The sequence below is a fragment of the Pseudomonas sp. GXZC genome, assembly GCF_026967615.1.
Taxonomy (GTDB): Bacteria; Pseudomonadota; Gammaproteobacteria; order Pseudomonadales; family Pseudomonadaceae; genus Aquipseudomonas; species Aquipseudomonas azotoformans_A.
In genome coordinates this window covers 6,199,663-6,311,265 of record NZ_CP114115.1, presented here as the reverse complement: position 1 = coordinate 6,311,265, position 111,603 = coordinate 6,199,663, and the positions used below count along the sequence as shown (strand labels likewise).

Here is a 111,603-nt window from a genome sequence, read left to right as displayed (position 1 = left end):
CGTCGGCGCTGAGGCCGTTCCTCGCGCCTTTGACCGACAGCGAAAAAGCCGCTTTCCTACAGGAATACCAAGCGCGAATTATTAAGGCCTATCCCGCCTTGGCTGATGGCACGGTGTTGCTGCCGTTTCCGCGCCTGTTCATCATCGCGACTCGCTAACGCTAAAGAACCAAGTGGCGGTCAAGCCGCCGCTTGTGCCTTCAAGTACTCATCCGCCGACACCACACCCGCATACCCAAACGCCAGCGAGGCCATGTACGCCCCATGCACCTGCGCCGCTGGAATCACCTGCCCATTGAATTCCAGGTCCCGCGTGGCACACGCGTCATGAATCACCGTGACCTTGTAGCCCAGGTCCGCCGCCGCCCGCACCACAGCGTCGATACACATATGGCTCATGCTGCCGACCACCACCAGGTCGGTAATGCTGCGTTGCTCCAGCAGTTCGCGCAGCCGGGTTTCGCGAAACGCATTCACAAAGTGTTTAAGCACCACCGGCTCATTGCCTTCGTTCAGCACTTTGCTGTGCAGATGCGCACCCTCGGAGCCCGGTGTGAAGAACGGCGCGTCCTCGGAGGTGAACTCATGGCGAACATGAATCACCGCATCGCCCGCCTGGCGAAACGCCTGCAGCACTTGCGCGGCCTTGTCTGCCGCGGCGTCGACGCCGTCGAGTGGCCACTTGCCCTGAGGGAAGTAGTCGTTCTGGATATCGATTAGGATGAGCGCTTGCTTGGCCATGTGTGTTGCCTCGTGATGGGTTGATGGGCCCAGTATCTTAGCTGGCGCCTTCACCGGGGATTGGCTGCACCGACAATAACAGGGGGAAAACTGACAATGGTGGTCGTCGAGCTGGGCGTGTTGATCTACCAAGGTGCGCAGTTGGCGGCCGTGCATGGCTTGACCGACCTGTTCGGCGTGGCCAACCGCATCGCCGCCGAACATCAGTCCGCGCAATTGCCGTTGCTGCGGGTCAGCCATTGGCAGGTGGATCTTACCGGCAAACCGGCGCGCGTATTCAGCAGCCATCCTGGCTCCGAGCAACCGATGATGGCTGTGCTGGTGCCACCGTCGATTGGTGAGTTTACCGAGGAGCAGGCGCCCCCCCCGCTATTGGAGTGGATTCGCCAGCAACACGCGGCAGGTACTGTGCTGGGCGGTGTATGCATTGGCTCTATCATGCTGGCGCGCAGCGGGTTGCTCGACGGACGCAGTGCCACAACGCATTGGTCTTCCGCCAAATCCTTCGCCGCCCGTTACCCGGCGGTGCGCCTGGAGGCGGATAAACCCATTGTTGATGACGGCGACTTGATCACCACCGCCGGCTTGATGGCCTGGTCCGAACTCGGCCTGCGCCTGGTCGACCGCCTGATGGGCCCGAGCATCGCGGCCGATACCGCGCGTTTCCTGGTGATCGAGCACAGTGACAGCGCCAGCCAATGCGGCAGTAACTTCGCGCCGATTCTCGGCCACGGCGACGCGGCCATCCTCAAGGTTCAGCACGGGTTGCAGGCCAGCGGCGCGGTGGATGTATCCCTGGCGGCGATGGCTCGGGAGGCCGGTTTGGAAGAGCGCACCTTCCTACGGCGCTTTCGCACCGCCACCGGTTTGAAGCCCACCGAGTACTGTCAGCATCTGCGGGTGGGCAAGGCGCGGCAGATGCTGGAGTTCACCAACGGCACCATCGACCATATCGCCTGGACCGTCGGCTACCAGGACCCGAGTGCCTTTCGCGCCATCTTCAAGAAGATCACCGGCCTGACGCCCAGCGATTATCGCAGCCGTTTCGGCGTGTGAATCGTGCAGAACGCCGCCGCGTTATCGGGTCGTCGTGCAGAATAAAACAGGCCATCTGCCATCGGTTTTCCGGCAACCGATTGATTTGAATGCAATCCCGTCCGAACGCGCCTTGGCCTGATCTCTGCAACGTTCCGTCTACACACATGGCGGGATGGCCAAGGGGGACGCATGACCCCGACTCAACGCAAGAAGCTGGTGGTTGCTCACTCCACACGTGAGGGCGCGCCGCTGCATGAGGTCGAAACCAACCGCGCTCTGGCGCGCTGGCTGGCGCAGATCCTCGGGCTCAAGTTCGGCGGCAGCTACGACACTGATCTGCACGCGGGGCGGGCGTTGTACCTGCTGCCCACACAGACCCTGGTCGGCCCGGCCCAGGCCCGAGCGCTGAATATCAAGGGGCCAGAGGATTTGTGGGGCGGTTATGTCGACCACGACTTCATCTGCACCAAAGCCATCAGTCATGGCTTGCTCGGCCCTGAAGCCAAAGCGCCGCAAGGTTGGTCGGCATTGTTTTGCGAGCGTGTACGAAAAGTCGTGCTGGACGGTCTGAGCGTCTTCGCACTGGAAGACGCACGGCCCGCCGCCACCCGCTTGCTCTACAGCGGCCCCATCCGCTTGAAACCCGTGCACGCCTGCGCGGGTCGAGGCCAGGAAGTTATCCACAGCCTGGATGAATTCGAAGGGGTACTGGCGCGACCGGATGCCGCGAAACTCTTCAACGAAGGGGTGGTGCTGGAGCAGGACCTGCACGATGTGGTCACCCACAGCGTTGGCCAAAGCTTTATCGGCGATCACGTGTTCAGCTACTGCGGCGAGCAATACCTGACGAAAGACGGGCAGGGCGAAGAGGTCTACGGCGGCTCCAAACTGCTGGTGGTGCCCGGTGACTACGACGACCTGTTGCAACTCGAACTGCCCGACGACGTACGCGAAGCCATCGAACAAGCCCAGGTCTTCGATGCGGCCGCCGATGAGGCCTACCCCGGTTTCTACGCATCACGGCGCAACTACGACATCGCTCAGGGCCTGGACAATAATGGCCAACGCCGCAGCGGTGTACTCGAACAATCCTGGCGCATGGGCGGGGCGAGCAGCGCGGAAGTCGCGGCGCTGCAAAGTTTTATCAACAACCCTGGCCTGCGTGCGATCCATGTGTCCTCGGTGGAAACCTACGTGGACCAACCGCTGCCAGCCAATGCCATCGAGGTATATCGTGGCCCGGCGGAAAACAGCGAGTTTCTTCTCAAGTACGTGACGGTTAAGGCTTATGACGGCTAAAAGCGAAAGCATTGCGATCGATATCGACGACGAACAGATGAGCGGCACCTTCCTCAGCCCTAAATCCAAAGTCCCCGGCGTGTTGTTTGTGCACGGTTGGGGCGGCAGCCAGGAGCGCGACCTGGAACGCGCCAAAGGCATCGCCGGCTTGGGTTGCGTGTGCCTGACCTTCGACCTGCGCGGGCACGCCGGCACGGGCATTCCATTGTCCCGCGTCACCCGCGAAGACAACCTGCGCGACCTGCTGGCGGCCTATGACCGTCTGCTGTCGCACCCGGCCATCGACACCTCGGCGGTGGCGGTGGTGGGCACCAGTTACGGCGGCTACCTTGCGGCGATTCTCACCTCGTTGCGCCCGGTGCGCTGGCTGGCGCTGCGCGTACCGGCGTTGTACCGCGATCAGGAATGGCTCAAACCCAAGCGTGATCTGGATAAGGCCGACCTGATGGATTACCGCAGCACCTTGGTCCACGCCGAAACCAATCGCGCCTTGCACGCGTGTTCGGCGTTTACCGGTGATGTGTTGATCGTCGAATCGGAAACCGATGACCACGTGCCCCACGCCACCATCATGAGCTACCGTGCGGCGTGCCAGCAGACCCACTCACTGACCCATCGCATCATCGACGGTGCCGACCATTCCCTCAGCGATCCGGTGTCCCAACAGGCCTACACCTCAATCCTGGTGGACTGGATCACCGAGATGGTGGTGGGCGAACGGTTGAGCATCATTCAGTCCCAGTAAAGCGTTCAAGCGGGTGTTTTCTTCACCCGCAACGCCTTCGCCTTGGCCTCCACGCCGAGGTACATCACCAGCGCGATCAGCAGCGGCAAGATGAAGTAAATCGCCCGATACGCGATCAACCCAGCAAGCAAGCTGCCCCGCGACGCCTCATGCTGCAACAGTGCAATAAACACCGCTTCCAGCACGCCCAGCCCGGCCGGAATATGGGTGAGCACTCCGGCAATCGCGCTGATCAGCAACACACCCAGCACCAGCGGATAATCCAGCTTGGCCGGCAATAAGGTGAAGATCACCGCCGCCATCAGCGACCAATTCAATGCGCCGAGCAGCAATTGCAGGCACGCCATACGCACGGACGGCAGGTTGATTTCCATGCCGCGAATCGTCCACGCACGCTTTTTCGAAAACTGGCAGGCCACCAGATAGCCGAGGCTGGCCAGTACCAACAACGCACCAATGCCTTGCAAGGCCGTGGTGCTGACCTTCCACCCCGGCGGCATGGTCACCAGACCGCTGCTGAACACCACCCCGGCGATCGCCATGTAGCCAAACCAATTGGTGGCCAGGCTCAGGCCGAGGATCTTGGCGATATTGCCGGTGCTCACGCCCAAGCGCGAATACAGGCGATAACGCATGGCGATGCCGCCGACCCACGCGCTCAGGTTGAGGTTGAACGCGTAGCTGATGATGCCCACGGGTAGGATCTGCTTCCACACCAGGTTCTGGCGAATGTAGGTGCGGCCGATCAAATCGAAGCTGGCGTACACCAAAAAGCTGCACAGAGTCAGTGCGCCGGCGATCACCAGGGTGCGCACCTTGAAGTCGCCCAGGGTCTGCACTACCTCGCTCCAATCGATGCGCCGCGCGAGCAGGGTGAACAGCACGATCAACACCAGGAAAAAGGCGATGGTCAGCGGTTTCTTCCAGCGTTTGAACCGGGATTCAGCGGTCATTGGCCTGGCTCTCGATGGGTTTCAACCGTGGCTTGTGTGCCGGTAGCCATCCCGTCAAGGCCGGGAAGTGGCGCATCACATGAAACACCAGGAAGCCCACCGTCAATCGCCAGAGCCACAGGCGCGGCTTGCGGTTTTCCGGCATGGTCTGGCAATGATTGTGGGCAAGTGTTTCCAGGCGTTCGAACAGTTGTTGATTGAACGCGCGGTCACGAATCAACACGTTGGCTTCCAGGTTCAGCGACAGGCTCAACGGGTCCAGATTGCTCGACCCCACGGTGCTCCATTCATCATCCACCAACGCCACCTTGCCGTGCAGCGGGCGCTGGCAATATTCGTGGATGACCACGCCGTCCTTGAGCAAATAGTCGTAGAGCATCCGCGCCGCGAGCTTGGCCAGCAGCACATCGGGCTGGCCCTGCATGATCAGTTGCACCTGCACACCACGCCGCGCGGCATTGCGGATTTCCCGCAGCAGGCGGTAGCCGGGGAAGAAGTAGGCGTTGGCGATCACCACGCGCTGTTGCGCCTTGCTCAGCGCGTGGATGTACGCCTCTTCAATGTCATCGCGATGCTGCACGTTGTCGCGGTAAATCAGGCGCACCAGGCCTTCGCCCTGGTCGGTGGACCACAACGAAGGCCGTTGCTGGCGCCGCCGCCAGCCACGTCGCGTGCGCACCTGGCGACCACTTTGCGCCAGGGCGAAATGATGCAGGTCCGCCACCGCCGGGCCCACCACCTGCACCGCGTAATCCTGCTTGGCTTCGGGGCCGAAATCGCCCAAGTGGTCGGCAGAAAAGTTGATCCCTCCGATAAACGCCACTTCTGCATCCACCACCACAATCTTGCGGTGCAGGCGACGAAACCAGTTGGTGCGAAAACCCAGGGTCTTGGACGCCGGGTCAAACATCTGCACCGTCACTCCGGCGTCCGCCAGTTCGCCCAGAAACGACGGGCTCAGTTCGCCGCAACCAAAACCGTCCAGGCTTGCCACCACCTTCACCCCACGCTGCGCGGCCTCGATCAGGATGCCGTGCAGTTCATGGCCTACCTTGTCTTCGAAAAGAATGAATGTCTCCAGCAGAATCTCCCGTCGGGCCGCGCGCAGGGCTTCGAACACCTTGGGAAAATACGCCTCGCCGTTCTCCAGCAATTGGACCTGGTTACCACTCTGCCAGCCGTAATCCAGGTCGCGGGCCTTGGCTTCGTCCGGCGGCTGTTCGGTGGAGATATGTTCCACGGCCACGTTCATAGCTCGACCTCCACCGACAGCGGCACATGGTCAGACAAGTGAGACCACGGCCGCGTGGTCAGCACGCGAGGGTTATGCACTTTCAGATTGCGCACATAAATCCGGTCCAGCGGCAGTAAGGGCAAACGCGCCGGAAAAGTACGCGCGGGTTTACCCATGGATTCAATAAACACTTCCTTCAAACCCGCCTTGCTCAGGTCGGCCTTTTGGCGCCAATCGTTGAAATCACCGGCCACGATCAGCGGGGCGTCGGCCGGAATCTCGCTGATGCGCTGTTCGATCAGGCGCAATTGCTGCTGGCGGTGCACTTCGCGCAAGCCCAGGTGGATGCAGATCGCATGGATCTCCTGGCCAGTGCCTGGCAGGCGCAGCACGCAATGCAGCAGACCCCGGTTTTCATGGCCGCTTTGGGAGATATCGAGATTGTCGTAGCGCACGATCTGGAATTTCGACAGCAGCGCGTTGCCATGGTCGCCATGGGGGTAGACCGCGTTGCGGCCATAAGCGAACTGCGGCCAGATGCTGTCGGCAAGGAATTCGTATTGCGGCATGTTCGGCCAGTCGCTGAAGCGCTGTGGATGGCGCTCGTGGGTGCCATGGATTTCCTGCAGGAACACCATGTCGGCGCCCACACTGCGCACCGCTTCGCGCAGTTCGGGCAGGATGAAACGTCGATTCAGGGCGGTAAAGCCCTTGTGGATATTGACCGTCAGCACCGTGAAGCGAGTGATGGCGACGCTGGGGGTGATGGGCACCCAGTCGGGGATCGCAGCCATGATTGCTCCTGTGAAAGAAGTGGGGGCTTGGCCCCCGTTTATGGCTGACTGTGATTTTTGACGGAAAGTTTCCAGCGTCCTACAGACGGCATAAAGATGCCGCTGAAGGGGAACGATCAAAGCGCAAACCCGTCAGTTCCTTACAGACCCTTCTGAAGGAGCTCGGTGTTTTGCTGAATCTCAAGACTGCATTACTGCTCGGCGCGCTGCTGTTTTGCGGCAGTGGCGCGCTGCAAGCGGCGGCCACCGCGCCGGAACCTGAAGCGCCGGCCAAGCCGGAACTGCTGGTGGAGGGCGGGCTGCTGGGGGCGATCAGTTCCAGCATCGACGACGTACAGCAAAAGCTCGACCTCAATCAGAACCTGATCGATGAGTGGCGCCTGCGCGCGGACCGAGCGGCCGACGAGGTTGGGCGGCTGGTCAACCAGACCGCTGCGCGCTCACCCTGGAGCGTGGCGGGGGATTTCCTGCTGCTGTCCGGCGTGTGGGTAGGCGCTTTTGTGGCGCTGACGTTGTTGGGGCGATTTATCGTACAGCGCCTGGGCCGCCGTGCCTTCTTCGAACGGCGCGGACGCTTGCTGGCGGTACTCGGGTATGTGATTCCCTACACGATTCCCGCGCTTGTCTGTCTGCCGCTGACGCTTTATGTCAGTCACTTTCTGCCCACCTCTGTAGGTCGCGCGCTGGCGCTGTGCTTTGCCTACGCCACCAGTAGCGGCATCTTTTCCACCTCGATGCTGTTGTGCGTGATTGTCATGTTCAATGTCGGGCACAAGCGCCCGGCGGTTCGGATCATTCGCAGCTACTGCCCCAAGCCGTTGTTCCTGATCGGCTTCCTCGCCGCCCTCAGCGACGCGTTGACCAGCCCACAGATCGCCCGCCAGCTCGGTGGCAATATCACCAGCAGCATCGCGGTGTTTACCGGGCTGTTTGCGGCGGTGATTTTCGGCATGCTGGTGGTTCGCCTGCGCCGCCCGGTCGCCCACCTGATCCGCAACCGGCCGTTGGCTCAACGCCTTAAACATCCGGCGCTGCAACAATCGCTGCGGATATTTTCCGGCCTGTGGTATTGGCCGATCCTGTTGATGGTGCTGGTGTCGGCGATCAACCTGATCGGCGCCGGTGACGACAACCAGAAGGTCTTGCGCTGTGCGTTGTTCACCACGATCCTGCTGATCGGCACGGTGTTCCTCAGCACGGTGCTGCAACACCTGTTCAAGTCCCGCAGCCAAGTGGCGATCCAGCGCAGCAGCGCGTACAAGGAACGCTTCCTCAGCCTGTTGCATGCGATCCTGCGCATTGTCATGGCCATCGCGTTTATCGAAATCCTTGGACGCATCTGGGGCGTGTCACTGTTCGAATTCGCCCAGCGCAACTCGGTGGGCCGGGCGATCAGTGATTCCCTCAGCAGCATCGGCTTGATCCTGCTGATGACCTGGCTGTTCTGGGTGGTGCTCGACACGGCGATCCAGGAAGCGTTGAAACCGCCGGTCAACAAGCGCTCCAGTCGCCAACCGAGCACGCGGGTGAAAACCATCCTGCCGCTGCTGCGCAATGCGGTGAAGATTATCCTGGTGGTGATCTGCGCGATCACCACCATGGCCAACCTCGGGATCAACGTCGCGCCGCTGCTGGCCGGTGCCGGGGTGGTCGGCCTGGCCATTGGTTTTGGCTCGCAGCAGTTGGTGCAAGATGTGATCACCGGGCTGTTCATCATCATCGAAGACACGCTATCCATCGGCGACTGGGTGGTACTCGACTCCGGCCACGCCGGCACCGTCGAAGGCCTGACCATCCGCACCCTGCGCCTGCGCGATGGCAAGGGGTTCGTGCACTCGGTGCCGTTCGGGCAGATCAAGGCGGTCACCAACCAGTCGCGGCAATTTGCCTATGCGTTCTTCTCGGTGCAGTTCACCTACGACACGGACGTGGACAAGGCGGTGGAGTTGATCCGCGAGGCGGGGCAGTCGATTCGGGATGACGTGTTCCTCAAATACAACCTGCAAGGCCCGCTGGAAGTCTTCGGCGTCGACAAGATGGACCTCAACGGCGTGGTGCTCACCGCGCAGTTCCGCACAGTGTCGGGCGGGCAATATGCGGTGAGCCGTGCGTTCAACCAGCGCCTGAAAAAGCTTGTGGATAACTGTGACGAGGTGCATTTCGCGCAGACTTATCCACAGCAGGTCATGGTGCCGGCGCGGACGGCCCTTGAGCATGAACCGACGGAGGCTGGCGCGAAGATAGTTAATCCGTGACGGTTGCGCTACAAACCCGCAAAATGCAACGATTCTGGCCAAGACCAGAAAACCTTCGTTCCAAACAGACCGGGCCTGCTCAATCTATGCGAATGCGCCTTATGTTACTGGGCGGCGGGAATGCCCTCGGGCAGGCGCTGATTCGCCTCGGTGCAGAGGAAGACATCGGTTTCCTCGCACCCAAACCGCCCCAAGACGGCTGGGATGCCGCGAGCCTCACCCAATTGCTCGACGACACCCGTCCCGATGCGTTGATCAACCTCGCCTACTATTTCGACTGGTTCCAGGCCGAAGCGGTCAGCGAAACCCGCCTGGCTGCCCAGGAATTTGCCATCGAACGCCTGGCCGAGCTGTGCCAGCACCACAACATCACCCTGCTGCAACCGTCCAGCTACCGGGTGTTCGATGGCTCCCGCGCCACCGCCTACAGCGAAAAAGACGAGCCGGTGCCCCTGGGCCTGCGCGGCCAGGCGTTGTGGCGCATCGAGCAGAGTGTGCGCGCCACTTGCCCGCAACATGTGTTGCTGCGGTTTGGCTGGCTGCTGGATGACAGTGTCGACGGCACCCTCGGGCGCTTTTTGGCTCGGGCCGAGAAACCGGATGAATTGCTGATGGCGGACGACCGTCGCGGCAACCCGACGCCGGTGGATGATGCGGCGCGGGTGATCATCTCGGTGCTCAAGCAGCTCGATTGTGCGGCGCCGCTGTGGGGCACCTATCACTACGCTGGCCAAGAGGCGACCACGCCGTTGGCGCTGGGCCAGGCGATCCTCACCGAAGCGCGCAACTTTCACCCGCTTGCGATCGAGTCCCCCACCGCCCAGGCTCACGCTGCCCGGCCGGATGCGAGCGAAGAACCGCAACACGCGGTGCTCGCCTGCAAGAAAATCCTCCACACCTTTGGCATCAAGCCACGGGCATGGCGGGCGGGGTTGCCGGCGTTGCTGGATCGGTTTTACCGCCACGGCCAATAAAAAAAGGCGCCTGAAACAGGCGCCTTTTTTTGTGCGGCGGTTTTAGAACTTGTAGCCAATACCCACCATGTAAACCATCGGGTCCACATCAACGTTCACCTTGGCGCGAGTGCCCGGTGCCACGCCGTTGTTTTCCACGGTGGCCTTGGTGCTGATGTCGATGTAGCGCGCCTGGGCGTTGATCATCCACTTGTCGTTGATCATGTAGTCCGCGCCGATCTGTGCGGCCCAGCCCCAGGAGTTTTCAGCCTTGAAGTTGCTGAAGCCTGCGCCCTGGGCACGGCTGCCGACGTGTTCGTCGTAGATCCAGGTGTAGTTGATACCGGCGCCCACGTACGGTTGGAAGGCCGACTTGTTGTCGAGTGGGTAGTACACGACGCTCAAGGTTGGCGGCAGGTGTTTCAGGGTGCCGAGCTTGCCGTTGGCCGGGCTCAGGGCGGTGCCCTTGATCTTCACATCATGTTCGAACGGCGTGGCGGCCAGCAGCTCGATACCGACGTGGTTGGTCAGCATGTAGGCGAAGTTCAGGCCCAGTTGGGTGTCGCTGCTCATGGTCGCCTTGCCGCCCAGGTTGGTGCCGGCCAGCGGGCCCTGGTCAACCTTGACGTGGCCGCTGTCCGCCTTCGGGTTCACGGTGATTGCACCGGCGCGCACCAGAATGTCGCCCGCTTCGTGAGCGTGTGCAACGGGGGCGACGAGGGCGAGCGCGAAGAGGGACGCGCCGAGCAGAGACTTGTTCATGGGAGCTCCAAAGGACGTTTAAAAGTTGTACGTCCAATGGTAAAGATCGTTCCGTCCGGTCTTTTGACTCAGCTCAATGAAAGGGCGATCAGCCTTATTCAGGCAGTTCGTACATGTAAATTTTCTCGGCATCCATCTGGTAACCGGCATCGGCCAGCTCGCTGGTGGACGGTTTGACCTGCATCGCGCCTTCGATCCAATACGGCTGGTACAGCTCATCGAGCTTCACGCCGATTTCGCTTTTGACATGCACGATCTGGTTCGAAGGCGGCGGCGGCACATGGATGCACGCGCCGAAATACGGCACCAGCAAGAACTCCGTCGTGCGGCCTTCCTCACTGACTTCCAGCGGCACGATGTAGCCCGGCAGTCGGATGTGCTGGCCGTCGAGGCTTTGCACCACCGGGGCGTTGGGCAAGTCCTGCTTGGCCGCTGGCGCTGCCTCGACCGACAAGGCATCGGCCATGTTCGACAAGTCGTGCAGCGGTTTCATATTGGGGATTTCCGGCGGTGCATCCGGCGGAATCATCTCCTGCCACGACAAATCCTTGGGCTGCTCATCGGCCCATACGGGCACGGCCACCAGCAGCAACAACGCAAACAGCGCACGACGCATCGAAGCCTTCCTCATAAACGTATGGACAGGCCATCGGCCAGGGATTGCCGATAGGCGCGCCACGCGGGCACGCTGCCCATCAACAGCGCGGCGCCCAGGATACCGGCGAGCAGCGTCCATTCATATTCGCTGGGCCATGACATCGGCAGGTCCAGGCCGTAATTGGCCTGCAGATACCCGCGCGAGGCGGCGATGCACACATACAGTAAACCCACCCCGGCGATCACGCCGGACAGTGCCAGGGCGAAGGCTTCAAAGATCAGCAGCGTTGCGATATGCCAAGGGCGCGCACCCACCGAACGCAAAATCGCCATTTCGCGGCGCCGTTCGTTGAGGCTGGTAAGGATCGCCGTGAGCATGCCGATCAAGCCGGTGAGCACTACGAACAGCGAGATCACGAACAGCGCTTTTTCGGCGGTGCCCATCATGCTCCACAGCTCTTGCAGCGCCACGCCGGGCAGGATCGCCAGCATCGGCTCGCCACGGAATTCGTTGATCTCCCGTTGCAGGGCGAAGGTGGAAATTTTGTTGTTCAGACCGAGCATGAACGCGGTGATGGCCTGCGGCGTGAGGTCCATGTTGCGCGCCTGGTCGGCACTGATGCGGCCTTTGCCCTGGGCCGGCACGCCGTTGTGCCAGTCGATATGGATCGCCTCCATGCCGCCGAGGCTGATGTGCAATGTGCGGTCCACTGGCGTGCCGGTGCGCTTGAGAATGCCGACCACGGTGAAGGGTTTGTCATCGTGTTTCACCAGGCTGACCACAGCCACGCCATGGGCCAGCACCAGTTTGTCGCCGAGCTTGTAGTGCAGCGCGTCTGCGACTTCGGCGCCGAGCACCACTTCGAATGGGTCGGTGGTGAAGGCGCGGCCGCTGGCCAGTTCGAGGTTTTGCTTGCGGCCGTATTGGTAGTGCTCGAAGTAGGATTCGTTGGTGCCCATCACGCGGTAGCCACGATGGGAGTCACCGAGGGAAATCGGGATGGCCCACTTCACTTGGGGGCTGGCGGCGAAATGCTCGAAGCTGTCCCAACGGATGTTGTTGGTGGCGTTGCCGATGCGGAACACCGAGTACAGCAGCAGGTTTACCGAACCGGAACGCGCGCCGACAATCAGGTCGGTGCCGCTGATGGTGCTGGCGAAACTGTTGCGCGCCTCGACGCGCACCCGCTCTACCGCGAGCAGCAAGCAGACCGAAAGCGCGATGGCGAACGCGGTGAGGATCGCGGTAAAGCGGCGGTTAGCCAGGCTGGCCATGGCTAGACGGAACAGATACATCTCAAACCTCTGCGGGCGTGGCGGCGCGATTGAGTTCGGCCAGCGACAGGTTGCGGTCGAACAGCGAAGCCAGGCTCTGGTCATGGCTGACAAACAACAGGCTGGCGCCGGCTTCACGGCATTCGGCGAACAACAACTGAAGGAAGGCTTCGCGGGCGTCGTAGTCCAGGGCCGAAGTGGGCTCGTCGGCGATCACCAGTTCCGGTTGGCCGATCAATGCACGGGCGGCGGCCACCCGTTGTTGCTGGCCGATGGACAGCGAGTCGGCGCGGCGCTCCAGCAGGGCTTTGTCTTTTAACCCAAGGTGTGCGAGCAAAGCGGCGGCGGCCTGATCGACACTGCCGTGGCGCTGTTTCGCCCGTTGCGCACGCAACTTGGAAAAGTGGCAGGGCAACTCGACGTTCTCGCGCACCGACAGGAACGGCAGCAGGTTGAACTGCTGGAAGATGTAGCCGGTGTGGTCGACGCGGAAGCGGTCGCGGGCGCCGGCCGAAAGCTCGGTCAGCTCCTGGCCGAGCAGGCGGATGCTGCCCTGGTTGGGTGTCTGCACGCCGCCAAGCAGTCCCAGCAGCGTGGTTTTGCCACTGCCGCTCGGGCCCTTGAGAAACAGGGTTTCCCCCGCGTCCAGGCGGAACGCGGGGATGTCCAGCAACTGCGGGTGACCGGGCCAGTTGAAGCCCAGGTCAGACAGTTCGATCAATGCGTGGGTCATGTGAACTCAGAACTTCAGGGTGGCTGCTGTGGCCGTCGCTTCAACGCCTTGCTGGCCGCTCGGGCCGATCAGTTGTACCTGAATTTTCTGGGTGGCGGGGAAGGTCTTGAAGACCTGGGTCAGGTCGAGGTTGCTCAAGGCCGTCGGCGTGGCACAGGTGAACTGGTAGTGGGCGTGGATTTCGCTGTGGTCGTGATGGTGCTCGTGGGCGCCGTCTTTGGCGTCGTGATCGTGGTCATCATCGTCGTCTTGGTCCGCTTCAGGCTTGTCGCCAAACAGCGGGCTATTGAGTTCCTGGCTGCTGACCACGCAACCGGCGCCCTTAGGCAGGTTGAACAGAGCGGCTGGGTTTTCCAGCTGTTTGCGCACGGCGGCGACCTTGGCTTTGTCCGACGGGGTGGTGGCCAAGTGTTCGAAACCCACCAGGTTCATCGCCGGGCTGTCCAGCTCCAGCTCCAGCGCCTGGCCGTCGAGCACTGCGTTGAGGCGACCGACGCCATGTTCGTGGGCGCCAAGGCTGCCGTGTTCATGGTCGTGATCATCATGAGCGTGGGCAACCGCCAATGGCAGCAGGGCAAACGGCAAAGCAAGCAACAGACGGCGCATGAGAAGGCTCCAGAACATGAAAGTTTTGTTATGTGATCTTATAACAATAGTGTCAGAGTTTGACCGCCCGCTTGGCGTTGCGCAAGCCGCATGGGAGCATGCCTGTCAGAAAAACTGCAGGAGGAAGGACGATGTTGCGAATTCGTGGAACCGTCGGCGACTTGCCGGTGGACTTGACCCTGGAACTGGACGACGGCGATTGGGCACGGCTGGGCGCACAGTTGCAGGCGACGCCTGTACCCGCCGCAGCAACAGCGACACCGGTGAAGCAGAATGACGACCTGTGGCAGAGCGCCCAGGACCTGTTGCGCAAGGCCGGGCAGCTCAGCGGCCTGGAGTTGCTCGATCAGTTGGAAGGTTTGGCCGGCGATGCCGCCTCCGGCAAGCGTCTGCTGGTGCGCCTGCGCCACAGTTCGAAGGTGAAGGTGGCCAGCGGCGCCGATACGCCGCTGTACAGCTGGGTCGGCGATTAGTACAGCGCGGCAAACAACTTGCGGCGGTACACGGTTACCAGCGGGTGATCATTGCCCAGCAGTTCGAACACCTGCAGCAAGGTCTTGTGTGGCAGGCCTTCGCTGTAGCTGCGGTTGCGGATGAACAGCTTGAGCAGACCTTCCAGCGCCGCGTCGTACTGCTGGCGCGCCAGTTGCTGGATCGCCAGCTGATAGGCCGCTTCGTCATCCTGCGGATTTTGCGCCAGGCGGCTTTTCAGGTCGGCGGCGTCCGGGAGGTCGGCAGCCTGGCGCAGGAAGGTGATCTGCGCCTTGGCGCCGGCGAGGGCGGCTTTGTGGTCGTCGCTCTTCACGGCGTCCAGCACGGCCTGGGCTTCGCCCAGTTCACCGCGTTCGGCCAGGCAGCGCGCGTACAGGATTAACGCCGCAGCGTTGGTGTTGTCCTCGCCCAGCAATGCCACCAGCACGGCTTCGGCATCGCTGATGCGACCTTCGGCAAATAACGCCTGGGCCTGCTCCAGTGGATCCGCCGCAGCTGGCGGCGGCATCTGTACATGCGGCTCCAACATCGCGCGCACCGCCGACTCCGGCTGCGCCCCGGCAAACCCGTCCACCGGCTGGCCGTCCTTGAACAGCACCACCGTCGGCAGGCTTTGAATGCCAAAGCGCGCAACAATATCCTGCTCGGCTTCGCAATCGACCTTGGCCAGCAGCAACTCACCCTGATAACTCTCGGCAACTTTCGCGAGCATCGGCATCAACGCCTTGCACGGCGCGCACCACTCGGCCCAGAAATCCACCAGTACGGGTTTTTCGAAGGAGTTCTGGATCACTGCCTGGTCAAAATTGGCGGTGGTGACATCGAAGATGTACGGCGTGGGCTCACTCATGGGGCGTCTCGAATAAAGCGGGAATGGGGCAACTATAAGGGCTGGCGTCGCGAATGGTACAGACTCACCTTGCGAAACTCCCAAGGCTCGGCCAGGTCCGGCAATGTCAGCGCATCAAGAATCTCCAGCCGCCGATAATCCGGATGCTGGAAGTCACGCACGCGTGAGTCCGCCACTAGCGCCTCGCGGCCCCGGGTCAGGAACTGATCCAGCAACGGCAGGTTCGCCCGGTCGTAGAGTACGTCGGCCACCAGAATCAAATCGAAGCGGTCGGCCTCGGCGAAGAAATCCGCCGAATAACCCAGCTCCACGCCATTGAGTTCGGCATTCGCCCGGCAAGATGCCAGCGCCAGCGGGTCCAGGTCACAAGCTACCACTTCCAGCGCGCCGGCTTTGACGGCAGCAATCCCGGCCACGCCGGAGCCCGCGCCAAAATCCAGCACGCGCTTGCCCGCGACCCACTGCGGGTTCGCCGCCAGGTACCGCGCCAGCGCCAGGCCGCTGGCCCAGCAAAAGCTCCAGTAGGGCGGTTCATGCAGGATGCGCCGGGTTTCTTCGGGGCTGAAGGCGCGGTCCATGTTGTCTGCATCCAGCAGCCACAACGACAACGCGGTGCCCGGCAGCGGGCAGGGCACCAGGTGCGCGTCGCCGATCAGTTCGCTCAGTGCGGCTTGCAGGTCCAGCGGTGGCGTCATGGTGCCTTGACGAGTTGCAGGGGGCCGGTGGTCTGGGTGATCGCCTGGGTGATGCGCACGGCGGGCAGGTGCAGGATCAGTTGGCCGGACTGGCTGGCGCGGCCACGCAGTTCAACCCGCGCACCGGCCGGGAACGCCTCGGGGTTGAAGCGCAGGCGGAAGGCCAGGGGCTTGCCATTGCCGCTCAACACGCTGCTGGCGAGCAGTTGTTGCGGGCGCGAACGGTCATCGATCACCAGCAACGCCATCTCGACTTCGGCACCGGCTGGAATGTTGGTCAGGCTGCCGCTGATTTCCCGCTGGTAGGCGGGCAGGGGGCCCATGTCTTCAAGGCCGGGGACTTTTTTCTCTTGGGCCGGTGTGGGCTGAGGTGCGGCCGGCTTGGGGGCTTCGCTGCTGCAGGCGACCAGGAAACTGAACAGGGTGAGTAAAACAAGTGGTCGTAACTGCATGTACGGCTCCAGAAAGGACAAAATCCGTGGCTTGAAAAATATGAAACATAATAGTCAGCCTATATACCGTAAAGGCTATGGCTTGTCTTGCCACGGGGATGCGCTACCATGGCCCTCCCTTTATTTGTTGCCTGCCTACCATGCACTGTCCCTTCTGCGGTGCCAACGACACCAAGGTCATTGACTCGCGTCTGGTCGCCGAGGGCGATCAAGTACGTCGCCGGCGCGAATGCCTGGCCTGCGGTGAACGTTTCACCACCTTCGAAACCGCCGAACTGGTATTGCCGCGTCTGATCAAATCCGACGGCAGCCGCCAGCCTTTCGACGAAGAAAAACTGCGCGCCGGTATGCAGCGCGCCCTGGAAAAACGCCCGGTGAGTGTCGAGCGGCTGGAGGCGGCGCTGGTGCACATCAAGCACAAGCTGCGTGCGACCGGCGAGCGCGAGGTCAAGAGCCTGGTGGTGGGAGAACTGGTGATGGGCGAGCTGCAAAAGCTCGACGAAGTTGCCTACATCCGTTTCGCCTCGGTGTATCGACGCTTCCAGGACCTCAATGAGTTCCGCGAAGAGATCGACCGCCTGGCCCGTGAGCCTGCCAAAGAATGAACCCACCGTCTGCCGAACAAGCTGTGCTCGATGCTCATTACATGGCCCGTGCCCTGGAACTGGCGCGCAAGGGCCTGTACACCACCCATCCCAACCCGCGCGTGGGTTGCGTGATTGTGCGTGACGGGCAGATTGTCGGCGAAGGCTGGCATGAGCGTACCGGCGAACCCCACGCCGAACCCAACGCCCTGCGCGCCGCCGGAGCCAAAGCCCGTGGCGCCACGGTGTATGTGACCCTTGAGCCGTGCAGTCACCATGGGCGTACGCCACCTTGTGCCGATGCGTTGGTCACGGCGGGCGTGGCCCGTGTCGTCGCCGGCATGCAGGACCCGAACCCAGAAGTGGCGGGGCGCGGCATGCAGCGCTTGGCTCAAGCCGGTATCGAAGTGCGCAGCGGTGTGTTGGAGGCTGAGGCACGCGCGTTGAATCCGGGGTTCCTCAAGCGCATGGAACATGGCCTGCCCTTTGTGCGGGTCAAGCTGGCGATGAGCCTGGACGGCCGCACCGCGATGGCCAGTGGCGAAAGCCAATGGATCACCGGCCCGGCTGCCCGTGCCGCCGTGCAGCGCCTGCGCGCCGAGGCCAGTGTGGTGCTGACCGGCGCCGACACGGTGCTGGCCGACGGTGCTCGCCTGACCGTGCGCGCCGCCGAACTCGGCCTGGATGAAGCCACCACGGCCCTGGCCATGTCGCGCCCGCCGTTGCGTGTGCTGATCGACGGCCGCCTGCGCGTGCCGCTCAATGCGCCATTCTTCAAGGCCGGCCCGGCGTTGGTCATCACCTGCGTGACCCCGGAAAACCAGTTCCCCCGTGGCCCCGAGTGCCTGGTGGTGCCGGGTGTCGACGGCCAGGTTGACCTGCGCTCGGCGCTGGTGGCGCTGGCGGCCCGTGGCGTCAACGAAGTGCTGGTGGAAGCCGGCCCAAGCCTGGCCGGGGCATTTGCCCAGCAAGGCCTGGTGGATGAATACGTGATTTTCATCGCCGGCAAATTCCTCGGCTCCGCGGCCCGGCCTTTGTTGGACTGGCCGCTTGAGAAACTGGCCGACGCCCCCCAACTCAAGATCACTGAAATGCGCGCTGTAGGCGACGACTGGCGAGTCACTGCCATCCCTGTGCCAGCAGCGAGCGTATAATTCTGACCGGACGCTCAAGTGTCCCGTACCGTTTTCCAGGAGAAGGCCATGTTCACCGGCATCATCGAATCCATCGGCAGCATTCGTGCAATGACCCCAAAAGGCGGCGATGTTCGCTTGTCGGTTGAAACCGGCAAGCTCGACCTGGGCGACGTCAAGCTGGGCGACAGCATTGCCATCAATGGTGTGTGCCTGACCGTCATCGAGTTGCCTGGCAACGGTTTTGCCGCCGATGTCAGCCGGGAAACCCTGGACTGCACCGCGATGAACGACCTCAAGGCCGGCAGCCCGGTCAACCTGGAAAAAGCCCTGACCCCGACCACCCGCCTGGGCGGGCATCTGGTCAGCGGTCATGTGGACGGCGTTGGTGAAGTGGTTGCGCGTAGCGAGAACGCCCGTGCAGTCGAGTTCCGCATCCGTGCGCCGAAGGAACTGGCCAAATACATCGCCCACAAAGGCTCGATCACCGTCGACGGCACCAGCCTGACCGTGAACGCCGTGAATGGCGCCGAATTTGAACTGACCATCATTCCCCACACCCTCAGCGAAACCATCATGGCGTCTTACCAGCCAGGTCGCCGGGTGAACCTGGAGGTGGACTTGCTTGCCCGTTACCTGGAGCGCCTGTTGTTGGGCGATAAGGCCGCAGAGCCAACCGGAAGTAACATCACCGAAAGTTTTCTGGCCGCTAACGGCTACCTGAAATCCTGACCAAGGGGGTGCCGCGTGGCGCTCAATAGCATCGAAGAACTGGTTGAAGACATCCGCCAAGGCAAGATGGTCATCCTGATGGATGACGAAGACCGCGAAAACGAAGGCGACATCATCATGGCCGCCGAGGCCTGCCTGCCTGAGCACATCAACTTCATGGCCAAGCACGCCCGCGGGCTGATCTGCATGCCCATGAGCCGTGAACGCTGCGAACTGCTCAAGCTGCCGTTGATGGCGCCGCGCAATGGTTCGGGTTTTGGTACCAAGTTCACCGTCTCGATTGAAGCCACCACCGGCGTCACCACCGGCATCTCCGCCGCCGACCGCGCACGCACCGTGCAGGCCGCCGCCGCCAAAGACGCCAAGGCCGAAGACATCGTCAGCCCCGGTCACATCTTCCCGTTGATGGCCCAACCGGGTGGCACCCTGGCCCGCGCCGGCCACACCGAAGCCGCCTGCGACCTGGCGCGCATGGCCGGTTTCGAGCCGAGCGGGGTAATCTGCGAAGTGATGAACGACGACGGCACCATGGCCCGTCGTACCGAACTCGAAGCCTTTGCCGCCGAACACAACCTCAAGATTGGCACCATTGCCGACCTGATTCACTACCGCATGATCCACGAACGTACCGTTCAGCGGATTGCCGAGCAGCCGCTGGACAGCGAACTGGGCCAATTCAATTTGGTGACCTACCGTGATTCAGTGGAAGGCGACGTGCACATGGCCCTGACCCTGGGCACCATTTGCGCCGAAGAACCGACCCTCGTGCGTGTGCACAACATGGACCCGCTGCGTGACCTGCTGATGGTCAAGCAGCCGGGCCGCTGGAGCCTGCGCGCCGCCATGGCTGCGGTTTCCGAGGCTGGCAGTGGTGTGGTGCTGTTGCTCGGTCACCCGCTGGATGGCGATGTGTTGCTGGCGCATATCCGCGAAACAGCTGACCACGCGCCGGTGAAAAAACCGACCACCTACAGCATCGTCGGTGCCGGTTCGCAGATCCTGCGTGACCTGGGCGTGCGTAAAATGCGCTTGATGAGTGCGCCAATGAAATTTAATGCGATATCCGGTTTCGACCTGGAAGTAGTAGAATACGTGCCCTCCGAATAAAGGCCGGCGATTTTCGCCCCTTGTTCGCGGTTCAAATATCACTAAGGGGCGCGTCATACACGCGTCCCGGCTCTTTAAGAGATTTGTCGAATGACCCTGAAGACCATCGAAGGTACCTTCATCGCCCCCAAAGGCCGCTATGCCCTGGTGGTTGGCCGCTTCAACAGCTTCGTGGTTGAAAGCCTGGTAAGCGGTGCCGTTGACGCCCTGGTTCGCCACGGTGTGAGCGAGAGCGACATCACGATCATCCGCGCGCCTGGCGCCTTCGAAATTCCACTGGTTGCGCAAAAAGTTGCTCAACAGGGTGAATACGCGGCGATCATCGCCCTGGGTGCGGTCATTCGTGGCGGTACTCCGCACTTCGAATACGTGGCCGGCGAATGCACCAAGGGCCTGGCCCAGGTGTCCATGGAGTTTGGCGTGCCAGTCGCTTTCGGCGTGCTGACCGTTGATTCCATCGAGCAAGCCATCGAGCGTTCCGGCACCAAGGCCGGTAACAAAGGTGCTGAAGCTGCCCTGTCCGCCCTGGAAATGGTCAGCCTGCTGTCGCAGTTGGAGGCCAAGTGATTTCCGACGAGAGCGACAACTTCAACCCGCGCGAGCCACGTCCAGCCGATGCTGGCAAGCCGTCCAAGAACGAGAAGCGTCGCGCTGCTCGTCAATTGGCGACCCAGGCGCTGTACCAGCGTCACCTGGCGGGCGCTTCGTTGAACGAGATCGAAGCACAGTTTCGCGTCGACAACGATTTCACCTTTGCCGACCTGCCGTACTTCCACGACATCCTGCACGGTGTGCATGCGCACCTGACCGAGATCGACACGGCCCTGGCACCTTGCCTGGACCTGACCATCGAAGAGTTGGACCCGGTCGAACTGTGCGTGATGCGCCTGTCTGCCTGGGAACTGCTGTATCGCGTCGACGTGCCGTACCGCGTGGTCATCAACGAAGGTATCGAACTGGCGAAAGTCTACGGTTCGACCGACGGCCACAAGTTCGTCAACGGCGTGCTCGACAAGCTGGCGCCGCGCCTGCGTGAAGCCGAAGTGAAGGCGTACAAGCGCTAATTGGCGCTTGAGTCCTGAATGGGCGAGTTTGAGCTGATCCGCAATTACTTCGCCGCCGCGCCCTGTGCGCAAGGCGGCGAAGGCATTGCCCTTGGGATCGGCGACGACTGCGCCTTGCTGGCGCTTCCTGCCGGGGAGCAGCTGGCGATCTCCACCGATACTTTGGTGGCCGGGGTGCATTTTGCCGACCCCTGCGACCCGTTCCTGCTGGGTCAGCGCTCGCTGGCCGTGGCGGTAAGCGATTTGGCCGCCATGGGCGCCAACCCCCTCGCCTTTACCCTTGCCCTCACCACACCGACGGTCGACGCCGATTGGTTGCAACGCTATGCCCAGGGTTTGAACCTGATGGCGCAGAGTTGTGGCGTGGGCCTGGTGGGCGGCGATACCACCCGTGGGCCGTTAAGCCTGACCCTCACCGTATTTGGTCGCGTACCTGCCGGGCAAGCCTTGACCCGCAGCGGGGCGCAGCCGGGTGACTTGCTGTGTGTCGGTGGCGAACTGGGCAATGCGGCCGGCGCGCTGCCGTTGGTATTGGGTCAGCGCAGTGCCGACGCAGCCATCGCTGATCCGCTATTAGCCCATTACTGGTCGCCGCAACCGCAGTTGGCGCTGGGGCTGGCGCTGCGCGGCAAGGCCACGTCTGCCATGGATATTTCCGACGGCCTTCTGGCCGATTGCGGGCATATCGCCACGGCTTCGGCTGTCAGCCTGTTGATCGAGCGTCAGCGGTTGCCTCTGTCTCAGGCACTGTTGGCGTTTGTCGGCGATGACGCCGCGCGCGTGGCGGCCCTGAGCGGGGGCGACGATTATGTGCTGGCGTTCACCCTGCCACCCGCCGAGCTGGCGCCATTGCTGGCCGACGGCTGGCCGGTCCATGTGATCGGCCGGGTTGAGGCGGGGCAGGGCGTGACGCTGCTCGACGCCAACGGGCAGGACATCACGCCGGCCATTCGTGGCTATCAACATTTTCGCGGGGCGCCCTGAATCGGCGAGCTGCGCTACCCTCTATAGCGTAATCACGGATGCAAGGCCCTGTAGGAGGTCGCCACCATGGATGTGCGCCGCTGGCTGCTGATAGTGCTGTGTGCCTTTACGTCGTTAGTCCAGGCGCAGGACGTGCCCGGCAAGGTCATGCTGGCCAGTGAAGAATGGAACGACTACACCAACAAAGACGGCAGCGGCCTGGCCTGGGACGTGCTGCGTCAGGTGTTCCAACCCGCCGGAATCACGCTGCAGACCCGCTCCGTACCCTATACCCGCTCGGTCGGCCTGGCCCAGCGCGGCGAGGTGGATGGCTGGGTCGGTTCCTATCGCGATGAAGCCACGGGTGTGTTGTACCCCCACTGGAACTTCGATTCCGATCATATCTACGCCCTCGGCCTGGCCAGCACGCCAGCGCCGACGGTGGCCACGCTGGGCAATTACCGCCTGGCCTGGGTGCGCGGCTACAAGTACGAGGAGTACTTGCCCAATGTGCACCGCTTCAACCAGATCGAGCGCCGCGACGGTATTTTGCCGATGCTGCAACACGCGCGGGCCGACTTCTACATCGATGCGCTGACTGAGGCCAAGTACGTGCTGAACCAGGCGGATGACCCGTCCAAGTTCACACTGACCCACATCGCCGAACTGCCGCTCTATATCGGGTTTGCCGATAACGAGCGAGGTCGCGCCTTGATGGTCGTGTTCGACCAGCGCATGGCGGCGCTGGTGAAAAGCGGCGAGTTAAAGGCGATTTTCGAGCACTGGAAACAGCCGTATCCGTTCTGACCTGCATAGAACCAAGGCGAAGGCCAATCGAACCTATTGATCTTTATCAGCGATAATTCAGCTTAAGCGTCTGTAGGAACCTGCTGTTACAATGGCCGCCATCGTAAAAACTGAAATCAGGAGCACACGGTGCCCGTCGTTTTCGTCGCCGCTTCCAAGCTGCCTACCCCTTTTGCCACGTTCACCATGAACGGCTTCCTCGAAGAAGCCACCGGGCGCGAGCACGTTGTGCTGAGCCTGGGCGATATCGCGGATGGCGCGCCAGTGCTGGGTCGTGTGCATTCCGAATGCCTGACCGGCGATGCGCTGTTCAGTCAGCGTTGCGACTGCGGTTCGCAACTGGAAGCTGCCATGCGGGCCATCGCCCGTGAAGGTCGTGGCGTGTTGCTGTACCTGCGTCAGGAAGGCCGTGGCATTGGCCTGATGAACAAGATCCGCGCCTACGAGCTGCAAGACGGCGGCGCCGATACCGTCGAGGCCAACGAGCGCCTGGGCTTTGCTGCCGACCAGCGTGACTACGCGATCTGCCTGCCGATGCTGGAGCACCTGGGCGTCAAATCCCTGCGCTTGATGACCAACAACCCGCGCAAGGTCAAAGCCTTGACCGAGATGGGCATCACCGTGGCCGAGCGCGTGCCGCTGCACACCGGGCACAACCCGCACAACAAACTCTACCTGGCCACCAAGGCCAGCAAGCTCGACCACATGATGGGCAACGAGCACCAAGGCGAGGTCGACCGCGCGTGACCCGTGGCCAGGTGAAACGGCGACTGTCCTTCAACTGGTGGCAGTACCTGGCCCTGGCGCTGCTGCCCCTGTTTGTGATCAACCTGGTGTTCGGCCAAGCCGAATCCTTGCTGCCAGTGCTGGCCATGCCGTTCTTCATTGCCGGCGTGGCCTCGATGTTTCTCAGCCTGCGTTACTTCAACGGCTATAAACACGCGTTGATCGCCACCTCCAAAGCCCTCGATACCCCCGAAGAACCGGCTGCCTGGATCACCCTGGCGGCCCGTCGGCGTACGGCGTTGCTGGTGGCGGCGGTTCCGGCCTGGATCGGCGCGCTGGCGGTGTTCGTCGGCCTGGAGGCGGTGCCGCTGTTCCTGCTGGCACTGTCGACGCTGGTGCTGTTCTACCTCTACCGCATCCCCCGTCAACTGGGATGAAGCGTGCTTGGCTGGCGGTCCTGCTGCTGGCGTTGAGTGCCCAGGCATTGTCGGCCGAGCGGGTGGTCAGCCTGGCGCCGTCCCTGTCTGAAATCGTTGCTGAACTGGGCGCCGCCGACGTGCTGGTGGGTGTGCTCGATGGTGGCGAGCGCCCGGCTGCCCTGGCGCACGTGGCGTCCGTGGGGCATTACGGCCAATTGGATATGGAACGCCTGCTCAGCCTCAAGCCCGACTTGATCCTGCTGTGGCCCGGCAGCGTCGGCCCAGCCCAGCGTGAGCAGTTGCAGCGCCTGAACATCCCGGTCTACGTCGCTGAACCCCATAGCCTTGAACAACTCACCACCCAGGTCCAGGCCATCGCCGAGCAATTGGGTCGTGCTGAAGCCGGCCGGCAATTGGCCGCGCAGTTACGCCAACGCCTGGCCGAGTTGCGTCAGCGCTATCAGCGTGCCGAGCCATTGCGCGTGTTTTACCAAGTGTGGAACCAGCCGCTGTATACCGTGGGCGGCGGGCAGATCATCAGCGATGCGTTGAGTGTGTGCGGCGCGCGCAATGTGTTCGATGACCTCAAGTTGCCCGCGCCGCAGGTGAGCATTGAATCGGTGTTGCAGCGTGATCCCGAATTGATTCTGGTCGGGGATCAAGCGCAGAAGGAGGCCTGGAAGGTCTGGCCGGCGATGGCCGAACGGGTGCGCGTGGTGCCGGATAAAGGCCTGGAGCGTCCGAGCGGGCAGATGTTGGAGGCGGTGGCGCGGTTGTGTGAGGTGATCGCGCCTCGCTAGAGGTCCGGCGTCCAGGTCACGCCAACCATCAGCGCACGGCCCTCTTCCCGGTAGCCATATTGCTGGCCTTGATACTGATACAGCGCGCGGCTGTAGGCTTTGTCCAGGAGGTTATCGACCTTCATGTTCAGCACGATTTCACGGTTCACCGCCCAACTGGCGCGCAACCCGAGCAACCCATAGCCTCCCAACGGCTGCTGGTTATTCGGGTCGTCGTAGCTGCTGCTGACCGCCTGCCAGCTGGCGCCGACGCCGAATTGGTCGAATTGGCGATCCAGGTCCAGGCTCAACGTGCGCCTGGCGCGACGTGCCAACGTACGCCCGGAATCGCGGTCTCGTGGATCAATCATCGCCAGTCCCAGGCTGCTTTCCCAGCCGAACAGCTCCTGCTTGAGTGCGGCCTCGAAACCGTTGATGCGCGCCGAACTGACGTTTTGCGGGCCGTCGCTGCCGAACACGATCGCATCCTGGATATCGGTGCGATACAGCGAAGCTTCCAGGCGGCGGGTGTCGCTGAGTTGGCTGCGCCATTGCATCTCGTAGCTTTTCGAGGTTTCGGGCTTCAGGTCAGGGTTACTGTTCTTGAAGCCGTATTCGTCCGGGTAATACAGGTCATTGAAGGTCGGGGCGCGGAAGCCCTCGCTGTAGCTCAGCAGCAGGTCATTGTCCGGGTTGACGGGCAAGGTCAGGGTGCCGCTCCAGCTGTTCTGCCCGCCGAACTGTTGGTTCTGGTCACGCCGCAGGCCCAGCTCGGTGGAAAACCGTTCACTATGGAAGCGATGCTGCACAAAGGCGGCGCGGTTCCAGCGACTGTTCTCGGTAAAGGTGCTAGAGCCATGGAGGCGGTCTTCATACCAGTCGCCGCCTAGTATCAGGCTGTTCTGGTCATTCAGTGTCAGATCGTTCTGCCAGTTGACCGAGTCGCGGTAGGTGTTGAACACGCTGAAATCGTCACTGAGGGTGTCGCGCTTGGTGTCGCGGTTCTCGCTGTGGCCCAGTTCCAGGCGTGATTGCCAGCGCTCGTTGAGCTTGGCATCCAGGTAACCGCTGGCGCTGCTCACGGTGTAGTCGGTGTAGGGCTTTTGCCCCAGCGTTTGTCCGGTGACGACGTCGTAGCGGCCGAAGCTGTTGTCATACTCCGACTTGCCACGGTTATCCAACAGATTGAAACCCGCTTCCAACTCATCGCTGAACGCGTGGCTGAGGTTCAGGCTGATGGACTGGTTGCGGTAGGCATCATGGTCGCCATCGCTGGGGAACGAAGTGTGTGTCGAGTTGATGCCGGCGGTCTCATCCAGGCTCGCGCCGAGGTTGAAACGTGTGCGTTCATCGCCACCGGACAGGCCGACGCTGCGCTCCCACGTTTGGTGGCTGCCAAAGCCCACTTTCAGGCGCAGCTGTAGGCCCTGCTCGGCATTACGCCGGGTAAATACCTGGATCACCCCGCCAATCGCATCGCTGCCATAGATCACCGAGCGGGAGCCGCGCAGCACTTCCACCCGTTCAATCTGGTCGACGTTCAGGTACTGCAGGCCGCTGTCGCCGGAGGTGGTGTTGGCGATGCGCTGGCCGTCCACCAACACCAGGCTTTGTGCGGACTTGGTGCCACGGATATAAATCCCCGGCAAGCTGCCACGCCCGCCAGTCGGCGCGACCTGCACACCCGGCACGCGGCTAAGCAGGTCCGTCACGCTGGTAGGTTGCAGGCGGTCGATATCGTCGCGGGTGAAGACGGTGTTGGCGGCGCTGCTGTCGTTGCGGGCCTGGACCTGTCGGTTGGCGCTGATGACTACGTTGGGGAGTTTCAGGGCGTCGTCGCGCTCGAACGTCTCGGCGAGCAAATCAGTGGCGGGCAAAAGCAGCAGGGGCAGGGCGAAGCGCAGGCTTTTCATGGCTATCCATAGCAAAGGTGGGAGCAGGCTCCCACCTTTCGTGGGTTACAGGCCGAGCAACGCCATGCGCTCGCGAACCGATGCCTCGATACCGGCTTCATCCAGCCCGCATTCGGCCAGCATCTGCGCCGGCTTGGCGTGTTCGACGTACACATCAGGCAGGCCCAGGTGCAGCACCGACTTGAGGATGTTCTCCCGCGCCAGGAACTCACTGACGGCCGCACCGGCGCCGCCCATGATGGCGTTTTCTTCGACGGTCACCAGCAACTCATGGCTGCCGGCAACCTCACGCACCAACGCTTCATCCAGGGGTTTGACGAAGCGCATGTCGACCACGGTGGCGTCGATCTTCTCGGCGACGTTCAGCGCTTCGGCCAACTGCACGCCGAACACCAGGAACGCAGTCTTGCTGCCTTGGCGACGCACGATGCCCTTGCCGATCTCGATAGGCTCAAGGTCCTTCTCGATCACTGCATTCGGGCCATTACCGCGCGGGTAACGCACGGCGGCCGGGCCGTTGTACAGGTGGCCGGTGCTGAGCATCTTGCGCAGTTCGTTTTCGTCACTCGGCGTCATCACCAGCATGCCGGGGATACAGCGCAGGTAGGACAAGTCGAAGCTGCCAGCGTGAGTCGGGCCGTCTTCGCCCACCAAGCCAGCGCGGTCGATGGCGAACAGCACGTCGAGGTTCTGTACCGCGACGTCATGCACCAATTGGTCATACCCGCGTTGCAGGAACGTGGAGTAGATCGCCACCACCGGCTTGGCGCCTTCACAGGCCATGCCGGCGGCGAAGGTCACCGCGTGCTGTTCGGCAATCGCCACATCGAAGTAGCGCAGCGGGAAACGCTCGCTGAACGCGACCAGGTCCGAGCCTTCCTTCATCGCCGGGGTAATGCCCACCAGGCGCGGGTCGGCGGCGGCCATGTCGCACAGCCATTCGCCGAACACGCCGGAATACTTCGGCCCGCTGGCCTTTTTCGGCGCGGCGGCAGGCGCGTCCAGCGGTTCCAGCTTGGTGATGGCGTGGTAGCCGATCGGGTCGACTTCCGCCGGGGCGAAGCCTTTGCCTTTCTTGGTAACGATATGCAGAAACTGCGGGCCCTTGAGGTCACGCATGTTGCGCAGCGTGGCGATCAGGGTGGGCAGGTCGTGGCCGTCGATCGGGCCGATGTAGTTCCAGCCCAGCTCTTCGAAGAGGGTGCCGGGTACCAGCATGCCCTTGGCATATTCTTCGGTACGGCGGGCAATTTCCCACGCGCCAGGCAGACGCGAGAGCACCTTCTTGCTGCCTTCGCGCATGCTGGCGTAGGTGCGGCTGGAGAGGATTTTTGCCAGGTAATTCGACAGACCACCGACATTGCGCGAGATCGACATGTCGTTGTCGTTGAGGATCACCAACATGTTGGCGTCCACTTCCGGCGCATGGTTGAGCGCTTCGAAGGCCATGCCGGCGGTCAACGCGCCATCACCAATCACCGCAATCGCCTTGCGATCGCTGCCTTGCAGGCGGGCGGCAATCGCCATGCCCAGCGCGGCGCTGATGGAGGTGCTGGAGTGGCCGACGCCAAAGGTGTCGTACTCGCTCTCGGCGCGGCGCGGGAAGGCGGCAATGCCGTCCTTCTGGCGCAGGGTGCCCATCTGCTCGCGGCGACCGGTGAGGATCTTGTGCGGATACGCCTGATGGCCCACGTCCCACACCAGCCGGTCATCCGGGGTGTCGAACACGTAATGCAGGGCGATGGTCAGCTCGATGACGCCCAGCCCGGCACCAAAATGCCCACCGGTCTGGCCGACCGTGTAGAGCAATTCCAGGCGCAACTCATCGGCCAGGGTTTCCAGCTCGGCTTCACCCAGTCGACGCAGGCCGGCCGGCGTGACAGCACGGTCAAGCAGGGGCGTGGACGGGCGCTTGCGGGGAATCTCTTGAAACGTCGTGGGCATCAGGCGAATCGTTATAGGTATAGAAGAGGCGGCAGTTTACCTCAAGCATCGCGAACTGCCCACGCAGAGCGCTGAACTTGGCCGATATGCGGCCGCAATGGCCGCCGTTATCAGTGCCGGCGTTCGACGATATACCGCGCCAAGTCACGCAGTGGCTCGGCTGCCGCGTCGAAAGGTCGCAGGGCGTCCAGGGCCTGGTCACGCAGTTCCAAGGCATAGGCCTTGGCCGCTTCCAGCCCGAGCAACGCAGGGTACGTCGGTTTATCCCGTGCGATATCGGCGCCTTGGCGTTTGCCCAGGGTGGCCGTGTCGCTTTCTACGTCGAGAATGTCGTCCTGCACCTGGAACGCCAGGCCGATGGCCAGCGCGTAGGTTTTCAAAGCAGCCAATTGAGCGGCTTCGGCACGCCCACTGGCCAGCGCGCCCAAGTGCACGGCGGCTTCAATCAAGGCGCCGGTCTTGTGGCGGTGCATATATTCCAATGCTTGTTGATCGAGCTTCTGGCCAACCGAACCGAGGTCGATGGCCTGGCCGCCGACCATACCGGCCGGGCCTGCCGCCACGGCCAGCGCCGTGACCATGCGCAAGCGGATCTCAGCATTCACGCTGCTCAGCGTCGGGTCCAGCAGTGCGCTGAACGCCAGGCTTTGCAGGCCGTCACCGGCGAGGATCGCGCAGGCTTCATCAAAGGCTTTGTGGGTAGTCGGCTGGCCGCGACGCAGATCGTCGTCGTCCATCGCCGGCAAGTCGTCATGCACCAGGGAATAGGCGTGGATCAACTCCACCGCACAGGCCGCGCCATTCGCCTGCTCGGCGTCTGCGCCCAAGGCCTCGCACGCCGCATACGCCAGCAACGGGCGCACACGCTTGCCGCCATTCATCACGCTGTAGCGCATGGCTTCGTAAAGACGCTTGAGTTCGGGGCTTGGCGCAACAAACAAGGGTTCCAACGCCGCATTGACCCGGGCTTGGCTACTGGCCTGATACGCGTCGATCATTCGGGCTGTTCCGCATCGAAAGGTTCTTCGGCCAACTCCCCGTCACGTTCCAGCAGCACTTGTACCTTCTGCTCCGCCTGCGCCAAGGCGCTCTGGCAGTCGCGGGTCAGGCCGATGCCTTGCTCAAACGCTGTCAACGAGTCTTCCAGCGACAACTCGCCGTTCTCCAGACGCTCAACCAGGGTTTGCAGGTCGGCGAGGGATTGTTCGAAATCGAGTGCAACTTTTTTGCGGGCCATGGCGGCTATTCCGGTAGACGGTAAACCGGCGCGACACTAGCAGACATGGGGATTCTGGGCAAATGAGTGGGGGAGGGTGTTCAGGCGGTGAGCCGAATAAGCGGCCTATTCGGCTCATCAAATGAGCCGAATAGCTATTTTATTCGGCTCACCGCCGGTCAGGATCTTTGCGCCATTGACGAGCACTGTTCTTGTGATGTTTTCAACTGTGCTTCAAATGTCTGCAATTCCACGTGCATTTCCTGTAGCGCGGCAATTTTCAGGGCCAGTTCCTGCTTCTTGTCTGCGATTGCCTGATCCGCCCGCTCCCAAGGCAATGCATCGCCTACGTGGCCGGAAAGAATTTCCTTCAACTCCTTGAGCTTGAATCCCAACTGCTGCGCGCACTTGATAAACATCAGCAGCTCAACGCTCTGCGCCGAATAGACCCGGTACTGGCCCTGACGCTGTGGCGCAGGCAGCAGCCCAATCGCCTCATAGTGACGAATCGCCTTGATGGTCGTGCCCGACAACTGCGCGGCTTTGCCGATGTACATGAAAACTCCTTTTCTCCGTTAAAGCGCCGGCCTGTTTCAGCCATGTATCCCGCTGCGCCGCAGTGGAGCCCAGCACTGGCCCGAGCAGCAACGTCTTTGCTGTCTTGACACCACAAAGCCCCAGCGTGGTCTCGCGCATCTGGTGAATGCCCGGCATGCGATAGAACCAGCAGTAATACCATGGCGGCGTGTCCAGGGTCACCAGTAAGTGTGCCGTTCGGCCGTGAAGCAGTTTGTCAGGGAATGCCTTGCCCGCGCGGTATTTGAAGGCAAAACCGGGTAGGAAGATTCGGTCGATAAAGCCCTTCATTAACGCCGGGATGCCACCCCACCAGATCGGGAAAACAAAGGTCAGGTGAGTAGCCCAGAGAATGTCGGATTGCGCGCTGAGCAGGTCGGGCTCCAGCGGCTGAATCTGGGTGTAACCATGATGAAGCACGGGGTCGAATGCCAAGTCGCCCAAGCGTAGGACACGTACTTCATGGCCGGCGGTTTTTGCGGCCTGGATGTAGGTTTCGGCCAGGGCTGAACAAAAGCTGGAACGGGAGGGGTGGCCTAGGATCACCAGGGTACGCGGGGTCATGGGGGAGGTCCTGAACAGGGCGTTTCAGGTTAAAGGCTGCTGTATAGGGGAGAGTCAAGTCAGTAGTCCGCAATGGCCAGCAGGACGTTTCTGTAGTGATTGAAAGGTCCTTCTTGAAACGCGCTTCGCCCCTTGTGACAGTCAATGCGCCTGACTAGTCTGCCTCAAAACTTCAGAGTGATATGGCATGAGCGAACCCTGTATCGGCTTGACCACACCACCGACGGGCTACAGTGACTGGCTGACCGACCTGAAAGGCCGTATTCATGCGGCGCAGCAGCGCGCAACACTGGCAGTGAATCGGGAATTGGTGTTGCTCTACTGGCAGATTGGCCACGATATTTTGACCCGCCAGGCGGAGCAGGGCTGGGGCAGCAAAGTCATAGATCGACTTGCCCAGGATCTGCGTGCGGCCTTTCCACGAATTAAGGGTTTTTCGCCGCGTAATCTCAAGTACATGCGGGCTTTTGCCGAGGCGTGGCCCGGTTCTGAATTTGTGCAACAGGCTGCTGCACAATTGCCTTGGGGCCATAATGTGGTGTTGCTCGACAAACTCCCCGGCCCCGAAACCCGCCGCTGGTACATCACCCAGGCAATTGAAAACAACTGGTCGCGTAACTCGCTGGTGATGCAAATCGAAAACCGCCTGCTGGAACGCAGTGGCAAGGCTGTCAGCAACTTCGAGACCCACCTGCCCAAGCCGCAATCTGACCTGGCGCGTGAGTCGCTGAAAGACCCTTACCGTTTTGACTTCCTCAGCCTGGCCCTGGACGCGCAGGAGCGCGACATAGAAAACGCCTTGATCAAGCACGTCACCGACTTTTTGTTGGCGCTGGGCGCTGGTTTTGCCTTTGTCGGCCAGCAAGTACTGCTGGATGTCGGAGGCGATGAGTTCTTTGTCGATCTGCTGTTCTATCACGTGAAGCTACACTGCTACGTGGTCATCGAACTGAAAGCCGGCAAGTTCAAACCCGAGCACCTGGGGAAGCTGAGCTTTTATCTGGCTGCCGTCGATGCCCAGCTTAAACATCCACAAGATGGGCCCACCATCGGCCTGCTGTTGTGCAAGAGCAAGAACGAAGTCGTCGCCGAATATGCGTTGCGCGATAACAACCGACCGATTGGCGTGGCGGAATATCAACTGGTGGAGTCGTTGCCCGCAGAGCTGCGAACCAGCCTGCCAAGCATTGAGCAGATCGAGCGGGAGCTGGCGGGTTAAAACCGACTGACAGCCTCAAAACCCCGGCGGAATATACCCCGGCACAAATGGCACATTCAGGCACTTGCCATGCAGGATGCGGCCATCTTCAATCCTGAACAGCACGATCTTCTTCGTCTTATCCACCGTGGCTTCCAGCTTGCAATCCGAACTGTGCCCGACCTGCTGGTAATACTCCGTATACACCATCCCGTTTCCGGTGTGATTCATTGAAGTTCCGGCGGCTTCAGTGGTCGTCCATGAAGAGGACTTGTGCCAAGTCATCACCACCTGCGTGTCGCCATTGGGCGCATTCTGCTTCTTCATCGAGTCGGGCTTGCCGAATAAATCCAACGCCTCTTGCACGTCACGACCTTCCCAGCGTGACTGCGCAATCAGGTGACACCCACTGATAAACAGTACGGCAGGCAACAAAAGCCCAGCCAGTAACAGCCTTGTCCATGTAGGCATGGTGAATCCTTCTTGTAGGTGAGTGTGACTCAGCGCTTGTTGCCCAGCATGTCGTCGAGGTCATCGATCATCTGGCTCTTCTCCTGAGTCGGCCCCAATTGCTGGAACATCGCTTTGGTGGTCTGGATCATCTGCAGGTGGGTCATCTTGCCCATGGCGATGGTGTCCTTGCTCTTGCCCGGTTCGCACACATACGCGAGCGTGCGGTCGAGCCAGAACTCCTTCGGCGTCTGCCACGTGTTGGAGACTTTCAAGTGCGTAAGGGTGTAGGAAAACGGTGCGACCGACTGGCCGTTGAGAAAGCGCAACTTGCGCGTGGAGCACTGCACCTCGATGTTGTACACATCGATCATCGGCTTGCCCGGTTCTTCATACACCACCGTGACGGCCACCAGCTTCGCGCCCTTGTTGTGGTTCGAGGGCACCACGGAAGTGCGGTCGGCCACGTACATCACATTTTTATGGGCTCGGCCGCTGCCGTAGATGATCGACCAGTCGCCGATCGGTGTTTCTTCATCGGCCGATACCGACGGTGTGCTGGTCAGCAAGATGGGCAGCAGTGCCAGGCAGCGCCCGACTTTGGTTAAGGTATTCAATAGCGTCCTTCCTTGAGGCTCGAAATAAGCGAAGGACTTTAGTGGTGAGGCGGTGCCGTCACAATTAGGGCGAGTGTGCTAATGGCGCATTGCTAGTTAACCAAAAAAGCCTGCGTTTCAAGGCAGGCTTAGTATGGGTAGCGGTTGAGTTAGTCCTTACGCCCCGTCAACGCCGAGTAACCATTCATCAAGTTGCGATAGTTAGGAATGCGCTGGGACAACAGATTCCCCAGGCCTTCGATATCGTTGCGCCAGTCGCGGTGCAACTCACACGCCACCGAGAACCAGTTCATCAACTGCGCACCCGCTTGCGTCATCCGGCTCCACGCCGCCTGCTGCACCGTGGTATTGAACGTGCCTGACGCATCGGTCACCACAAACACCTCAAACCCTTCCGCCAGCGCCGATAAGGTCGGGAACGCTACGCACACATCCGTCACCACACCCGCAATGATGATCTGCTTGCGGCCGGTGGCCTTGATCGCCTTGACGAAGTCTTCGTTGTCCCATGCGTTGATCTGGCCTGGGCGGGCGATGTACGGCGCGTCCGGGAACATCTCTTTCAATTCTGGCACCAGCGGGCCGTTCGGGCCTTGCTCGAAGCTGGTGGTGAGGATGGTCGGTAGGTTGAAGAACTTGGCCAGGTCGGCCAGGGCCAGCACGTTGTTCTTGAACTCGTTGGGCGAGAAGTCCTGCACCAGGGAAATCAGGCCGGTCTGGTGGTCGACCAGCAGAACAATGGCGTCGTCTTTGTTGAGGCGGTTGTAGGTTGCAGTGCTCATGGTTGAATCCTTTTTTGTTTAGGTTGGTGGGGCGTTGCGTTCAACATGGGCACAGATTAATGGGGGAGGCGCGGGGGATAAATCAGGTGAAAACGGTAATACCGTCAACTCAGAGGTGACAATGATTTGGGGGTCAGCAATACCCGACCCTTTCATATGAGGGAAGTCTGATTTACAGGTTTCTCGTGCACCCAGCCCATCTGTAGCTTGTGAAGAGCTGAGCTTTGAGGGTGCCTGGGTGCGTGTGGCTGAGTTGCTGCAGTTTGCGGTGGCGACGTCATAGGTGCTCGGGGAGCCCGTAGGGGCGTCGCAGAGGGCGGTGATGCATTTGGTGGAGATGGCGAAAATGGTGGCGGATCGGGCGGTGGGGTGTATGCGGCCTGGCTAATACGCTTAAGCCACTCGATTTCGGTCAGTCATTTGTCCAATGGCTTGCTGGACTATTGACTTGGGATTTTGACGGGCATTAAAAAGCCGGCTTGTGGCCGGCTTCTCGGGGACTGCTTCAGCTTGTTTTTGACAAACCTCACCAGCCTTCAAATCGCTCAGCCTACATTGCGTCGGGCTGAATAGTAGGGGCATCAGCGGGAACTCCTCCGCATCGCCGAGCAGGGTGGATAGCCTTCGCCACCCCCTGCCAAATGTGCGGCGCATGATACCCACATTCACTTCAGTTGCCCACCTCTGGATCCGATTTAGAGCCTTCCCAGCCCAATAAATGCTCATCCAGCGGCACGGGTGGCCTGCGGTTATTCAACGTGGACCACCAGAACACCCAGCCCACAATCTGGAAGTTCTGCTCGAACCGTTGCTCGTACGTCAGGTACTCGTCCGGATGCTCGTTGGCATTGTGGCTACGCACGCGCAATCCGCCGCCGGGTCGGTTGTAGAGGTATTTGATGCGCAGCATGCCGTCGTGTTCGACGGCGTAGATTTCGCCGTCGATGATTTGGGTGCGACCTCGGTCGATGGCGAGGGTGGCGCCTTGTTGGATGATGTCGATCATGCTGTTGTCGACCATGTAGGCGCCCAGTGCGCGGTCGGGGTTGACGTTGAGGACTTGAAGGGTGTGCAGGGTGACGCGGATGCGTTCGGTGGAGGTGAATGAGGGGTGGAGGTCGATCTCCACGTCGATTTTTTCTGGGAGACAGGCGGGGCCTGTGAGGTATTTGCCGCTTCCTTCGCGGATGGTGGGCAGTCCTTTTCGGGTGGTCGGGCCTTCCAGCAGGAAGTTGGCCGGTGGGTGTTTGGGGCCTTCGCCGGTGCGCAGCCAACGGCTGGAGATGCACAGCAGTTCTGCGATCTCGTTGAGTCGGCCCATGGGTACACCGCGCTTGAACCAGTTGTTCACGTGTTGAGGCGTGACGCCGCGGTTCTTGGCGAAGTCGGAGGCGGAAAGATGGACTTCCCGCAGTAGCGCTTTTAAACGATCACCTGATGTATTCATAAACACAAAGCTTACTGACCGGGACAACAGATCAAATAAACCATGCGTTGAGTTGGTCATGTAGGTCTTTGCTTAGTTGTAGCCTGATACTTCGGATCAATGTCGAAATTAAACATTTTCTATAAGTAATTGAACTTGTCGTTTAATTTTTCCCACAAAAAAAGCCCCGAATGATCGGGGCTTTTTCAATTGCCGAGGCAATGAGGAGCGGGTATCAGCCTTTGTAGGCGGCGACCGACTTCAGGATCTCGGCACGGGCGGCGTCTGCGTTGCCCCAACCGTCGATCTTCACCCATTTGCCTTTTTCGAGGTCTTTGTAGTTCTCGAAGAAGTGTTTGATCTGCTCCAGCAACAGCGGCGGCAGGTCGGTGTATTCCTTCACGTCCACGTACAGCTGGGACAGCTTGTCGTGTGGCACTGCGATGACTTTGGCATCGCCGCCGCCGTCGTCGGTCATGTTCAGGATGCCGACTGGACGTGCGCGGATTACCGAGCCTGGGGTAACCGGGTAAGGGGTTACGACCAGCACGTCGAGGGGGTCACCGTCGTCGGCCAGGGTGTTAGGGATGAAACCGTAGTTGGCCGGGTAGAACATCGGGGTGGCCATGAAACGGTCAACGAACAGGCAGTCGCTGTCTTTGTCGATTTCGTATTTGATCGGCGCGTGGTTGGCCGGAATCTCGATGGCGACGTAGATGTCGTTCGGCAGGTCTTTGCCAGCCGGAATCTTGCTGTAGCTCATTGGGCGTTGCCCCCGTTAATTGGCCATGAAACATGGCCGGATTGGCCTAAAAGTGGCGGCGATTATAGGCACATTCTGACGCCGATGCCATGCGCCAGACGTCGTACGGTCATTCGCCTTGTGGCTGATAACGCGGGTCGCTGGCTTGCAGTTGGGTGAGGCGGGCCAAGGGATCCTGGCGATAAAAGCGGCTGAGTTGGGCGTACACCTGCGGATAATGGCTGACCAGTAAATCCGGGGCGCTGAAAAAATATTCGCTGGTGACGGCGAAGAATTCAGCCGGGTTTTCGCCGGCGTACGGGTCGATCTCGGTCTCGGCGTCCGGGTTCGCGTCCAGCTGGCGGTTGAGGTCGTCGTAGGCGCTCTGCATCACGCTGGCCCATTCCTGCACGCGCATGTCGTTGTGCAGCGGCGGCAGGCCGTTGGCGTCGCCGTTGAGCATGTCGAGCTTGTGCGCCAGTTCGTGGATGACCAGGTTGTAGCCCTCCCAATTGCCACTGGCCAGCACGCCGGGCCAGGCGAGGATCACCGGGCCCTGTTGCCAGGCTTCGCCGCTGTGTTCGCCGTCCCATTCGTGTTCGATGCCACTGCTGTCGCGGTGACGCTGCGGGCTGACGAAATCGTCGGGGTACAGCACGATTTCATGGAAGCCCTGGTACCAGTCGAGGTCGCCCAGGTTCATCAGCGGCAATTGCGCCTGGGCGGCGAGCAGCAGGCGTTGTTCCTGGTGCAGTTCGACGCCTGGCAGGGCGGTCAGGTGCTTTTCGGCGAGGAACACCACGCACGCTTCGCGCAGCCACTGGTCCTGCTCGGCGCTGATGCCGTCGAGGAAGGTCAGGTGATGGCGCACCCGCTGCCAGGTGTCATCGGCAATCGGGTGCTTGGCCAGCAAGCGCCGGCGACGCCAGGCGCTGAGGGACCACATATCCGGTTACTGCGGCTTGGCTTCGGAGGATGCGCGGCCAAAACGGCTGCGGAACACACCAATGATCATCGGCACCAGGGACAGCAGGATGATGAACACCACCAGCAGCGACAGGTTTTTCTTGATAAAGGGCACGTTGCCGAAGAAGTAACCCAGGGTCACCAAACCGCCGACCCAGAGGATGGTGCCGAATACGCTGAAGCCGAAGAAGCGTGGGTAAGGCATCTTGGCGATACCGGCCACGAATGGTGCGAAGGTGCGCAGGATCGGCAGGAAACGCGCCAGGGTCACGGTTTTGCCACCGTGCTTGTCGTAGAAGTCGTGGGTTTTTTGCAGGTAGTCGCGACGGAAGATTTTCGAGTTCGGGTTGTTGAACAAGCGTTCGCCGACCGTTCGCCCGATTACATAATTGGTGCTGTCGCCCAGGATCGCCGCCAGCATCAACAGGCCGCCGAGCAGCACCGGGTCCATGCCGCCGCCTGCGGCCACGGCGCCGGCAATGAACAGCAACGAGTCACCCGGCAGGAACGGCATGACCACCAGGCCGGTTTCGCAAAAGATGACCAGAAACAGAATGGCGTAGATCCACGGACCGTAATTGGTTACCAGCAGGTCGAGGTAGACGTCGAGATGCAGGATAAGGTCAAGCGGGTTGAAATCCATGGATGGCACCTGTGTGGATGGCCCGGCTCAGCAGGCCTGTGCGGAAGCTCGGGTAATAAGGCTACAAGTGTATGCCGCAATTCTTACAACCCTGAAAGGTCCGCATTATACGGATTGAGAGGTGAAAAGCGTGTTGGTTTTGTAGCGGGGGATGTCGTGGTCTGCTTGCATCGGGCAATGAGCATAATTTCTGCTGAGTGAACCTTATGTGGCGAGCGAGCTTGCTCGCGTTGGGCTGCGAAGCGCCCCCAAACCAAGCGATGCGTTTTGTCTGTTAGAACGCGGCGCCTTCTTTAGGGCTGCTACGCAGCCCAACGCGGGGCAAGCCCGCTCGCCACGACTAGCCCGCTCACCACAACAAGCTCGCTGGCCACAATAGAGGCCCGCCCGGCGAGCATTAATCTTCGCTGATCGGCAACACGTAGTTCTTGAACTCCGTGTCTTCGCGAAACCCAATCGACTCGTAGGTCTTCTGTGCCACTTCATTGTCGCTGCTGGTCGACACCCGCAACCGCACCGCGTGGGTCTCCTTGGCCATCTTCTTGGCCGTGCGCATCAGGTTGTCCGCCACCAGTTGCCGGCGTGCGTCTTCAGCCACGTAGATGTCATTGAGGATCCACACCCGCTTGAGCGACAACGACGAAAAGCTCGGGTACAGCTGGCAAAAGCCCAATAGTTTTTTGTCGTCATCATCCGCCAGGGCCAGGTAAATCACCGATTCCTTGCGGCGCAGGCGCTTTTCCAGGAAGTCCCGCGATGAATCCGGGAAGGGCAAGGCCCCGTAGAACTCGCGGTATTTGACGAACAACGGGGTCAACAGGTCCAGGTGTTCCAGGGTCGCTTGAGTAATCCGCATGCCAGGCCTCAACTTCCAAATGGGGGATGACCACACAAGCGGCCGTGACTCGATGCTGCCTAATGGCGCGAAAAAGCGCAATCGTGCAGCGATCAGTCATCCGGTGAACTGAGCAGGAAATTGCCTTTCATCAGGTCCGGATCATCCGACTCGATAGTCTGGACCTGCGCCTCGTCCTTGAGATTGACCCCCGACAGCTGCCGACGACACGCCTCTCGCATCAAGTACAGCAAACGATGGGCCGCCATGCCATAGCTCAGGCCTTCCAGACGCACATTGGAAATGCAATTGCGATAGGCGTCGGTGAGGCCGACCTTGGGGTTGTAGGTGAAATACAGTCCCAGGCTGTCCGGCGAACTGAGCCCCGGCCGTTCGCCGATCAGGATCACCACCATCTTGGCGCCGAGCAATTGCCCGATTTCATCCGCCACCGCCACCCGGCCTTGTTCCACCAGAATGACCGGCGACAACGACCAGCCTTCAGCGTGGGTCTGTTCCTCCATGCGCGTCAGAAACGGCAAGGTGTGTTTATGCACGGCCAGCGCGGATAAGCCATCGGCCACCACCACGGCCAAGTCGACGCCGCCGGGATTGGCCGATGCGTGATCGCGCAGCGCTTGGGCGGAGTCATCGCTCAAGCGCCGCCCCAAATCCGGGCGTTGCAGGTAGCTGTGGCGGTCGGCAGCCGCGCTGTGCAGCAGCAGCGTGTCACGCCCGCGCTCCGCCAACTGGCTGCTGAGGCTCGCATGGTCGAAGGGCAAATGCACCGCGTCGCGCGCCTGGGCGTGGGCAAATTGAAAGTCCAGCTGCGCGTTGGTGGGAATGCTGGTGCCGGTTCGGCCCAGGGCAATGCGCGCCGGGGTCAGGCGGCGCAGTTCCAGCCAGGGGTTGTCAGGCAGGTCGAGTTGCACAGGCGGCTCCTTCATCCCAGTTGCGCCAAGGCTTGGCGAAAGGCCGGTGGCAGGCTGTTGCCGAAGTGCACCTTGCCGTCGGCTTGCGTGAAGATGCCCATTTTTGCCAGCCACTGTTCGAATTCCGGCGCCGGTTTTAAACCTAATGTTTGCCGGGCGTAGAGCGCGTCGTGGAATGAAGTGGTCTGGTAATTGAGCATGATGTCGTCGGAACCGGGGATGCCCATGATGAAGTTGATCCCGGCCACGCCCAGCAGGGTCAGCAGGGTGTCCATGTCGTCCTGGTCAGCTTCGGCGTGGTTGGTGTAGCAGATGTCGCAACCCATCGGCACGCCCAGCAGCTTGCCGCAGAAGTGGTCTTCGAGGCCGGCGCGGATGATCTGCTTGCCGTTGTACAGGTACTCCGGCCCGATAAATCCTACGACGGTATTCACCAGAAACGGTTTGAAATGTCGGGCTACCGCGTAGGCGCGGGTCTCGCAGGTTTGCTGGTCGACGCCAAAGTGCGCGTTGGCCGACAAGGCGCTGCCTTGGCCTGTCTCGAAATACATCAAATTCTGGCCCAAGGTGCCGCGATTGAGGCTCAACCCTGCTTCATAACCTTCCTGCAGCACGCTCAGGCTGATGCCGAAACTGGCGTTGGCCGCCTCGGTGCCGGCGATCGACTGGAACACCAGGTCCAGCGGCACGCCACGGTTAATGGCCTCGATGGAGGTGGTGACGTGAGTCAGCACGCAGGCCTGGGTCGGAATCTCGTAGCGCTGGATGATCGCGTCGAGCATCTCCAGCATGGCGCAGATCGAGGCGATGCTGTCGGTGGCCGGGTTGATGCCGATCATGGCGTCGCCATTGCCGTACAACAGGCCATCCAGAATGCTCGCGGCAATGCCCGCCGGTTCGTCTGTCGGATGGTTGGGTTGCAGGCGTGTGGATAAACGGCCGCGCAGGCCCATAGTGCCGCGAAATTGCGTGACCACGCGGATCTTCTGCGCCACCAGTACCAGGTCCTGCACGCGCATGATCTTGGACACGGCGGCGGCCATCTCTGGCGTCAGCCCTGGCGCCAAGGCGCGTAGGGAATGTTCGTCGGCCGCATCGCTGAGCAGCCAGTCGCGCAGGCCGCCGACGGTCAGGTGGCTGACGGCGGCAAACGCCTGTTTATCGTGGGTGTCGATGATCAGGCGGGTGACTTCGTCGTTTTCGTAAGGGATCAGCACTTCTTGCAGGAAATGCTTCAACGGGATATTCGCCAACGCCATCTGCGCCGCCACGCGCTCACCGTCGTTCTGTGCGGCGACGCCGGCGAGGAAATCCCCGGAACGCGCGGGGCTGGCCTTGGCCATCACGTCCTTGAGGCTGTCGAAGCGGTAGGTTTGTGCACCCACCGCGTGGGAAAAGCTTGCCATACAGTGTCTCCTTAGCGACGCGGGCAACTGCCCGCGTCGAGGTTTACGGCAGTTAGTGCAGGGCGGCCTCTGCGGCCTGGATCGCCGCGAATTCCTCTTCGGGCGTGCCTGCTACCAAGTGATGCCGGCTGTAGAAAGCAAAGTAAGCAATTAATACTCCATAGATGATCGCGGCGCCAATCACCACCCGCGGATCCACCAGAAAACCCGCCACAACGGCCACACAGGCCAGTACCAGCGCAACGCCAGAGGTGAAGATGCCGCCTGGCGTGCGGTATGGACGGTCCATTTTGGGGCGACGGATGCGCAGGGTGATGTGCGCAGCCATCATCAGTACGTAGGAAATGGTTGCGCCAAACACTGCCACCAGAATCAGCAGGTCACCCTGGCCGGTCAGCGATAAGCCGAAGCCGATGATGCCGGGGATCACCAAGGCCAACACTGGCGCCTTGCTCTTGTTGGTTTGGGACAGTTTGCGCGGCAGGTAGCCAGCACGGGACAGTGCGAAAATCTGCCGCGAATAGGCGTAGATGATCGAGAAAAAGCTCGCGATCAGGCCAGCAAGGCCCACAAGGTTGACGAAGCTGCCCATCCAGGTGGAACCGCCGTAGGACAGCGCCAATGCTTCAACCAGCGGGTTGCCGGATTTGACCAGCGCGTAAGTGCCGGCGCCGCCCGGTGCGATCACCAGGATCAACAGGGCAAAACTGGTCAGCACCACAATGGCGCCGATCAGGCCACGCGGCAGGTCGCGTTTCGGGTTCTTGGTTTCTTCGGCGGCCAGGGGCACACCCTCTACGGCCAGGAAGAACCAGATGGCATAAGGAATTGCGGCCCAGACACCCACGTAGCCGAACGGCAGGAAGGTGCTGGCGCCCTTGGCCTCGGTCACCGGAATGTCCAACAGGTTGGCGACATTAAAGTGCGGCACCATCGCGACCAGGAACACACCCAGTGCGATCGCGGCCACGGCGGTGATCACAAACATCAACTTCAGGGCTTCGCCCACGCCAAAAATGTGGATGCCGATAAAGATGATGTAGAACGCCAGGTAAATCATCCAGCCGCCAATGCCAAACAGCGACTCGCAATACGCGCCGATAAACACCGCGATGGCGGCAGGGGCGATGGCGTATTCGATCAGGATAGCGGTGCCCGTGAGGAACCCGCCCCAAGGGCCAAAGGCGCTGCGGGCAAAGCCGTAGCCGCCGCCAGCGGTGGGAATCATGGAAGACAGTTCGGCCAGGGAAAAACACATGCACAAGTACATGGTGGCCATCAACAAGGTGGCAAGGAACATCCCGCCCCAGCCACCCTGGGCCAGGCCGAAGTTCCAACCGGCGTAGTCGCCGGAGATCACATAGGCAACGCCAAGGCCGACCAGCAGTACCCAGCCGGCGGCGCCTTTTTTCAGTTCGCGTTGTTGGAAGTATTGGGAGTCGACTTTTTCGAAGTCGACAGATGAACTTGTAGGTTCGCTAGACATGGGAAAGTACCTTCCGTTGTTATTGTTTTTAACTCGGCCTCTTTGTGCCGAATGCAATTCGCAAGTACTTGTGAAGTTCTAAAACTGTGGGAGCTGGCTTGCCCGCGAAAGCGTTTTGTCAGCTAACACATACTTGGCAGATACACCGCTTTCGCAGGCAAGCCAGCTCCCACACTTGATTGCATTTCAAGTTGGAAACTGGTCGCCTGCTAGAAGGCTAAGTTAGAAGAAGCCCAGCGGATTAATGTCGTAACTCACCAGCAAGTTCTTGGTCTGCTGGTAGTGATCCAACATCATCTTGTGCGTTTCACGCCCCACGCCGGACTTTTTGTAACCGCCAAACGCGGCATGCGCCGGGTACAGGTGGTAGCAGTTGGTCCACACGCGGCCCGCCTTGATCGCGCGGCCCATGCGGTAGGCGCGGTTGATATCGCGAGTCCACACGCCAGCGCCCAGGCCGAACTCAGTGTCGTTGGCAATTGCCAGGGCTTCAGCTTCGTCCTTGAAGGTGGTGATGCTCACCACCGGGCCGAAGATTTCTTCCTGGAACACACGCATTTCGTTGGTGCCTTTGAGCAGGGTCGGCTGGATGTAATAGCCGCCGGCCATGTCGCCGGTGAGCTTCTCGACCTTACCGCCGGTGAGCAGTTGCGCGCCTTCGCCCTTGGCGATTTCCAGGTAGGACAGGATCTTGTCGAACTGCTGCTCGGACGCCTGGGCGCCGACCATGGTGTCGGTGTCCAGCGGATCGCCACGTTTGATCGACTCGATTTTCTTCATCACGACTTTCATGAAGTCGTCGTAGATCGACTCTTCCACCAGCGCACGGGAAGGGCAGGTGCACACTTCGCCCTGGTTGAAGAACGCCAGCACCAACCCTTCGGCGGCTTTCTCGATAAAGGACGGCTCGGCCTTCATGATGTCGGCGAAGAAGATGTTCGGCGATTTGCCGCCCAGTTCCACGGTCGATGGAATGATGTTCTCGGCCGCCGCATGCATGATGTGCGAGCCCACGGGCGTCGAGCCAGTGAAGGCGATCTTGGCGATGCGCTTGCTGGTGGCCAGGGCTTCGCCGGCTTCTTTGCCGAAACCTTGAACCACGTTCAACACGCCAGGTGGCAACAGGTCACCGATCACTTCCAGCAACACGGTGATACCCAGCGGGGTTTGCTCGGCGGGCTTGAGCACCACGCAGTTACCGGCGGCCAGGGCCGGGGCGAGTTTCCACGCGGCCATCAAGATCGGGAAGTTCCATGGGATGATCTGGCCGACCACGCCCAGTGGTTCATGGAAGTGGTACGACGCCGTGTGTTCGTTGATTTCGGCGCTGGTGCCTTCCTGGGCGCGGATGCAGCCAGCGAAGTAGCGGAAGTGGTCGGCGGCCAGTGGGATGTCGGCGTTGAGGGTTTCACGCACGGCCTTGCCGTTGTCCCAGGTTTCGGTGATGGCCAGCAGTTCGAGGTTCTGTTCGATGCGGTCGGCGATTTTCAACAGGACCAGCGAACGGTCCTGGGCCGAGGTCTTGCCCCAGGCGTCGGCGGCGGCATGGGCGGCGTCCAGGGCCTTGTCGATGTCTTTGGCGGTGGAGCGCGGGAATTCGGCAATTGCCTTGCCGTTGACCGGCGAGGTGTTGGTGAAATAGTTGCCATCGAGCGGCGCAACGAACTCGCCACCGATGTAGTTGCCGTACTTGGCTTTGAACGAGACGATGGCGCCTTCAGTACCGGGGTGTGCGTAACGCATGGTGGGTATCTCCTGGCTTTTATGTTTATTGGGAGCGCAGCGCAGCAAGCGCTTGATAAAGCGTAGAGCAAAGGTTGGGCCACCGCCTTGCTGGCCAGGCAAATCAAGGGGTTAGGCTTTGTAGCAAGGCGTTGCTGTGGCAGCCTTGATACACCCCGTGTGACAGTTTGTGCCACAAACGGTACAGCCTGTGACCGGTGAGTCGCAGCGGGATTGCATTGCCTGGAAGGCTGGGGGATGCTGGTGGTTCTCACGCAGGGAGAATAATAAGAAATGCACAACGATCATTTCAGCCGCCATGCCCAGCAAGTCCTCACCGTGGCGCATGGCCGCGACCCGTCCAGCGATCCGTCCATCGCCCGTTCCTGGCTGCGTTGTCTGGAGGACTACCACCTCGACCCTGCGCAAACCATTGCACCGACTGTGCTTGAACATGGTCGCTTGCTGGAAAGTCGCGAGCGCCTGCAACAAGTGCTGCACATCGCCGGCAGCGAGATGAACAGCCTGCATCAGCAGCTCTCGGGCGCCGGCCATGCGGTGTTGCTCACGGACGCACGCGGCGTGATCCTCAACTGTGTCACCGCGCCGTCCGAGCGCAAGATCTTCGAGCGCGCCGGGTTGTGGCTGGGCGCGGATTGGAGTGAGGCCTGCGAGGGCACCAACGGCATCGGCACCTGCCTGGTGGAACGCCAATCCCTGACCATTCATCGTGATGAACACTTTCGTGGCCGGCATACCGGGCTGACCTGCTCGGCGAGCCCGGTGTTCGATCCCCATGGGGACCTGCTGGCGGTGCTGGACGTGTCCTCCGCGCGGGAAGCGGTGTCGCGCCAGAGCCAGTTTCACACCATGGCGCTGGTGAACCTGTCGGCGAAGATGATCGAGAGTTGCTACTTCCTGCGTCATTTCGAGAACCACTGGCTGTTGCGTTTTCACTTGCAGGCCGAGTCGGTGGGGCTGTTCAGCGAAGGGTTGCTGGCCTTTGACGGAGAAGGGCGCATCTGTGCGGTCAACCAGAGCGCGTTGAACTTGTTGGGCCAGATGCGTGGCGGCTTGTTGGGGCAGCCGGTGGAAGCGTTTTTCGACTGTTCCCTGGATCAATTACTCGGCCGCGCCAGCGCCAATGCCACGGCCAGTTGGCCGTTGCGCACCCGTGATGGTCGACAACTGTTTGCCGCATTACGTGGGCAAGTACGCAGCGCACCGACGCCGTTCATCAAGCCTGAGCCTGCTCCGTTGCCCGGCATCTGCCTGGGCGATCCGACGCTGCAACAGGACTTCCGCAAGGCACTGCGGGTGTTCGAGCGTGATGTGCCACTGTTGATCAATGGCGAAACCGGTTCCGGCAAAGAGGCCTTCGCCAAGGCGGTGCACCTGGCCAGCCAGCGCGCGGACAAGGCGTTCGTCGCGCTCAACTGCGCGGCCATCCCGGAAAGCCTGATCGAGAGCGAGCTGTTCGGCTATCGCGGCGGCAGCTTTACCGGTGCGCGCAAAGAAGGCATGCAAGGCAAGTTGCAGCAAGCCGATGGCGGCACCTTGTTCCTCGATGAAATCGGCGACATGCCCTTGGCGCTGCAAACCCGGCTATTAAGGGTGCTGGAGGATCGGCTGGTGGTGCCGCTCGGCGGCGAGCCCCAGGCGGTGAATGTACGAATTATCAGCGCAACCCACCGCAATCTACTGGAGCGCGTGCAGGACGGCAGCTTCCGCGAAGATTTGTATTACCGGCTCAATGGCCTGGAAGTCGGCTTGCCGCCGTTGCGCGAGCGTAGCGATAAGTCTCAGTTATTGGATTTCCTGCTGGCCCAAGAGGCCAATGGCGAGTCGGTGGCTCTCGACCCATCGGCGCGTGGCGCGTTGTTGGCGTTTGCCTGGCCGGGTAACGTCCGCCAGTTGCGCACGGTACTGCGCACCCTGGTGGCGCTGTGTGATGGCGGGCGTGTCGGCCTGGAGGATTTGCCCGCGCAGATTCGTCAGGCCAGACCCGTGCCGGTCGCGCAGGCCAAGCCGCTGGAAGACGCCGAGCGCCTGGCGTTGCTCACTGCTTTGCAGCAACAACGTTGGCACATGACACACACGGCGGAGCAACTGGGCGTCAGCCGCAACACGCTGTATAGAAAGCTGCGCAGGCACGGCATCGCACGTCACGCCCTCAGCTAAAGGGTGCGATTTTCGCCCCCCTGCGCTAACCTGCCTCGATGTTTTACGAGGTCGACTATGCACATTCATATTCTCGGTATTTGCGGCACGTTCATGGGCTCGATGGCGGTTCTGGCCAAAGAGCTGGGCCATCACGTGACAGGCTCCGACGCCAACGTCTATCCGCCCATGAGCACGCAACTCGAGGCCCAGGGCATCGAGCTGACCCAAGGCTACGACCCATCGCAATTCGACCCGGTCCCGGACTTGGTGGTGATCGGCAATGCCATGTCCCGTGGCAACCCGGCGGTCGAATACGTACTCAATAAAGGTTTGCCTTATGTGTCCGGCCCGCAATGGCTGGCGGATCATGTGTTGCAAGGCCGTTGGGTGCTCGCGGTGGCCGGCACTCACGGCAAGACCACCACCAGCAGCATGCTCGCCTGGGTGTTGGAGCATGCAGGGATGAGCCCGGGCTTCCTGATCGGCGGCGTGCCGCAGAACTTCTCGGTGTCGGCGCGTCTGGGCGACACGCCGTTCTTTGTGATCGAGGCGGATGAATACGACAGCGCCTTCTTCGACAAACGCTCCAAGTTCGTTCACTACCGCCCGCGCACAGCGATCCTGAACAACCTGGAATTCGATCACGCCGACATCTTCCCTGATCTGCCGGCTATCGAGCGTCAGTTCCATCACTTGGTACGCACTATTCCAAGCGAAGGCCTGGTGATCCACCCGACCACCGAACCTGCCTTGCAGCGTGTGATCGAGATGGGCTGCTGGACCCCTGTGCAAACCACCGGCGTGGGTGGGCAGTGGCAGGTCAAGCTGCTCAGCGAAGACGGTTCCAGATTTGAAGTGCTGTTCGAAGGCGAGGCCCAGGGCGTCGTCGAGTGGGACATGACCGGCCAGCACAACGTCGCCAACGCCTTGGTCACCCTGGCGGCTGCGCGGCATGTGGGCGTGGTGCCGTCCATGGGCATTGCCGCGTTGAGCGCTTTCAAAAGCGTGAAGCGCCGCATGGAAAAAGTTGCCGACGTGAATGGGATTACCATCTACGACGACTTTGCCCACCACCCGACGGCCATTGCGACTACGTTGGACGGCCTGCGCAAGCGTGTCGGCGATGCGCCGATCATTGCGATTGTCGAGCCGCGCTCCAACTCCATGAAGCTGGGTGCCCACCGCGATGGCCTGCCGGAAAGCGTCAATGATGCTGACCAAGTGGTCTGGTACGCGCCGGCCAACCTCGGCTGGGACCTGCCGGGAATTGCAGCGCTGTGCACCGTGCCTTCAACTGTGTGTGACTCCATCGAAGGCATCATCGAACACGTCAAGCATCAGGCCAAGCCGGGCACCCACGTGGTAGTCATGAGCAATGGCGGCTTCGGCGGCCTGCACGGCAAACTGGCCGAGGCGCTGAAATGAGTGGCCCGGAACGCGTCACGCTGGCGATGACCGGCGCCTCCGGTGCGCCTTATGGTTTGCGCCTGCTGGATTGTCTGGTGCGCGAAGACCGTGAGGTGCACTTCCTGATCTCCAAGGCGGCGCAGTTGGTGATGGCCACCGAGACCGACGTGGCGCTGCCGCCCAAGGTGCAGATGATGCAGGCCTTCCTTACCGAATACACCGGTGCGGCGGCGGGGCAGATCAAGGTCTATGGCAAAGAGGACTGGATGTCACCCGTGGCGTCTGGCTCCGGTGCGCCGGCCGCGATGGTGGTGGTGCCGTGTTCCACCGGCACCCTGTCGGCCATTGCCACGGGAGCCTGCAACAACCTGATCGAGCGCGCAGCGGACGTGACCCTGAAGGAGCGCCGCCAGTTGATCCTGGTGCCCCGTGAAGCGCCGTATTCGAGCATTCACCTGGAACATATGCTCAAGCTGTCGAACATGGGCGTGACGATTTTGCCGGCCTCGCCGGGTTTCTATCACCAGCCGCAGACCATCGATGACCTGGTGGATTTTGTGGTGGCGCGCATTCTCAACCTGCTGAATATTCCCCAGGACATGCTGCCGCGCTGGGGCGAGCACCATTTGAGCAGCGATGAATAAGGCGCTGCTGATCCTGCTGGCGCTGCAACTGACAGGCTGCGCCACCGCGCGCACGTTGGACGCGGCGCAACCTGGCGCGCCGGTGGTGTATGCCGGAACGCGGTTGGATTTATATGCAATGAATGGCGGTTGCTGCGCCAAGGACAGGTTTGGTGCAGAGGCGCCGGCTTATCCCGGTGTGGATCTGCCGGCGAGTGCGTTGCTCGACACCTTGTTGTTGCCGCTGTCGGTGTTGACGGTACTTGGGGTTGGCTTCAATGCCACAGGCGGCCTATAGAGGTGTATTGCCTGTGCTGGCCTCATCGCAGGCCAGCCAGGTCACCGCAGAATTACTTACCTAACTTGCGCAACTCATCCGACTCCACCACCCGCACCCCGTCCTGCTCTTCCAGCGCCAGGCGCCACATGGCCCGGGCCAGTTCACACACTTCAATGCCGTGGTATTTGCCCGGAATCAGTCGCGACAACGGCCCGGCCAGTTGTTCCGCCAAGCGCGGTTCCAGCCGTTCCCCCAATAGCAACGACGGCCGCACGATGGTCAGTTGTGGCCAGCCTTGGGCTTTGAGTGCTTCTTCCATTTCCCCTTTGACGCGGTTGTAGAAGATCGAGGATTTTGGATCGGCGCCAATTGCACTGATCACGATCAGGTGGCGTGCGCCCATTTCCCGCGCGCGTTTGGCGAAGGCCACGACCATGTCCAGATCGACGGCGCGAAACGCCGCTTCGGAGCCCGCCTGTTTGATGGTGGTGCCCAGGCAGCAGAAGGCCAGGTCCACCTGGCCACTCAGTTGCGGCAGGAACACCGCCGGATCGCCCACCGGGTTTTCCAGGTGCGGGTGTTCGGCCAATGGCTTGCGGCTGGGCGCGAGCACGCGGGTCACGGTGGGTTCGTTGAGCAGGCGATCGAGCAGGTGTTCGCCGGTAAGGCCGGTGGCTCCGGCGAGCAAGATATGCTGAGGCGTCAGGTACATGGTGTCTCCCCCTTGTTACACAGTTCAGCTTAGTTGCCTTTGGCTTCCTTGCTATTCATTGAGACGCTTTCGAGCGCCTTTCGTGCCTGCTGTTTGCGTAATAATTGCCAATGGGCGATCACACCCTTGGGGGCCCAGATCTGCGGTTCGGAGGCTTCGAAGTTGTCCGCCTGCTCGCGTTCGGCCACATGCAGTTGTGCCAGCTTGAAGGCTTGCTGCAAGTCGTCGGTCTGGTTGAAAGCTTGGGCGAAGAGGGCGTCGCCGAAGTAGGTGAAGTCGGCTTCTTCGGAGCAACCGAAGGACACGCGATCGGCGCGGGACGCGGTCATGATCAGGGTGCGCTCGTCCTTCAAAGCCGGGATGAAACCACCGGAGTAGCAGGCCGAGATCACCACGATCTTGTCGCGGTTCTTCAGTGGTGCCAGCACGGCGGCGAGTTCATCGGCGGGCAGGTCGGCCAGCTCCATGCGCGGTTGGTCGAGCACCAGTTCGTGTTCGTGGGTGCCGTGGCTGGTCATGTAGATAAACACCAGGTCTTCCGGCCCGGTGCGGTCGGCCAGGGTCTGCACGGCGCGGCGCAGGCTTTCGCGAGTGGCCAGCGGGCGGTCGGCAATGTGGTCGCGGTGGTTGACCAGGCGAATCTGCCCGCGTGCACCAAAACGGGTGGCGAGCATGTTGCTGACGTAATCGGCTTCGCGCAGGAACACGCTCTGCTTGCCGTCGCCGGCCACGGCCAGGGTGTACAGCTCCACGGCAGGGGTGGAGGCGGGCACGGCGGCGAGGGCGGCGTCGAGCAGGCGACCCTGGGCCAACACGCCGATTTCCAACGGGTCGGGCAGCAGTTTGCCGTCGGCGTCACGCACGCGCATGCCGTTGACCCAAGTGCCGGCCTGTACGCTGCCGTCGGTGAGCACGAGAGTGCCTTTGCCTTGATAGCTGTCGCTGTCGAAACCGCCGATATAGAAGCTGCCGTCGGTGAGGTTCAGGCGACCTTCGCCGGTGAAACGCCAATCGCTGAACTGGCCGACATAGTGGCTGCCATCCACGCCGATCAATTCGCCCTTGCCGCTGAGCGCACCCTCCTTGAACTGGCCGATCCACACGTCGCCGTCGGCGTTCTCGTAGCGGCCCTTGCCGTTCAGTTGGTTTTGTTTGAACTGGCCGACATAGATGTCGCCATCGGCGCTGTTGAACGTGCCATTGCCTTCCAGCTGGCCATCAACGAAATGGCCGCTGAACTGGTTGCCACTGTCGTCGTTGCGCTGGCCTTCGCCATTCGGCTTGCCGTGGGCGAACTGGCCCTGGTATTGGCTGCCGTCGGCCAGCTCCAGGCGGCCGAGGCCGGAATACTGGTCGTCCTTGAACTCGCCGCGATAGGTCATCTGCCCCTCTTTGAGGGTGCCTTCGCCGTTGCGTCGACCATTTTTGAAGCCGCCGACATAGTGGCTGCCCGCCGTGGTCAAGCTGCCTTGGCCGTCGAACAGGCCTTGTTGGAACTGGCCTTTATAGACTTCGCCATTGCTGCCATGCCATTCGCCCTGGCCGTGCCACTGGCCTTTATCGAACTGGCCGGCGTACCAGCTGCCGTTGGGGTAGTCCACGCGGCCCTGGCCTTGCAGCAAGCCATCGACCACATCGCCCCGGTAACGGCCGCCGTCGGGCAGGCGCGCATCGGGCGGCAACAGCGATTCGCCGTCTCCGCAAGCGGTGAGCAACAGGGCAAGGGCAAGGGGAGCGAGTGGGCGCATAGCGGGATCCGGATAATTGAGCGCCGAGTATGCCGCAGCTGCGAGTTTCATACATAAATTTACATACACTGTGGTGAGGTTTATATCCCCACCACAGGCACGGGCTTACACGAAGTAGAGCGACAACGACTCGGCAATGTAAGCCGGTTTTTCCTGGCCTTCGATTTCCAGGGTGGCGGTGGCCTTGAGCAGCCATTGGCCGGGTTTTTTCTCGATGACGTCATTGAGTGTCACGTTCAGGCGCACCTTGGAGTTGACCTTCACCGGCTGGATGAAACGCACGCTGTCCAGGCCATAGTTGACCGCCATCTTCAGGCCTTCGGGCACGATCAGCAGGTCTTCCATCAGCTTGGGCATCAGCGACAGCGACAGGAAACCGTGGGCGATAGTACTGCCGAACGGGGTTTGCGCGGCCTTGACCGGGTCGACGTGGATGAACTGATGATCGCCCGTGGCCTCGGCGAACAGGTTGATACGCGCCTGGTCGATGGTGAGCCATTCGGAACGTCCCAGTTCCTTGCCGACATAATCTTTGAGCTGCGCTACGGGTACATAGGGCATTGCGTCTCTCCTTGGTTCATCACGCTGTGTACAACGTCTGGTTTTTTATGGGTTACAGAGAACCAATGTAGATCATCATGGCCAATCGGCTCGGTCAACCCACCATGCTTTTGGCGAATGCCGATGCATAGGGCGGGCGTGCTTATAATGCGGGCGAGTCTTGAGGGGGAAGAACGGATGCTGTTACGTGGCCTGACCTGGCTGGTGCTGTTTCAACTGATCGGCACGGCGATCAATCATTTGCTGTTGCCGGTGCTGCCGGGGCCGATCATCGGCTTGTTGCTGATGCTGGGTTTCCTGATCTGGAAGGGCGAAGTCGGCGAGCCCTTGAGCCTGGCGGCCAGCAGCCTATTGCGTTACTTGCCGTTGCTGCTGGTGCCGCCGGCGGTGGGGGTGATGGTGTATGCCAAGGACATTGCCGCGGATTTCTGGGCCATTGTCGGCGCGCTGGTGCTGTCGCTGGTGATTGCCATGGGCTTCGTCGGTGTGTTGATGCAGCAGATGGTCAAGCGCAAGGAGAAGGATCAATGATCTTCGACTGGCAGGGCGCGTGGACGGCAGTCATTCATCACCCGCTGTTCGGCATCGGCATCACCCTTGGCGCCTATCAACTGGTACTGGCAGGGTTCGAGAAAACCCGCTGGATCTTCCTGCAGCCGGTGCTGGTGTCCATGCTGCTGGTGATCGGCGTGCTGATCAGCTGTGGCCTGAGCTACGCCGAGTACCGCAAGAGCACCGAGATCATGGGCATCCTGCTCGGCCCGGCGACGGTGGCCCTGGCCGTGCCGCTCTACCTGAACCTGCGGCGCATTCGCCAATTGTTCTGGCCGATTTTTACTACGCTGGTGATAGGTGGGGTGCTCGCCACCGGCCTGTGTGTGCTGCTGGGTTGGTGGTTTGGTGCCGAACACATGATGTTGATGACCATGGCGCCCAAGTCGGTGACCTCGCCGATCGCCATGCTGGTGGCCGAGCAGATCGGTGGCGTGGCGGCGTTGGCGGCGGTGTTTGTGCTGATCACCGGGGTGATCGGCGCGATGATCGGCCCGGCGTATTTGTCCCGCCTGGGGGTGCACAGCCCCGAGGCGCGCGGCATGGCGCTGGGCATGACGGCCCACGCCGTCGGCACGTCGGTGGCCCTGCAGGAAAGCGAAGAATGCGGCGCCTTTGCAGCGCTGGCGATGAGTCTGATGGGCGTGGCCACGGCAGTGTTCCTGCCGCTGGCCGTGTCGGTGATCGTTTAAACCAGGTTTAAGGAAACCTTTATGAGTCTGGCGCTGTTCCCGCTCAATACCGTGCTGTTCCCTGGCTGCACCCTCGACCTGCAGCTGTTCGAGGCGCGCTACTTGGACATGGTCGCCCGTTGCATGAAAAAGGGCGAAAGCTTCGGCGTGGTGTGCATTCTTGACGGCCAGGAGGTGGGCACGGCGCCGGATGGCTACGCATTGATCGGCTGTGAAGCGCTGATCCGTGACTTCAAGCAACAGGACAATGGCCTGCTGGGGATTCGCGTCGAAGGCGGGCGCCGGTTCCGTGTACGCGATGCCGGTGTGCAGAAGGATCAATTGTTGGTGGCTGATGTGCAATGGCTCGAAGAACTGCCGGATCAACCCTTGGAAGAGGAAGACGCCGACTTGCTGGCGCTGCTCCAGGCGTTGGCCGAGCACCCGATGGTGGCCTCGCTGGACATGGACGCCCACGCCGACGGCCAGCAAGCCTTGGGCAATCAGTTGGCGTATCTGCTGCCCTTTACCGAGGCCGATAAGATCGACCTGCTGCAACTCGACGACCCGCAACAGCGCCTGGACGCGATCCAGATGCTGCTCGACGAGTTGCAGGGCGAACTGTTCACTTAATAGGCATAGCGCAGCAGGGCGTGGGGCGTGCCGGTAAGCGCGATGAAGCTCAATACCGCGACCAGCGCCGGCAGCAACAGCCACCAGGTTTTTTGCGACATGGCCGGTAGCGGGCTGCGGTACTGGGTGATGCCCAGGCTGAACGCGCACACGGTCATCGCCAACAACGTGCCCGCCAGGATATCGGTAGGCCAGTGGGCCCCAAGGTAGACCCGCGACAGCGCAATGAAGGCCGCAGGAATACAGCCCAGCAGCATCCAGGTCAGGCGCAACCGCACGGGTTGCCCGCGACCGGCCAGGATCGCCAGCGCCAGGAAAAACGCGAACGCACCGGACGCATGGCCACTGGGCATGCTGAAACTGGTCAGTGGGTCTGTCAGGATTTCCGGGCGGCCGCGTGCGAAAAACAACTTAGTCCCGGTGTTGATCACCGCAGCCCCGGCCAACGTCGCGCCGACAAACACGGCGTGGCGCCATTGCCGCGCCAGCAGCAAGAGGCCGGTGAACACGGCGCTGGCGAAGAACATCTTCTTGAATTCGCCCAGTTGGGTGATGCGTACCATCACCTCGTCCAGCCAGGGGCTGCGGTGTTCCTGCACCAGGGCGCTCAGGCCCTGGTCGAAGTCATTGAGGTGGGGGTAGCCGATAAACAAGGCGATCAACACGATCAGGCTGGCGCAGCCGATCCACAAGGTGGCGCGACGATGGCCGCGCAGGCTGCTGTTCAAACTCAGGCCCACCACCACCGCGATACAGGCGGCAACGATGCCGGCTTCCGGCCAGAAACCTTCGGGCAATGGCAGGCGGAAAGCGGCGCCGGTCGCCCAGCCTGGCAGCAGATACGCCACGGACCAGCCCGCGGCCGCGACGATGCTGACAATCGCAAAGCGCGGGAAGGGCATATCGCACATCCCGGCTACCATCGGCAGCATGGGGCGCAGCGGGCCGATGAAACGGCCGACCAGCAGGCTGGCGATGCCGTACTTGTGGAAATAGGTTTCGGCGCTGTTCATCCATTCCGGGTGGTGGCGCAAGCCGGGTAAACGCCGGATGTTCTGATGGAAATGTCGGCCCAGGAAGTAGGAAACCGCATCACCCAGCAAACCGCCGAGGAAGCCCAGCAACAACGTTTCGCTGAGTGACAGCGCACCGCTGCCGGCGAGGGCGGCAATGGCAAACAACAACACCGTGCCCGGCACGATCAACCCGGCGATGGCCAGGCACTCCACGCAGGCGACAATAAACACCGCGACCGCCAGCCATTCGGGGTTCAGCGTCAACCAGCCGGTAATGCTATCGAGCCATTGGCCCATACAATCCACTCCCTGCTCAAATCAAAAAATAATCGCGGCCTTCGACCTGGCCCCGGCGCAGCGGGTTCCGTGTGCAATAAGGCGCGTAGCCCGCATCGACGAAGCGGTACATCAGGTGTTCATCACGCCCGCTGGGAATGCCCAGACGGGTGGTCTGGATGATCTGGGGCGGGGCCTGGCCCACGTCTTCAACGTAGAACCGTTCCTGATCGAAACGCTTGGCGTCCCACATCGGCACCTTCAGCCCCAGTGCTTTGCACAGCAAAGTCTGGCCAGCGCACAGCTTTTGTGAAGCGCGTGGGCTGCCGTCGGCATTCGGGTTGTTCAACAGCATTTGCGCCAGGCTCGCCGGGCCGGATAATTCATCGACCCACGGATAGGCCGATTTGATCAGCACGGCATTGCCCGGCCCATGGGCGCTGAAGTTCAGCGAGTCGCCGCCACGGGCGTAATACATGTAGATATGGCCACCATCCAGAAACAAAGCCTTACGCTTTTCTGTGTAGCCCAACGACGCATGGCTGCCTTTTTCCGCCACGTAATAGGCTTCGGTTTCAATAATTCGCGCTGAAAGCCAGATTTTTCCCACGCGATGACGGATGATTTTTCCGAGCAATGCCTGCGCAAGAATTTGTGCATCACGGTCGAAGAAGCTGTCGGGCAGGGCGCTGGCGGGGAGTTGGGGCGATGGGCTGGGCATGGCAGTCAGGGGTAAATACGGCTAAATGTGACGGAATCATAACAACTCCCACCTTAATTACCGCTGAACCCCAGGTTTTTACAGTTCATTTCGACCATCCGCCCCTCACCGCTGTCAGTCGGGCGGCGTCACAGCTATAATCTGCCGCTTTCCTCCCTGCCAAGACTCCCTGACCATGACTGAGTCCGTTCTTGACTACATGACCCGCCTGGGTCGCGCTGCCCGTCAGGCCTCGCGGTTGATCGCCCGTGCGAGCACCGCGCAGAAGAACCGCGCCCTGCTGGCCGCTGCCGACGCTCTGGATGCTTCGCGCTCCGAGCTCACTGCCGCCAACGAGCAAGACCTGGCCAACGGCCGCGCCAATGGCCTGGAGCCGGCCCTGCTGGACCGCCTGGCGCTGACCCCGGCACGTATCGACGACATGATCGAAGGCCTGCGTCAGGTGGCCAAGCTGCCTGACCCCATCGGTGAAATCCGCGATATGCGTTACCTGCCGTCCGGCATCCAGGTCGGCAAGATGCGCGTGCCCTTGGGCGTGATCGGTATCATTTATGAGTCGCGCCCGAACGTGACCATCGACGCCGCGAGCCTGTGCCTCAAGTCCGGCAATGCCACCATCCTGCGTGGCGGTTCCGAGGCGATCAATTCCAACCGCGCCATCGCCGCGTGCATCCAGCAGGGCCTGGCCGTGGCCGAGTTGCCCGCCGAAGTGGTGCAAGTGGTGGAAACCACCGACCGCGCCGCTGTTGGCGCGTTGATCACCATGCCGGAATTCGTTGATGTGATCGTGCCGCGCGGTGGCAAGAGCCTGATCGAGCGCGTCAGCCGTGATGCCAAGGTGCCGGTGATCAAGCACCTGGACGGCGTGTGCCATGTGTACATCGACATTGCCGCCGACATCGACAAGGCGATCCGCATCGCCGACAACGCCAAGACCCACCGTTACGCCCCGTGCAACACCATGGAAACCCTGCTGGTGCACGCAGGCATTGCCGAGCGCGTGCTGCCGCCGCTGGCTGCCATCTACCGGGACAAAGGTGTGGAATTGCGCGGTTGTGAGCGTACCCGTGCGCTATTGGGCGCGGACGTGATCGAGGCGACCGAGCTGGATTGGTACACCGAATACACGGCGCCGATCCTGTCGATCAAACTGGTCGACGATCTGGACGAAGCCATCGAACACATCAACACCTACGGCTCCAAGCACACCGACGCCATTGTCTCCGAGCATTTCAGCGATGCCCGGCGCTTCCTCAACGAAGTGGATTCCGCTTCGGTGATGATCAACGCCTCGACGCGGTTTGCCGACGGCTTCGAGTACGGCCTGGGGGCGGAGATCGGTATTTCCACCGACAAGCTCCACGCCCGTGGCCCGGTTGGCCTGGAAGGCCTGACCAGCGAGAAGTACGTGGTGTTCGGCGATGGTCATGTGCGCACTTGATGGGTAAACGCATCGGGTTGCTCGGCGGTACTTTCGACCCCGTGCACATCGGCCATTTGCGCAGCGCCTTGGAAGTCGCGGATGCCCTCGCGCTGGACGAGTTGCGCGTGATGCCCAACGCTCGGCCGCCCCATCGCGATACGCCGCAAGTGTCGCCGCAGCAGCGCCTGGAAATGGTGCGCCTGGCGGTGGAGGGCATAACGCCGCTGGTGGTGGACGACCACGAGCTCAAGCGTGACAAACCGTCCTACACTGTCGATACCCTGGAAGTGATGCGCGCTGAAATGGCCGCAGATGACCAGTTGTTTCTGCTTTTGGGCTGGGACGCATTTTGCGGCCTGCCCTCTTGGCATCGCTGGGAGGAACTCCTCCAGCATTGCCACATCCTGGTTTTGCAACGCCCGGATGCCGACAGCGAACCGCCGGATGCCTTGCGCAACCTGCTGGCCGCGCGGTCGGTAAGTGACCCCTTGGCCCTGACCGGGCCGAACGGGAATATTGCATTCGTCTGGCAGACCCCGCTTGCGGTGTCCGCCACCCAGATCCGTCAACTGCTGGCCAGCGGTAAGTCGGTACGTTTCCTGGTGCCTGACGCGGTCCTGGCCTACATCGATGCGCACGGGCTTTACCGTGCGTCGAACTGAAAAGGCGCGCTTGAACGCACGAAATGTCGTGCAGCGAGCGCCCGAACATACGAGCAAAACGAGTTTTATATGACGAACAAAGACGTAAGCAAAGTTAAGCGCAAAGGCACCTTCAAAAGCGCCCCGCTGCCGGTAGAAGCCCACGTTGGCCCAGAACTGGCTGGCGAAGAGCTGGTAAAAGTCGCCGTGGCGGCCCTGGAAGACGTTAAAGCCCAGGACATCCAGGTGCTGGACGTGCGCGACAAGCAGAGCATCACCGACTACATGATCATCGCCACCGGTACCTCGAACCGCCAGATCGGCGCGATGCTGGACAAGGTCCGCGAAGCTGTCAAAGCCCAAGGCGTCAAGCCACTGGGTGAAGAAGGCAAGGGCGACAGCGACTGGGTGCTGCTGGACATGGACGACGTGATCGTTCACATGATGACCTCCAATGCCCGTCAGTTCTACGACCTGGAGCGTCTGTGGAAAGGCGCCGAGCAGAGCCGTGCCGCCGATGGCAAGCACCACAGCCCGGAAGTGGGCCACGCGCACTTCGACAAGCTGAACAAAGACCAGGAATAAGGAACGGCTGTGCGCCTGCGTCTGATCGCTGTCGGTTCACGCATGCCCAAGTGGGTGGAAGAAGGCTGGCACGAGTATGCCAAGCGTCTGCCCGCTGAGCTGTCGCTTGAACTGGTGGAAATACCGCTTAACACCCGGGGCAAGAATGCCGATGTGGCGCGCTTTATCCGTCAGGAAGGCGAAGCCATGCTGGCCAAGGTCGGCCCCAACGAGCGCATCGTCACCCTGGAAGTGCACGGCAAACCCTGGAGCACCGAGCAGTTGGCGGTGGAGCTGGATCGCTGGCGCCTGGATTCGCGTACGGTCAACTTCATGGTCGGCGGCCCCGAAGGGTTGGCGCCGGAAGTCTGTGCGCGGGCTGATCAGCGTTGGTCGCTGTCGGCGTTGACGTTGCCGCACCCGTTGGTACGGATTCTGATCGGTGAACAGCTGTATCGCGCCTGGACAGTTCTGTCCGGGCACCCTTACCACAAATAATCTGCGCCCCTCCCGATGACCCAGCCGATCCGCATCAAGGACCACGAGAAAGACGCACGTCTTGTACGCGCTCGCGTGGTGTTTGGCGCAATCATGGTGGTGGCGTTGTTGGGTGTGCTGATCGCGCGCCTGTATTTCCTGCAGGTGATCCAGTACGACTATCACTCCACCTTGTCGGAAAACAACCGGGTGCATGTGCAGCCGATTCCGCCAACTCGTGGGCTGATTTTCGACCGCAATGGCGTGGTGGTGGCGGATAACCGGCCCAGCTTCAGCCTGAGCATGACCCGCGAGCGCTCCGGCGACTGGCAGCAGATCCTCGATGTGATCGTCGAGGTGCTGCAACTGACGCCGGAAGACCGGGTGATCTTCGAGAAACGCATGAAGCAGGGGCGCCGGCCGTTTGAGCCGGTGCCAATCCTGTTTGAGCTGACCGAAGAGCAGATCGCACGGATCGCGGTGAACCAGTTCCGTTTGCCGGGTGTGGAAGTGGTGGCGCAGTTGGTGCGCCATTACCCGCAAGGGCCGCACTTTGCCCACTCTGTCGGCTACATGGGGCGGATCAACGAGAAAGAGCTGAAAACCCTCGATCCGGTCAATTACAGCGGTACCCACCATATCGGCAAGACCGGCATCGAGCGTTTCTACGAGCCGGAGTTGCACGGCCAGGTGGGTTACGAAGAAGTCGAGACCAACGCCCGTGGCCGCGTGCTCCGGGTGCTCAAGCGTACCGATCCGGTGCCGGGCAAGGACATCGTCCTGAGCCTGGACATCAAGTTGCAGGAAGCCGCCGAGATGGCCCTGGGCGGTCGCCGTGGCGCGGTGGTGGCGCTGGACCCGAAGACCGGCGAAGTGCTGGCGATGGTCAGCCAGCCCAGCTTTGACCCCAACCTGTTTGTGACTGGCATCAGCTTCAAGGCCTATGCCGAGTTGCGCGATTCCATCGACCGCCCGCTGTTCAACCGCGTACTGCGCGGCCTGTATCCGCCGGGGTCGACGATCAAACCGGCGGTGGCGATTGCGGGGTTGGACGCGGGTGTGGTCACAGCCTCCAGCCGGGTGTTCGATCCGGGCTATTACATGCTGCCTAACTACGATCACAAATACCGTAACTGGAACCGCACCGGTGACGGCTATGTCGACCTGGACACCGCGATCATGCGCTCCAACGACACCTATTTTTATGACCTGGCGCACAAGCTGGGGATCGACCGCTTGTCCACCTACATGGGCAAGTTCGGCCTCGGCCAGAAAGTCTCCCTGGACATGTTCGAGGAATCCCCCGGCCTGATGCCGTCGCGGGAGTGGAAGCGCGCGACCCGTCGCCAGGCGTGGTTCCCGGGCGAAACCCTGATCCTCGGCATCGGCCAGGGCTATATGCAGGCCACACCGCTGCAACTGGCCCAGGCCACGGCGCTGGTGGCCAACAAAGGCATCTGGAACCGTCCACACCTGGCCAAGACCATCGAAGGCGAAAAACCGGTGGACGACAACCCGATCCCCGACATTGTGCTGCGCGACGCGTCGGACTGGACCAAGGTCAACCACGGCATGCAGCAAGTGATGCACGGCGCCCGTGGTACCGCGCGCAAGGCAGCCGTTGGCGCGCAGTACCGTATTGCCGGCAAGAGCGGTACCGCCCAGGTCGTGGCGATCAAGCAGGGCGAGAAATACGACCGCACCAAGGTCCAGGAACGCCACCGAGACCACGCCTTGTTTGTTGGCTTCGCGCCGGCGGATGACCCGAAAATCGTGGTCGCGGTGATGGTCGAGAACGGCGAGTCCGGCTCCGGCGTCGCGGCGCCGGTGGTGCGCCAAGTGATGGACGCCTGGCTGTTGGCCGACGACGGCAGGCTCAAGCCCGAATATGGCGGCCCCCCTTCAAGCACTGAGGTTACGGCCCGTGAAGAGTAATTTTGACCGCATCCTCTCCAGCGAAGATGTGATGCGTCGCCGTGCGACGTTGCTGCAACGCATGCACATTGATGGCCCGTTGCTGATCCTGCTGCTGACCCTGGCGGCCGGCAGCCTGTTCGTCCTGTATTCCGCCAGCGGCAAGAACTGGGATCTGCTGATCAAGCAGGCCTCGTCGTTCGGCCTGGGCTTGTTGTCGATGGTGGTGATCGCTCAGCTTGAGCCACGCTTCATGGCACGCTGGGTGCCCTTGGGCTATGTGGCAGGCGTATTGCTGCTGGTGGTTGTGGACGTGATGGGCCACAACGCCATGGGCGCGACCCGCTGGATCAACATTCCGGGGGTGATCCGCTTCCAGCCGTCGGAATTCATGAAGATCCTGATGCCGGCGACCATCGCCTGGTATTTGTCCAAGCGCACTTTGCCGCCGCAACTCAAACACGTGGGCGTCAGCCTGATCCTGATCGGCATACCCTTCATCCTGATCGTGCGCCAGCCGGACCTCGGCACCTCGCTGCTGATCCTGGCGGGCGGTGCGTTCGTGCTGTTCATGGGCGGTTTGCGCTGGCGCTGGATCCTCAGCGTACTGGCCGCCGCCGTGCCCGTGGCGGTCGCCATGTGGTTCTTCTTTATGCACGACTACCAGAAGCAACGGATCCTCACCTTCCTTGACCCGGAAAGCGACCCGTTGGGGACCGGCTGGAACATCATCCAGTCGAAGGCCGCCATCGGTTCCGGCGGAGTATTTGGTAAGGGTTGGTTACTGGGCACCCAGTCGCATCTGGATTTTTTGCCTGAGAGCCACACCGACTTCATCATTGCGGTGATGGGCGAAGAGTTCGGCCTGGTGGGCATTTGCGCGCTGTTGCTGATCTATTTGCTGTTGATTGGTCGCGGCCTGGTGATCACTGCGCAAGCGCAGACACTGTTCGGCAAATTGCTGGCCGGTGCCTTGACCATGACTTTTTTTGTTTACGTTTTCGTCAACATCGGTATGGTCAGTGGCCTGTTGCCGGTGGTTGGGGTGCCGTTGCCGTTCATTAGCTACGGCGGAACTTCGCTGGTGACATTGCTGTCAGCGTTTGGGGTTTTGATGTCGATCCATACGCATCGCAAATGGATCGCGCAGGTTTGAATAAGGTGAAGATGTCAATGCAAGTAATGCGCGGCTGGGCGACTCGGCACGCGTCCTGGATGGGCCTGATTGGCCTGCTGGGCGCAACGCAAGAGGCGCAGGCCGGTGACTACGATGGTTCACCCCAGGTCGCCGAGTTTGTCGGTGAAATGACCCGCGACTATGGTTTCGCCGGTGAGCAACTGATGGGCGTGTTTCGCGAAGCCCAGAAAAAGCAGGCGATCCTCGACGCCATCTCTCGCCCCGCCGAACGGGTGAAACAGTGGAAGGAATACCGCCCGATGTTCCTCACCGACGCCCGCGTGGCGCGAGGTGTGGACTTCTGGCGCCAGCACGAAGCGGTACTGGCCCGTGCCGAACAGGAATACGGCGTACCGGCCCAGGTGATTGTCTCGATCATTGGCATCGAAACCTTTTACGGGCGCAATACCGGCAGTTATCGGGTGATCGACGCGTTGTCGACCCTGGGTTTCGACTACCCGCCACGTGCTGACTTCTTCCGCAAGGAACTGCGCGAATTCCTGTTGCTGGCCCGTGAAGAACAGGTCGACCCGCTGACCCTAAAAGGCTCCTACGCCGGTGCGATGGGCTTGCCGCAGTTCATGCCGAGCAGCTTTCGCGCTTATGCAGTGGATTTTGACGGCGACGGGCATATCAATATCTGGAGCAACCCCGACGACGCTATTGGCAGCGTGGCCAGCTACTTCAAGCGCCACGGCTGGGTAGCCGGCGAGCCGGTGGTGATCCGCGCCGATGTCACTGGTGACCGCGCCGATGAAGGGCTGACCCAGGGCATCGAGCCGGCCAAGACGGTCGGGGAGTTGCGGGCGCTGGGCTGGTCGAGTCAGAATGCGCTGCCGGATGATATGCCGGTCACAGCATTCCGCCTTGAAGGCGAAAACGGCCCGGAATACTGGATGGGCCTGAAGAATTTTTACGCAATCACGCGTTATAACCGCAGTGTGATGTACGCCATGGCCGTGCATCAGCTGTCAGACATGCTGGTCCAAGCACGGGGCAACAAGTAATGCGGGCATCGCCGTTCAATCAACCGCTCAAGCTGGTGGCGTTCGCCGCGTTGTCCCTGCTGGTCGTCAGTTGCTCCACCAGCCGTGGTCCGGCGCAGAAGTCCGGGGGCGCGGTCGTCCGTTCCCAGCCGGGCCTGGACATCAACCGCGCACACAAAGACGGCGCGCCGTGGTGGGACGTCGACGTGTCGAAGATCCCGGATGCCACGCCGACCCTGCACACCGGTCCATACAAGGCCAACCCCTATACCGTGCTGGGCAAGAGCTACTTCCCGCTGCAGGAATCCAAGACCTACGTGCAATCGGGCACGGCGTCCTGGTACGGCACCAAGTTCCACGGCCAGAACACCGCCAACGGCGAAGTGTATGACCTGTACGGCATGAGCGCCGCGCACAAGACCTTGCCGCTGCCCAGCTATGTCCGTGTGACCAACCTGGACAACAACCGCACAGTGATCCTGCGTGTGAACGACCGTGGGCCGTTCTATTCGGACCGCATCATCGACTTGTCCTACGCCGCCGCGAAAAAACTCGGTTACGCCGAAACCGGCACCGCACGCGTGAAGGTCGAAGGTATCGACCCGGCGCAGTACTGGGCCCAGCGTGGCAAACCCGCGCCGTTGATGCTCAACGAGCCGCAAACCCAGCAGCCGCAAGTGACCGCCTCTACCGGCAAGATCGAGCAGTGGACGCCGCCACCGGCACAGCACGCGCCTGACACGGTGGTCGTGCCCCATGCCGCGCCTGGCGCTTCGATGGCCGGCGGGCAATACCTGCAGGTCGGCGCTTTCGCCAACCCGGATGCGGCAGAACTGTTAAGGTCCAAGCTCAGTGGCATGGTCAACGCGCCGGTGTTCATCAGCTCCATCGTGCGTAACCAGCAGACATTGCACCGTGTGCGCATGGGCCCGATCGGCTCGCCGAGCGAAGTGGCACAAGTACAGAACAGCGTACGCATGGCCAACCTGGGGCAACCCAGCGTGGTCACTGCCGAATAATAGAGAATTGATGGTTCAGGCTCGTGCGCGGGCTCGAACCCTGGTTGTTGGCTCGTTGAACAATAAAAACCCAGGGGCAAGGGGTGAGCGGGCAACCGAACACGCGACAGTCTGGTAACGGGCTGTCTGAATAAGTTTTGCCCGCGAGGGCAAGTTTCCATAAGCAATTTCGAGAGACGGATGAACATCACCACCTTAGCCAAACGCACGTGCCTGCTTCTTTCGCTGATCATCACCCCGGCCGCCTGGGCCGTTGAAATGGTGCCGGCTTCCCCGCAACTGGCCGCCAAGTCCTGGGTCCTCATGGATGCCGCCAGTGGCAACGTGCTGGTCGAGAGCAACGGTGACCAGCGCCTGCCGCCGGCCAGCCTGACCAAACTGATGACCGCCTACATCGCGACCCTGGAAATCCGTCGCGGCCAGATCGGCGAGAACGACCCGGTCACCGTCAGCGAAAACGCCTGGCGTACCGGCGGTTCGCGGATGTTCATCAAGGTCGGCTCGCAAGTCACTGTGAGCGACCTGCTGCACGGCATCATCATCCAGTCGGGTAACGACGCCAGTGTCGCCCTGTCCGAGCACATCGCCGGCAGCGAAGACGCGTTCGCCGACATGATGAACAAAACCGTGGCCGACCTGGGCATGACCAACAGCCACTTCATGAACCCGACCGGTCTGCCGAACCCAGAGCACTACTCGTCGGCTCACGACATGGCGATCCTGGCACGCGCGATCATCCGCGTTGACCCGGTGCACTACGCGATCTACTCCCAGAAGGAATTCTTCTGGAACAACATCAAGCAGCCTAACCGCAACCTGCTGCTGTGGCGCGACAAGACCGTTGACGGTCTGAAAACCGGCCACACCGACGAAGCTGGCTACTGCATGGTGTCGTCTGCTGTGCGTGACGGCCAACGCCTGATCGCCGTGGTCTTCGGCACCAACAGCGAGCAGGCCCGTGCGGCCGAGACGCAAAAACTGCTGACCTACGGTTTCCGCTTCTTCGAAACCCAGACCTTCTACCAGAAGGGTGCTGAACTGGCGACCGCGCCGGTGTGGAAAGGCGCGACCTCCCAGGTCAAAGCCGGCCTGGCCGAAGACCTGACCCTGACCATGCCTAAAGGCCAGCTGAAAAAGCTCGCGGCGAGCATGACCATGAACCCGCAATTGGTTGCTCCAATCGCCAAGGGTGATGTGATCGGCAAGGTCGAAGTGAAGCTGGATGACAAGGTGGTGCACAGCGCGGACCTGATCGCGCTGGACGCCGTCGACGAAGGTGGTATCTTCCGCCGCGTCTGGGATAGCATCCGTCTATTCTTCTACAGCTTGTTCAACTGATAGTGTGCACCTGCAAAGCCCCGTGTTGATCCGACGCGGGGCTTTGCCCGTCGCCACGGCTTACGCTTACGAGGCCGTTACGCCATGACCGATAAAGAAGTAAAGGCGCCAAAGATCGAATTCCCGGTGGTGGACTATCCCATCAAGGTGATCAGCGATACCGGTGTCGGCCGTAAAGACCTGATCCTCGAGATCGTGCGCAAGCACGCAACGATCAACGACCAGCGCGTGGACGAGCGATCCAGCTCGACCGGCAAATACACCACGATCCAGTTGCACATCGTTGCGATTGATCAAGACCAGCTCTACAACATCAACAGCGAACTGCGGGCCACCGGCTTCGTGCACATGGTGTTGTGATGTCTCAAATCCTGGGCTTTCGCGAGCTCGGCCGGATGGACTATGAGCCCGTCTGGCACGCCATGCAGCGGTTCACCAATGAACGCGGCACGTCGGCCCCCGATGAAATCTGGCTGGTGGAACACCCGCCGGTCTTCACCCAGGGCCAGGCCGGCAAGGCTGAGCATCTGCTGCTGCCGGGGGATATTCCGGTGGTGCAGGTCGACCGAGGTGGCCAAGTGACTTACCATGGCCCTGGACAACTTGTCGCATACCTCTTGCTGGACGTGCGCAAGCTGGGGTTTGGCGTGCGTGACCTCGTCAGTCGCATGGAGACTTGCCTGATCGAGCTGTTGGCCAGTTACGGCGTGACCGCCGCGGCCAAGCCCGATGCACCGGGTGTGTATGTCGACGGCGCGAAAATCGCTTCCCTGGGGCTGCGGATTCGCCATGGTTGTTCCTTTCATGGCCTGGCCCTGAACGTGGACATGGACCTGGCGCCGTTCCGGCGGATCAACCCGTGTGGTTATGCCGGGTTGGCGATGACGCAACTGAGTGACCATGCTTCACCGATTAAATTTGCCGAGGTGAGTGCCCGGCTGCGTGCGCAGCTCGTCAAACACCTCGACTATGCTGAGCAGACGACCCTTACGGGCGGAATCGACTGATTATGACTACTGATGCAGTGCAAACCATGATCCCGACGGTGGACGTTACCGACCGTCCGGCCCCGGCCCCGCGTGCCAAGGTGGAAGCCGGCGTCAAGCTGCGCGGCGCCGAGAAGGTTGCACGCATCCCGGTGAAGATCATTCCGACCACCGAACTGCCGAAGAAACCCGACTGGATTCGCGTGCGCATCCCGGTTTCGCCGGAAGTCGACCGTATCAAGGCCCTGCTGCGCAAACACAAGCTGCACAGCGTGTGCGAAGAAGCGTCCTGCCCGAACCTGGGTGAGTGCTTCTCCGGTGGCACCGCGACCTTCATGATCATGGGTGACATCTGCACCCGTCGTTGCCCGTTCTGCGACGTCGGCCACGGCCGTCCGAAGCCACTGGACGTCAACGAGCCGGAAAGCCTGGCCATTGCCATCGCTGACCTGCGCCTCAAGTACGTGGTGATCACCTCGGTAGACCGCGACGACCTGCGTGACGGCGGTGCCCAGCACTTTGCCGACTGCATCCGCGAGATCCGCAAGCTGTCGCCGAACGTGATGCTCGAAACCCTGGTGCCGGACTACCGTGGCCGCATGGACGTGGCGCTGGAAATCACCGCTGCCGAGCCGCCGGATGTGTTCAACCACAACCTGGAAACCGTGCCGCGCCTGTACAAGGCTGCGCGTCCGGGTTCGGACTACCAGTGGTCGCTGACCCTGCTGCAGAAATTCAAGCAGATGATGCCGCACATCCCGACCAAATCCGGCCTGATGCTGGGCCTGGGCGAGACCGACGAGGAAGTCATCGAAGTCATGAAGCGCATGCGCGAACACGACATCGATATGCTGACCCTGGGCCAGTACCTGCAACCGTCCCGCAGCCACTTGCCGGTGCAGCGTTTCGTGCACCCGGACACCTTCGCCTGGTTCGCCGAGGAAGGTTACAAGATGGGCTTCAAGAACGTGGCATCGGGCCCGTTGGTACGTTCCTCGTACCATGCGGACGAGCAGGCCAAGCTGGTCAAGGCGAGCTTGGTTTCGTAAGGCGTACCGCAGCCCAGACATGGGAGGGGCTTGCTGTGGTGAGCGGGCTTGCCCCGCGCTGGGCTGCGAAGCAGCCCCATCAACTGATGAGACCCACGGATGACTCAACTGACCGCTGCAGTACCGGCCCTCCGCAGCGAAGGCACCATCGCCCTCATCGCCCCCGCCGGCCCCGCCACCCTGGATGTGGAAAAAGCCGGTCAATGGATGCGCGCTCGCGGCTACGACCTGCGAATCTTCCCCGGCGTCTATGAGCGCGACGGCTACCTTGCCGGTCGCGATAAAACCCGTCTCAACGACCTGCACAAAGCCTTTGCCAATCCTGAAATCGACGCCATTTTCTGCCTGCGCGGCGGCTACGGCACGCCACGCCTGCTCGATAGCCTGGACTTCGACCTGCTGCGCGCCAACCCCAAGCCCTTCGTAGGCTACAGCGACATCACTGCGTTGCACCTGGCCATCAGCCGCTACGCCGGTTTTGTGACCTTCCACGGTCCGATGCTCAACGCCGACCTGTTGGGTGACAAGCAACAACCTACCGAGTCTTCATTGTTCAGCATGCTACGCGGTCAACTAGGTACCGGGAGCGTGCTCGCGCACCCGGCAGCCTATCCGCTGACCACCATTGAGCCTGGCATCGCCTGTGGTCGCCTGTTGGGTGGCAACCTGTCGATGATCGCGGCGGTCATGGGCACGCCTTTTGAGATCGACGCTGAAGGCATCATTCTGCTGATCGAAGACGTCAACGAGCCGATCTACCGCATCGACCGCCTGCTGACGCACCTGCGCCTGGCAGGCAAGCTGGCGCAGGTGGCCGGCGTACTGGTGGGGGATGTGGCGGGCGTGGATAGTGTTGCGCTGGAGCGGCTGCTCAAGCAGACCTTCGAACCGTTGCGCATTCCGGTGTTGTCCGGCTGGCGCAGTGGGCATTGCGATCCGAACCTGACGCTGCCGATGGGCGCGTTGGTGCGGTTGGATGCGGGGGAGCAGCGGTTGGTGTTGGAGCAGGATGTGGTCATCCGCTGAACTTTGTTGGAGCCGGCTTTCCGGCTCCAACAAAAGTTTTGCGTCAGCGGTTCTGCAGCGACTCCAGCAACTTCACCGTCGGATACCCATCCGCCGGCCACCCCAGCGCTTGCTGCGCCGCACGAATCGCCTTGCGCGTATTGGCGCCGATAATCCCGTCCGGGTTGCCCGCGTCGTAGCCATTGGCACTCAAGGCCGTCTGCAAGTCGATGCGCTGCGAGCGGCTCAATGGCAGTTCATCCTTCGGCCAATCGCCACGAATCACGCCACCACCACCGAAGCGTTCCGACAGCAGGCCGACCGCCAGTGCGTAGGACGACGAGTTGTTGTATTTGAGGATCGCGCGGAAGTTATCCAGCACCAGGAACGCCGGGCCACGGTAACCAGCCGGCAATAGCAGGGCGGCGGACAGTTGGTCGACATTTGGCGGCATGCTTGCACCAAAGGGCAACTGGATACCGAGTTTCATCCACTCGGCAACCGTCTTGCGTACACCACCATCGGCCAGGGCGTAATCGAAGTTCGCCGGTAGTTGTTTCACCTCGAAACCCCACGGCTGGCCTTTCTGCCAGCCGGAGCTTTGCAGGTAGTGCGCGGTGGAGGCGAGGGCGTCGGCCGGGCTGTTCCAGATATCGCGGCGACCGTCGCCATCGAAGTCCACGGCGTGGGTGTTGTAGGTGGTCGGGATAAACTGGGTCTGGCCCATGGCGCCGGCCCAGGAGCCTTTCATCTGGTCGGCCTGGATGTCGCCGTGCTGGATGATCTGCAACGCGGCCAGCAATTGCGCCTGGGCGAATGCCGGGCGACGGCCTTCGTAAGCCAGGGTCGCGAGGGAGCGGATCACCGAGTTATTGCCCTGGAACTGGCCGAAGTTGCTCTCCATGCCCCAGACCGACACCAATGCCTGGCGGTCGACGCCATAACGTTGTTCGATGCTCTGCAGGATGTCGGCGTACTTGATCAACAGCGCCTGGCCATTGCGTACGCGCAGGGGCGAGAGGGCGCCGTCGAGGTATTCCCACACTGGGCGGGAAAACTCAGGCTGGCTGCGGTCCGCGCGGATGACCGCCATGTCGGGGGTGACGTTGGCGAACGCGTTGTCGAACACCGCAGCAGTGATGCCGGCCTGCAGGGCTTGCACACGGAAACCCGCCTGCCATTCGGCGAAGGTCTGGGTCGGTTGGATATCCAGATTGTCCACAGCCAGCGGGGCCACGACAGCGGGCGCTACCACAGGGGCGGTCTGGAGCTTGGGCAGGGGTTGAGCGTCGGCGGCGGTGGGTTTTTCCGCGCAGGCGACGAGCAGAATGAGGCTGGAGGCAGCGATCAATTGGCGAAGGTGCCAACGACGGGAAAGACTAGAGGGCATGCACAGGTCCAGGGATTACAAATCAGGTGCAGACCTTATCATGCCAGAGGGGGGCTTGCCTTCAGGCAGCCAGAAAGTAAGAAGCCTCCCAGCTATTAGACTGGAAGGCTTCGCGGCGGTAGCTGCCTTTGCCCTTGCCGGCGCGTTCTTGACGGCTGCGGAACAGTGGCTGGGCGATGATGGATTTGGCCTTGTTGGGGCCATGCTTGGATGGCTTTTTACTCATGGTCGTTACTCTCGGTAGGTAGGATGAAGCGGTGCAAATCATCTGCCGATGTTGCGCCGCTGTAAAGCCCTTCGAGAGGTAGGACTATTCTGCCGGCAGTGTCAGGCGCTGGCCGGCCATTAACAGCGACAAACGGCTCAGGCTCATCCACGGCGAACCGGCCGCCTGGCCCTTGATCTGCGCGTCAATGCGCTGCGCTTCCAGCAAGAGCTGCGCCCAGCGTTGCGCCGAGTGCCGTTGCAGGGCTTTGCTCATCAGCGGTTTGCGCTTGTCCCACACCGGTGGTCGGGCCTGGCTGAAGCATTTGTCCAACGGCGTGCCCTGGCTGTATTGCAGCGCAATATTGGCCAGTACTCGCAACTCCCGGGCCAGGGCCCAGAGAATGACCGGTGGTTCCACGCCTTCGCCGCGCAGGCCTTCGAGCATGCGCAGGGCGTGGGCGGGTTCGCCATTGAGGATCGCGTCCACCAGCCCGAACACATCAAAGCGCGCGCTATCGGCCACGGCACCTTGGACGGTCTCGACGGTAATCTGCCCGTCTTCGGCCATCAGCTTGAGCTTTTCGATCTCCTGGGCGGCGGCCAACAAGTTGCCTTCGACCCGGGCTGCGATCAGCTCCACCGCGTCCTGGGTTGCCGACAGCCCCGATTGGGACAGGCGCTGGCGAATCCACTGCGGCAACTGGTTGCTGTCCACTGGCCAGATCTGGATGAACTGGGTTTGCGCCCCTTCCACCAGGGCCTTGCCCCACTTGGTTTTCTGCGCACTGCCGTCGAGCTTGGGCAGGCTGATCAACAGCACTGTGTCTTCGGCGGGGCGTGAGCAGTATTCCATCAGCGCGGCGGCGCCTTTGTCCCCAGGCTTGCCCGAAGGCAGGCGCAGTTCCAGCAGGCGCTTTTCTGCAAACAGCGACATGCTCGCGCCGGCTTGCAGCAGCGTGCCCCAGTCGAAACTGGCGTCGGCGCTGAACACCTGGCGTTCGTCGAAGCCTTGCTGGCGTGCAGCGGTGCGGATGGCGTCGGCGGCTTCCTGGCACAGCAGCGGGTCATCGCCGCTGACGATATAGACAGGCGCAAGGCCACCTTGCAGGTGTTTGGCGAGTTGGGCGGGAGCGAGTTTCATAGGCAGGGCGAACGGGGCGCTTGGGGCGCCCCGTCGGGCTTACTCGACAGGGACTTCAACAGGCGATTGCTTCGGCGTGTTGTCTTCGTACTCTTTGGCGGCTTTCAGCGCGTCGGCGTCAGCCTTGGCCTTGTTGTCAGCCTGTTGCTGCAAGGTCTCCAGTTGTTCCGGAGTGATCATCGACAGACGCAGCACCATGCGCTGTACCAGTTCGCGACGCATTTCCTTGCGTACCTGGGTGATTTCGGAGTCCGAACCCACCAGGTTGTTGCCGTCGTGGCTGACGATCTTCTGTACTTGGATGCTGTCACCCATCAAAGGCAGGTGGTCACGGCCCTGGACTTCAAAGTTGAGCTGGGTTGCCAGTTCGATATCGGAAGCACGCCCGGCGCTGGCGTAGCTCAGGTTGCGCTGGGTTTCTTTTTCGTTGGCCAGGAACAGCTTGTAGGTCGCGCCGGTGTAGACGTGAACGCCGCTGTTTTCCAGGACCTGGCGCAGCTGGGTCACGGTTTCGCTGTAGGCGTCGCGGGCACTGACGTCCAGTTCCTTGATCGCCAGGTCGTTGGTGCCGGTGCCGCGCAGCTGGAAGCCGCAAGCGCTCAGCAGTACGGCAAGGCCCATCACCAGCAAATTGCGTTTGATCATTGTGTTGCTCCCCTTGAAACCATGTGGGCCTTATCGAGGCCCTGAAGGCTTTATTCGGCGCAAGGCTCTAGCCCTGCGCCCGATCCGATTAGCTAGCGACGATATTGACCAGTTTGCCAGGCACCACGATCACTTTGCGGATCGTCAGGCCTTCGGTAAAGCGCAGCACGTTTTCGTTGACGCGGGCAGCCGCCTCGACGTCTTCGCGGCTGGCGGTGGCCGGCATGTCGATCTGGCCACGCAGTTTACCGTTGACCTGGATCACCAGTTGCAGCGTGTCCTGTACCAGGGCGCTGTCATCCTGCACCGGCCAGCGTGCGTCGATGACGGCATCGCTGTGGCCCAAACGGTTCCACAGGTCGTGGCTGATGTGCGGCGTGATCGGCGCCAGCAGCAGGGTGACCGTTTCCAGGCCTTCCTGTACCAATGCGCGATCCTGTTCGGTGGCTTGTGGCGCTTTTTCCAGCACGTTCATCAGCGTCATCACCTGGGCGATGGCGGTGTTGAACTTGTGGTTCTGGCCCACGTCCTGGCTGGCTTGCTTGATGGCCAGGTGGGTGCTGCGGCGAATCAGTTTCTGCTCGTCGCTCAAGGCGGTCACGTCCAGCTTGCCCGGCAGGCCCTGGCTGATGTGGGCATGCGCCAGGCGCCAGACGCGCTTGAGGAAACGGTGCGAACCTTCGACGCCGGAGTCGGACCATTCGGCGCTCATGTCTGGCGGCGAGGCGAACATCATGAACAGGCGGCAAGTGTCGGCGCCGAACTGGTCGATCATCGACTGTGGGTCAACGCCGTTGTTCTTCGACTTGGCCATCTTCTCGGTGCCACCGATTTCCACCGGCAGGCCGTCGGCGATCAGCTTGGCGCTGATGACCTTGGCTTTGCTGTCGCGCTCAAGCTCCACGTCAGCCGGGTTGAACCAGGTGTAGGCACCGTTGGCTTCGCGGCGATAGTAAGTCTCGGCGACCACCATGCCCTGGGTCAGCAGGTTCTTGAACGGCTCATCGGAGCTCACCAGGCCTTCGTCACGCATCAGCTTGTGGAAGAAACGCGCGTACAGCAGGTGAAGAATGGCGTGTTCGATACCGCCGATGTACTGGTCGACCGGCAACCAGTGGTCGGCTGCGGATTTTTCCACCAGACCGCCCTCGTAGTGCGGCGAGGCGTAGCGGGCGTAGTACCAGGAGGACTCGACGAAGGTGTCCATGGTGTCGGTTTCACGCTTGGCAGGCTGGCCGCATTTCGGGCAGCTGCACTCGTAGAAGTCAGGCATGCGCGCCAATGGCGAACCGGCGCCGTCCGGCACCACATCTTCCGGCAGGACCACCGGCAGTTGGTCTTCCGGTACTGGCACGTCGCCACAGCTTTCGCAGTGGATGATCGGGATCGGGCAGCCCCAGTAGCGCTGGCGGCTGATGCCCCAGTCGCGCAGGCGGAACTGAGTGCGCGAGGCGCCCAGGTTCTTCTTGATCAGGGCAACTTCGATCGCATCGAAAGCGCCCTGGAAATCCAGGCCGTCGAACTCGCCGGAATTGATCAGGGTGCCGTGCTCGCCGTAGGCGTCTTGCCATGGGGCCGGGTTGGTATCGCCCGAGCTGGTGCGCACCACGGATTTGATCGGCAGGCTGTATTTAGTGGCGAATTCGAAATCGCGCTCGTCGTGAGCCGGCACTGCCATTACGGCGCCATCGCCGTAGTGCATCAGCACGTAGTTGGCGACCCATACCGGCAGCTTCTCGCCAGTCAATGGATGCTCAACGAACAGCCCGGTCGGCAGGCCTTTTTTCTCCTGGGTGGCGACGTCGGCTTCGGCCACGCTGCCGCCTTTGCATTCGGCGATGAACGCCTGCAGTTCAGGGTTGTTCTGTGCGGCCTGGGTGGCCAGCGGGTGTTCGGCAGCCACGGCGACATAAGTCGCGCCCATCAGGGTATCGGGACGAGTGGTGAAGACTTTCAGTGCGCCCGCTTCGCCGATGGAATCGACGTTGTACGGGAACTGCACTTCCATGCCCTTGGATTTGCCGATCCAGTTGCGTTGCATGGTCTTGACCTGTTCAGGCCAGCCCGGCAGGTCGTCGAGGCTCGACAAGAGTTCATCCGCGTAGGCGGTGATCTTGAAGTAGTACATCGGGATTTCGCGCTTTTCGATCAGCGCGCCGGAGCGCCAGCCGCGACCGTCGATCACTTGCTCGTTGGCCAGTACGGTCTGGTCCAGCGGGTCCCAGTTCACGGTGCCGCTCTTCTTGTAGATCACGCCTTTTTCGAACAGGCGCGTGAACAGCCACTGTTCCCAGCGGTAGTAATCCGGCTTGCAGGTGGTCACTTCGCGGGACCAGTCCACCGCCAGGCCCAGGCTGCGCAGCTGGGACTTCATGTAGGCGATGTTTTCGTAGGTCCACTTGGCGGGAGCCACGTTGTTTTTCATCGCGGCGTTTTCCGCCGGCATGCCGAAGGCGTCCCAACCCATGGGTTGCAGAACGTTCTTGCCTTGCATGCGCTGGTAGCGGGAAATCACGTCGCCGATGGTGTAGTTACGCACGTGCCCCATGTGTAGCTTGCCGCTGGGGTAAGGGAACATCGATAGGCAGTAGTAAGTCTCCTTGCCTGGCTGTTCACTGACTTCAAAGGACTTTTGCTCGTCCCAGAAGGTTTGGGCGGCATTTTCTATTTCACGGGGCTGATATTGTTCGTGCATGGCTACTTTTGAACTGAATAGGGGTGGCCTAATCCTCTTCGGTGCAACGTTCAGGTTGATCGACACCAAAAAGCGGCGCGTCCGTGCCCAAACCCTGCGGGAAGTGGAGTTACAGGAAGCGCCGTAGCATACATGACCCCACTCTATCGAGGGAAACCCTGATTGCGCAGGCAGGGCCGTCTGTCGCGGCGCCAGGCGTGCCCGGCCACGAGGACTACGCTGTTTATTGGGGAGCAAGTCTTTCTTCAATGAGGTGAGGGGATGGTTGAATCGCAAAGAATCGTATCGAAACCGGATGTCTACGAAGGACTGATCGACCGCTTGGGTCGTGCATTGGATGCAGCGAGGACAGCGGGCCGATTGCGTGATGAACGGCCTGTGGAGTTGGAACTGCGCGGTCTGAGTCGCGCGGAGCTGGAACTGATCAAGGCGTATCTGGAAAGGAATGGGTGCAGTGCGCCTCCTTGGGTGGCAACCCCGCCAATCAAGGAGCCTACGCATTCAGCCAAGGTGGTGTGGCTCAAGGACTTGTCGGCCGGTCGTGGCCCGGAAAAGCTCCGGTCCGCCCGCTACAAGTAATTCATTGCCCCCCTGAACGGCTTCACCACGCCGTTTCACTGTAAGCATGTCACCGTAAAGATTGTCGCTAAACCCCGTTACACCTTAGGCTTCGGGCATCTATGGAGATGCCCGATGCCTATTCGTTATTTCATCAAACAATTGCTTCTGCCGCCCGGCATTCTTTTGCTGTTGCTGGCGCTTGCCTGGTGGTTTCGCCGTAGTCGCCCGCGTTTGGCGGCGTGCTGCTTTACCCTGGGTTTTGGGGGCATGTGGCTGATCAGCTTGCCAGTGATGGTGGAGTGGGGCGCTCGGGCCCTGGAAACCGAACCGCCATTGGCCCGGGAAGACTGGTCGACCTTGGCCCAGCGCGCCGACGCCATCGTGGTACTGGGCTCCGGACGCGAGCGCGGTGACCCGGCCTGGGGCACCGACCAGCCCACCGGGATCGGCCTGGAACGCCAGCGCTATGCCGCACGACTGGCCAAGGCTTCCGGCCTGCCGGTGCTGACTACCGGCGGCCTGCATTACGGCACGCCGCCCAGCGAAGCGGAGTTGATGGCGGTGTCGATGCAGGATGACTTCGGCGTAGCGGTGCGCTGGAAGGAAGAGCGCAGCCGTACCACTTGGGAAAATGCGCAGATGAGCGCCGAGATTCTATTGCCGGAGGGCATTAAACGCGTGGTGGTGGTGACCCAGGCCTGGCACATGCCGCGTTCGGTGTGGAGCTTTGAGAAGGCAGGCTTCACCGTGGTGCCGGCCCCCGTGGGTTTCCTGGGCGTGGACAACGCTCGGCCGCTGGGTGGGTGGATGCCGGAGTTCGTCTCAGTGTGGCGCAGTGGGCAATTGATCAATGAGGCCGTGGGGCAGTTGGGTTACCGGCTGTTTTACCGATAACCCCGTCGCGAAACCTACAGGGTCTTCGACATCCGGCCCGCCAGCAGCGCCCAGCCAAACAACCCCAGGCACAGAATGATCAACGGCCACGAACGCCATTGCAGGTAAGGGGTGAGGTTGTGCATCGGCACCACTTCACCGTAGAGAATGCCGCGTTCGAACTGCGGGATCTGCGCGGTGATCTGCCCGAATGGGTTGATCAAGCCGGTCACCCCATTGTTGGTGGCGCGGATCATCCAGCGCCCGGCTTCCAATGCACGCATCTGCGCCATTTGCAGGTGCTGCAACGGGCCGATCGAGCGGCCGAACCAGGTGTCGTTGCTGATGGTCAGCAGCAGATCGCTCTGGGCCGAGAGGCCGGCGGCGAACTCCGGGTAGACCACTTCGTAGCAGATGAACGGCGCGATCTGATAGCCCTTGGCCTGCAGCATTGCCTGGTCGGCAGGGCCGCGAGCGAAGTCCGACATTGGCAGATCAAAGAACGCAATCAGGCCGCGCAGCATGTCCTGCAGCGGCACGTACTCGCCAAACGGCACCAGCTTCTGCTTGAGGTAGGTGCCGTCGCCTTCGCCGACCACGGTGATGCCGTTGAAGTAGCGCTTCTGGTGATGCACTTCCTGGCGGATCGGTACGCCGGTGATCAGCGCGGTGTGCCGGTCGGCAGCGAACTTGCCCATCATGCCCAGGTAGCCTTCGACAGACTCCTTGAGCACCGGCACAGCGGTTTCCGGCCATACCAGCAGGTCGACGGGCTTGGAGCTGAAGCTCATGTCGCGGTACAACGCGAGCTGTGCGTTGAGCTGCTCCGGGTCCCACTTCATGCTTTGCTCGACGTTGCCCTGGATGGCGGCCACGGTCAGTGGCGCACCGGAGGGGCTGGTCCAGGCGTGATGCTTGAGCGCCAGGCCGATGGCCCAGGGCGCGACCAGCAGCACCAGGCCTGCGCCGATAAAGGCGTTGCGCTTGCCGGCCAGCAGGCGCGGCAGGTTGCACAGCAGCGCCGCCGTCAGTGCCAGGGCAAAGGAAATCAGCCACATGCCGCCCACGGGCGCCAAGCCCGTCAGCGGGCCGTCAAGCTGACTGTAACCGGAGTACAGCCACGGGAATCCCGTCAGGAACCAGCCGCGAAACGCTTCCTGGCCCACCCACAACGCCGCAAACGTCAGCGCATCCGCCAACGGGGCCTCATTGCGTCGCAACCAGCGCGCCCACAGCCAGGCGGGCAGGGCGAAGAACCAGGCGATGGCGGCGGTAAACAGCAGCATCAGGAAACCCGCCAGCAGCACCGAAGCACCGCCGAAGTGGTGGATGCTGTAGTAGATCCAACTGGTGCCAGCGCCGAACAGGCCGAAGCCGAAACACCAGCCGCGACCCAACGCCTGGCGCGGGCTCAGGTCCCGCAGCCCGACATAGAACAGGCCGACCGCTACCAGCGCAAACGGCCACAGGTCGAACGGCGCCAGCGCCAGGGTGGTGATGGCGCCGGCCACCACGGCCAGCAAATTACCGGGCCAGCCGGGGCGGGTTAGGCGCTGCATGTCATTCCTTAGCGGGCAATAGGTGTCAGGCGAATCAAGTGAATCCGGCGGCTGTCGGCATTCAGGATGCGGAAGCGATACGCGCCGATCTCGGTGGTCTCGTTACGTTTTGGCAGATGCCCGAACGCACTCATCACCAGGCCGCCCACGGTATCGAACTCGTCATCGGAGAATTCGCTGTCGAAGAACTCATTGAAGTTCTCGATCGGCGTCAGCGCCTTGATCAGGAAGTCACCGCTGGGCAGTGGCTTGATGTAGCTGTCTTCTTCGACGTCGTGTTCGTCTTCGATGTCGCCAACGATCTGTTCCAGCACGTCTTCAATCGTCACCAGGCCGGCCACGCCGCCGTATTCGTCGATCACGATGGCCATGTGATTGTGGTTGGCGCGGAATTCACGCAGCAACACGTTCAGGCGCTTGGACTCGGGCACGAAGGTGGCCGGACGCAGCAGGTCCTTGATGTTGAAGCTGTCGCCGTTCTCCTTGAGGATCAACGGCAGCAGGTCCTTGGCTAGCAGGACGCCCATGACGTCGTCATGGCTTTCACCGATCACCGGGTAGCGCGAGTGCGCCGAGTCGATCACGGCCGGGAGGAATTCCCGTGGGGTCTGGGTCGCCTTGATGCTGATCATCTGCGAGCGCGGGACCATGATGTCGCGTACTTGCAGGTCAGCCACCTGGATGGCGCCTTCGACGATGGCCAGCGCTTCGCTGTCCAGCAACTTGTTCTGATGGGCCTCGCGCAGCAGCTCAAGCAGCTCCTGGCGGTTTTTCGGCTCGTGGGCAAAAGCCTGGGTCAGTTTACCCAGCCATGACTTCTGCCCGTTGCTCGATCGGTCTTCGCTCATAGCGATTACTCTGAATCCTTTATTGTTACAGTTGAGTGTTTTTAAACTTCGTCGTCGGCATACGGGTCCGGATGACCCAATTCTGCTAGCAACGTTTGTTCCAGTGTTTCCATTTCCTCGGCTTCGTCATCGTCTATATGGTCGTAACCCAAGAGATGCAAGCAGCCGTGGATGACTAGATGGGCCCAATGGGCCTCAAGTTCCTTGCCTTGTTCCTTCGCCTCGCGCTCCACCACCGCGACACAGATAACCAGATCGCCCAGCAGCGGGATATCCAGCAGCTCATCCGGTACGTCGGCGGGAAATGACAGCACGTTGGTCGCGTAGTCCTTCTGGCGCCAGGTGTGATTCAGTTCGCGGCCCTCGGGCTCGTCCACCAGACGAATGGTCAGCTCCGAGTCGGCGGTGCGCTGGCGCAGGGCCAGGGCGCACCATTGGCGGAACTGCGCTTCGCTGGGGGCGGACGCATCGGTGGCCAGCTGCAGGTCAAGCTCAAGCATCGCGGCGAACGTCCTTGGACAGCCCGTCATCGCGGTGTTCAAAGCGCTCGTAGGCTTCGACAATGCGCTGCACCAGCGGGTGACGCACCACGTCCTTGGGCGAGAAGTGCGTGAAACTGATGCCCGGCACGTCCTTGAGCACTTCAATCACATGGCTCAAGCCCGACTTGGTGCCCTTGGGCAGGTCAACCTGGGTAATGTCGCCGGTGATAATGGCCGTGGAGCCAAACCCGATGCGGGTCAGGAACATCTTCATTTGCTCGACCGTGGTGTTCTGGCTTTCGTCGAGGATGATGAAACTGTTGCTCAAGGTGCGGCCGCGCATGTAGGCCAGCGGGGCGATCTCGATCACCTGGCGCTCGATCAGCTTGGCCACGTATTCAAAGCCGAGCATCTCGTACAGCGCGTCGTAGAGCGGGCGCAGGTACGGGTCGATCTTCTGGGCCAGGTCGCCAGGCAGGAAACCGAGTTTTTCGCCGGCCTCGACCGCTGGGCGCACCAGCAGGATGCGGCGTACTTGCTCACGTTCCAACGCGTCGACCGCGCAGGCCACGGCCAGGTAGGTCTTGCCGGTACCGGCGGGGCCGATGCCGAAATTGATGTCGTTACCGAGGATTGCCTTGACGTACTTCTGCTGATTCAAGCCCTTGGGGCGAATCATGCCTTTCTTGGTACGCAGGGCCACGCTGGCTTCAGCGACTGGGTTGTTGGCCAAGTCTTCCACAGCCGATTCCTGCAAATACAGGTGCACGATTTCTGGCGACAGCTCGCTACCCTTGGTTTCGCGGTAGAGACGGCGCAGCAGGTTTTCTGCAGATTGGGTGTGTTGGGCTTCACCAATGAGCTCGAACTGATTGCCGCGGTTGCGGATCTCGATGCCCAGGCGTTGTTCGATCAGGCGCAGGTGCTCGTCGAACTGTCCGCACAGGTTGGCGAAACGGAGAGCCTCAAAGGGCTCGAGAATAAAACGATGGGGTTCTGCTATGGGTGCGTTCAAGGTCGCTTTTAGCCGCCCTTTGGCTGTTGAGGTGAAATAGAGAATAACGCCAGCCGGCTGTGTGCGAAAGCACTTAAACGGCACATGTTGGCTGGCGATAATTCAAAGAGTGATTACGGGATCAACGACCCGCGCAGCGAATGGGGCTGTGCCGCGTCGATGTGCACATCGGCAAACTGGCCGATCAGGGTCGGATTATCGCAACGGAAGTTTACGATTCGGTTGTTCTCGGTACGGCCTTGCAGTTCGCCCGGGTCTTTTTTCGAGTAGTCGGTGACCAGGATGCGCTGGGTGGAACCGACCATTTGTCGGCTGATCTCGAAACCCTGCTGGTTCAAGCGGTGTTGCAGCGCGTTGAGGCGCTCTTTTTTCAGCGCTTCCGGGGTTTCATCCGCCAAGTCGGCCGCCGGCGTGCCGGGGCGCTGGCTGTAGACGAATGAGTAGGAGAAGTCGAAGCCGACGTCTTCGATGAGCTTCATGGTCTGCTGGAAGTCTTTCTCGGTTTCACCGGGGAAACCGACGATAAAGTCCGAGCTGATGCAGATACCCGGCACCGCCGCGCGCAATTTGCGCAGTTTGGATTTGTATTCCAGGGCCGTGTGGTTGCGCTTCATCGCCGCGAGGATGCGGTCCGAGCCCGATTGCACCGGCAGGTGCAGGTGCTTGACCAGTTCCGGCACTTCGGCGTGGGCCTGGATCAGGCTGTCGGAGAATTCCAGTGGGTGCGAGGTGGTGTAGCGGATACGCTCGATACCGTCCACGGCGGCGACCACGCGGATCAACTCCGCCAGGTCAGCGAGGCGGCCATCATGGGTCTGGCCGCGATAGCCATTGACGTTCTGGCCCAGCAGCGTCACTTCGCGCACGCCGTTTTCAGCCAGGTGGATGATTTCCGACAGCACGTCGTCAAATGGCCGGCTGACTTCTTCGCCACGGGTGTAGGGCACCACGCAGAAGGTGCAGTACTTGCTGCAACCTTCCATCACCGACACGTAGGCGCTCGGACCGTCAATGCGTGGCTCGGGCAAATGGTCGAATTTTTCTATTTCAGGGAATGACACGTCGACCTGGGGCAGCTTGGTAAAGCGCGCGGCGTCGATCATTTCCGGCAGACGGTGCAGGGTCTGCGGGCCGAACACCACGTCGACATAGGGCGCGCGGTCGCGAATGGCGGCACCTTCCTGGCTGGCCACGCAACCGCCGACGGCGATCACCATGTCCGGGTTGGCCAGTTTCAATTCGCGCCAGCGGCCCAGCTGGGAGTACACACGGTCCTGGGCCCGCTCGCGGATCGAGCAGGTATTGAGCAGGATCACGTCGGCATCTTCGGCGCGGGCGGTGACTTCCAGGGCCTGGTGTTCACCCAGCAGATCGACCATGCGCGAGCTGTCGTACTCGTTCATCTGGCAACCGTGGGTTTCGATGTAAAGCTTCTTGGCCATGGGAATCGTCAACTGGTGGTAAAGAACCGCGCATTATAGGGGGCATGCCCATTGGTTCCTAGCGTTGTGCATCGGGTGCCATGCTATAGTTCGCGCCCTCTTTTATATCCCCGATGTGTTATTCACCCACCATGACCAAACGTGAAGCTCCAATCTACAAGGTGATTTTCCTCAACCAGGGCCAGGTGTTCGAAATGTACGCCAAGCAGATCTATCAGAGCGATCTGTGGGGTTTCCTGGAGGTGGAAGAGTTCGTCTTTGGCGAGCGCACCCAGTTGGTCGTCGATCCGGGCGAAGAGAAGCTCAAGGCGCAATTCGAAGGCGTGGTGCGCAGCTTTGTGCCGATGCATTCGATTGTGCGCATCGATGAGGTCGAGCGTTTGGGCACGCCGAAGATCAGCGAAGCGCGTGGCACCAGCAATGTGATGCCATTTCCGATGCCGATGCCAGAGAAGTAAAGGCGCTGTCAGGGCAGGGGTGAGAAGGGCGAACGCCCGTCGGCACTCTGCAGTTCCTGAAGGTAATTGCGGAAGATCTGCCCCAACACCTGGGTCGCCACTTCCAATTCATCGCGCTGCATGTGCTCGGCGACTTCGTCGGCAGTGTCCAACGCGTCTTCGGCGCCGTTGACCGCGGCCATTTTCAGCACGATATACGCCTGGACGTTGTTGGCCGGCACGCCTTCGCCTTTGAAGAACATGGTGCCCAGCTTGAATTGAGCTTCGGCGTGGCCCTGCAGCGAGGCTTTCTCGAAGTAGCTCAAGGCCTTGTTGAGGTCGCGGGCGGGGTTTTTGCTGTCGTGGAAGTACTCGCCCAACTCGTATTGCGCCTGTGCATCCCCGCCGTCGGCCTGTTTCTGGCACGCGCTCAGGGCTTCGGCCTGGCTGTCTGGCTGGGTATTGAGGGTGCAACGACCCATCGCTGGGATTAACAACGAGTTGCCGCCTGCTTGTGCATGTGCCAGCAGCGGCTGAAGGAGCAACAGGCAGCCCAGAACCAGGGTGCGGCCGGTGCGTTTCATGGGAATCGACTTACCTCTGACGGGGCGCGCGGACCCTCGGGGGATCCAATAAGCGCGCATTATGAAATAAGCAGGCCTCTGCTTACAAAGTCTTTACTCGTTTTTCTGCTGCTTGGGCAAGTTATCTGCCGGATTGCAGGTGATTTCTCTAAAAAACGCGGAAATCTCTGTAAGCAAAGTAGCAAATCAGACACCGTTTGCGCGGTGCCTGATTTGTACGACCCATTATTTCAATGCGGCAAACGCGCGTTCGGCGGCATCGAGGGTCAGTTTCAGCTCGGCTTCGCCGTGGGCGATCGAGGTGAAGCCGGCTTCGAAAGCGCTTGGCGCCAGGTACACACCACCTTCCAGCATCAGGTGGAAGAAGCGCTTGAACAGATCGGCGTCACTGCCCATCACGTCATCAAAAGTGACGATATCGTCGGCGCCGCTGAAATACAGGCCGAACATCCCGCCCGCCTGGGTGGTGACAAACGGGATACCGGCGGCATCGGCACGCTGTTGCAGGCCGTCGAGCAGGCGCGTGGTGTAGTCGGTCAGCTCGGCGTGGAAGCCCGGGCGGCTGATCAGGCGCAGGGTGGTCAGGCCGGCGGCCATGGCCAACGGGTTACCCGACAAGGTGCCCGCCTGGTACACCGGGCCCAGTGGCGCGATGTGCTGCATGATGTCGCGCTTGCCGCCGAAGCAGCCCACCGGCATGCCGCCGCCGATGATCTTGCCGAAGGTGCTCAGGTCCGGCGTGACGCCGTAGTGAGCCTGGGCGCCGCCGAGGGCAACGCGGAAGCCGGTCATCACTTCGTCGAAAATCAACACCACGCCGTGCTTGTCGCACTGCTCGCGCAGGCCTTCGAGGAAGCCTGGCGCCGGGGGCACGCAATTCATGTTGCCGGCCACCGGCTCGACGATGATGCACGCCACGTCCTGGCCCACTTCATTGAGCATTTGCTCGACGGCGGCGATGTCGTTGAACGGCAGGGTCAGCGTGTGTTTGGCGAACGCCGCCGGCACACCGGCGGAGCTTGGCACGCCTTGGGTCAGCAGGCCGGAACCGGCTTTCACCAACAGGCTGTCGGAGTGGCCGTGGTAGCAGCCTTCGAACTTGATGATGCTGTCGCGGCCGGTGAAACCACGGGCCAGGCGGATCGCGCTCATGGTGGCTTCGGTGCCGGAGCTGACCATGCGCACCATTTCCATCGACGGCACGATCGAGCAGACCAGATCGGCCATCTCGGTTTCCATGGCGGTCGGCGCGCCGTAGGACAGGCCGTGTTCCAGTTGCTTGCGCACTGCGTCCAGCACGTCCGGGTGGCTATGGCCGAGGATCATCGGGCCCCAGGAGCCGACGTAATCCACATAGCGCTTGTCATCTTCGTCAGTGACGTAGGCGCCTTCGGCGTGCTTGAAGAACAGCGGCGTGCCGCCCACGCTCTTGAACGCACGCACGGGGGAGTTCACACCGCCGGGGATGTGTTTCTGGGCATTGGCAAACAGCGTTTCGGAACGGGACATGATCGGGCTCTCTTGAATCAAATCTGAAAAAGGGCGTTGAACGCACGGGCGCGGCGCGTGACTTCCTGGGTGCTGTCGGCGCCAAACAGGCCATGCACCACCGCCAGCAGGTCGGCGCCGTGGGCCACCAAGGGCTGGGCGTTCTCCAGGGTGATGCCGCCAATCACGCAGATCGGCAGCTGCAAACGTGTACGGGCCTGGGCCAGCATCTCTGTGGTGGCGGCCGGTGCGCCGGGCTTGGTGTTGGAATTGAAGAAGCGGCCGAAGGCGACATAACTGGCGCCTTCCTTGGCGGCCTGCTCGGCCAGCTCGATCTGGCTGTGGCAGGTGGAACCGATGATGGCTTTGGAGCCCAGCAGGGCGCGGGCCGGGGTCAGCGGGCCGTCGGTCTGGCCTAGGTGTACGCCAACGCCGAGGCGCGCGGCCAGTTCGGCGTCGTCGTTGATGATCAACTGGGTCTTGTAGCGCGAGCACAGCTCCCGCAGCTTTTCTGCTTCACGCAGGCGCCGGGCTTCGTCGCTGCTTTTGTCGCGGTATTGCAGCAGGGTCACGCCACCGTCCAACGCGGCTTCGACGTAGGCGAGGAATTTACCGGCCAACAGTTGGCTGTCGGTAATGGCGTAAAGGCCACGTAATTTCATCGGGCAGGCCCCTTGATCTTAAGAGCAGAAATCCAGCGGCAACCGGCGCGGTACGAACTGGCCCTGGCCGAGTTGTTCGGCGTCACGCAGGGTGCGCCAAGTGTAGTTGAGGGCCGATTGTACGGCGCTCACCAAGCCTTCGCCCTGGGCAATCCGACCGGACAATGCACTGGCCAACGTACAGCCCGAACCGTGATAGCTGCCGGGCAGGCGCTGGCAGGTAAAGGTCTGGCGCGTGCCGTCGCGGCTGTAGAGGCGGTTGTGCACTTCGTGCTCGTCGCCATGGCCGCCGGTGATCAGCAGGTGCTTGATGTACGGCAACAGTTTCTCGGCGCATTCGTCCGCCGTGCCTTCAGGCAGCTCCGCGAGGATGCGCGCTTCCGGCAGGTTGGGCGTGGCGATCAACGACAGCGGGAAAAGCCGCTCGCGCATTGCATAACCGACTTCGTCCTTGCCCAGGCTGCCACCGCCGCCAGCGCGCAGCACCGGGTCGCACACCACTGGCAGGTGCGGATGCGCTTGCAACAGTTCGACGACGGTGTCGACCATCGCGGTGGAGCCGAGCATGCCCAGCTTGACCGCCGCCACTTCGGAATCGCCGAGCACGGCATTGGCCTGGGCCAGTACCCACTCGCGGTCGAGCACGCGGAAATCGCTGACATTGACGGTGTTTTGCACGGTCAAGGCGGTGACGGCCGCAGCGGCATGGCAACCCTGGGCGAGCAGGGCTTCGATATCTGCCTGCAAGCCGGCGCCACCACTGGGGTCATGGCCGGAGAGACAGAGGACAACGGGACGAGAGCTGTAGATATTCATGGTGCGCGAGCTTACCACCAAACGCTTTTGGCGGGGCCGTCTGGCGATGGTTGAATTTTGCCATCGAAGTGACGCTTTTTTGGCGGTTTTACGGTCGATAAAAATCGCTGAAAGCCGCGTTCTAGAGCCTTTCAAAAAATTATTTCAATGGTGCCTAGTGGCCTTTAGCAGCTATGCTAGAGTGGATCCAAACGACTAACTGTATTGCCGGTGTACGTCTTCTCAAAAGGAATGGGGGGCTTTTTGACATAACCGGACAGGCCACGCTGGGGCTCTATGCGCTATTTGCTGATTTTATTGTTGTGCGGGCTGCCGCTGCTCGCCAACGCCATCGAGTTCAACCAGGACACGCGAAGCCTGCCGTTGGGCCGAGCCATGCAAGTGCTCGAAGACCCGACCGATGCCCTCACCATCGCGGATGTCAGTGCGCCGTCCGCCACTGCGCAGTTCAAACCCCACGATAAAGACACCCTGAATGCCGGCTACTCGCGCTCGGTGTTCTGGCTCAAGGTCAACCTGCAGTACCTGCCCACGAATCCCGAAGCGCAGCGCACCTGGTTGCTGGAGCTGGCGTACCCACCGCTCGACCATCTTGACCTCTACCTGCCCGACAACACCGGCACCTACCGCCTGGCCGGGCGCACCGGGGATGCGCTGCCGTTTTCCGCCCGTGAGATCCGCCAGAACAACTACCTGTTCAAGGTCGACTTCACGCCGGGCGAGGCAAAAACCCTGTACCTGCGCCTGCAAAGCGAAGGCTCGATCCAGGCGCCTCTGACGCTCTGGTCCAGCACCGCTTACCTGGAGCAACAGCCGCTGCGTCTGTATGTATTGGGCCTGATCTATGGCGTGTTGCTGGGGATGCTGGTCTACAACCTGTTCATCTACCTCAGCGTGCGCGACACCAGCTACCTCTATTACATCTTCTATATCGCCTCGTTTGGCATGTACCAGCTGTCGGTCAACGGTGCGGCGGTGGAGTATTTCTGGCCGAACAATCCCTGGTGGGCGAATGCCGCGACGCCATTCCTGATCGGCTCGGCGGCGTTGTTCGGCAGCCTGTTTGCGCGCAGCTTTTTGCACACGGCCCAGCACAGTCGTTGGATCAACCGGCTGCTGCTGGCGCTGGTGGCCTGCGGCGGTGTGGTGATGCTGCTGTCGTTGATGACCAGCTACGCCCTGGCGCTGCGCCTGGCCACCGGTTTGGCCCTGGTGTTTACCGTGACCATCTTCGTCGCGGCCATCAAGGCCTGGTACTGCGGGCAGCGCGTGGCGCGCTATTTCATCATCGCCTGGTCGGCGTTCTTGCTGGGCGGGGTGGTGAATACGCTGATGGTGCTGGGTTATCTGCCCAATGTATTCCTGACCATGTATGCCAGCCAGATCGGCTCGGCGATCGAAGTCGCGCTGCTGTCCCTGGCCCTGGCCGACCGCATCAATTCCATGCGCGAGCAACAGGCGCAGATCCTGTTCGATGCCAGTCAGAAGCTTGAAGTGCTCAACCAGCAATTGGCGCGCAGCAACCGTCTCAAGGATGAGTTCCTCGCCACCCTGACCCACGAACTGCGCACGCCCATGAACGGCGTGATCGGCTCCCTCGAACTGATGCAGACCGTGCCTCTGGACGCGGACCTGGCGCAATACCATCAAACCGCCGCCGGTTCGGCGCGGGACATGATGCGCATGGTCAACGGCATCCTCACCCTCACCGAACTGCAGGCCGGCCGCTTGAGCGCGCAACCCCAGGTGTTCAGCCTGCGCGGCACGCTCGACACCTTGCGCCAGCAGTTCACTGCCAGTGCCCAGAGCAAAGGTTTGGCGTTTTCCATCGATGTGGCGGACGAGTTGCCGGACCGCGTACTGGGCGACGTCGACAAACTGCTGCAGTGCCTGGATTGCCTGCTGGACAACGCGTTCAAGTTCACCCACGAAGGCGCGGTGCGCCTGCGCGTGGTCGGCGTGCCCCAGAGTGACGGTGGTTTGCGCTTGAGCTTTATCGTGACCGATACCGGTATCGGGTTTGCCTTCCTTGACGAGGCGACCCTGTATCAGCGGTTCTTCCAGCTGGATGGTTCCATGACCCGCGAGTACGGCGGCCTGGGTATCGGCCTGGCAATCTGCCGGCAACTGATCGAGCTGCTGGGCGGGCGTCTGACCCATCATTCCGAACCGCGCAAAGGTAGCCGTTTCCAGCTGGAAGTGGAGGTCAGCCCGCTAGCACCTGAATCCAAGCCTGCGCCGGATAAGCAGCGCGCACCTCAGGAGTGCTCGGTGCTGCTGGTGGACGACAACAGCGTCGGCCAACTGGTGGTGCGCGGCATGCTGCTCAAGCTCGGATACCGGGTGAAAACCGTGGACACCGGCCCGAACGCGTTGGCCGCCTTGCAAGCAGGAGATTTCGACGCGGTACTGTTGGATATTCCTGAAGGTGGTTTCTCGTTGTGCTGTCAGATCCGTGCTCTGCCTGGCTGCGGTGAGCTGCCGGTGATCGCTTTGAGTACGTCGCTGAATGTGTCAGAGCGCGAGCACTGTCATGGTATCGGCCTCTCTGAGCGCCTGGCCAAGCCTGTGCGTTTCGAGGCTTTGCAGGCGGTGTTGGCGCGTCGGTTGTTGTGTCCGGTAGAGGGCGAAAGCGCCGGACATTCGGCGGGTATGCCACTTTTTTAAGCCGTATGACGGTGCTTAACTGAAATTCAGGCCTCAATTGAACGTGGCCTTTTTCCAGGAGGCCCGTCATGAACCTGCATCAGTTTGCTGAAACCCACGACGTCACCAACCAGCCACCGTCCCTGGACGGCACCAACCTGTACCGTATCGATTTACCCCTGCAGGACTGGTCGCGCCGCTTTGGCGCGGGTTGGGCAGAGGCGCGTATCGATGCCTACGGTGCGCTGGCGGGTGGGCCGCTGATGGAAGCGGGGTTCCTGGCGAACCAGAACAAACCGGTGTTCAGCAGCCATGACCGTTATGGTCATCGCATCGACCTGGTGGAGTTTCACCCGGCTTACCACGAACTGATGCGCACCGCCGTCGAACATGGGTTGCCGTCGCTGCCTTGGGCGCATCCGCAGTCCGGCGCCCATGTGGCCCGCGCCGCCATGACCTACCTGCACAGCCAGGCTGAAGCCGGCACCGGTTGCCCGCTGACCATGACCTTCGCCTGTGTCCCGGCCCTGCGCTTGCAACCCGACCTTGCCAAGACCTGGCTGCCGAAAATCCTCAATACCCACTACGACCCGCGCAATGTCGGCATCGCCCACAAGGCCGGTGCCACTATCGGCATGGCCATGACCGAGAAACAGGGCGGCACCGACGTGCGCGCCAACACCACCCGTGCTTACCCGGTGGGCGCTGGCGGGCCGGGGCAACCCTATGAGTTGGTGGGCCACAAGTGGTTCTGCTCGGCCCCGATGTGCGATGCCTTCCTGACCCTGGCGCAAACCGACAAGGGGCTGACCTGCTTCCTGCTGCCCCGGCACCGCCCGGATGACACGCGCAACGAGTTCTACATCCAGCGCCTGAAAAACAAACTCGGCAACTGCTCCAATGCCTCCAGCGAAGTGGAGTTCCGTGGCGCCCTGGCTTGGATGATCGGTGAAGAAGGGCGTGGCGTGCCGACCATCATCGAGATGGTTGCCATGACCCGCTTCGATTGCATGGTCGGCTCCAGTGCATTGATGCGCCAGGCGCTGACCCAGGCCAGCCATCATTGTGCCCACCGCTCGGTGGGGGGCCGGGTACTCAGTGAGCAACCCTTGATGCAAAACGTGCTGGCGGACCTGGCGCTGGAAAGCGAATCCGCGCTGGCCCTGAGCATGCGCATGGGCAGGGCCCTGGATAACCTGGGCGATGAGCAGGAAGCCAAGTTCGCCAGGCTGGTGACGGCGGTGGGCAAGTATTGGATCTGCAAACGCGCCCCGGCCATGATCAACGAAGCCGCCGAGTGCATGGGCGGTGCCGGGTACGTCGAGGACAGCATCTTGCCGCGCCTTTACCGTGAGGCACCGGTGAACTCGACGTGGGAAGGTTCCGGCAACGTGCAATGCCTGGACGTGCTGCGCGCCTTGTCGAAAGAGCCGGGCGTGCTGGAGACGTTGTTTGTCGAACTGGGGGATGGGCACGGCGACCGGCTGCTGGCGCGGCATATCGAACAGCTGAAGTCGGCGTTCATGGACACCCAGGACATTCAATACCGCGCGCGGCAGCTCACCGAAGACATCGCGGTGGCATTGCAGGCCAAGCTATTGCTGGAAGCCGGCAATGCAGCGGTCAGCGATGGGTTTATCGCCAGTCGTTTGGGTGAATCGTCCGGTCGGGTGTATGGCACGTTGCCGCGAGGTGTGGATGTAGCGGCGATTGTCGCCAGGTCCACACCTTGTTGATTGCATTCAAAGTTTGCGTCTGACGGGGATACAGGCAAGATAAAGGCCTGCACGTCAGAACACAGGATGCTTACCGTGACCGAAGCTTTTGTTGTCGTTCAAACCGCCGAAGAAGCCGTGGATCGGCTGGCGGCCCTGCATGAGCGCGCCACGGGCGCGCTCAATCAAGCCCTCAAGCAATATCTGAAGGACCGCGTCGAACCCGACGCCGAGCAACGTGCGCTGTTTCGCTACCCGGAACTGCGCCTGACCTACCACTGCCACGGCGAAGTCCCACAGACCACTCGCGCATATGCCAAGGTTCAGTTGCCGGGAACCTACAGCGTTACCGTCACCCATCCTGCGGCGTTCCGTAAATACCTGCTGGAGCAACTGGTGCCGCTGATGCACGACTTCACCGTGACAGTGGAAGTCGGCGTCAGCCAGCAGAACATCCCGTACCCGTACGTGGTGGAGCAGGGCGATGAACTGGCCGGCTCCGGCGTGACCGCAGCGACCCTGGCCCGTGTGTTCCCGAGTACCGACCTGTCGGCCGCCACCGATGGCATTGCCGATGGCCTGTACGACTGGGAAAACACCGACCCGCTGCCCCTGGCACTGTTCGATGCCGCGCGCGTGGACTTTTCCCTGCGCCGCCTGGTGCACTACACCGGCAGCGACTGGCGCCATGTGCAGCCGTGGATCCTGCTGACCAACTACCACCGTTATGTCGACCAGTTCATCCTGCATGGCCTGGAGCAACTGCGCAGTGACCCGCGTTTTATCCGCATGGTGTTGCCGGGCAACGTGGTGATCGACAAGAGCATGGACCATGGCGAGGCCTCCGCCATTGCTGCCGGGGTGGTGTGGCATCGCTACCAGATGCCGGCCTATCACTTGCAAGCCACTGACGGCCACGGCGTGACGTTGGTCAACATTGGCGTCGGCCCGTCCAACGCGAAGAACATCACCGACCACCTGGCCGTGCTGCGTCCGCATTGCTGGCTGATGATCGGCCACTGCGGCGGCCTGCGCCAATCCCAGACCATCGGCGACTATGTACTGGCTCATGCCTACATGCGCCGCGACGGGATTCTCGACCGTGTAGTGCCGCCGAACATCCCGATCCCGGCCCTGGCCGAAGTGCAGATGGCCTTGCAGCAAGCGGCGGCCAACGTCACCGGCGAAAAAGGCGAAGAACTGAAAAAACGCCTGCGCACCGGCACCGTACTGACCTACGACGACCGCAACTGGGAACTGCGCTGGGCCCAGGAGCGGCCGCTGATCAACCTGTCCCGCGCCGTGGCCGTGGACATGGAAAGCGGCACTATCGCCGCTCAGGGTTATCGCTTGCGGGTGCCGTACGGTACGTTGCTGTGTGTTTCGGACAAACCGCTGCACAGCGAGATCAAGCTGCCGGGTTCGGCCAACGCGTTCTATGAGCGCGCGGTGAGCCAGCACTTGAAGATCGGCATCGAGGCGGTGGATTTGTTGCGCACCGAACTCAATTCGCTGCACTCGCGCAAACTGCGCAGCTTCGACGAGCCGCCGTTCCGCTAAGCGGTTGGGATGGTCATTTAACGGTCAGGCCACTAGCATTGTCGGTCCTGACCGTTAGATGTTCCTTTGCCATGTCCCGTCCCACCCGTCCCGATTCGCGCCGCCCTGGTGTGAAACCTCCGTATTCCGCCGCGCGGCGTGTCGCCAAGGCGCCACCGGCCGAGCCGAAATTGATCCTGTTCAATAAACCCTTCGACGTGCTGACCCAGTTCAGCGACGAAGGCGGGCGCGCGACGCTCAAAGATTTCATCGACATTCCCGGCATCTACCCGGCGGGCCGTCTGGACCGTGACAGCGAAGGCTTGTTGCTGCTGACCAACGATGGCCAGTTGCAAGCGCGGATTGCCGACCCCAAGCACAAGCTGGCGAAAACCTATTGGGTGCAGGTGGAAGGCGAACCGACCGAAGAGCAACTGCAACGCCTGCGCGATGGCGTCGAGTTGAATGATGGCAAAACCTTACCGGCCGAAGCGCGGCAGTTGGATGAGCCCGAGTTATGGCCACGCAACCCGCCGGTGCGCTTTCGCAAAAACATACCGACATACTGGCTTGAATTGGTGATTCGCGAGGGGCGTAACCGCCAGGTACGGCGCATGACCGCTGCCGTGGGGTTGCCTACCTTGCGCCTGGTGCGGGTGCGCATTGGCGAGTGGACGATCGACGGCCTGGATCAAGGCCAGTGGAAGGAAGTACCGGCGCGCTTATAAGGCGCCGGACTCGATCAGGCCGATCACCACGCTCTTGATGATGAACGCGGCCACGCCCAGGCCCAACACGAAGAACAGAATAAACGAGCCAAAACGCCCGGCCTTGGACTTCTTCGCCAGGTCCCAGACGATAAAGCCCATGAAAATGATCAGGATCGTGACCAGGCCGGTCATCATCCATTCTTCAAAGAGGGCGGGGTCGATGTTGTTCATGGGGGCTTCCGACAGGGCAAGAGGGCAGTATATGGCAGCGTCAAAGGCGCAACATTGACCTGAGTCGGTCGCGGTCAATGTGGGAGCTGGCTTGCCTGCGATGCAGGAACTCGGTGTGCCAGTAAAACCGAGGTGATGCTATCGCAGGCAAGCCAGCTCCCACATTGTTTCGTGTTGATCTCAGGTGCGCAGGTGCGTCAGCGGCAATTCTGTGCTGTTGAGCACCTGGTTCAGCACAAAGCTGGAGCGTACGCTGGTCACGCCTTCAATGCGGGTCAGGTGTCCCAGCAGCAGTTTCTGGTAGTGGTCCATGTCCGGCACCACTACTTTCAGCTGATAGTCCGCATCCATCCCTGTCACCAAACTGCATTCCAGCACCTGGGGCAGGGTGCGGATCGCCGCTTCGAAATTCTCGAAACGTTCGGGCGTGTGGCGGTCCATGCCGATCAATACATAGGCGGTCAGGCTCAGGCCGAGCATCTTGCGGTCGAGCAAGGCGACCTGGCGGGCGATGTAACCGTCGTCCTCCAACTGCTTGACCCGGCGCGAGCACGGTGACGGCGACAAGCCGATGCGTTCGGCCAGCTCCTGGTTGGAGATCCGCGCATCACGTTGCAATTCCGCCAAAATACTCAGGTCGTATCGGTCAAGCTTGCTCATTGGGTTGGCCTTTGTCGTAACTATTGCGGTTAATTATCCATGAAGGGTTAAAAATTGCGCAAGCACTGTTTATTGACGCAATCTTCGCAATCATCTGCCGGACGCTGGCGGGTATCTTTATCAACAGAATCACCGCCTGGACAACAGTCCAAAGCAGCCCGCCCAATCAGGCCCGCTGCGGCCGCCACCCCAGCAGGGTTGAGCCGGCCTCCAGGCTGCACACTGTCCACAAGACGGCGTGAGGTGAGCCAACGTCAAAAGCGTTGAGCCAGGACGAAGTTCTCAAGGGGTGGCCGACGGGTCACCCCTTTTCTTTTGCCTGCTGATAACCTGTCCGAGAACCGGGCCTGGCTTTTCCAGTCTCATGGACAGGCCCTAATCCGCAGTGAGGAATAGCATGAAGCGCATCTGGCGTTTGGCAGGTGTAGGTTTGCTGATGGTCACCGTTGGCGCCCAGGCAGTGGCCGACGAACGGGACAACGGGCCGCGCGGTGAGGGCGGTGGTCAGCATGAAAGAGGGCCGGAGGGCGGACGGCCAGGGGGCGGTAACGAACAGCCGCGTCCGCAGAACAATCAGCCACGGCCGGAAAACAACCAGCCACGCCCGCAGAATCAGCATTTTGATCGCGCAGGCCAGAACGGTGGTGGTCAATGGCAAGGGCGTCCACAAGGCAATGAGCAGGGGCGGCCAGTTCAGCAGCCACAACCGCAGCCTTCAAATAACCTGCCGATCCAGAGTCGCCCCGACACGGTGCGCCAGACCCAGGAACCACGCCAGGGCTATTACCGCGACATCCCTCGACGCAATGACGGCAACCAGCACTGGGAAGCCGGCGGCCCAGGCTCACGTCCCGGTAACAATGGCGGTGGGTACAACAATGGCAATGGTCATCCCGGCGACAACCGCTGGCCCGGTCGCCCAGACGGCCATGGCAACGGTTGGGGCCCAGGCCCGCAACATCGCCCCGGTTATGTGATCGACCGTTTCCCTGATCGCAATTACCGCGTGCCTTACCGTGGCCAGGATTACTTCTACTCCGGCGGTTATTGGTACCGGCCGCAAGGCCCGCGCTACGTGGTGGTGACGCCGCCCTATGGCATCCGTGTGCATTACCTGCCGGACTACGCCCGTGAAGTGTGGATCGGCAGCGCGCTGTTCTTCCTCGCGGCAGGCTCCTACTACACCTACGAAAGCAGCTCCCAGCAATACGTGGTGGTGCAACCGCCCGCCGCCGTCCCAGCACCGCAGCCCGCGCCCCAAGGCAATGGCTATGACGTGGTGGCGTATCCGGCCAACGGCCAGTCGCCGGCCCAGGTGCAGCAGGACGGTTATGATTGTTATCGCTGGGCCGTGCAGCAAAGTGGCTTAGACCCGCAGCAAGTCACCTACGCCCCCGATCCGGCGGTGGTGCAAACCTACCGCCAGGCCCAGGGCAACTGCTTGAGCAGTCGTGGTTATCAGGTGCAGTACTAGGTTTTATTGCCGGTGACCACTTCCCGCGGGTCGGCGTGCACCAGCACTTCGGCACGCGGGTAAGCCTTGTGAATGGCATCGGCGGCCTGGTCGCTGATGCCGTGGGCCACTGACAGCGTCAATTCCCCCGGCAATTCCAGGTGCAGCTGCACAAACCAGTGGCTGCCGGAAATCCGCGTGCGCAAATCATGCGCGCCCAAGACGCCCGGCACGCCACGGGCCAGTTCCAGCATGTGCTGGCTGACGTCCGGTGGCAGTTCTTCATCCATCAATACCGCAAAGCTTTCACGGGCGATCTGGATGGCGCTCCACAAAATGTAGGCGGCAATGCCCAGGCCGAACCAAGCGTCGACCTGATGGTAGCCAAACCCCGCCAGCACCAGCGCCACCAGGATGCTGCCGTTGAGCATCAGGTCGGAGCGGTAGTGCAATGAGTCCGCGCGCACGGCGTTGGAGCCGGTTTCGCGGATCACCCGGTGTTGCAGCATCAGCAACGCCACGGTCAGCACCAGGGAAAACACGATCACGCCAATGCTCAACCACGGCGCGCCCACCGGTTCCGGGTGTTGCAGACGCTGATAGGCCTGGAACGCGATCAACACCGCACTGCCACCGATAAACAGCGCCTGGGCCATGCCCGACAGCGACTCCGCCTTGCCGTGCCCATAACGGTGATCGTCATCGGCCGGGCGCAGGGCGTAATGCACTGCCAGCAGGTTCAGCAGCGAGGTCACGCCGTCCAGCAGCGAGTCGGTCAACCCGGCGAGCATGCTCACCGAGCCGCTGAGCCACCAGGCGATGGCCTTGGTGATAATCAGCGCACAAGCCACGCCCACCGAGGCGCGAGTGGCCAGGCGCAGGAGCCTGGCGTGTTCGGGACTGCTGGTCATAGGCGGCTCGGATCCTTAAGCGGCGGGTTGCAGGCCCAGGCTGGCGAGCTGTTGTACGCTGCCCTTGAACTGGATCATGCGCGGGTCGTCCAGCGGCAGGCTGCGGCCGGTTTCCTTCTGGATGATGCTTTGCAGCTTGGCGTTGTCGACCTTGCCGTCGGCGCCGATGGCTTCGTGAAGTTTTTGCGGGTCGACCTGGGCGGTCTTGCCCGGTTCGAAGTAGATAGCGCCGGTGGCGAAGTCCACGCCGAACGCGATCAGGCCAGGGATCACATAGAACAGCAGGCCCACGGCGTCGAGCACGGCGATGGTCGGGTCGATCTTGCCATCGATCTGGCCACGGCGGTCCGGGTAGAAGATCGAACCGCAGGCCGTCAGTTGGCTCAGCAGGGTGACGGCGAGGACACCGCCAATGACACGGGAAGCGATACGCATGGAGACTCTCCTGAACACGGTTGATACGGGACTATATAGCAACGGCCTTGAGACCATCGTCGGCACTCGGCAGTTCGCCGTTATACTCGCCGCTCTGCTTTGGAGCCAGTATGAATTCGTTGCCGATTGATGAAGTTTTACCTGCACTGCGTGACGCCTTGGCGAATCGCCATGAAGCCGTGCTCGAAGCGCCCCCCGGCGCCGGTAAAACCACCCGCGTGCCCTTGGCATTATTGAACGAACCCTGGCTGGCCGGGCAGACCATCCTGATGCTCGAACCCCGCCGTCTCGCAGCCCGTGCGGCGGCCGAACGCCTGGCCAGTGAGTTGGGTGAAAAGGTCGGTGAAACCGTCGGCTATCGCATTCGTCTGGACAGCAAAGTCGGCCCCAATACGCGCATCGAAGTGGTCACCGAAGGCATCCTCACGCGCCGCCTGCAGGATGACCCGGCGCTGGATGGCGTGGGTTTGCTGATCTTCGACGAGTTCCACGAACGCAGCCTCGACGCCGACCTGGCACTGGCCCTGAGCCTCAACGGCCGCGAACTCTTTCGCGACGATCAACCGCTGAAAATCCTGCTGATGTCCGCCACCCTTGAAGGCGAGCGCCTGGCCAGTCTGCTCGACGACGCGCCGATCCTGCGCAGCGAAGGCCGCATGTTCCCTGTGCAGATGCGCTGGGGGCGCCCCTATCAACCCGGTGAATTCATCGAACCGCGTGTGGTGCAGACGATTCTCGAAGCCCTGCATGATGAAACCGGCAGCGTGTTGGTGTTCCTGCCGGGGCAGGCGGAGATTCGTCGGGTCAACCAGCAACTGGCCGACGCCCTCGGTGAGCGCGCCGATGTGCTGTTGTGCCCACTGCATGGCGAACTGGACCTCAACGCCCAACGCGCCGCCATCGACCCGGCCCCGGCCGGCAAACGCAAAGTGGTGCTGGCGACCAACATCGCCGAGACCAGCCTGACGATCAACGGCGTGCGCGTGGTGATCGACGCCGGGTTGGCGCGGGTGCCGCGTTTCGACCCCGGCAGCGGCATGACCCGCCTCGACACCCAACGTATCTCCCGCGCCAGCGCCACCCAGCGCGCCGGCCGGGCAGGGCGCCTGGAGCCGGGCGTGTGTTATCGCCTGTGGTCCGAAGACCAGCACGAAGGCCTGGCTGCCTACGGCAGTGCGGAAATCCTCGCCGCCGACCTGGCCGGCCTGGCCTTGCAACTGGCGCGCTGGGGCGTCACGCCCAATCAACTGGTGTGGCTGGATGTGCCTCCGACCGCCGCGTATGCCCAGGCCCAGGATTTGCTGGTGCGCCTCGGTGCGTTGAATGAAGAAAAACTGACCGCCCATGGGCAGAAAATGGCCGAGCTGCCGGCCCATCCGCGTATCGCCCACCTGCTGCTGCGCGGCCAGGATCTTGGGTTGGCCGCGACGGCGTGCGACGTGGCTGCCTTGCTGGGAGAGCGCGATATCTTGCGCGGTGGTGGTGCGGATTTGCACAGTCGGTTGGCGCTGTTGTCCGGCGAAGAACGCGCACGCGGCACCCAAGGCGGCGTGCAGCGGGCCAAGCAACTGGCGCGACAATATCGCGGTTACTTGAGAGGCCAGGCGACTCAAGCCGTTGCCGACCCCGATCACCCGCGCTGGCTCGGCGCCTTGCTGGCGCTGGCCTACCCGGATCGCGTCGCCCAGCAGCGTCGCCCCGGTGGCGCTGAATATCGCCTGGCCAATGGCCGCGCGGCGCTGTTCGCCGAGGCCGACAGCCTGATGAAACAAGCCTGGCTGGTCATCGCTGACCTGGGCAGCCGCCAGGGCCAGCGTGAAGAGCGCATCTACCTGGCGGCGGATTTTGATCCGGCGCTGTTCGACACGGTGCTGGCCGAACAAGTGCGCAATGTCGACCAGCTGGATTGGGACGAACGCGAAGGCGTCCTGCGCGCCGAACGCCAACGCAAAGTCGGTGAACTGGTGCTCAGCCGCGAACCGCTGACCGGCCTCGAGGAGTCCGCCCGCAGCCAGGCGCTGGTCAACCTGGTCCGCCGCAAAGGCCTGGAACTGCTGCCGTGGACGCCGGAGCTGCGCCAATGGCAGGCCCGCGTTATGTTGCTGCGCCAACTCGACGCCGGTAAAACCAGCGAATGGCCGGATATCAGTGACAAGGCGTTGCTCGCCAGCCTCGAACACTGGCTGATGCCCTACCTGGGCAAAGTCTCGCGCTTGAGCCATTTCGCCAACCTGGATATCTCAAGCTTCCTGCACAACCTGCTGCCCTGGCCGCTGCCCCAACGTTTGGATGAACTGGCGCCGCAACATGTGAAAGTGCCGTCGGGTTCGTCGGTGCGTCTGGACTACAGCGAACAGCCGCCGATCCTGGCGGTGCGTTTGCAGGAACTGTTCGGGCTGGCCGACACCCCGCGCATTGCTGGCGGCCGCCAAGTGGTGAAGCTGCATTTGCTATCCCCGGCGCGGCGGCCGGTGCAGGTCACGCAGGATCTGGCGAACTTCTGGCGCAGTACTTATGCCGAGGTGAAGAAGGATTTGAAGGGGCGGTACCCCAAGCACTATTGGCCAGATGATCCGTTGGTGGCCGAGGCGACGGCGCGGATCAAACCGCGCAAGTGACTATTGCGCGGCCGGTAGCAGGAACCGCGCAATCACCGGCAAATGGTTGGAAATACGCAACGTATCCTCCTGCCGCACCTTGGCTTCCACCCGCTTGATCCTTGGGCTGTAGAACAGATAATCCAGCGTGCGATCCGGCCCGTCCACGCTCGGGTCGTTGGGGAAGTGCGTCAGCCATTGCTCACGATCAATCCCGCTGGATTGGCTGTTGCTCGGGATCATCGGGTATTTGTCCCACAGCAGATGCAGCTCGCTGTCCGGCGAATACTGCCCGCGCTTGGTGGCGTCCAGGCGCAGGAATTGGCCGAGGGGCAGCAGGTTGAAGTCCCCGCCGATCAGCCAGGGTGTGCCACGGCCTTCGAATTTATCCAGCAGTTTGACCGTGGTTTTGACCTGTTCCAGCACCGCACTGCGGCCAGGGGCATCGCCGTCCAGGCGGGTGTTGAGCACCGCCAGTTGGCCACCGTCGCTTAGGGGCAGGTAAGTCAGCAGCAAAGCCGGCTTGGGTTGGAACTGGCGGCTGATGATATTGGCCTCGGGCGCCGGCAGTTGCAGGCGTTCGGCGTGTTCGATCTGGTAACGGCTCAGGGTCGCCAGTTTGCGACCGACGCTGCCGAAGATATGCAGGTTTGGCACGAAGTCGGCTTTCCAGTCGAAGGCCTGGGCGCTGCACGGGTAGAGGTCGACCAGGCGCTCCTGCAAAAGGGCCAGTTGGTCCTGGTAGTGAGAAGGCTTGGCGTTTTCGTCGAGTTCCTGCAGCAGCAGGATGTCGGGTTGTTCGTCGCGGATCACCCGCGCTACTTCGTCGAGGCTGGCGGCCATGTCTTCCACGGTGGGGCGGTCGTCGGGGCCGCTGCCGTCGGCGGTGTCGTACCAGAACACGTAGTTCTTGCCGGCCAGGTATTGCACGTTCCAGGTCATGACCTTGAGCGCTTGCCCCGGCAACAGCGTGGGCGCGCGGGGTGCGACGCAGCTCACCGGCAGGGTTTCCTTCGCCTCGGGGCGCCAGGTCAGGCTGTAGATCAGGGCGGTGAGCAGGCCTGCGATGATCAGCAGGCCCGACAAGGTGATGCGCAATAAACGGGTCATCGGCTCGGCTTATAGCGTTTCAGAGGTGGCACGGAGCATATCACCGCGCGTCGGCATCGCCACCGATCAGCATGAATAAACGGAACAGCACCACGCTGGTAAACAACTGCAGGAAGCTGTGGGCGCTGTCCAGAAACAGCCCCAGCAGCGGCGCGGGCGTTGGATAGGCCGCGACGCTGGCGCCTTTGAGCAACCACAGCGGCGTCATCACGCACAGCAGGCACACCAGGATCAGCCAGAAATGCCCACGGCTCAGGCGGAAACTTTCCTTCATAGCCTCCAACGCCGGCATGCCGCGCAGCACCAGCAAGTACTCGGCAAACGCCAGTACCACCATCAGCCACAGCCCCGGCAGGAAATAAAGCGACAGCCCCAGCAGAATCAGCAGCGTGCTCATGGCCGTCAGCAGGGCGAAGCGCGGCCATAGCGTGAGGGCCATGGCCCACACATCTTTAGTGCGCGGCGATTCGCCACGGGTGCGAGCATCCAGAAACAGGATCAGCGCGCCGGTATACAGCGGGTACACCAGCAACCCCACCACCACGCTATAGCCGGGAAACGCATCCGGGCCGACGACGTGGTTGAGCACCTGTTGCAACAGGGCTTCGAAAATCACCAACGGCAGACACAGTTGGACGATGGCGCCCAGGTTGCGTTGGGTGAAACGGAAGGAGTCGCGCAGCACGTCTAACGGATTCATCAAGTTCATCGCAGGCCTGAAAGCAAGGGCAACACTTTAACCGATCATCACCGGAGGTAAGCAAACGTAAACCTTGAGTAAAGACCATTGAAACAACTCGTAACACCCCCATAACTAGAACGGCGCCTGATTAAAGGCGAGACCACGATTTCTACCGGCAATCTAACGAGGTCGCCATGAACAGCGAAGAGCAAACCCTGATCGATGGACTGTTTTCACGGTTGCAACAAGCCGAAACGGACTCAGCCCCCCGCGACGCCCAGGCCGAAGCGCGGATCAAGGAGCACATGACGCGCCAACCGGCGGCCGGGTATTACATGACCCAGTCGATTTTGGTGCAGGAACATGCGCTCAAGAGCCTCGACGCGCAGAACAAGCAGCAGGCGCAACAGATCCAGCAATTGCAGGACGAGCTGCAGCGGGCTAAATCCGCGCAGCCTGCTCCGGCGAGCAGCGGTGGTTTCCTGTCGAGCATCTTTGGCGGTGGCGGTTCCCGTGATCAGCAGCCGGCTCAAAGTGCACCGCCGTCTTCCGGTGGCGGCTGGCGCGAACCGGCGCGGCCTGGGTTCAGCCAGCCTGCACCGCAGCAGAATTATCAACAACCTGCTCCGGCCGCTCCGGTGGGCAGTGGCTTTCTCGGCGGCGCGATGAAAACTGCTGCCGGCGTTGCCGGTGGTGTGCTGCTGGCCGAAGGCATCAGCAGCCTGTTCAACCACCACTCGCAACAGCCGCAAGTCGTGGAAGAAATCATCCGCGAAGAGCCAGCGCCTGCCAGTGACAACGGCAACTGGGGCAACGACGACCAGAAGTACGCCGGCAATGACAGCTGGGGCAGCAACAACTCGGACAGCTTTGCCGACAGCGATTATTCCGACGACTCTTCTTCCTTCGGCGACGACGATTCCTTCGTCTGACCCACGCAGACCGGGGCGGCTAGTCGCCCCGGTCTGATTTTTCCCGGAAACCTTCTCGCGGCTGGCATACTGGCACCCTTTCCGGGCCCTGGCGCCTGGCTGTCATGAGGAAGTGCGGTGAAGAAAATTGCAGTGTTCGCCGATGTGCAAAACCTCTATTACACCGTCCGCCAGGCCTATGGTTGCCACTTCAACTACGCCGCGCTGTGGGCTGACATCAGCTCGCGCGGGCAGATCGTCGAGGCGTACGCGTATGCCATCGACCGTGGCGACAGCAAGCAGCAGCAATTCCAGCAGATCCTGCGCAACCTGGGCTTCACGGTAAAACTCAAACCCTACATCCAGCGCAGCGACGGCTCGGCCAAGGGCGACTGGGACGTGGGTATCACCATTGACATCATGGACGCCGCCGACCACGTCGACGAAATCGTGCTGGCCTCCGGCGACGGTGATTTCGACATGCTGCTCGACCGGGTTATCCACAAGCATGGCGTCGAAGCCGTGGCTTATGGTGTACCAGGGCTGACGGCCAATTCATTGATACGCGCCGCCAGCCGTTATGTGCCGATCGAAGGCGCGTTGTTGCTCAAATAAATGCCAAGACGGAGTTGGAACAGGTTTGGAACGTATAGCGGTCATCGACTTTGAAACCACCGGCATCACCCCGAGCAGCCACTGCCGGGCCACGGAAATCGCGGTGGTCATCCTTGAGCGTGGCCAGATCGTGGACCGCTACCAGAGCCTGATGAAAACTGGCGTGCATGTGCCCGCGTTCATCGAACAACTCACCGGCATCAGCAACGCCATGCTGCGCAGCGCGCCGCCGGCGGAGCGGGTGATGAATGAGGTCAATGAGTTCGTCGGCGTCACACCGTTGCTGGCGCACAACGCCGCGTTCGACCAGAAGTTCTGGGATTACGAGCTGGGTCTGATTCGCCGCACCCGTTTGCAGAAGTTCGCCTGTTCGCTGCTACTGGCCCGCCGCCTGATGCCATCGGCGCCGAATCACAAACTCGGCACCCTGAATGCGTTCGCCGAGTTGCCCCACACCGGCAAGGCCCACCGGGCGATGGCGGATGCGGAGATGGCGGCCAACCTCACGGCCCATTTGGCCCAAGAGCTGCGTGGTACGCATGGCTTGCGTGAACTGTCCCACGACCTGCTGTGCACCTTGCAGAAAGTGCCGGCGGCGAAGATCAATGAGCACCTGAAGAAGCATCGCGGGTTCTAGAACCCCGTAAACAGAGAATCTGTGCCGAGCGGGCTTTCTGTGGCAAATGGGCTTTTTTGTGGCGAGCGGGCTTGCCCCGCGTTGGGCTGCGAAGCAGCCCCCAATCCAATAAGGGCGCGGCGTTTTTTCAGGTAGCTCTCTGCGCTTGGTTTTGGGGCCGCTACGCAGCCCAACGCGGGGCAAGCCCGCTCGCCACAAAGTTAGGCTATCGCGGCAGGAACGCCATCACTGACGCTGGCGATCCCGATCCGCCCTCAAGCGCCAATACACCGATGACCAGCGTCGTGCCTTTGGCTGGCAACTGATCCAGTTGGGTCAGGCACTCCAGCACAATTCCATTCCCCACCAACACCGCATGGTTTGTCGCGAACGTGCTGCTCTGTCCCCGATCAACCCCATGAGTATCAATGCCTACTCCCGCAATCTGACGCTGTTCAAGCAAAAACCGAATCGCCGCCTCGCCAATTCCAGGGAAGTGCAAACCTTGCGCATCCTGCCCGAAGAACACCGCCGGATCGTTCCAGAGATGCTGCCAGCCGGTGTACATCAGCACCATGCAGCCCGGCTCGATAAGCCCATGCTGGCGCTCCCAGTCTTCAATGTCCCGCACACTGATTTCGTAGTCCGGGGTGCAGCGGGCCCGCACATCAATCACCACCGCAGGCAGCACCAGGTCTTCCGGTTTATAACCATCAATGCCCATCCCCTCGGCATAAAAGCTGTTCGGCGCATTCATATGGGTGGCGCTGTGTTCACCCATGCTGAAGCGACGCAGGAAGTAGCCGTCCTTTGCCAGCGAGGCGACTTCTTCAAACTCCACCGGGGGATCGCCCGGCCACAGTGGAATTCGCGGGCTGATGGGATGACTGAGGCTGACAACCCTGTTGTGCTTAACCACCATTCTTGCCCTCCAACTGCCCCAACGGCACCCGCCGCTCTATCGCGCTCGACAAAATAATAGAGGTCTTGCTGAACCCGAACTTCGCCACGCGGTTGATCAAGCTTTCCAGCTCTGGCATCGACCCCACCGCCGCCTGCATGATCACGCACGGATCGCCGGTCACCCGATGGCACTCCGTCAGCTCCGGAATTTCCGCCAACGCGTCATACACCTTCTGGCTGCCGTGATTGGTCAACCGCAGTTCAATCACGCACTGAATCGGCAAGCCGACTTTGGACAGGTCCACCTTGGCCTGGTAACCGGTGATCACGCCGCTGGCCTCGAGCTTGGCCACTCGCTCTGCGACGGCGGGGGCGGAGAGGTTTACCGTGCGGGCCAGTTGCGCGTAGGACGCGCGGCCGTCTTCGAGCAGGGCGCTGAGGAGCATGCGGTCGTATTTGTCCATGATAAGGCTCCGGTTGCGCGTGACTTTCGAAAGCACGGTTTATAGCCTTCACAACCATGCTTTGAAAAGTGTATTGGCGTTTTAAACAGGTTTTGTAACTTATGTTTAACGACCTGCCTTTTTAGAATAAGCCTCCCATCTCCTGCCATAGAGCCGCCCAATGCCTGGCCCACGTCGCTTTCCCTTACCGTTGATCGCCGCCTTTTTTGCGCTGTATGTGATCTGGGGTTCCACCTATCTGGTGATTCGCATCGGTGTGGAGTACTGGCCGCCGTTGCTGCTGGCGGGGATTCGGTTTTGCACGGCGGGGGCGTTGATGTATGGCTTCCTGCGCTGGCGCGGGGTGCCGGCACCGACGTGGCCGCAGTGGAAGGCGGCCGGGATGATCGGTCTTTTGCTGCTCACCGTGGGCAACGGCGGCGTCAGCGTGGCGGAACACATGGGCGTGTCGTCCGGCGTGGCGGCGCTGGCCGTGGCGACGGTGCCGTTGTTCACCTTGTTGTGTGGTTATTTCTGGGGCGCGCGCAACACTCGGTTGGAGTGGGCGGGGGTGATCCTGGGGATCATCGGCATCGCCATGCTCAATATGGGCAGCACGTTGCAGTCGAGCCCGATGGGCGCTGTGCTGCTGTTGGTGGCGGCGGCCTCCTGGGCGTTCGGTTCGGTGTGGAGCCGGCAATTGCCACTGCCCCAAGGCGCCATGGCGAGTGCTGCGGAAATGCTGGTGGCGGGCGTCGCGCTATTGATCATCAGCGCGCTGTCCGGTGAACGCCTGCAGGCCGTGCCACCGCTGGAAGGCTGGCTGGCCCTGGCCTACCTGACCGTGTTCGGTTCGATCATCGCCTTCAACGCCTATATGTACCTGCTCAAGCATGTGCGCCCGGCGGCGGCGACCAGCTATGCCTATGTGAACCCGGCGGTGGCGGTGTTGCTGGGGATTGTGTTCGTGGGGGAGACCATTGGTCTGGAAGAAGCCCTGGCCATGCTGGTGATTATCAGCGCCGTTCTGCTGATCAGCCTGCCCCAGTGGCGCAAGCCGAAGGCGGAAATAAGGTAAACTGCGGCGCATTGCGACCTTGCGCTGAATTTTTCCTACGGTAAACACATGACTTTCGCCACCCTTGGCCTGATCGAACCCTTGCTGCGCGCCCTTGAGACGCTTGGCTACCAGACCCCGACGCCGGTGCAGGCGCAAGCCATTCCGGCGGTGCTGGCCGGTCGCGACCTGATGGCTGCGGCCCAGACCGGCACCGGCAAGACCGCCGGTTTCGCCGTGCCGTTGTTGCAACTGCTGACGATGGAAGGGCCGAAAGTCGCCGCCAATTCGGCACGCGCGCTGATCCTGTGCCCGACGCGCGAGTTGGCCGAGCAGGTGCACGCCAGCGTCGCCGAGTACGCGCAAAACCTGCCGCTGACCACTTACGCGGTGTACGGCGGCGTGAGCATCAACCCGCAGATGATGAAGCTGCGCAAAGGCGTCGACATCCTGGTCGCCACGCCGGGCCGCCTGATCGACCTGTTCCGCCAGAACGCGCTGAAACTCAACCAGCTGCAAACCCTGGTGCTGGACGAAGCCGACCGCATGCTCGACCTGGGTTTCTCCGAAGAGCTGGCGAACATCTACCGCATGCTGCCGAAAAAACGCCAGACCTTGCTGTTCTCCGCGACCTTCTCCGATGAGATCCGCACGCTGGCCGGGCAGATGCTCAACGACCCGCTGAGCATCGAAGTCAGCCCGCGCAATGTCGCTGCCAACACGGTCAAGCAGTGGATTGTGCCGGTGGACAAGAAGCGCAAGCCGGAGCTGTTTGTGCACCTGATGCGCAAAGGCCGCTGGAAGCAGGTGCTGGTGTTCGCCAAGACCCGCAATGGCGTGGATGCGCTGGTGGATAAGTTGCAGGGCCTGGGCATCAATGCCGACGGTATCCATGGCGACAAACCCCAGGCGACCCGTCAACGTGCGCTGGACCGTTTCAAGTCGAGTGACGTGCAGATCCTGGTCGCCACCGACGTGGCGGCCCGTGGCCTGGATATCGAAGACTTGCCGCTGGTGGTTAACTTCGACCTGCCGATCGTGGCCGAAGACTACATCCACCGTATCGGCCGTACCGGGCGTGCGGGCAACACCGGTGAGGCGATTTCCCTGGTGTGTGCCGATGAAGTGAACATGCTGTCAGCCATCGAGATGCTGACGCGTCAGACCTTGAGCCGCCACATGGAGCAGGACTTCGAACCGGAACACCGCGTGCCGGACACCGATGCCAGCGGGCAGGTGGTGAAGAAGCCAAAGAAACCGAAAAAGCCTAAAACCTCGGGCGGTGGCGGTAAGCGCAACCTTGGTAAGTGGGTGGACAGCGGGGAAGTGGCGCCGTCGGAGCCGTCGATCAAACCGGTGCGCAAGGTGCCGGTGTTCAATACTGGGCCACGTAAGAAGAAGTAAGTTACTGCTGCATTGAGAGCGCAGTTTGTGGTGAGCGGGCTTGCCCCGCGCTGGGCTGCGTAGCAGCCCCAAAACCTGACACTTCGTTCTAACTGAAAGAGCGCGGCGCCCTTATTGGGGCCGCTGCGCAGCCCAGCGCGGGGCAAGCCCGCTCACCACAGGATCTTCAGCGCCGGTTAAGCCATTCCAACAGGCCGCGCCCGGCAGCCCGCCCACTGGCAAAGCACCCCGTCAGCAAATACCCGCCCGTCGGTGCTTCCCAATCCAGCATCTCCCCCGCACAAAACACCCCCGGCAATTGCTTGAGCATCAAGCGCTCATCCAACGCCTCAAACGGCACGCCGCCCGCTGTGCTGATCGCTTCATCCATCGGCCGGGTCTTCATCAGCGTCAGCGGCAACGCCTTGATATCCACCGCCAACTGCGCCGGATCATTGAAGTGGTCAGGCGGCGCCAACTCGCGCAGCAATGCGGCTTTGACGCCATCCAACCCCAACTGACTGTGCAGATGCTTGCTCATCGAGCGTGAGCCACGGGGTTTCGCCAAGGCGGCCTGAACCTTGTCCAGCGGCTTGCTCGGCAACAGGTCGATGTGCACGGTGGCCGAGCCGTCGCGGTTGATCGCTTCGCGGATCGGCGCCGACAGCGCGTAGATCAGGCTGCCTTCGATCCCGCTGGCGGTGATTACGCATTCACCCAGACGAGGCTTGTCGTCACCCAAACCCATCGCGACGTTTTTCAGCGGCGCGCCGGCGAATTTGCTGACCATCAATTCGCTCCAGGCCGACACCTCGAAGCCGCAGTTGCTCGGTTGCAGCGGGGCGTAAGGCACGCCTTTGTCCTCCAGCAACTTGAGCCAGGCGCCGTCAGACCCCAACCGTGACCAGCTGCCACCGCCAAGGGCCAGCAGCACGGCGTCGCTGTGGACCGTTTTTTCGCCGTCGGGGCTGTGGATAAGTAAGTCGCCCTCGGCAGTCCAGCCCAGCCAGCGATGACGGGTGTGGATAACCACGCCTTGGTCGCGCAGGCGCTTGAGCCAGGCGCGCAACAGGGGCGCGGCTTTCATGTCGGTGGGAAACACGCGGCCGGAGGTGCCGACAAGCGTCTCGATGCCCAAACCATGAATCCATTCACACAACGCCTCGGCCCCAAAACTACGCAGCAACGGCGCCATGTGCGGCGCGCGTTCGGCGTAGCGTGACAGGAATGCCGGGTAGGCTTCGGAGTGGGTGATGTTCATGCCGCCCACGCCGGCCAGCAGGAACTTGCGGCCCACTGAAGGCATGCCGTCGTACAGGTCCACCCGCACGCCCGCCTGGCTCAGGACTTCGGCGGCCATCAACCCGGCAGGGCCACCGCCGATAATGGCAACGTGGGAAGGAGCAGTAGGGGACATCGGCAGGCCTGGTCAAAAACAAAGGACGCCCATTGTAAGCAATGCGCGCCCCGTGCCGTTAGGCAAAAAGTACTCAGGCAAAACCAGTGTTGGCGTACGGCGGGTACTCGTCCGCACGGTCGGCGTCGGTGATCGGGCCGCCGGTGAGGCCATATTTATCCAGGGTCGGCACCAGGTTGCCAAAGAACGCGTCCTGTTGTTTTTCCCGTTTCACCACCTCGATGATCGGGAACACAAAGCTGGTCACGATGCCCACACCGGCTGCCGCCCAACCCAATACTCCGGCGAAGGTGCCGGCGATGGCCGCCGCGTCGGCAATGCCGAACAGGCCCGCGCCGCCTTCGATGATCGAGGCCACGGCCGCGCCGGTGCCCAGGGCGCCGCTGGTGAGGGAGAAACCGGCGTTGAGTTTATCCCCGGCAAACGCGCTGTTGACCCCGCTGATCAGGCCGAACACACCGCCGATAAAGCTGCCGGTGCCGCCGACGATCTTGCCCAGGTTGCCCAGGCGGTTGAGGCCGTCGGTGTTCTGCACCATTTTGCCGGTGGGGAAGTCACCGATGCCTTGGGGTTTATTCGGGTCGATCGGCGTGGGTTTCCAGGTCATGCCGTAGCCGGCTTCTTTGGCGTATTTGGTGCCGCCTTCGGTGATCAGGCCGGCAAACTGCATGCCTGCCGCCACGCGCCCGGCGTTGTCTGCCGGGCTGTTGCCGCCCGTGGCCGAGCGCGCCGCCAGCACGCCGCCGGCCAGCAAGGCGCTGCCGATGTGCAGCAGGCCCTGTTTGTACGAATCGCTGACGTTGAGCTTCAGCCCATCCACGGCCTTGGGCAGTACGTCGCTGATCTTCTCGCCCTGGCGGTTCACGTCCCACATCGAGCGGATCAACGAGATCACGTCCTGCGGCTTGATCTGCGCCCCCGTGGCGTCCTTGAACATCTCTGGATCGTCGGCCATGGCTTTCTCGATGATGGCCGTGGTCTTGGCCTCGTCGAAGTTGCCATTGGCATCGCCGAACGCGCCTTTGAGCACGTCGTCGTTGGCGCCGTTGACCAGCGAGTCGGACACCGCCTGGTTGACGTATTGCTGCACCGTCGACGAGTCCTGGGCCGAGACCTTGTCACCGAGGAATTCCTTGAGCAACTCGGCGTGGGCGGCGTACTGGCCGATGGCGGTCATCGGGTCGGCGTTCGGCTGGGCGAGGGCGTCTTGCAGGTCTTTGCCGTTGAGGATGTGGTCCTTGAAGAACTGCTCGATGTCCCCGGATTTTCCCGATTTTTCGGCGATGACACTGAGGTCCACATGCCCATCGCCGCCCAGGGCCAGGTCGGTGAGGGTGGCGTCGGTGCCGGCCAGGCTCAGGGCGTCCATGAGCGACAGCGGTTTGCCATCGGCCCCTTTGGTGTTCAGGGCGGTGTTGAGCACGTTGCCGCTGTTGATCTGGCCGTCCTGGTAGGCCTGCAGCTCATGCTTGATCGCCGGGTCGCTGTTGACGATATCGCGCATGCCGGACGCCTGGTTCTGCGCCAAGAAGGTCTTTACGTCCGGGTCGCTGGACAGCTGGCCGATGGCGGCGTCGAGCTGGTCGGTGACCTTGGATTTGGTCGGGTTGAGGTGGTATTCGGTGTCCGCGGTAATCCCCGCATACAGGTCGCCGTCGCCCACTTTGTCACTGGCGGCCATGCGCGCGCGGGCGTCGCTGATTTCCATCATCACGGCGGCTTTGGTCTTGCCGTCGTAGTTCTCCGGGTGTTCGAGCACGTCCTTGGTCAGCTTGGAGGTGTCGACATCGGCCACCGAGCTGCGCACCGCGGCGTTGCTGAGCATCATCAACACGCCGTGGTCGTCCTTGGGCGCCTGGTTTTCCAGCCAGGCGCCGAGGTTTTTCTGTTGGGTAATGCCGTCGGCCTTGGCGGTGGCGGGCAGGTCGCCGGCCATGTCGAGGGTGCGCAGCATGCCGGGGGTGGACCAATAGCCTGCGGCGCCGGTCAGCTCGGGGCTCAGGCCCGAGTCATCCTTGATCGCCTTGAGGTTGGCGGTGTTCAGGCTGCCATTGTTGGCGCGCTGGTTGGGCCCCTGCATTTCCGGGCCGGCGCTGCTCACCAGGGAAATATTGGCCATGACGATGGCGGCGGACTTGGCGTTTTCCTTGGCCAAACCGGTGGCGTCGGGGTTCTTGCTGAGGAAGGTGCTGTAGGACTTCGAAGCGGCCGACAGATCCTTGTTCGACTGGCTGATGAACTTATCCACATCGGCGTGGGTAATCACCCCATCACTTTTGCCCAGGCCGCCGCTGTCGAGGGCGTTCATCAGGCTCGGGCTGCCGGCCAGGTACTTGAGGCAAGCCTGGGCTTCGGGTGGCAGGTCGGCGGGCGGGTTGGAGAAGTCGATTGGGCGGTCGTGCAGGCCCCATTTGTCCCAGTTGTCGCTGAGCATTTTCGAGGCGGCGCGCGGGCGGTCGAGGTCGCGTTCTTCCTGGGTCGGTGTGCCGCTGGTGTTGCCGACGATCTTGTCCCAGTCCTTGGCGCTAGCGTACTTGGAGTTGTCGATCCAGTTGGTGTCCACGGCGCCGTCGACGCCAAAGATGCCGTTGGACTCCTTGACCACCGAGGCGTACAGGTCGGGGCTGATGGCCTGGGACACGATGATCTTGTCGCCGGAAGCGGTCTCGTAGCGGATCAGCCCGTGGCCGAGTTCTTCCGGCGTGCCCACCAGGCTCACGCTGCCGGCCTCATTGACACCGGCCAGGCGATACCCGTCATTTTTGCTGTCGTTGATCAGGCCCCAGGTTTCGCCGTCAGACTTAACCTTTTCGTACAGGTCGCTGTTGGTTTCCTTACTGACGACGACCTTGTCACCCGACAGGGTTTCGTAACGGATCATGCCCGGCCCGACTTCATCGGCCGGGCCGATGCCCTTGTAGGTGTCCAGGCCCGGCGCGGTGTCGCCGGCCTGGGCGATGCGGTAGCCGTCGGCCTTGCTCTTGTTCAGCGCGTCCACGGCGTCGACTTTGCCAGCCATGCCGTCGAACAGGTACGGGGTCATCTGCTTGATAATGATGATGTCCTTGCCGTCGCGGGTTTTCAGCTCCAGGACGTTGTCGGAAATCTTGGTGATGCTGGCGATGTTGGCCAGCGGCACACCAGTGTTGCTGATGTCGGCCAGGTTCGGGTCGTTGAGCCGCTTGATCGCTTCCTGGTCGCCGGTGGCTTTGACGTCGGCGATCTTTTTGTCCTTGGTGTTATCGGTTACCGCCAGCACCTTGAAGTTGCCGGGGTGGGCGGCTTCCTTGAAGCCGGAGAGGGCGCGGGACATCGCCACGTCGAAGGTGGCGGCGACTTTCTTCAGGGCGTCGTCATTGCCGGGCGTCGCGCTACTGCCGATCTTGTAAGTTGCCATCGCTGGGTACTCTGAAAGCGGGAGAGGCCTTCAGGTTGACGACGGCGTGCGGCAGTTTTGTTGCAAAACGGCCGCTGGCGCCAAGTTCCACAACGTTTCACGGCTGTGGAAAAGTATCTGGTCAAAAAACGTACAGTTTCTTACAGGCCATACGGCTAATGGCTTTCAGGCCCTTACGCTCAAGTTATCCACAGGTGGTTCCACAGGGATTGTGGGTAACGCTCACACTTCAATGACAACCTGATGACGTCCACACCCGTTGCGCACTGTGGTGCAGGATGCCGTGGCGGCGGGCGAGGGCTGGGCGGTCCTTGCTGTAGCCGCCACCGATCACACCCATCACCGGGATGTCGCGGCCCAGGCAGTGGCGCATCACGCTTTCATCGCGGGCGGCGACGCCCTGGTCTGTCAGCTTGAGGTAACCGAGGGCGTCGTCCTTGTGCACATCGACGCCAGCGTCGTACAGCACCAGATCGGGTTGGTAGAGCGGCAGCAAGTAGTTGAGCGCATCGTCCACCACCTTGAGGTAGTCGGCATCGCCCATGCCCATGGGCAGCGGAATGTCCCAGTCGCTCTGGGCCTTGCGCGCGGGGAAGTTCTTTTCGCAGTGCAGCGATACGGTGATGGCGTCCGGTGTGTCGTGGAGGATGCGCGCGGTGCCGTCGCCCTGGTGCACGTCGCAATCAAAGATCAGCACACGGTTGACCCGGCCGCTGGCCAGCAGGTAATGGCTGATCACCGCCAAGTCATTGAAGATGCAGAAGCCCGCCGGGTAATCGTAGTGGGCGTGGTGCGTGCCGCCGGCCAGGTGGCAGGCCAGGCCGTGCTCCAGCGCCTGCTCCGCCGCGAGAATCGAACCGCCCACCGCACGCACGGTGCGCCGCGCCAGGGCTTCGTTCCAGGGCAGGCCGAGGCGACGCTGGTCTTCCCGGGATAATTCGCCGCCCATGTAGCGCTCGATATACCCAGCGTCATGGGCCAGGGCCAGAATCTCCGGTGGGCACAGTTGTGGGCGCAGCAGTTGGCGGTCCTCGGTCAGGCCACTGTCTACCAGGTGGTCGCGCAACAGGCGGAATTTGTCCATGGGGAACCGGTGGTCCGCCGGGAACTCGGGGCTGTAGTCATCGTGGTAGATCAATGGCAAAGGCATGGGATTTTCTGACGGGAACCTGCGACGCAT

Annotated in this window: 113 protein-coding genes (1 of these 113 only partly in view); 53 read left to right on the top strand and 60 right to left on the bottom strand. The window is 61.6% G+C overall.

The features are described 5' to 3' along the window. A protein-coding gene (gene tam / locus OZ428_RS29820; protein ID WP_269132139.1) for a trans-aconitate 2-methyltransferase crosses the window boundary here: on the top strand, positions 1-158 show its final stretch. The gene continues 604 nt to the left of window position 1, outside the view; the window shows 158 of its 762 coding nt (coding positions 605-762); its start codon lies beyond the left edge, outside the window; its stop codon occupies positions 156-158. A 21-nt stretch (positions 159-179) separates the two neighbouring features. On the opposite strand, the gene OZ428_RS29815 is transcribed toward tam, so the two are convergent. Beyond that, positions 180-740 carry a cysteine hydrolase family protein gene (locus tag OZ428_RS29815; RefSeq protein WP_033897983.1) on the bottom strand — a complete coding sequence of 187 codons (561 nt, stop codon included), beginning with the start codon at positions 738-740 and terminating at the stop codon, positions 180-182. Positions 741-836: 96 nt separating this feature from the next. On the opposite strand from OZ428_RS29815, the gene OZ428_RS29810 reads away from it, so the two are divergent. From OZ428_RS29810 to OZ428_RS29800, 3 genes are all read left to right on the top strand, one after another. Further along, complete coding sequence (locus tag OZ428_RS29810) at positions 837-1,796, top strand: GlxA family transcriptional regulator (protein ID WP_269132138.1); 960 nt, start codon at positions 837-839, stop codon at positions 1,794-1,796. Between the two features lie 171 nt (positions 1,797-1,967). Next, entirely contained in the window at positions 1,968-3,077 is a 1,110-nt protein-coding gene (locus OZ428_RS29805) for a DUF3182 family protein (protein ID WP_269132137.1), read from the top strand. Then, the gene (locus OZ428_RS29800) at positions 3,067-3,822 is read left to right on the top strand and encodes an alpha/beta hydrolase family protein (protein WP_033897979.1); all 756 of its coding nucleotides are present in this window, start codon (positions 3,067-3,069) and stop codon (positions 3,820-3,822) included. Before OZ428_RS29805 ends, OZ428_RS29800 begins: the two co-directional genes overlap by 11 nt. A 5-nt stretch (positions 3,823-3,827) precedes the next feature. Here the strand turns inward: OZ428_RS29800 and OZ428_RS29795 are convergent, their stop codons facing one another. From OZ428_RS29795 to OZ428_RS29785, 3 genes are read right to left on the bottom strand one after another with little or no spacing between them, the layout of a single operon-like run. Continuing rightward, a complete protein-coding gene (locus tag OZ428_RS29795) occupies positions 3,828-4,775 on the bottom strand; it encodes a lysylphosphatidylglycerol synthase domain-containing protein (RefSeq protein WP_095013693.1) in 948 nt (315 codons plus the stop codon). Continuing rightward, complete coding sequence (clsB, locus tag OZ428_RS29790; RefSeq protein ID WP_269132136.1) at positions 4,765-6,027, bottom strand: cardiolipin synthase ClsB; 1,263 nt, start codon at positions 6,025-6,027, stop codon at positions 4,765-4,767. The genes OZ428_RS29795 and clsB overlap by 11 nt, the downstream gene beginning before the upstream one ends. Continuing rightward, complete coding sequence (locus OZ428_RS29785) at positions 6,024-6,803, bottom strand: endonuclease/exonuclease/phosphatase family protein (RefSeq protein WP_038850123.1); 780 nt, start codon at positions 6,801-6,803, stop codon at positions 6,024-6,026. The genes clsB and OZ428_RS29785 overlap by 4 nt, the downstream gene beginning before the upstream one ends. A gap of 170 nt (positions 6,804-6,973) precedes the next feature. Here OZ428_RS29785 and OZ428_RS29780 point away from each other — a divergent pair, with 170 nt between their 5' ends. Both OZ428_RS29780 and OZ428_RS29775 read left to right on the top strand, forming a co-directional pair. Next, positions 6,974-9,058 (top strand): mechanosensitive ion channel family protein, encoded by a 2,085-nt coding sequence (locus OZ428_RS29780; RefSeq protein ID WP_269132135.1) that lies wholly within the window; start codon positions 6,974-6,976, stop codon positions 9,056-9,058. A gap of 86 nt (positions 9,059-9,144) precedes the next feature. Beyond that, a complete protein-coding gene (locus OZ428_RS29775; RefSeq protein ID WP_080642437.1) occupies positions 9,145-10,032 on the top strand; it encodes a sugar nucleotide-binding protein in 888 nt (295 codons plus the stop codon). Positions 10,033-10,074: 42 nt separating this feature from the next. On the opposite strand, the gene OZ428_RS29770 is transcribed toward OZ428_RS29775, so the two are convergent. From OZ428_RS29770 to OZ428_RS29750, 5 genes are all read right to left on the bottom strand, one after another. Beyond that, a complete protein-coding gene (locus OZ428_RS29770; protein ID WP_016978527.1) occupies positions 10,075-10,773 on the bottom strand; it encodes an OmpW/AlkL family protein in 699 nt (232 codons plus the stop codon). 94 nt (positions 10,774-10,867) lie between these two features. Continuing rightward, complete coding sequence (locus OZ428_RS29765; protein WP_061434336.1) at positions 10,868-11,389, bottom strand: DUF3299 domain-containing protein; 522 nt, start codon at positions 11,387-11,389, stop codon at positions 10,868-10,870. An 11-nt stretch (positions 11,390-11,400) separates the two neighbouring features. Next, positions 11,401-12,666 (bottom strand): ABC transporter permease, encoded by a 1,266-nt coding sequence (locus OZ428_RS29760; RefSeq protein ID WP_269132134.1) that lies wholly within the window; start codon positions 12,664-12,666, stop codon positions 11,401-11,403. 1 nt (position 12,667) lies between these two features. Further along, positions 12,668-13,378: an ABC transporter ATP-binding protein gene (locus OZ428_RS29755; protein ID WP_033897969.1), complete on the bottom strand. Its 711-nt coding sequence runs from the start codon at positions 13,376-13,378 to the stop codon at positions 12,668-12,670. Between the two features lie 6 nt (positions 13,379-13,384). Next, positions 13,385-13,984 (bottom strand): DUF2796 domain-containing protein, encoded by a 600-nt coding sequence (locus OZ428_RS29750; RefSeq protein ID WP_269132133.1) that lies wholly within the window; start codon positions 13,982-13,984, stop codon positions 13,385-13,387. A 131-nt stretch (positions 13,985-14,115) separates the two neighbouring features. On the opposite strand from OZ428_RS29750, the gene OZ428_RS29745 reads away from it, so the two are divergent. Then, a complete protein-coding gene (locus OZ428_RS29745; protein ID WP_269132132.1) occupies positions 14,116-14,457 on the top strand; it encodes a hypothetical protein in 342 nt (113 codons plus the stop codon). Here OZ428_RS29745 and trxA read toward each other — a convergent pair. From trxA to OZ428_RS29730, 3 genes are read right to left on the bottom strand one after another with little or no spacing between them, the layout of a single operon-like run. Next, on the bottom strand, positions 14,454-15,326 hold the full coding sequence (gene trxA / locus OZ428_RS29740) for a thioredoxin (protein WP_269132131.1): 873 nt from the start codon (positions 15,324-15,326) through the stop codon (positions 14,454-14,456). The genes OZ428_RS29745 and trxA overlap by 4 nt on opposite strands. Before the next feature lie 32 nt (positions 15,327-15,358). Further along, positions 15,359-16,021 (bottom strand): class I SAM-dependent methyltransferase, encoded by a 663-nt coding sequence (locus tag OZ428_RS29735; protein WP_269132130.1) that lies wholly within the window; start codon positions 16,019-16,021, stop codon positions 15,359-15,361. Continuing rightward, positions 16,018-16,473 (bottom strand): YbaY family lipoprotein, encoded by a 456-nt coding sequence (locus tag OZ428_RS29730; protein ID WP_033897963.1) that lies wholly within the window; start codon positions 16,471-16,473, stop codon positions 16,018-16,020. Before OZ428_RS29730 ends, OZ428_RS29735 begins: the two co-directional genes overlap by 4 nt. Before the next feature lie 140 nt (positions 16,474-16,613). Between OZ428_RS29730 and nrdR the strand changes: the two genes are divergently transcribed. From nrdR to OZ428_RS29675, 11 genes are all read left to right on the top strand, one after another. Continuing rightward, positions 16,614-17,078, top strand: a complete 465-nt coding sequence (nrdR, locus tag OZ428_RS29725; RefSeq protein WP_010206843.1) for a transcriptional regulator NrdR — start codon at positions 16,614-16,616, stop codon at positions 17,076-17,078. Continuing rightward, positions 17,075-18,211 carry a bifunctional diaminohydroxyphosphoribosylaminopyrimidine deaminase/5-amino-6-(5-phosphoribosylamino)uracil reductase RibD gene (gene ribD / locus OZ428_RS29720; protein ID WP_033897962.1) on the top strand — a complete coding sequence of 379 codons (1,137 nt, stop codon included), beginning with the start codon at positions 17,075-17,077 and terminating at the stop codon, positions 18,209-18,211. Before nrdR ends, ribD begins: the two co-directional genes overlap by 4 nt. A 48-nt stretch (positions 18,212-18,259) precedes the next feature. Continuing rightward, entirely contained in the window at positions 18,260-18,922 is a 663-nt protein-coding gene (locus OZ428_RS29715) for a riboflavin synthase (RefSeq protein WP_017736638.1), read from the top strand. A 15-nt stretch (positions 18,923-18,937) separates the two neighbouring features. Then, positions 18,938-20,029 carry a bifunctional 3,4-dihydroxy-2-butanone-4-phosphate synthase/GTP cyclohydrolase II gene (gene ribBA, locus OZ428_RS29710; RefSeq protein WP_033897960.1) on the top strand — a complete coding sequence of 364 codons (1,092 nt, stop codon included), beginning with the start codon at positions 18,938-18,940 and terminating at the stop codon, positions 20,027-20,029. Between the two features lie 90 nt (positions 20,030-20,119). After that, positions 20,120-20,596, top strand: coding sequence for a 6,7-dimethyl-8-ribityllumazine synthase (gene ribH / locus OZ428_RS29705; RefSeq protein ID WP_003176356.1), 477 nt, complete (start codon positions 20,120-20,122; stop codon positions 20,594-20,596). Then, positions 20,593-21,093 (top strand): transcription antitermination factor NusB, encoded by a 501-nt coding sequence (gene nusB, locus OZ428_RS29700; RefSeq protein ID WP_010206836.1) that lies wholly within the window; start codon positions 20,593-20,595, stop codon positions 21,091-21,093. The genes ribH and nusB overlap by 4 nt, the downstream gene beginning before the upstream one ends. A gap of 18 nt (positions 21,094-21,111) precedes the next feature. Beyond that, positions 21,112-22,077: a thiamine-phosphate kinase gene (gene thiL / locus OZ428_RS29695; RefSeq protein ID WP_269132129.1), complete on the top strand. Its 966-nt coding sequence runs from the start codon at positions 21,112-21,114 to the stop codon at positions 22,075-22,077. A 66-nt stretch (positions 22,078-22,143) separates the two neighbouring features. Continuing rightward, complete coding sequence (locus OZ428_RS29690; RefSeq protein ID WP_269132128.1) at positions 22,144-22,863, top strand: substrate-binding periplasmic protein; 720 nt, start codon at positions 22,144-22,146, stop codon at positions 22,861-22,863. A gap of 129 nt (positions 22,864-22,992) precedes the next feature. After that, positions 22,993-23,610, top strand: a complete 618-nt coding sequence (gene ribA / locus OZ428_RS29685; protein WP_016978544.1) for a GTP cyclohydrolase II — start codon at positions 22,993-22,995, stop codon at positions 23,608-23,610. After that, positions 23,607-24,026, top strand: coding sequence for a nuclear FMR1 interacting 1 family protein (locus OZ428_RS29680; protein ID WP_033897956.1), 420 nt, complete (start codon positions 23,607-23,609; stop codon positions 24,024-24,026). The genes ribA and OZ428_RS29680 overlap by 4 nt, the downstream gene beginning before the upstream one ends. After that, positions 24,023-24,808, top strand: coding sequence for a cobalamin-binding protein (locus OZ428_RS29675; RefSeq protein ID WP_033897955.1), 786 nt, complete (start codon positions 24,023-24,025; stop codon positions 24,806-24,808). The genes OZ428_RS29680 and OZ428_RS29675 overlap by 4 nt, the downstream gene beginning before the upstream one ends. Here the strand turns inward: OZ428_RS29675 and OZ428_RS29670 are convergent. The 6 genes from OZ428_RS29670 to OZ428_RS29645 all read right to left on the bottom strand — a co-directional run bounded on the left by OZ428_RS29670 (position 24,805) and on the right by OZ428_RS29645 (position 31,000). After that, complete coding sequence (locus OZ428_RS29670) at positions 24,805-26,700, bottom strand: TonB-dependent receptor domain-containing protein (protein ID WP_269132127.1); 1,896 nt, start codon at positions 26,698-26,700, stop codon at positions 24,805-24,807. The two genes, OZ428_RS29675 and OZ428_RS29670, sit on opposite strands and share 4 nt — an antisense overlap. Positions 26,701-26,745: 45 nt before the next feature. Further along, the gene (dxs, locus tag OZ428_RS29665) at positions 26,746-28,644 is read right to left on the bottom strand and encodes a 1-deoxy-D-xylulose-5-phosphate synthase (RefSeq protein ID WP_269132126.1); all 1,899 of its coding nucleotides are present in this window, start codon (positions 28,642-28,644) and stop codon (positions 26,746-26,748) included. Positions 28,645-28,754: 110 nt separating this feature from the next. Next, the gene (ispA, locus tag OZ428_RS29660) at positions 28,755-29,642 is read right to left on the bottom strand and encodes a (2E,6E)-farnesyl diphosphate synthase (protein WP_016978549.1); all 888 of its coding nucleotides are present in this window, start codon (positions 29,640-29,642) and stop codon (positions 28,755-28,757) included. Further along, complete coding sequence (locus tag OZ428_RS29655) at positions 29,639-29,881, bottom strand: exodeoxyribonuclease VII small subunit (protein ID WP_003176346.1); 243 nt, start codon at positions 29,879-29,881, stop codon at positions 29,639-29,641. Before OZ428_RS29655 ends, ispA begins: the two co-directional genes overlap by 4 nt. A gap of 158 nt (positions 29,882-30,039) precedes the next feature. After that, positions 30,040-30,417, bottom strand: a complete 378-nt coding sequence (locus OZ428_RS29650) for a MerR family transcriptional regulator (protein WP_269132125.1) — start codon at positions 30,415-30,417, stop codon at positions 30,040-30,042. After that, on the bottom strand, positions 30,356-31,000 hold the full coding sequence (locus OZ428_RS29645) for an NAD(P)H-dependent oxidoreductase (RefSeq protein ID WP_269132124.1): 645 nt from the start codon (positions 30,998-31,000) through the stop codon (positions 30,356-30,358). Before OZ428_RS29645 ends, OZ428_RS29650 begins: the two co-directional genes overlap by 62 nt. A gap of 187 nt (positions 31,001-31,187) precedes the next feature. On the opposite strand from OZ428_RS29645, the gene OZ428_RS29640 reads away from it, so the two are divergent. Beyond that, positions 31,188-32,219 (top strand): PDDEXK nuclease domain-containing protein, encoded by a 1,032-nt coding sequence (locus OZ428_RS29640; RefSeq protein WP_269132123.1) that lies wholly within the window; start codon positions 31,188-31,190, stop codon positions 32,217-32,219. A gap of 15 nt (positions 32,220-32,234) precedes the next feature. Here the strand turns inward: OZ428_RS29640 and OZ428_RS29635 are convergent, their stop codons facing one another. From OZ428_RS29635 to exaC, 12 genes are all read right to left on the bottom strand, one after another. Continuing rightward, the gene (locus OZ428_RS29635) at positions 32,235-32,669 is read right to left on the bottom strand and encodes a hypothetical protein (RefSeq protein WP_038850084.1); all 435 of its coding nucleotides are present in this window, start codon (positions 32,667-32,669) and stop codon (positions 32,235-32,237) included. Positions 32,670-32,698: 29 nt separating this feature from the next. Beyond that, positions 32,699-33,265: a hypothetical protein gene (locus OZ428_RS29630; RefSeq protein WP_269132122.1), complete on the bottom strand. Its 567-nt coding sequence runs from the start codon at positions 33,263-33,265 to the stop codon at positions 32,699-32,701. A 149-nt stretch (positions 33,266-33,414) separates the two neighbouring features. Further along, positions 33,415-34,047, bottom strand: coding sequence for an isochorismate family cysteine hydrolase YcaC (ycaC, locus tag OZ428_RS29625; RefSeq protein ID WP_269132121.1), 633 nt, complete (start codon positions 34,045-34,047; stop codon positions 33,415-33,417). Positions 34,048-34,717: 670 nt separating this feature from the next. Next, entirely contained in the window at positions 34,718-35,494 is a 777-nt protein-coding gene (locus tag OZ428_RS29620) for a LexA family transcriptional regulator (RefSeq protein WP_269132120.1), read from the bottom strand. A 214-nt stretch (positions 35,495-35,708) separates the two neighbouring features. Next, entirely contained in the window at positions 35,709-36,236 is a 528-nt protein-coding gene (gene ppa, locus OZ428_RS29615; protein WP_003219382.1) for an inorganic diphosphatase, read from the bottom strand. Between the two features lie 109 nt (positions 36,237-36,345). Next, complete coding sequence (locus OZ428_RS29610) at positions 36,346-37,161, bottom strand: zinc-dependent peptidase (protein ID WP_269132119.1); 816 nt, start codon at positions 37,159-37,161, stop codon at positions 36,346-36,348. Between the two features lie 6 nt (positions 37,162-37,167). Next, positions 37,168-37,824: a DedA family protein gene (locus OZ428_RS29605; RefSeq protein WP_033898377.1), complete on the bottom strand. Its 657-nt coding sequence runs from the start codon at positions 37,822-37,824 to the stop codon at positions 37,168-37,170. 397 nt (positions 37,825-38,221) lie between these two features. Beyond that, the gene (locus OZ428_RS29600) at positions 38,222-38,680 is read right to left on the bottom strand and encodes a GNAT family N-acetyltransferase (RefSeq protein WP_016978562.1); all 459 of its coding nucleotides are present in this window, start codon (positions 38,678-38,680) and stop codon (positions 38,222-38,224) included. A gap of 92 nt (positions 38,681-38,772) precedes the next feature. Next, positions 38,773-39,606: an ethanolamine ammonia-lyase subunit EutC gene (gene eutC, locus OZ428_RS29595; protein ID WP_269132118.1), complete on the bottom strand. Its 834-nt coding sequence runs from the start codon at positions 39,604-39,606 to the stop codon at positions 38,773-38,775. Next, a complete protein-coding gene (locus OZ428_RS29590) occupies positions 39,603-40,997 on the bottom strand; it encodes an ethanolamine ammonia-lyase subunit EutB (RefSeq protein WP_269132117.1) in 1,395 nt (464 codons plus the stop codon). Before OZ428_RS29590 ends, eutC begins: the two co-directional genes overlap by 4 nt. A gap of 52 nt (positions 40,998-41,049) precedes the next feature. Beyond that, a complete protein-coding gene (eat, locus tag OZ428_RS29585) occupies positions 41,050-42,483 on the bottom strand; it encodes an ethanolamine permease (RefSeq protein ID WP_269132116.1) in 1,434 nt (477 codons plus the stop codon). Positions 42,484-42,705: 222 nt separating this feature from the next. After that, positions 42,706-44,226, bottom strand: a complete 1,521-nt coding sequence (gene exaC / locus OZ428_RS29580; protein ID WP_269132115.1) for an acetaldehyde dehydrogenase ExaC — start codon at positions 44,224-44,226, stop codon at positions 42,706-42,708. 273 nt (positions 44,227-44,499) lie between these two features. Between exaC and OZ428_RS29575 the strand changes: the two genes are divergently transcribed. From OZ428_RS29575 to OZ428_RS29560, 4 genes are read left to right on the top strand one after another with little or no spacing between them, the layout of a single operon-like run. Further along, positions 44,500-46,386, top strand: coding sequence for a sigma-54-dependent Fis family transcriptional regulator (locus OZ428_RS29575; RefSeq protein WP_269132114.1), 1,887 nt, complete (start codon positions 44,500-44,502; stop codon positions 46,384-46,386). 57 nt (positions 46,387-46,443) lie between these two features. Further along, a complete protein-coding gene (gene mpl, locus OZ428_RS29570) occupies positions 46,444-47,793 on the top strand; it encodes a UDP-N-acetylmuramate:L-alanyl-gamma-D-glutamyl-meso-diaminopimelate ligase (RefSeq protein WP_038850137.1) in 1,350 nt (449 codons plus the stop codon). Further along, a complete protein-coding gene (gene ubiX / locus OZ428_RS29565) occupies positions 47,790-48,419 on the top strand; it encodes a flavin prenyltransferase UbiX (RefSeq protein WP_017735613.1) in 630 nt (209 codons plus the stop codon). The genes mpl and ubiX overlap by 4 nt, the downstream gene beginning before the upstream one ends. Continuing rightward, entirely contained in the window at positions 48,412-48,696 is a 285-nt protein-coding gene (locus tag OZ428_RS29560; RefSeq protein ID WP_016978571.1) for a YceK/YidQ family lipoprotein, read from the top strand. Before ubiX ends, OZ428_RS29560 begins: the two co-directional genes overlap by 8 nt. 52 nt (positions 48,697-48,748) lie before the next feature. Here OZ428_RS29560 and OZ428_RS29555 read toward each other — a convergent pair whose 3' ends face one another. From OZ428_RS29555 to OZ428_RS29545, 3 genes are all read right to left on the bottom strand, one after another. Next, a complete protein-coding gene (locus OZ428_RS29555) occupies positions 48,749-49,390 on the bottom strand; it encodes an oxidoreductase (protein WP_033896428.1) in 642 nt (213 codons plus the stop codon). 29 nt (positions 49,391-49,419) lie between these two features. Then, a complete protein-coding gene (locus tag OZ428_RS29550; protein WP_269132113.1) occupies positions 49,420-51,138 on the bottom strand; it encodes a C13 family peptidase in 1,719 nt (572 codons plus the stop codon). Between the two features lie 105 nt (positions 51,139-51,243). After that, entirely contained in the window at positions 51,244-51,699 is a 456-nt protein-coding gene (locus OZ428_RS29545; RefSeq protein ID WP_269132112.1) for a MaoC family dehydratase, read from the bottom strand. 177 nt (positions 51,700-51,876) lie between these two features. Here OZ428_RS29545 and OZ428_RS29540 point away from each other — a divergent pair, with 177 nt between their 5' ends. The 3 genes from OZ428_RS29540 to OZ428_RS29530 are packed head-to-tail and all read left to right on the top strand — an operon-like array spanning position 51,877 to position 53,555. Next, the gene (locus OZ428_RS29540) at positions 51,877-52,230 is read left to right on the top strand and encodes a CidA/LrgA family protein (RefSeq protein WP_016978575.1); all 354 of its coding nucleotides are present in this window, start codon (positions 51,877-51,879) and stop codon (positions 52,228-52,230) included. Continuing rightward, positions 52,227-52,943, top strand: a complete 717-nt coding sequence (locus OZ428_RS29535) for an LrgB family protein (protein ID WP_068937069.1) — start codon at positions 52,227-52,229, stop codon at positions 52,941-52,943. The genes OZ428_RS29540 and OZ428_RS29535 overlap by 4 nt, the downstream gene beginning before the upstream one ends. A 21-nt stretch (positions 52,944-52,964) precedes the next feature. Next, positions 52,965-53,555, top strand: coding sequence for an LON peptidase substrate-binding domain-containing protein (locus OZ428_RS29530; RefSeq protein ID WP_010206798.1), 591 nt, complete (start codon positions 52,965-52,967; stop codon positions 53,553-53,555). Here OZ428_RS29530 and OZ428_RS29525 read toward each other — a convergent pair. Beyond that, entirely contained in the window at positions 53,552-54,868 is a 1,317-nt protein-coding gene (locus tag OZ428_RS29525) for a bifunctional DedA family/phosphatase PAP2 family protein (RefSeq protein ID WP_033896432.1), read from the bottom strand. The genes OZ428_RS29530 and OZ428_RS29525 overlap by 4 nt on opposite strands. Before the next feature lie 16 nt (positions 54,869-54,884). After that, positions 54,885-55,568 (bottom strand): DNA-3-methyladenine glycosylase, encoded by a 684-nt coding sequence (locus OZ428_RS29520; RefSeq protein ID WP_269132111.1) that lies wholly within the window; start codon positions 55,566-55,568, stop codon positions 54,885-54,887. Between the two features lie 175 nt (positions 55,569-55,743). On the opposite strand from OZ428_RS29520, the gene OZ428_RS29515 reads away from it, so the two are divergent. The 13 genes from OZ428_RS29515 to OZ428_RS29455 all read left to right on the top strand — a co-directional run bounded on the left by OZ428_RS29515 (position 55,744) and on the right by OZ428_RS29455 (position 68,168). Then, positions 55,744-57,009 carry a glutamate-5-semialdehyde dehydrogenase gene (locus tag OZ428_RS29515; protein ID WP_038847496.1) on the top strand — a complete coding sequence of 422 codons (1,266 nt, stop codon included), beginning with the start codon at positions 55,744-55,746 and terminating at the stop codon, positions 57,007-57,009. Continuing rightward, positions 57,009-57,653 carry a nicotinate-nucleotide adenylyltransferase gene (nadD, locus tag OZ428_RS29510; protein ID WP_033896435.1) on the top strand — a complete coding sequence of 215 codons (645 nt, stop codon included), beginning with the start codon at positions 57,009-57,011 and terminating at the stop codon, positions 57,651-57,653. Before OZ428_RS29515 ends, nadD begins: the two co-directional genes overlap by 1 nt. A gap of 69 nt (positions 57,654-57,722) precedes the next feature. Further along, a complete protein-coding gene (gene rsfS / locus OZ428_RS29505; protein WP_003237041.1) occupies positions 57,723-58,217 on the top strand; it encodes a ribosome silencing factor in 495 nt (164 codons plus the stop codon). Positions 58,218-58,226: 9 nt separating this feature from the next. Continuing rightward, entirely contained in the window at positions 58,227-58,694 is a 468-nt protein-coding gene (gene rlmH / locus OZ428_RS29500; protein WP_003176297.1) for a 23S rRNA (pseudouridine(1915)-N(3))-methyltransferase RlmH, read from the top strand. A gap of 15 nt (positions 58,695-58,709) precedes the next feature. Next, complete coding sequence (gene mrdA, locus OZ428_RS29495; RefSeq protein ID WP_033896437.1) at positions 58,710-60,608, top strand: penicillin-binding protein 2; 1,899 nt, start codon at positions 58,710-58,712, stop codon at positions 60,606-60,608. Positions 60,609-60,639: 31 nt separating this feature from the next. Beyond that, positions 60,640-61,743: a rod shape-determining protein RodA gene (rodA, locus tag OZ428_RS29490; RefSeq protein ID WP_017735626.1), complete on the top strand. Its 1,104-nt coding sequence runs from the start codon at positions 60,640-60,642 to the stop codon at positions 61,741-61,743. Between the two features lie 17 nt (positions 61,744-61,760). Beyond that, positions 61,761-62,771 carry a lytic murein transglycosylase B gene (gene mltB, locus OZ428_RS29485; RefSeq protein WP_010206788.1) on the top strand — a complete coding sequence of 337 codons (1,011 nt, stop codon included), beginning with the start codon at positions 61,761-61,763 and terminating at the stop codon, positions 62,769-62,771. Further along, positions 62,771-63,769, top strand: a complete 999-nt coding sequence (locus OZ428_RS29480; protein ID WP_033896438.1) for a septal ring lytic transglycosylase RlpA family protein — start codon at positions 62,771-62,773, stop codon at positions 63,767-63,769. Before mltB ends, OZ428_RS29480 begins: the two co-directional genes overlap by 1 nt. Before the next feature lie 180 nt (positions 63,770-63,949). Next, entirely contained in the window at positions 63,950-65,107 is a 1,158-nt protein-coding gene (locus OZ428_RS29475; protein ID WP_033896439.1) for a D-alanyl-D-alanine carboxypeptidase family protein, read from the top strand. An 84-nt stretch (positions 65,108-65,191) separates the two neighbouring features. Further along, a complete protein-coding gene (locus OZ428_RS29470) occupies positions 65,192-65,467 on the top strand; it encodes a DUF493 domain-containing protein (protein ID WP_010206784.1) in 276 nt (91 codons plus the stop codon). Beyond that, on the top strand, positions 65,467-66,114 hold the full coding sequence (gene lipB / locus OZ428_RS29465) for a lipoyl(octanoyl) transferase LipB (RefSeq protein ID WP_177112015.1): 648 nt from the start codon (positions 65,467-65,469) through the stop codon (positions 66,112-66,114). Before OZ428_RS29470 ends, lipB begins: the two co-directional genes overlap by 1 nt. A gap of 26 nt (positions 66,115-66,140) precedes the next feature. Further along, the gene (lipA, locus tag OZ428_RS29460; RefSeq protein WP_017735632.1) at positions 66,141-67,142 is read left to right on the top strand and encodes a lipoyl synthase; all 1,002 of its coding nucleotides are present in this window, start codon (positions 66,141-66,143) and stop codon (positions 67,140-67,142) included. Between the two features lie 108 nt (positions 67,143-67,250). After that, the gene (locus tag OZ428_RS29455) at positions 67,251-68,168 is read left to right on the top strand and encodes a S66 peptidase family protein (protein WP_269134235.1); all 918 of its coding nucleotides are present in this window, start codon (positions 67,251-67,253) and stop codon (positions 68,166-68,168) included. Positions 68,169-68,211: 43 nt separating this feature from the next. Here the strand turns inward: OZ428_RS29455 and OZ428_RS29450 are convergent, their stop codons facing one another. From OZ428_RS29450 to leuS, 5 genes are all read right to left on the bottom strand, one after another. Continuing rightward, a complete protein-coding gene (locus OZ428_RS29450) occupies positions 68,212-69,537 on the bottom strand; it encodes a lytic murein transglycosylase (protein ID WP_033896442.1) in 1,326 nt (441 codons plus the stop codon). 61 nt (positions 69,538-69,598) lie between these two features. Beyond that, on the bottom strand, positions 69,599-69,763 hold the full coding sequence (arfA, locus tag OZ428_RS29445; RefSeq protein ID WP_003176285.1) for an alternative ribosome rescue factor ArfA: 165 nt from the start codon (positions 69,761-69,763) through the stop codon (positions 69,599-69,601). 84 nt (positions 69,764-69,847) lie between these two features. After that, positions 69,848-70,885 carry a DNA polymerase III subunit delta gene (gene holA, locus OZ428_RS29440; RefSeq protein ID WP_033896443.1) on the bottom strand — a complete coding sequence of 346 codons (1,038 nt, stop codon included), beginning with the start codon at positions 70,883-70,885 and terminating at the stop codon, positions 69,848-69,850. 39 nt (positions 70,886-70,924) lie between these two features. Next, the gene (locus tag OZ428_RS29435) at positions 70,925-71,530 is read right to left on the bottom strand and encodes an LPS-assembly lipoprotein LptE (RefSeq protein ID WP_269132110.1); all 606 of its coding nucleotides are present in this window, start codon (positions 71,528-71,530) and stop codon (positions 70,925-70,927) included. Between the two features lie 88 nt (positions 71,531-71,618). Further along, a complete protein-coding gene (gene leuS, locus OZ428_RS29430) occupies positions 71,619-74,225 on the bottom strand; it encodes a leucine--tRNA ligase (protein WP_269132109.1) in 2,607 nt (868 codons plus the stop codon). Between the two features lie 261 nt (positions 74,226-74,486). Between leuS and OZ428_RS29425 the strand changes: the two genes are divergently transcribed. Both OZ428_RS29425 and OZ428_RS29420 read left to right on the top strand, forming a co-directional pair. Next, positions 74,487-74,804 carry a hypothetical protein gene (locus tag OZ428_RS29425; protein WP_269132108.1) on the top strand — a complete coding sequence of 106 codons (318 nt, stop codon included), beginning with the start codon at positions 74,487-74,489 and terminating at the stop codon, positions 74,802-74,804. 114 nt (positions 74,805-74,918) lie between these two features. Continuing rightward, the gene (locus tag OZ428_RS29420; protein ID WP_269132107.1) at positions 74,919-75,680 is read left to right on the top strand and encodes a YdcF family protein; all 762 of its coding nucleotides are present in this window, start codon (positions 74,919-74,921) and stop codon (positions 75,678-75,680) included. Positions 75,681-75,694: 14 nt separating this feature from the next. Here the strand turns inward: OZ428_RS29420 and lnt are convergent, their stop codons facing one another. The 5 genes from lnt to miaB all read right to left on the bottom strand — a co-directional run bounded on the left by lnt (position 75,695) and on the right by miaB (position 81,005). Continuing rightward, positions 75,695-77,218 carry an apolipoprotein N-acyltransferase gene (gene lnt / locus OZ428_RS29415; RefSeq protein WP_269132106.1) on the bottom strand — a complete coding sequence of 508 codons (1,524 nt, stop codon included), beginning with the start codon at positions 77,216-77,218 and terminating at the stop codon, positions 75,695-75,697. A gap of 8 nt (positions 77,219-77,226) precedes the next feature. Then, a complete protein-coding gene (locus tag OZ428_RS29410) occupies positions 77,227-78,066 on the bottom strand; it encodes an HlyC/CorC family transporter (RefSeq protein ID WP_010206772.1) in 840 nt (279 codons plus the stop codon). Positions 78,067-78,107: 41 nt separating this feature from the next. Next, positions 78,108-78,566 (bottom strand): rRNA maturation RNase YbeY, encoded by a 459-nt coding sequence (ybeY, locus tag OZ428_RS29405; RefSeq protein WP_269132105.1) that lies wholly within the window; start codon positions 78,564-78,566, stop codon positions 78,108-78,110. Further along, positions 78,559-79,563, bottom strand: a complete 1,005-nt coding sequence (locus OZ428_RS29400) for a PhoH family protein (protein ID WP_061434298.1) — start codon at positions 79,561-79,563, stop codon at positions 78,559-78,561. The genes ybeY and OZ428_RS29400 overlap by 8 nt, the downstream gene beginning before the upstream one ends. A gap of 113 nt (positions 79,564-79,676) precedes the next feature. Further along, complete coding sequence (gene miaB / locus OZ428_RS29395) at positions 79,677-81,005, bottom strand: tRNA (N6-isopentenyl adenosine(37)-C2)-methylthiotransferase MiaB (RefSeq protein WP_038847522.1); 1,329 nt, start codon at positions 81,003-81,005, stop codon at positions 79,677-79,679. A 131-nt stretch (positions 81,006-81,136) separates the two neighbouring features. Between miaB and OZ428_RS29390 the strand changes: the two genes are divergently transcribed. Continuing rightward, positions 81,137-81,463, top strand: coding sequence for a DUF1820 family protein (locus OZ428_RS29390; RefSeq protein ID WP_003194436.1), 327 nt, complete (start codon positions 81,137-81,139; stop codon positions 81,461-81,463). A gap of 8 nt (positions 81,464-81,471) precedes the next feature. Here OZ428_RS29390 and OZ428_RS29385 read toward each other — a convergent pair whose 3' ends face one another. The 4 genes from OZ428_RS29385 to OZ428_RS29370 all read right to left on the bottom strand — a co-directional run bounded on the left by OZ428_RS29385 (position 81,472) and on the right by OZ428_RS29370 (position 84,992). Next, positions 81,472-82,026: a tetratricopeptide repeat protein gene (locus tag OZ428_RS29385; protein WP_033896451.1), complete on the bottom strand. Its 555-nt coding sequence runs from the start codon at positions 82,024-82,026 to the stop codon at positions 81,472-81,474. 225 nt (positions 82,027-82,251) lie between these two features. After that, positions 82,252-83,535, bottom strand: a complete 1,284-nt coding sequence (hemL, locus tag OZ428_RS29380) for a glutamate-1-semialdehyde 2,1-aminomutase (protein WP_033896452.1) — start codon at positions 83,533-83,535, stop codon at positions 82,252-82,254. Between the two features lie 17 nt (positions 83,536-83,552). After that, positions 83,553-84,176, bottom strand: a complete 624-nt coding sequence (gene thiE, locus OZ428_RS29375; protein WP_033896453.1) for a thiamine phosphate synthase — start codon at positions 84,174-84,176, stop codon at positions 83,553-83,555. Between the two features lie 18 nt (positions 84,177-84,194). Beyond that, positions 84,195-84,992 carry a hydroxymethylpyrimidine/phosphomethylpyrimidine kinase gene (locus OZ428_RS29370; RefSeq protein ID WP_038847526.1) on the bottom strand — a complete coding sequence of 266 codons (798 nt, stop codon included), beginning with the start codon at positions 84,990-84,992 and terminating at the stop codon, positions 84,195-84,197. Between the two features lie 276 nt (positions 84,993-85,268). Here OZ428_RS29370 and OZ428_RS29365 point away from each other — a divergent pair, with 276 nt between their 5' ends. From OZ428_RS29365 to OZ428_RS29350, 4 genes are all read left to right on the top strand, one after another. Next, positions 85,269-87,659, top strand: a complete 2,391-nt coding sequence (locus OZ428_RS29365; RefSeq protein WP_269132104.1) for a hybrid sensor histidine kinase/response regulator — start codon at positions 85,269-85,271, stop codon at positions 87,657-87,659. A 68-nt stretch (positions 87,660-87,727) separates the two neighbouring features. Further along, entirely contained in the window at positions 87,728-89,374 is a 1,647-nt protein-coding gene (locus OZ428_RS29360) for an acyl-CoA dehydrogenase family protein (protein WP_269132103.1), read from the top strand. A 66-nt stretch (positions 89,375-89,440) separates the two neighbouring features. Continuing rightward, positions 89,441-90,913: an AMP nucleosidase gene (gene amn, locus OZ428_RS29355; RefSeq protein ID WP_162240105.1), complete on the top strand. Its 1,473-nt coding sequence runs from the start codon at positions 89,441-89,443 to the stop codon at positions 90,911-90,913. Between the two features lie 71 nt (positions 90,914-90,984). Then, positions 90,985-91,620: a pseudouridine synthase gene (locus tag OZ428_RS29350; RefSeq protein WP_033896458.1), complete on the top strand. Its 636-nt coding sequence runs from the start codon at positions 90,985-90,987 to the stop codon at positions 91,618-91,620. On the opposite strand, the gene OZ428_RS29345 is transcribed toward OZ428_RS29350, so the two are convergent. Together OZ428_RS29345 and OZ428_RS29340 are read right to left on the bottom strand one after the other, a co-directional pair. Then, positions 91,615-91,824, bottom strand: coding sequence for a DUF2788 domain-containing protein (locus OZ428_RS29345; protein WP_025999909.1), 210 nt, complete (start codon positions 91,822-91,824; stop codon positions 91,615-91,617). The two genes, OZ428_RS29350 and OZ428_RS29345, sit on opposite strands and share 6 nt — an antisense overlap. Positions 91,825-92,013: 189 nt before the next feature. After that, on the bottom strand, positions 92,014-92,493 hold the full coding sequence (locus OZ428_RS29340; protein ID WP_003194418.1) for an Lrp/AsnC family transcriptional regulator: 480 nt from the start codon (positions 92,491-92,493) through the stop codon (positions 92,014-92,016). A 397-nt stretch (positions 92,494-92,890) separates the two neighbouring features. Here OZ428_RS29340 and OZ428_RS29335 point away from each other — a divergent pair, with 397 nt between their 5' ends. Then, positions 92,891-93,967, top strand: coding sequence for a DUF6515 family protein (locus OZ428_RS29335; protein WP_269132102.1), 1,077 nt, complete (start codon positions 92,891-92,893; stop codon positions 93,965-93,967). On the opposite strand, the gene OZ428_RS29330 is transcribed toward OZ428_RS29335, so the two are convergent. Both OZ428_RS29330 and OZ428_RS29325 read right to left on the bottom strand, forming a co-directional pair. Next, positions 93,964-94,857 (bottom strand): cation diffusion facilitator family transporter, encoded by an 894-nt coding sequence (locus OZ428_RS29330; RefSeq protein WP_033896460.1) that lies wholly within the window; start codon positions 94,855-94,857, stop codon positions 93,964-93,966. The genes OZ428_RS29335 and OZ428_RS29330 overlap by 4 nt on opposite strands. A gap of 15 nt (positions 94,858-94,872) precedes the next feature. Then, a complete protein-coding gene (locus OZ428_RS29325; protein WP_010206751.1) occupies positions 94,873-95,292 on the bottom strand; it encodes a hypothetical protein in 420 nt (139 codons plus the stop codon). Between the two features lie 110 nt (positions 95,293-95,402). On the opposite strand from OZ428_RS29325, the gene hrpB reads away from it, so the two are divergent. Continuing rightward, complete coding sequence (gene hrpB / locus OZ428_RS29320) at positions 95,403-97,910, top strand: ATP-dependent helicase HrpB (RefSeq protein WP_269132101.1); 2,508 nt, start codon at positions 95,403-95,405, stop codon at positions 97,908-97,910. On the opposite strand, the gene OZ428_RS29315 is transcribed toward hrpB, so the two are convergent. Both OZ428_RS29315 and OZ428_RS29310 read right to left on the bottom strand, forming a co-directional pair. Continuing rightward, positions 97,911-98,999 (bottom strand): endonuclease/exonuclease/phosphatase family protein, encoded by a 1,089-nt coding sequence (locus tag OZ428_RS29315; RefSeq protein ID WP_269132100.1) that lies wholly within the window; start codon positions 98,997-98,999, stop codon positions 97,911-97,913. A gap of 40 nt (positions 99,000-99,039) precedes the next feature. Continuing rightward, positions 99,040-99,699 (bottom strand): YciC family protein, encoded by a 660-nt coding sequence (locus OZ428_RS29310; RefSeq protein ID WP_095017489.1) that lies wholly within the window; start codon positions 99,697-99,699, stop codon positions 99,040-99,042. Between the two features lie 176 nt (positions 99,700-99,875). Between OZ428_RS29310 and OZ428_RS29305 the strand changes: the two genes are divergently transcribed. The 3 genes from OZ428_RS29305 to OZ428_RS29295 all read left to right on the top strand — a co-directional run bounded on the left by OZ428_RS29305 (position 99,876) and on the right by OZ428_RS29295 (position 101,844). After that, positions 99,876-100,613: a DUF2076 domain-containing protein gene (locus tag OZ428_RS29305; protein ID WP_269132099.1), complete on the top strand. Its 738-nt coding sequence runs from the start codon at positions 99,876-99,878 to the stop codon at positions 100,611-100,613. 117 nt (positions 100,614-100,730) lie between these two features. After that, positions 100,731-101,207, top strand: coding sequence for a LabA-like NYN domain-containing protein (locus OZ428_RS29300; RefSeq protein ID WP_033896500.1), 477 nt, complete (start codon positions 100,731-100,733; stop codon positions 101,205-101,207). Positions 101,208-101,232: 25 nt separating this feature from the next. Then, the gene (locus OZ428_RS29295; protein WP_269132098.1) at positions 101,233-101,844 is read left to right on the top strand and encodes a 3'-5' exonuclease; all 612 of its coding nucleotides are present in this window, start codon (positions 101,233-101,235) and stop codon (positions 101,842-101,844) included. Between the two features lie 205 nt (positions 101,845-102,049). Here the strand turns inward: OZ428_RS29295 and OZ428_RS29290 are convergent, their stop codons facing one another. Both OZ428_RS29290 and OZ428_RS29285 read right to left on the bottom strand, forming a co-directional pair. After that, the gene (locus OZ428_RS29290; protein WP_269132097.1) at positions 102,050-102,745 is read right to left on the bottom strand and encodes a cyclase family protein; all 696 of its coding nucleotides are present in this window, start codon (positions 102,743-102,745) and stop codon (positions 102,050-102,052) included. Then, positions 102,735-103,190, bottom strand: a complete 456-nt coding sequence (locus tag OZ428_RS29285) for an Lrp/AsnC family transcriptional regulator (protein ID WP_033896506.1) — start codon at positions 103,188-103,190, stop codon at positions 102,735-102,737. Before OZ428_RS29285 ends, OZ428_RS29290 begins: the two co-directional genes overlap by 11 nt. Positions 103,191-103,350: 160 nt before the next feature. Here OZ428_RS29285 and yedA point away from each other — a divergent pair, with 160 nt between their 5' ends. After that, positions 103,351-104,247, top strand: coding sequence for a drug/metabolite exporter YedA (gene yedA, locus OZ428_RS29280; protein ID WP_033896507.1), 897 nt, complete (start codon positions 103,351-103,353; stop codon positions 104,245-104,247). Positions 104,248-104,295: 48 nt separating this feature from the next. Continuing rightward, a complete protein-coding gene (locus tag OZ428_RS29275) occupies positions 104,296-105,630 on the top strand; it encodes a DEAD/DEAH box helicase (protein ID WP_033896509.1) in 1,335 nt (444 codons plus the stop codon). 166 nt (positions 105,631-105,796) lie between these two features. Here OZ428_RS29275 and OZ428_RS29270 read toward each other — a convergent pair whose 3' ends face one another. From OZ428_RS29270 to OZ428_RS29260, 3 genes are all read right to left on the bottom strand, one after another. Beyond that, the gene (locus OZ428_RS29270; RefSeq protein WP_269132096.1) at positions 105,797-107,026 is read right to left on the bottom strand and encodes a TIGR03862 family flavoprotein; all 1,230 of its coding nucleotides are present in this window, start codon (positions 107,024-107,026) and stop codon (positions 105,797-105,799) included. 73 nt (positions 107,027-107,099) lie between these two features. Next, positions 107,100-110,423, bottom strand: coding sequence for a type III effector HrpK domain-containing protein (locus OZ428_RS29265; protein WP_269132095.1), 3,324 nt, complete (start codon positions 110,421-110,423; stop codon positions 107,100-107,102). A 229-nt stretch (positions 110,424-110,652) separates the two neighbouring features. Beyond that, positions 110,653-111,573, bottom strand: a complete 921-nt coding sequence (locus OZ428_RS29260; RefSeq protein ID WP_269132094.1) for a histone deacetylase family protein — start codon at positions 111,571-111,573, stop codon at positions 110,653-110,655. Between the last annotated feature and the right edge of the window lie 30 nt (positions 111,574-111,603).

Excerpts from the sequence above, each read along its gene's own strand:
- OZ428_RS29815 (WP_033897983.1), bottom strand. The coding sequence starts at position 740 with ATGGCCAAGCAAGCGCTCATCCTAATCGATATCCAGAACGACTACTTC.
- OZ428_RS29810 (WP_269132138.1), top strand. The coding sequence starts at position 837 with ATGGTGGTCGTCGAGCTGGGCGTGTTGATCTACCAAGGTGCGCAGTTG.
- OZ428_RS29805 (WP_269132137.1), top strand. The coding sequence starts at position 1,968 with ATGACCCCGACTCAACGCAAGAAGCTGGTGGTTGCTCACTCCACACGT.
- OZ428_RS29800 (WP_033897979.1), top strand. The coding sequence starts at position 3,067 with ATGACGGCTAAAAGCGAAAGCATTGCGATCGATATCGACGACGAACAG.
- OZ428_RS29795 (WP_095013693.1), bottom strand. The coding sequence starts at position 4,775 with ATGACCGCTGAATCCCGGTTCAAACGCTGGAAGAAACCGCTGACCATC.
- clsB (WP_269132136.1), bottom strand. The coding sequence starts at position 6,027 with ATGAACGTGGCCGTGGAACATATCTCCACCGAACAGCCGCCGGACGAA.
- OZ428_RS29785 (WP_038850123.1), bottom strand. The coding sequence starts at position 6,803 with ATGGCTGCGATCCCCGACTGGGTGCCCATCACCCCCAGCGTCGCCATC.
- OZ428_RS29775 (WP_080642437.1), top strand. The coding sequence starts at position 9,145 with ATGCGAATGCGCCTTATGTTACTGGGCGGCGGGAATGCCCTCGGGCAG.
- OZ428_RS29770 (WP_016978527.1), bottom strand. The coding sequence starts at position 10,773 with ATGAACAAGTCTCTGCTCGGCGCGTCCCTCTTCGCGCTCGCCCTCGTC.
- OZ428_RS29765 (WP_061434336.1), bottom strand. The coding sequence starts at position 11,389 with ATGCGTCGTGCGCTGTTTGCGTTGTTGCTGCTGGTGGCCGTGCCCGTA.
- OZ428_RS29760 (WP_269132134.1), bottom strand. The coding sequence starts at position 12,666 with ATGTATCTGTTCCGTCTAGCCATGGCCAGCCTGGCTAACCGCCGCTTT.
- OZ428_RS29755 (WP_033897969.1), bottom strand. The coding sequence starts at position 13,378 with ATGACCCACGCATTGATCGAACTGTCTGACCTGGGCTTCAACTGGCCC.
- OZ428_RS29750 (WP_269132133.1), bottom strand. The coding sequence starts at position 13,984 with ATGCGCCGTCTGTTGCTTGCTTTGCCGTTTGCCCTGCTGCCATTGGCG.
- OZ428_RS29745 (WP_269132132.1), top strand. The coding sequence starts at position 14,116 with ATGTTGCGAATTCGTGGAACCGTCGGCGACTTGCCGGTGGACTTGACC.
- trxA (WP_269132131.1), bottom strand. The coding sequence starts at position 15,326 with ATGAGTGAGCCCACGCCGTACATCTTCGATGTCACCACCGCCAATTTT.
- OZ428_RS29735 (WP_269132130.1), bottom strand. The coding sequence starts at position 16,021 with ATGACGCCACCGCTGGACCTGCAAGCCGCACTGAGCGAACTGATCGGC.
- OZ428_RS29730 (WP_033897963.1), bottom strand. The coding sequence starts at position 16,473 with ATGCAGTTACGACCACTTGTTTTACTCACCCTGTTCAGTTTCCTGGTC.
- nrdR (WP_010206843.1), top strand. The coding sequence starts at position 16,614 with ATGCACTGTCCCTTCTGCGGTGCCAACGACACCAAGGTCATTGACTCG.
- ribD (WP_033897962.1), top strand. The coding sequence starts at position 17,075 with ATGAACCCACCGTCTGCCGAACAAGCTGTGCTCGATGCTCATTACATG.
- OZ428_RS29715 (WP_017736638.1), top strand. The coding sequence starts at position 18,260 with ATGTTCACCGGCATCATCGAATCCATCGGCAGCATTCGTGCAATGACC.
- ribH (WP_003176356.1), top strand. The coding sequence starts at position 20,120 with ATGACCCTGAAGACCATCGAAGGTACCTTCATCGCCCCCAAAGGCCGC.
- thiL (WP_269132129.1), top strand. The coding sequence starts at position 21,112 with ATGGGCGAGTTTGAGCTGATCCGCAATTACTTCGCCGCCGCGCCCTGT.
- OZ428_RS29690 (WP_269132128.1), top strand. The coding sequence starts at position 22,144 with ATGGATGTGCGCCGCTGGCTGCTGATAGTGCTGTGTGCCTTTACGTCG.
- OZ428_RS29675 (WP_033897955.1), top strand. The coding sequence starts at position 24,023 with ATGAAGCGTGCTTGGCTGGCGGTCCTGCTGCTGGCGTTGAGTGCCCAG.
- OZ428_RS29670 (WP_269132127.1), bottom strand. The coding sequence starts at position 26,700 with ATGAAAAGCCTGCGCTTCGCCCTGCCCCTGCTGCTTTTGCCCGCCACT.
- dxs (WP_269132126.1), bottom strand. The coding sequence starts at position 28,644 with ATGCCCACGACGTTTCAAGAGATTCCCCGCAAGCGCCCGTCCACGCCC.
- ispA (WP_016978549.1), bottom strand. The coding sequence starts at position 29,642 with ATGATCGACGCGTATCAGGCCAGTAGCCAAGCCCGGGTCAATGCGGCG.
- OZ428_RS29655 (WP_003176346.1), bottom strand. The coding sequence starts at position 29,881 with ATGGCCCGCAAAAAAGTTGCACTCGATTTCGAACAATCCCTCGCCGAC.
- OZ428_RS29650 (WP_269132125.1), bottom strand. The coding sequence starts at position 30,417 with ATGTACATCGGCAAAGCCGCGCAGTTGTCGGGCACGACCATCAAGGCG.
- OZ428_RS29645 (WP_269132124.1), bottom strand. The coding sequence starts at position 31,000 with ATGACCCCGCGTACCCTGGTGATCCTAGGCCACCCCTCCCGTTCCAGC.
- OZ428_RS29640 (WP_269132123.1), top strand. The coding sequence starts at position 31,188 with ATGAGCGAACCCTGTATCGGCTTGACCACACCACCGACGGGCTACAGT.
- OZ428_RS29635 (WP_038850084.1), bottom strand. The coding sequence starts at position 32,669 with ATGCCTACATGGACAAGGCTGTTACTGGCTGGGCTTTTGTTGCCTGCC.
- ycaC (WP_269132121.1), bottom strand. The coding sequence starts at position 34,047 with ATGAGCACTGCAACCTACAACCGCCTCAACAAAGACGACGCCATTGTT.
- OZ428_RS29620 (WP_269132120.1), bottom strand. The coding sequence starts at position 35,494 with ATGAATACATCAGGTGATCGTTTAAAAGCGCTACTGCGGGAAGTCCAT.
- ppa (WP_003219382.1), bottom strand. The coding sequence starts at position 36,236 with ATGAGCTACAGCAAGATTCCGGCTGGCAAAGACCTGCCGAACGACATC.
- OZ428_RS29610 (WP_269132119.1), bottom strand. The coding sequence starts at position 37,161 with ATGTGGTCCCTCAGCGCCTGGCGTCGCCGGCGCTTGCTGGCCAAGCAC.
- OZ428_RS29605 (WP_033898377.1), bottom strand. The coding sequence starts at position 37,824 with ATGGATTTCAACCCGCTTGACCTTATCCTGCATCTCGACGTCTACCTC.
- OZ428_RS29600 (WP_016978562.1), bottom strand. The coding sequence starts at position 38,680 with ATGCGGATTACTCAAGCGACCCTGGAACACCTGGACCTGTTGACCCCG.
- eutC (WP_269132118.1), bottom strand. The coding sequence starts at position 39,606 with ATGAAGGAGCCGCCTGTGCAACTCGACCTGCCTGACAACCCCTGGCTG.
- OZ428_RS29590 (WP_269132117.1), bottom strand. The coding sequence starts at position 40,997 with ATGGCAAGCTTTTCCCACGCGGTGGGTGCACAAACCTACCGCTTCGAC.
- eat (WP_269132116.1), bottom strand. The coding sequence starts at position 42,483 with ATGTCTAGCGAACCTACAAGTTCATCTGTCGACTTCGAAAAAGTCGAC.
- exaC (WP_269132115.1), bottom strand. The coding sequence starts at position 44,226 with ATGCGTTACGCACACCCCGGTACTGAAGGCGCCATCGTCTCGTTCAAA.
- OZ428_RS29575 (WP_269132114.1), top strand. The coding sequence starts at position 44,500 with ATGCACAACGATCATTTCAGCCGCCATGCCCAGCAAGTCCTCACCGTG.
- mpl (WP_038850137.1), top strand. The coding sequence starts at position 46,444 with ATGCACATTCATATTCTCGGTATTTGCGGCACGTTCATGGGCTCGATG.
- ubiX (WP_017735613.1), top strand. The coding sequence starts at position 47,790 with ATGAGTGGCCCGGAACGCGTCACGCTGGCGATGACCGGCGCCTCCGGT.
- OZ428_RS29560 (WP_016978571.1), top strand. The coding sequence starts at position 48,412 with ATGAATAAGGCGCTGCTGATCCTGCTGGCGCTGCAACTGACAGGCTGC.
- OZ428_RS29555 (WP_033896428.1), bottom strand. The coding sequence starts at position 49,390 with ATGTACCTGACGCCTCAGCATATCTTGCTCGCCGGAGCCACCGGCCTT.
- OZ428_RS29550 (WP_269132113.1), bottom strand. The coding sequence starts at position 51,138 with ATGCGCCCACTCGCTCCCCTTGCCCTTGCCCTGTTGCTCACCGCTTGC.
- OZ428_RS29545 (WP_269132112.1), bottom strand. The coding sequence starts at position 51,699 with ATGCCCTATGTACCCGTAGCGCAGCTCAAAGATTATGTCGGCAAGGAA.
- OZ428_RS29540 (WP_016978575.1), top strand. The coding sequence starts at position 51,877 with ATGCTGTTACGTGGCCTGACCTGGCTGGTGCTGTTTCAACTGATCGGC.
- OZ428_RS29535 (WP_068937069.1), top strand. The coding sequence starts at position 52,227 with ATGATCTTCGACTGGCAGGGCGCGTGGACGGCAGTCATTCATCACCCG.
- OZ428_RS29530 (WP_010206798.1), top strand. The coding sequence starts at position 52,965 with ATGAGTCTGGCGCTGTTCCCGCTCAATACCGTGCTGTTCCCTGGCTGC.
- OZ428_RS29525 (WP_033896432.1), bottom strand. The coding sequence starts at position 54,868 with ATGGGCCAATGGCTCGATAGCATTACCGGCTGGTTGACGCTGAACCCC.
- OZ428_RS29520 (WP_269132111.1), bottom strand. The coding sequence starts at position 55,568 with ATGCCCAGCCCATCGCCCCAACTCCCCGCCAGCGCCCTGCCCGACAGC.
- OZ428_RS29515 (WP_038847496.1), top strand. The coding sequence starts at position 55,744 with ATGACTGAGTCCGTTCTTGACTACATGACCCGCCTGGGTCGCGCTGCC.
- nadD (WP_033896435.1), top strand. The coding sequence starts at position 57,009 with ATGGGTAAACGCATCGGGTTGCTCGGCGGTACTTTCGACCCCGTGCAC.
- rsfS (WP_003237041.1), top strand. The coding sequence starts at position 57,723 with ATGACGAACAAAGACGTAAGCAAAGTTAAGCGCAAAGGCACCTTCAAA.
- mrdA (WP_033896437.1), top strand. The coding sequence starts at position 58,710 with ATGACCCAGCCGATCCGCATCAAGGACCACGAGAAAGACGCACGTCTT.
- rodA (WP_017735626.1), top strand. The coding sequence starts at position 60,640 with ATGCGTCGCCGTGCGACGTTGCTGCAACGCATGCACATTGATGGCCCG.
- mltB (WP_010206788.1), top strand. The coding sequence starts at position 61,761 with ATGCAAGTAATGCGCGGCTGGGCGACTCGGCACGCGTCCTGGATGGGC.
- OZ428_RS29480 (WP_033896438.1), top strand. The coding sequence starts at position 62,771 with ATGCGGGCATCGCCGTTCAATCAACCGCTCAAGCTGGTGGCGTTCGCC.
- OZ428_RS29475 (WP_033896439.1), top strand. The coding sequence starts at position 63,950 with ATGAACATCACCACCTTAGCCAAACGCACGTGCCTGCTTCTTTCGCTG.
- OZ428_RS29470 (WP_010206784.1), top strand. The coding sequence starts at position 65,192 with ATGACCGATAAAGAAGTAAAGGCGCCAAAGATCGAATTCCCGGTGGTG.
- lipB (WP_177112015.1), top strand. The coding sequence starts at position 65,467 with ATGTCTCAAATCCTGGGCTTTCGCGAGCTCGGCCGGATGGACTATGAG.
- lipA (WP_017735632.1), top strand. The coding sequence starts at position 66,141 with ATGATCCCGACGGTGGACGTTACCGACCGTCCGGCCCCGGCCCCGCGT.
- OZ428_RS29450 (WP_033896442.1), bottom strand. The coding sequence starts at position 69,537 with ATGCCCTCTAGTCTTTCCCGTCGTTGGCACCTTCGCCAATTGATCGCT.
- arfA (WP_003176285.1), bottom strand. The coding sequence starts at position 69,763 with ATGAGTAAAAAGCCATCCAAGCATGGCCCCAACAAGGCCAAATCCATC.
- holA (WP_033896443.1), bottom strand. The coding sequence starts at position 70,885 with ATGAAACTCGCTCCCGCCCAACTCGCCAAACACCTGCAAGGTGGCCTT.
- OZ428_RS29435 (WP_269132110.1), bottom strand. The coding sequence starts at position 71,530 with ATGATCAAACGCAATTTGCTGGTGATGGGCCTTGCCGTACTGCTGAGC.
- leuS (WP_269132109.1), bottom strand. The coding sequence starts at position 74,225 with ATGCACGAACAATATCAGCCCCGTGAAATAGAAAATGCCGCCCAAACC.
- OZ428_RS29425 (WP_269132108.1), top strand. The coding sequence starts at position 74,487 with ATGGTTGAATCGCAAAGAATCGTATCGAAACCGGATGTCTACGAAGGA.
- OZ428_RS29420 (WP_269132107.1), top strand. The coding sequence starts at position 74,919 with ATGCCTATTCGTTATTTCATCAAACAATTGCTTCTGCCGCCCGGCATT.
- lnt (WP_269132106.1), bottom strand. The coding sequence starts at position 77,218 with ATGCAGCGCCTAACCCGCCCCGGCTGGCCCGGTAATTTGCTGGCCGTG.
- OZ428_RS29410 (WP_010206772.1), bottom strand. The coding sequence starts at position 78,066 with ATGAGCGAAGACCGATCGAGCAACGGGCAGAAGTCATGGCTGGGTAAA.
- ybeY (WP_269132105.1), bottom strand. The coding sequence starts at position 78,566 with ATGCTTGAGCTTGACCTGCAGCTGGCCACCGATGCGTCCGCCCCCAGC.
- miaB (WP_038847522.1), bottom strand. The coding sequence starts at position 81,005 with ATGGCCAAGAAGCTTTACATCGAAACCCACGGTTGCCAGATGAACGAG.
- OZ428_RS29390 (WP_003194436.1), top strand. The coding sequence starts at position 81,137 with ATGACCAAACGTGAAGCTCCAATCTACAAGGTGATTTTCCTCAACCAG.
- OZ428_RS29385 (WP_033896451.1), bottom strand. The coding sequence starts at position 82,026 with ATGAAACGCACCGGCCGCACCCTGGTTCTGGGCTGCCTGTTGCTCCTT.
- hemL (WP_033896452.1), bottom strand. The coding sequence starts at position 83,535 with ATGTCCCGTTCCGAAACGCTGTTTGCCAATGCCCAGAAACACATCCCC.
- thiE (WP_033896453.1), bottom strand. The coding sequence starts at position 84,176 with ATGAAATTACGTGGCCTTTACGCCATTACCGACAGCCAACTGTTGGCC.
- OZ428_RS29370 (WP_038847526.1), bottom strand. The coding sequence starts at position 84,992 with ATGAATATCTACAGCTCTCGTCCCGTTGTCCTCTGTCTCTCCGGCCAT.
- OZ428_RS29365 (WP_269132104.1), top strand. The coding sequence starts at position 85,269 with ATGCGCTATTTGCTGATTTTATTGTTGTGCGGGCTGCCGCTGCTCGCC.
- OZ428_RS29360 (WP_269132103.1), top strand. The coding sequence starts at position 87,728 with ATGAACCTGCATCAGTTTGCTGAAACCCACGACGTCACCAACCAGCCA.
- amn (WP_162240105.1), top strand. The coding sequence starts at position 89,441 with ATGCTTACCGTGACCGAAGCTTTTGTTGTCGTTCAAACCGCCGAAGAA.
- OZ428_RS29350 (WP_033896458.1), top strand. The coding sequence starts at position 90,985 with ATGTCCCGTCCCACCCGTCCCGATTCGCGCCGCCCTGGTGTGAAACCT.
- OZ428_RS29340 (WP_003194418.1), bottom strand. The coding sequence starts at position 92,493 with ATGAGCAAGCTTGACCGATACGACCTGAGTATTTTGGCGGAATTGCAA.
- OZ428_RS29335 (WP_269132102.1), top strand. The coding sequence starts at position 92,891 with ATGAAGCGCATCTGGCGTTTGGCAGGTGTAGGTTTGCTGATGGTCACC.
- OZ428_RS29330 (WP_033896460.1), bottom strand. The coding sequence starts at position 94,857 with ATGACCAGCAGTCCCGAACACGCCAGGCTCCTGCGCCTGGCCACTCGC.
- OZ428_RS29325 (WP_010206751.1), bottom strand. The coding sequence starts at position 95,292 with ATGCGTATCGCTTCCCGTGTCATTGGCGGTGTCCTCGCCGTCACCCTG.
- hrpB (WP_269132101.1), top strand. The coding sequence starts at position 95,403 with ATGAATTCGTTGCCGATTGATGAAGTTTTACCTGCACTGCGTGACGCC.
- OZ428_RS29315 (WP_269132100.1), bottom strand. The coding sequence starts at position 98,999 with ATGACCCGTTTATTGCGCATCACCTTGTCGGGCCTGCTGATCATCGCA.
- OZ428_RS29310 (WP_095017489.1), bottom strand. The coding sequence starts at position 99,699 with ATGAATCCGTTAGACGTGCTGCGCGACTCCTTCCGTTTCACCCAACGC.
- OZ428_RS29305 (WP_269132099.1), top strand. The coding sequence starts at position 99,876 with ATGAACAGCGAAGAGCAAACCCTGATCGATGGACTGTTTTCACGGTTG.
- OZ428_RS29290 (WP_269132097.1), bottom strand. The coding sequence starts at position 102,745 with ATGGTGGTTAAGCACAACAGGGTTGTCAGCCTCAGTCATCCCATCAGC.
- OZ428_RS29285 (WP_033896506.1), bottom strand. The coding sequence starts at position 103,190 with ATGGACAAATACGACCGCATGCTCCTCAGCGCCCTGCTCGAAGACGGC.
- yedA (WP_033896507.1), top strand. The coding sequence starts at position 103,351 with ATGCCTGGCCCACGTCGCTTTCCCTTACCGTTGATCGCCGCCTTTTTT.
- OZ428_RS29275 (WP_033896509.1), top strand. The coding sequence starts at position 104,296 with ATGACTTTCGCCACCCTTGGCCTGATCGAACCCTTGCTGCGCGCCCTT.
- OZ428_RS29270 (WP_269132096.1), bottom strand. The coding sequence starts at position 107,026 with ATGTCCCCTACTGCTCCTTCCCACGTTGCCATTATCGGCGGTGGCCCT.
- OZ428_RS29265 (WP_269132095.1), bottom strand. The coding sequence starts at position 110,423 with ATGGCAACTTACAAGATCGGCAGTAGCGCGACGCCCGGCAATGACGAC.
- OZ428_RS29260 (WP_269132094.1), bottom strand. The coding sequence starts at position 111,573 with ATGCCTTTGCCATTGATCTACCACGATGACTACAGCCCCGAGTTCCCG.